The 111,884-nt window shown below is 69.5% G+C and carries 105 protein-coding genes and 9 pseudogenes (2 of these 114 cut by a window edge); 37 read left to right on the plus strand and 77 right to left on the minus strand.

All coding sequences use genetic code 11. The features are described from left to right. From sctL to ACFJIX_RS23910, 15 genes are all read right to left on the minus strand, one after another. Positions 1-649, minus strand: the 5' portion of a protein-coding gene (sctL, locus tag ACFJIX_RS23840; protein ID WP_377155139.1) for a type III secretion system stator protein SctL. Its footprint begins 152 nt before the window's first position; the window shows 649 of its 801 coding nt (coding positions 1-649); its start codon is at positions 647-649; its stop codon lies off the left edge, out of view. After that, positions 643-1,281: a type III secretion protein gene (locus tag ACFJIX_RS23845; protein ID WP_377155140.1), complete on the minus strand. Its 639-nt coding sequence runs from the start codon at positions 1,279-1,281 to the stop codon at positions 643-645. Before ACFJIX_RS23845 ends, sctL begins: the two co-directional genes overlap by 7 nt. Beyond that, entirely contained in the window at positions 1,278-2,192 is a 915-nt protein-coding gene (gene sctJ / locus ACFJIX_RS23850) for a type III secretion system inner membrane ring lipoprotein SctJ (protein ID WP_377155141.1), read from the minus strand. The genes ACFJIX_RS23845 and sctJ overlap by 4 nt, the downstream gene beginning before the upstream one ends. Before the next feature lies 1 nt (position 2,193). Then, positions 2,194-2,580, minus strand: coding sequence for a hypothetical protein (locus ACFJIX_RS23855; protein ID WP_377155142.1), 387 nt, complete (start codon positions 2,578-2,580; stop codon positions 2,194-2,196). A 9-nt stretch (positions 2,581-2,589) separates the two neighbouring features. Further along, the gene (locus ACFJIX_RS23860) at positions 2,590-3,051 is read right to left on the minus strand and encodes an HrpB1 family type III secretion system apparatus protein (RefSeq protein WP_377155143.1); all 462 of its coding nucleotides are present in this window, start codon (positions 3,049-3,051) and stop codon (positions 2,590-2,592) included. Between the two features lie 216 nt (positions 3,052-3,267). Then, complete coding sequence (locus ACFJIX_RS23865) at positions 3,268-3,879, minus strand: hypothetical protein (RefSeq protein WP_377155144.1); 612 nt, start codon at positions 3,877-3,879, stop codon at positions 3,268-3,270. A gap of 122 nt (positions 3,880-4,001) precedes the next feature. Then, positions 4,002-4,511: a hypothetical protein gene (locus ACFJIX_RS23870; protein WP_377155145.1), complete on the minus strand. Its 510-nt coding sequence runs from the start codon at positions 4,509-4,511 to the stop codon at positions 4,002-4,004. Positions 4,512-4,566: 55 nt separating this feature from the next. Continuing rightward, positions 4,567-4,782 (minus strand): hypothetical protein, encoded by a 216-nt coding sequence (locus ACFJIX_RS23875; protein ID WP_377155146.1) that lies wholly within the window; start codon positions 4,780-4,782, stop codon positions 4,567-4,569. Positions 4,783-4,851: 69 nt separating this feature from the next. Next, on the minus strand, positions 4,852-5,049 hold the full coding sequence (locus ACFJIX_RS23880) for a hypothetical protein (protein ID WP_377155147.1): 198 nt from the start codon (positions 5,047-5,049) through the stop codon (positions 4,852-4,854). A 157-nt stretch (positions 5,050-5,206) separates the two neighbouring features. Continuing rightward, a complete protein-coding gene (locus ACFJIX_RS23885) occupies positions 5,207-5,641 on the minus strand; it encodes a hypothetical protein (protein WP_377155148.1) in 435 nt (144 codons plus the stop codon). An 18-nt stretch (positions 5,642-5,659) separates the two neighbouring features. Next, a complete protein-coding gene (locus ACFJIX_RS23890) occupies positions 5,660-5,923 on the minus strand; it encodes a hypothetical protein (protein ID WP_297524110.1) in 264 nt (87 codons plus the stop codon). Next, positions 5,923-6,918 carry a hypothetical protein gene (locus ACFJIX_RS23895; RefSeq protein ID WP_377155149.1) on the minus strand — a complete coding sequence of 332 codons (996 nt, stop codon included), beginning with the start codon at positions 6,916-6,918 and terminating at the stop codon, positions 5,923-5,925. Before ACFJIX_RS23895 ends, ACFJIX_RS23890 begins: the two co-directional genes overlap by 1 nt. Positions 6,919-7,028: 110 nt before the next feature. Continuing rightward, positions 7,029-8,390 carry a type III secretion system outer membrane ring subunit SctC gene (gene sctC, locus ACFJIX_RS23900; RefSeq protein WP_377155150.1) on the minus strand — a complete coding sequence of 454 codons (1,362 nt, stop codon included), beginning with the start codon at positions 8,388-8,390 and terminating at the stop codon, positions 7,029-7,031. Then, the gene (locus tag ACFJIX_RS23905) at positions 8,332-9,138 is read right to left on the minus strand and encodes a hypothetical protein (RefSeq protein WP_377155151.1); all 807 of its coding nucleotides are present in this window, start codon (positions 9,136-9,138) and stop codon (positions 8,332-8,334) included. The genes sctC and ACFJIX_RS23905 overlap by 59 nt, the downstream gene beginning before the upstream one ends. 33 nt (positions 9,139-9,171) lie before the next feature. Further along, positions 9,172-9,363 carry a hypothetical protein gene (locus ACFJIX_RS23910; protein ID WP_377155152.1) on the minus strand — a complete coding sequence of 64 codons (192 nt, stop codon included), beginning with the start codon at positions 9,361-9,363 and terminating at the stop codon, positions 9,172-9,174. A gap of 400 nt (positions 9,364-9,763) precedes the next feature. Between ACFJIX_RS23910 and ACFJIX_RS23915 the strand changes: the two genes are divergently transcribed. The 3 genes from ACFJIX_RS23915 to ACFJIX_RS23925 all read left to right on the plus strand — a co-directional run bounded on the left by ACFJIX_RS23915 (position 9,764) and on the right by ACFJIX_RS23925 (position 11,380). Further along, complete coding sequence (locus tag ACFJIX_RS23915; RefSeq protein WP_377155153.1) at positions 9,764-10,384, plus strand: transglycosylase SLT domain-containing protein; 621 nt, start codon at positions 9,764-9,766, stop codon at positions 10,382-10,384. Continuing rightward, positions 10,381-10,587 carry a lytic transglycosylase domain-containing protein gene (locus tag ACFJIX_RS23920; protein ID WP_377155154.1) on the plus strand — a complete coding sequence of 69 codons (207 nt, stop codon included), beginning with the start codon at positions 10,381-10,383 and terminating at the stop codon, positions 10,585-10,587. Before ACFJIX_RS23915 ends, ACFJIX_RS23920 begins: the two co-directional genes overlap by 4 nt. Before the next feature lie 94 nt (positions 10,588-10,681). After that, on the plus strand, positions 10,682-11,380 hold the full coding sequence (locus tag ACFJIX_RS23925; protein ID WP_377155155.1) for a winged helix-turn-helix domain-containing protein: 699 nt from the start codon (positions 10,682-10,684) through the stop codon (positions 11,378-11,380). Positions 11,381-11,561: 181 nt separating this feature from the next. On the opposite strand, the gene ACFJIX_RS23930 is transcribed toward ACFJIX_RS23925, so the two are convergent. The 4 genes from ACFJIX_RS23930 to ACFJIX_RS23945 all read right to left on the minus strand — a co-directional run bounded on the left by ACFJIX_RS23930 (position 11,562) and on the right by ACFJIX_RS23945 (position 15,514). Then, complete coding sequence (locus tag ACFJIX_RS23930) at positions 11,562-11,846, minus strand: hypothetical protein (RefSeq protein WP_377155156.1); 285 nt, start codon at positions 11,844-11,846, stop codon at positions 11,562-11,564. Continuing rightward, positions 11,839-13,131: a hypothetical protein gene (locus ACFJIX_RS23935; RefSeq protein ID WP_377155157.1), complete on the minus strand. Its 1,293-nt coding sequence runs from the start codon at positions 13,129-13,131 to the stop codon at positions 11,839-11,841. The genes ACFJIX_RS23930 and ACFJIX_RS23935 overlap by 8 nt, the downstream gene beginning before the upstream one ends. Before the next feature lie 266 nt (positions 13,132-13,397). After that, on the minus strand, positions 13,398-15,308 hold the full coding sequence (locus ACFJIX_RS23940; protein ID WP_377155158.1) for an ATP-binding protein: 1,911 nt from the start codon (positions 15,306-15,308) through the stop codon (positions 13,398-13,400). Then, positions 15,305-15,514 carry a hypothetical protein gene (locus tag ACFJIX_RS23945; protein ID WP_377162106.1) on the minus strand — a complete coding sequence of 70 codons (210 nt, stop codon included), beginning with the start codon at positions 15,512-15,514 and terminating at the stop codon, positions 15,305-15,307. Before ACFJIX_RS23945 ends, ACFJIX_RS23940 begins: the two co-directional genes overlap by 4 nt. Here ACFJIX_RS23945 and ACFJIX_RS23950 point away from each other — a divergent pair. Beyond that, positions 15,500-15,790: a hypothetical protein gene (locus ACFJIX_RS23950; RefSeq protein WP_377162109.1), complete on the plus strand. Its 291-nt coding sequence runs from the start codon at positions 15,500-15,502 to the stop codon at positions 15,788-15,790. The genes ACFJIX_RS23945 and ACFJIX_RS23950 overlap by 15 nt on opposite strands. Positions 15,791-15,840: 50 nt before the next feature. Here ACFJIX_RS23950 and ACFJIX_RS23955 read toward each other — a convergent pair. The 12 genes and pseudogenes from ACFJIX_RS23955 to ACFJIX_RS24010 form a co-directional block, all read right to left on the minus strand. Then, positions 15,841-16,116, minus strand: a pseudogene (locus ACFJIX_RS23955) (transcriptional regulator); the annotation flags it as partial. 300 nt (positions 16,117-16,416) lie between these two features. After that, a complete protein-coding gene (locus tag ACFJIX_RS23960) occupies positions 16,417-17,316 on the minus strand; it encodes a hypothetical protein (protein WP_377155159.1) in 900 nt (299 codons plus the stop codon). A 241-nt stretch (positions 17,317-17,557) separates the two neighbouring features. Continuing rightward, positions 17,558-18,778 carry an ABC transporter substrate-binding protein gene (locus tag ACFJIX_RS23965; RefSeq protein ID WP_377161931.1) on the minus strand — a complete coding sequence of 407 codons (1,221 nt, stop codon included), beginning with the start codon at positions 18,776-18,778 and terminating at the stop codon, positions 17,558-17,560. A gap of 178 nt (positions 18,779-18,956) precedes the next feature. After that, a complete protein-coding gene (locus ACFJIX_RS23970) occupies positions 18,957-19,814 on the minus strand; it encodes a PfkB family carbohydrate kinase (RefSeq protein WP_377155160.1) in 858 nt (285 codons plus the stop codon). A 124-nt stretch (positions 19,815-19,938) separates the two neighbouring features. Continuing rightward, positions 19,939-21,216, minus strand: a complete 1,278-nt coding sequence (locus tag ACFJIX_RS23975; RefSeq protein ID WP_377155161.1) for an AGE family epimerase/isomerase — start codon at positions 21,214-21,216, stop codon at positions 19,939-19,941. Positions 21,217-21,233: 17 nt separating this feature from the next. Further along, positions 21,234-22,223, minus strand: coding sequence for a LacI family DNA-binding transcriptional regulator (locus ACFJIX_RS23980; RefSeq protein ID WP_377155162.1), 990 nt, complete (start codon positions 22,221-22,223; stop codon positions 21,234-21,236). 112 nt (positions 22,224-22,335) lie between these two features. Beyond that, positions 22,336-23,004, minus strand: coding sequence for a hypothetical protein (locus ACFJIX_RS23985; RefSeq protein WP_377155163.1), 669 nt, complete (start codon positions 23,002-23,004; stop codon positions 22,336-22,338). Beyond that, positions 23,001-23,780 (minus strand): DeoR/GlpR family DNA-binding transcription regulator, encoded by a 780-nt coding sequence (locus tag ACFJIX_RS23990; RefSeq protein WP_377155164.1) that lies wholly within the window; start codon positions 23,778-23,780, stop codon positions 23,001-23,003. Before ACFJIX_RS23990 ends, ACFJIX_RS23985 begins: the two co-directional genes overlap by 4 nt. 54 nt (positions 23,781-23,834) lie before the next feature. After that, a complete protein-coding gene (locus ACFJIX_RS23995) occupies positions 23,835-24,791 on the minus strand; it encodes a hypothetical protein (RefSeq protein ID WP_377155165.1) in 957 nt (318 codons plus the stop codon). Positions 24,792-24,937: 146 nt separating this feature from the next. Further along, complete coding sequence (locus ACFJIX_RS24000) at positions 24,938-25,405, minus strand: type III secretion system chaperone (protein ID WP_377155166.1); 468 nt, start codon at positions 25,403-25,405, stop codon at positions 24,938-24,940. Positions 25,406-25,486: 81 nt separating this feature from the next. Then, positions 25,487-26,492: pseudogene (locus ACFJIX_RS24005) on the minus strand (Bug family tripartite tricarboxylate transporter substrate binding protein). 47 nt (positions 26,493-26,539) lie between these two features. Beyond that, entirely contained in the window at positions 26,540-27,613 is a 1,074-nt protein-coding gene (locus ACFJIX_RS24010) for a tartrate dehydrogenase (RefSeq protein WP_377155167.1), read from the minus strand. A 154-nt stretch (positions 27,614-27,767) separates the two neighbouring features. On the opposite strand from ACFJIX_RS24010, the gene ACFJIX_RS24015 reads away from it, so the two are divergent. Further along, on the plus strand, positions 27,768-28,778 hold the full coding sequence (locus ACFJIX_RS24015) for a LysR substrate-binding domain-containing protein (protein WP_377155168.1): 1,011 nt from the start codon (positions 27,768-27,770) through the stop codon (positions 28,776-28,778). Between the two features lie 39 nt (positions 28,779-28,817). Here ACFJIX_RS24015 and ACFJIX_RS24020 read toward each other — a convergent pair whose 3' ends face one another. Both ACFJIX_RS24020 and ACFJIX_RS24025 read right to left on the minus strand, forming a co-directional pair. Further along, positions 28,818-29,213, minus strand: coding sequence for a hypothetical protein (locus ACFJIX_RS24020; RefSeq protein WP_377155169.1), 396 nt, complete (start codon positions 29,211-29,213; stop codon positions 28,818-28,820). A 3-nt stretch (positions 29,214-29,216) separates the two neighbouring features. Next, complete coding sequence (locus ACFJIX_RS24025; RefSeq protein WP_377155170.1) at positions 29,217-29,564, minus strand: hypothetical protein; 348 nt, start codon at positions 29,562-29,564, stop codon at positions 29,217-29,219. 305 nt (positions 29,565-29,869) lie between these two features. Here ACFJIX_RS24025 and ACFJIX_RS24030 point away from each other — a divergent pair, with 305 nt between their 5' ends. Then, the gene (locus tag ACFJIX_RS24030) at positions 29,870-31,405 is read left to right on the plus strand and encodes a serine hydrolase (RefSeq protein ID WP_377155171.1); all 1,536 of its coding nucleotides are present in this window, start codon (positions 29,870-29,872) and stop codon (positions 31,403-31,405) included. Here the strand turns inward: ACFJIX_RS24030 and ACFJIX_RS24035 are convergent. After that, positions 31,374-33,308 (minus strand): annotated as a pseudogene (locus tag ACFJIX_RS24035) (potassium transporter Kup). The gene ACFJIX_RS24030 and the pseudogene ACFJIX_RS24035 sit on opposite strands and share 32 nt — an antisense overlap. A gap of 271 nt (positions 33,309-33,579) precedes the next feature. Between ACFJIX_RS24035 and ACFJIX_RS24040 the strand changes: the two are divergent. Next, entirely contained in the window at positions 33,580-33,786 is a 207-nt protein-coding gene (locus tag ACFJIX_RS24040; RefSeq protein ID WP_377155172.1) for a hypothetical protein, read from the plus strand. A 31-nt stretch (positions 33,787-33,817) separates the two neighbouring features. Here ACFJIX_RS24040 and ACFJIX_RS24045 read toward each other — a convergent pair whose 3' ends face one another. After that, complete coding sequence (locus tag ACFJIX_RS24045) at positions 33,818-34,927, minus strand: S-(hydroxymethyl)glutathione dehydrogenase/class III alcohol dehydrogenase (RefSeq protein WP_377155173.1); 1,110 nt, start codon at positions 34,925-34,927, stop codon at positions 33,818-33,820. A 191-nt stretch (positions 34,928-35,118) separates the two neighbouring features. After that, positions 35,119-36,096 (minus strand): c-type cytochrome, encoded by a 978-nt coding sequence (locus ACFJIX_RS24050; RefSeq protein WP_377155174.1) that lies wholly within the window; start codon positions 36,094-36,096, stop codon positions 35,119-35,121. Between the two features lie 223 nt (positions 36,097-36,319). On the opposite strand from ACFJIX_RS24050, the gene ACFJIX_RS24055 reads away from it, so the two are divergent. From ACFJIX_RS24055 to ACFJIX_RS24065, 3 genes are read left to right on the plus strand one after another with little or no spacing between them, the layout of a single operon-like run. Further along, positions 36,320-36,697, plus strand: coding sequence for a c-type cytochrome (locus ACFJIX_RS24055; RefSeq protein ID WP_377155175.1), 378 nt, complete (start codon positions 36,320-36,322; stop codon positions 36,695-36,697). Further along, positions 36,694-37,713, plus strand: a complete 1,020-nt coding sequence (coxB, locus tag ACFJIX_RS24060; protein WP_377155176.1) for a cytochrome c oxidase subunit II — start codon at positions 36,694-36,696, stop codon at positions 37,711-37,713. The genes ACFJIX_RS24055 and coxB overlap by 4 nt, the downstream gene beginning before the upstream one ends. Continuing rightward, positions 37,710-39,461, plus strand: coding sequence for a cbb3-type cytochrome c oxidase subunit I (locus ACFJIX_RS24065; RefSeq protein WP_377155177.1), 1,752 nt, complete (start codon positions 37,710-37,712; stop codon positions 39,459-39,461). Before coxB ends, ACFJIX_RS24065 begins: the two co-directional genes overlap by 4 nt. A gap of 973 nt (positions 39,462-40,434) precedes the next feature. Here ACFJIX_RS24065 and ACFJIX_RS24070 read toward each other — a convergent pair. Continuing rightward, positions 40,435-41,881, minus strand: a pseudogene (locus ACFJIX_RS24070) (NAD-dependent succinate-semialdehyde dehydrogenase). Between the two features lie 206 nt (positions 41,882-42,087). On the opposite strand from ACFJIX_RS24070, the gene ACFJIX_RS24075 reads away from it, so the two are divergent. The 3 genes from ACFJIX_RS24075 to ACFJIX_RS24085 all read left to right on the plus strand — a co-directional run bounded on the left by ACFJIX_RS24075 (position 42,088) and on the right by ACFJIX_RS24085 (position 45,266). Next, positions 42,088-42,600, plus strand: coding sequence for a hypothetical protein (locus ACFJIX_RS24075; protein WP_377155178.1), 513 nt, complete (start codon positions 42,088-42,090; stop codon positions 42,598-42,600). Continuing rightward, positions 42,497-44,539, plus strand: a complete 2,043-nt coding sequence (locus ACFJIX_RS24080) for a mechanosensitive ion channel family protein (RefSeq protein ID WP_377161933.1) — start codon at positions 42,497-42,499, stop codon at positions 44,537-44,539. The genes ACFJIX_RS24075 and ACFJIX_RS24080 overlap by 104 nt, the downstream gene beginning before the upstream one ends. Before the next feature lie 97 nt (positions 44,540-44,636). Then, positions 44,637-45,266, plus strand: coding sequence for a flavin reductase family protein (locus ACFJIX_RS24085; RefSeq protein ID WP_377161935.1), 630 nt, complete (start codon positions 44,637-44,639; stop codon positions 45,264-45,266). Positions 45,267-45,359: 93 nt separating this feature from the next. Here ACFJIX_RS24085 and ACFJIX_RS24090 read toward each other — a convergent pair whose 3' ends face one another. The 7 genes from ACFJIX_RS24090 to ACFJIX_RS24120 all read right to left on the minus strand — a co-directional run bounded on the left by ACFJIX_RS24090 (position 45,360) and on the right by ACFJIX_RS24120 (position 51,323). Beyond that, a complete protein-coding gene (locus ACFJIX_RS24090) occupies positions 45,360-46,448 on the minus strand; it encodes a porin (RefSeq protein ID WP_377155179.1) in 1,089 nt (362 codons plus the stop codon). 120 nt (positions 46,449-46,568) lie between these two features. Next, the gene (locus ACFJIX_RS24095) at positions 46,569-47,612 is read right to left on the minus strand and encodes a tripartite tricarboxylate transporter substrate binding protein (RefSeq protein WP_377155180.1); all 1,044 of its coding nucleotides are present in this window, start codon (positions 47,610-47,612) and stop codon (positions 46,569-46,571) included. 127 nt (positions 47,613-47,739) lie between these two features. Next, positions 47,740-49,281, minus strand: coding sequence for a sensor histidine kinase N-terminal domain-containing protein (locus ACFJIX_RS24100; RefSeq protein WP_377155181.1), 1,542 nt, complete (start codon positions 49,279-49,281; stop codon positions 47,740-47,742). Further along, a complete protein-coding gene (locus ACFJIX_RS24105; protein WP_377155182.1) occupies positions 49,278-49,943 on the minus strand; it encodes a response regulator in 666 nt (221 codons plus the stop codon). The genes ACFJIX_RS24100 and ACFJIX_RS24105 overlap by 4 nt, the downstream gene beginning before the upstream one ends. 73 nt (positions 49,944-50,016) lie before the next feature. Continuing rightward, on the minus strand, positions 50,017-50,187 hold the full coding sequence (locus ACFJIX_RS24110) for a hypothetical protein (RefSeq protein ID WP_377155183.1): 171 nt from the start codon (positions 50,185-50,187) through the stop codon (positions 50,017-50,019). Continuing rightward, positions 50,177-50,593, minus strand: coding sequence for a hypothetical protein (locus ACFJIX_RS24115; protein WP_377155184.1), 417 nt, complete (start codon positions 50,591-50,593; stop codon positions 50,177-50,179). Before ACFJIX_RS24115 ends, ACFJIX_RS24110 begins: the two co-directional genes overlap by 11 nt. A 397-nt stretch (positions 50,594-50,990) precedes the next feature. Continuing rightward, entirely contained in the window at positions 50,991-51,323 is a 333-nt protein-coding gene (locus tag ACFJIX_RS24120; protein ID WP_377155185.1) for a hypothetical protein, read from the minus strand. A gap of 439 nt (positions 51,324-51,762) precedes the next feature. Between ACFJIX_RS24120 and ACFJIX_RS24125 the strand changes: the two genes are divergently transcribed. The 3 genes from ACFJIX_RS24125 to ACFJIX_RS24135 all read left to right on the plus strand — a co-directional run bounded on the left by ACFJIX_RS24125 (position 51,763) and on the right by ACFJIX_RS24135 (position 53,500). After that, positions 51,763-52,188 carry an organic hydroperoxide resistance protein gene (locus ACFJIX_RS24125; RefSeq protein WP_377155186.1) on the plus strand — a complete coding sequence of 142 codons (426 nt, stop codon included), beginning with the start codon at positions 51,763-51,765 and terminating at the stop codon, positions 52,186-52,188. 26 nt (positions 52,189-52,214) lie between these two features. Next, on the plus strand, positions 52,215-52,343 hold the full coding sequence (locus ACFJIX_RS24130) for a hypothetical protein (protein ID WP_377155187.1): 129 nt from the start codon (positions 52,215-52,217) through the stop codon (positions 52,341-52,343). A 104-nt stretch (positions 52,344-52,447) separates the two neighbouring features. Then, positions 52,448-53,500: an MBL fold metallo-hydrolase gene (locus tag ACFJIX_RS24135; protein WP_377155188.1), complete on the plus strand. Its 1,053-nt coding sequence runs from the start codon at positions 52,448-52,450 to the stop codon at positions 53,498-53,500. 31 nt (positions 53,501-53,531) lie between these two features. Here the strand turns inward: ACFJIX_RS24135 and ACFJIX_RS24140 are convergent, their stop codons facing one another. Continuing rightward, a complete protein-coding gene (locus ACFJIX_RS24140) occupies positions 53,532-54,941 on the minus strand; it encodes an MFS transporter (protein ID WP_377155189.1) in 1,410 nt (469 codons plus the stop codon). 257 nt (positions 54,942-55,198) lie between these two features. Between ACFJIX_RS24140 and ACFJIX_RS24145 the strand changes: the two genes are divergently transcribed. From ACFJIX_RS24145 to ACFJIX_RS24180, 8 genes and pseudogenes are all read left to right on the plus strand, one after another. Then, positions 55,199-56,761 (plus strand): methyl-accepting chemotaxis protein, encoded by a 1,563-nt coding sequence (locus tag ACFJIX_RS24145; protein ID WP_377155190.1) that lies wholly within the window; start codon positions 55,199-55,201, stop codon positions 56,759-56,761. A gap of 324 nt (positions 56,762-57,085) precedes the next feature. Next, entirely contained in the window at positions 57,086-57,556 is a 471-nt protein-coding gene (gene tssJ / locus ACFJIX_RS24150) for a type VI secretion system lipoprotein TssJ (protein ID WP_377155191.1), read from the plus strand. After that, entirely contained in the window at positions 57,553-58,887 is a 1,335-nt protein-coding gene (gene tssK / locus ACFJIX_RS24155; RefSeq protein ID WP_377155192.1) for a type VI secretion system baseplate subunit TssK, read from the plus strand. The genes tssJ and tssK overlap by 4 nt, the downstream gene beginning before the upstream one ends. A gap of 74 nt (positions 58,888-58,961) precedes the next feature. Further along, on the plus strand, positions 58,962-60,284 hold the full coding sequence (locus ACFJIX_RS24160) for a DotU family type VI secretion system protein (RefSeq protein WP_377155193.1): 1,323 nt from the start codon (positions 58,962-58,964) through the stop codon (positions 60,282-60,284). Continuing rightward, complete coding sequence (gene tssM, locus ACFJIX_RS24165; protein WP_377155194.1) at positions 60,281-63,859, plus strand: type VI secretion system membrane subunit TssM; 3,579 nt, start codon at positions 60,281-60,283, stop codon at positions 63,857-63,859. The genes ACFJIX_RS24160 and tssM overlap by 4 nt, the downstream gene beginning before the upstream one ends. Positions 63,860-63,881: 22 nt before the next feature. Beyond that, complete coding sequence (gene tagF, locus ACFJIX_RS24170) at positions 63,882-64,592, plus strand: type VI secretion system-associated protein TagF (protein ID WP_377155195.1); 711 nt, start codon at positions 63,882-63,884, stop codon at positions 64,590-64,592. Positions 64,593-64,765: 173 nt separating this feature from the next. Next, a pseudogene (locus ACFJIX_RS24175) lies at positions 64,766-65,173 on the plus strand (CHASE3 domain-containing protein); the annotation flags it as partial. Positions 65,174-65,354: 181 nt separating this feature from the next. Then, positions 65,355-66,194 carry a methyl-accepting chemotaxis protein gene (locus ACFJIX_RS24180; protein ID WP_377155196.1) on the plus strand — a complete coding sequence of 280 codons (840 nt, stop codon included), beginning with the start codon at positions 65,355-65,357 and terminating at the stop codon, positions 66,192-66,194. A gap of 33 nt (positions 66,195-66,227) precedes the next feature. Here the strand turns inward: ACFJIX_RS24180 and ACFJIX_RS24185 are convergent, their stop codons facing one another. Together ACFJIX_RS24185 and tagH are read right to left on the minus strand one after the other, a co-directional pair. Continuing rightward, entirely contained in the window at positions 66,228-67,097 is an 870-nt protein-coding gene (locus ACFJIX_RS24185) for a PP2C family protein-serine/threonine phosphatase (RefSeq protein WP_377155197.1), read from the minus strand. Between the two features lie 33 nt (positions 67,098-67,130). Further along, positions 67,131-69,110: a type VI secretion system-associated FHA domain protein TagH gene (gene tagH / locus ACFJIX_RS24190; protein ID WP_377155198.1), complete on the minus strand. Its 1,980-nt coding sequence runs from the start codon at positions 69,108-69,110 to the stop codon at positions 67,131-67,133. Positions 69,111-69,248: 138 nt separating this feature from the next. Here tagH and ACFJIX_RS24195 point away from each other — a divergent pair, with 138 nt between their 5' ends. The 4 genes and pseudogenes from ACFJIX_RS24195 (at position 69,249) to ACFJIX_RS24210 (ending at position 73,828) form a co-directional block, all read left to right on the plus strand. Continuing rightward, the gene (locus ACFJIX_RS24195; RefSeq protein WP_377155199.1) at positions 69,249-70,286 is read left to right on the plus strand and encodes a LysM peptidoglycan-binding domain-containing protein; all 1,038 of its coding nucleotides are present in this window, start codon (positions 69,249-69,251) and stop codon (positions 70,284-70,286) included. Between the two features lie 67 nt (positions 70,287-70,353). After that, positions 70,354-71,505, plus strand: coding sequence for an acyltransferase family protein (locus tag ACFJIX_RS24200; protein WP_377155200.1), 1,152 nt, complete (start codon positions 70,354-70,356; stop codon positions 71,503-71,505). 56 nt (positions 71,506-71,561) lie between these two features. Next, a pseudogene (locus ACFJIX_RS24205) lies at positions 71,562-72,875 on the plus strand (putative DNA modification/repair radical SAM protein). Continuing rightward, the gene (locus tag ACFJIX_RS24210; protein WP_377155201.1) at positions 72,875-73,828 is read left to right on the plus strand and encodes a TIGR03915 family putative DNA repair protein; all 954 of its coding nucleotides are present in this window, start codon (positions 72,875-72,877) and stop codon (positions 73,826-73,828) included. The pseudogene ACFJIX_RS24205 and the gene ACFJIX_RS24210 overlap by 1 nt, the downstream one beginning before the upstream one ends. Here ACFJIX_RS24210 and ACFJIX_RS24215 read toward each other — a convergent pair. Beyond that, positions 73,765-74,622, minus strand: a pseudogene (locus ACFJIX_RS24215) (hypothetical protein); the annotation flags it as partial. The gene ACFJIX_RS24210 and the pseudogene ACFJIX_RS24215 overlap by 64 nt on opposite strands. A gap of 223 nt (positions 74,623-74,845) precedes the next feature. Here ACFJIX_RS24215 and ACFJIX_RS24220 point away from each other — a divergent pair. The 4 genes from ACFJIX_RS24220 (at position 74,846) to ACFJIX_RS24235 (ending at position 78,410) form a co-directional block, all read left to right on the plus strand. After that, positions 74,846-75,274 (plus strand): VOC family protein, encoded by a 429-nt coding sequence (locus ACFJIX_RS24220; protein ID WP_377155202.1) that lies wholly within the window; start codon positions 74,846-74,848, stop codon positions 75,272-75,274. A gap of 102 nt (positions 75,275-75,376) precedes the next feature. Then, positions 75,377-76,690: an F-box protein gene (locus tag ACFJIX_RS24225; protein ID WP_377155203.1), complete on the plus strand. Its 1,314-nt coding sequence runs from the start codon at positions 75,377-75,379 to the stop codon at positions 76,688-76,690. Between the two features lie 320 nt (positions 76,691-77,010). After that, a complete protein-coding gene (locus tag ACFJIX_RS24230; protein WP_377155204.1) occupies positions 77,011-77,766 on the plus strand; it encodes an F-box protein in 756 nt (251 codons plus the stop codon). Positions 77,767-77,771: 5 nt separating this feature from the next. Next, entirely contained in the window at positions 77,772-78,410 is a 639-nt protein-coding gene (locus ACFJIX_RS24235) for a hypothetical protein (RefSeq protein WP_377155205.1), read from the plus strand. Between the two features lie 24 nt (positions 78,411-78,434). Here ACFJIX_RS24235 and ACFJIX_RS24240 read toward each other — a convergent pair whose 3' ends face one another. Then, complete coding sequence (locus ACFJIX_RS24240) at positions 78,435-79,343, minus strand: hypothetical protein (RefSeq protein ID WP_377155206.1); 909 nt, start codon at positions 79,341-79,343, stop codon at positions 78,435-78,437. Beyond that, positions 79,340-79,831 carry a polysaccharide deacetylase family protein gene (locus tag ACFJIX_RS24245; RefSeq protein ID WP_377161938.1) on the minus strand — a complete coding sequence of 164 codons (492 nt, stop codon included), beginning with the start codon at positions 79,829-79,831 and terminating at the stop codon, positions 79,340-79,342. The genes ACFJIX_RS24240 and ACFJIX_RS24245 overlap by 4 nt, the downstream gene beginning before the upstream one ends. Before the next feature lie 206 nt (positions 79,832-80,037). On the opposite strand from ACFJIX_RS24245, the gene ACFJIX_RS24250 reads away from it, so the two are divergent. Next, complete coding sequence (locus ACFJIX_RS24250; RefSeq protein WP_377155207.1) at positions 80,038-80,229, plus strand: hypothetical protein; 192 nt, start codon at positions 80,038-80,040, stop codon at positions 80,227-80,229. 253 nt (positions 80,230-80,482) lie between these two features. On the opposite strand, the gene ACFJIX_RS24255 is transcribed toward ACFJIX_RS24250, so the two are convergent. The 25 genes and pseudogenes from ACFJIX_RS24255 to ACFJIX_RS24375 all read right to left on the minus strand — a co-directional run bounded on the left by ACFJIX_RS24255 (position 80,483) and on the right by ACFJIX_RS24375 (position 105,606). Then, entirely contained in the window at positions 80,483-83,149 is a 2,667-nt protein-coding gene (locus ACFJIX_RS24255; RefSeq protein ID WP_377155208.1) for a protein kinase, read from the minus strand. A gap of 124 nt (positions 83,150-83,273) precedes the next feature. Then, a complete protein-coding gene (locus tag ACFJIX_RS24260) occupies positions 83,274-83,456 on the minus strand; it encodes a hypothetical protein (protein ID WP_377162112.1) in 183 nt (60 codons plus the stop codon). Between the two features lie 43 nt (positions 83,457-83,499). Continuing rightward, positions 83,500-84,204, minus strand: a pseudogene (locus ACFJIX_RS24265) (type VI immunity family protein); the annotation flags it as partial. Between the two features lie 13 nt (positions 84,205-84,217). Beyond that, positions 84,218-85,192: a DUF4150 domain-containing protein gene (locus ACFJIX_RS24270; RefSeq protein WP_377155209.1), complete on the minus strand. Its 975-nt coding sequence runs from the start codon at positions 85,190-85,192 to the stop codon at positions 84,218-84,220. Positions 85,193-85,196: 4 nt separating this feature from the next. Continuing rightward, positions 85,197-85,976 (minus strand): hypothetical protein, encoded by a 780-nt coding sequence (locus ACFJIX_RS24275; protein WP_377155210.1) that lies wholly within the window; start codon positions 85,974-85,976, stop codon positions 85,197-85,199. A gap of 12 nt (positions 85,977-85,988) precedes the next feature. Next, positions 85,989-86,363: a type VI immunity family protein gene (locus ACFJIX_RS24280; protein ID WP_377161940.1), complete on the minus strand. Its 375-nt coding sequence runs from the start codon at positions 86,361-86,363 to the stop codon at positions 85,989-85,991. Between the two features lie 34 nt (positions 86,364-86,397). Then, on the minus strand, positions 86,398-86,895 hold the full coding sequence (locus tag ACFJIX_RS24285; protein ID WP_377155211.1) for a hypothetical protein: 498 nt from the start codon (positions 86,893-86,895) through the stop codon (positions 86,398-86,400). A gap of 11 nt (positions 86,896-86,906) precedes the next feature. Continuing rightward, the gene (locus ACFJIX_RS24290; RefSeq protein WP_377155212.1) at positions 86,907-87,929 is read right to left on the minus strand and encodes a DUF4150 domain-containing protein; all 1,023 of its coding nucleotides are present in this window, start codon (positions 87,927-87,929) and stop codon (positions 86,907-86,909) included. Between the two features lie 4 nt (positions 87,930-87,933). Next, positions 87,934-89,232: a TIGR02270 family protein gene (locus ACFJIX_RS24295; RefSeq protein ID WP_377155213.1), complete on the minus strand. Its 1,299-nt coding sequence runs from the start codon at positions 89,230-89,232 to the stop codon at positions 87,934-87,936. After that, positions 89,229-90,350: a beta-ketoacyl synthase N-terminal-like domain-containing protein gene (locus tag ACFJIX_RS24300; RefSeq protein ID WP_377155214.1), complete on the minus strand. Its 1,122-nt coding sequence runs from the start codon at positions 90,348-90,350 to the stop codon at positions 89,229-89,231. Before ACFJIX_RS24300 ends, ACFJIX_RS24295 begins: the two co-directional genes overlap by 4 nt. 1 nt (position 90,351) lies before the next feature. Beyond that, positions 90,352-91,425: a DUF2169 domain-containing protein gene (locus tag ACFJIX_RS24305; protein WP_377155215.1), complete on the minus strand. Its 1,074-nt coding sequence runs from the start codon at positions 91,423-91,425 to the stop codon at positions 90,352-90,354. A 27-nt stretch (positions 91,426-91,452) separates the two neighbouring features. Continuing rightward, the gene (locus ACFJIX_RS24310; RefSeq protein ID WP_377155216.1) at positions 91,453-92,118 is read right to left on the minus strand and encodes a DUF6484 domain-containing protein; all 666 of its coding nucleotides are present in this window, start codon (positions 92,116-92,118) and stop codon (positions 91,453-91,455) included. Position 92,119: 1 nt separating this feature from the next. Further along, positions 92,120-93,649: a type VI secretion system Vgr family protein gene (locus ACFJIX_RS24315; protein ID WP_377161942.1), complete on the minus strand. Its 1,530-nt coding sequence runs from the start codon at positions 93,647-93,649 to the stop codon at positions 92,120-92,122. Continuing rightward, on the minus strand, positions 93,531-94,358 hold the full coding sequence (locus tag ACFJIX_RS24320; RefSeq protein WP_377155217.1) for a type VI secretion system Vgr family protein: 828 nt from the start codon (positions 94,356-94,358) through the stop codon (positions 93,531-93,533). Before ACFJIX_RS24320 ends, ACFJIX_RS24315 begins: the two co-directional genes overlap by 119 nt. A 281-nt stretch (positions 94,359-94,639) precedes the next feature. After that, a complete protein-coding gene (locus ACFJIX_RS24325) occupies positions 94,640-95,158 on the minus strand; it encodes a hypothetical protein (RefSeq protein ID WP_377155218.1) in 519 nt (172 codons plus the stop codon). Positions 95,159-95,232: 74 nt separating this feature from the next. Then, positions 95,233-95,676 carry a hypothetical protein gene (locus tag ACFJIX_RS24330; protein ID WP_377155219.1) on the minus strand — a complete coding sequence of 148 codons (444 nt, stop codon included), beginning with the start codon at positions 95,674-95,676 and terminating at the stop codon, positions 95,233-95,235. Position 95,677: 1 nt separating this feature from the next. After that, entirely contained in the window at positions 95,678-97,012 is a 1,335-nt protein-coding gene (locus tag ACFJIX_RS24335; RefSeq protein ID WP_377155220.1) for a hypothetical protein, read from the minus strand. 41 nt (positions 97,013-97,053) lie between these two features. Further along, complete coding sequence (locus ACFJIX_RS24340) at positions 97,054-98,037, minus strand: hypothetical protein (RefSeq protein ID WP_377155221.1); 984 nt, start codon at positions 98,035-98,037, stop codon at positions 97,054-97,056. Between the two features lie 17 nt (positions 98,038-98,054). Further along, on the minus strand, positions 98,055-99,038 hold the full coding sequence (locus ACFJIX_RS24345; RefSeq protein WP_377155222.1) for a hypothetical protein: 984 nt from the start codon (positions 99,036-99,038) through the stop codon (positions 98,055-98,057). Between the two features lie 17 nt (positions 99,039-99,055). Beyond that, positions 99,056-100,675 (minus strand): PAAR-like domain-containing protein, encoded by a 1,620-nt coding sequence (locus tag ACFJIX_RS24350; protein ID WP_377155223.1) that lies wholly within the window; start codon positions 100,673-100,675, stop codon positions 99,056-99,058. Between the two features lie 5 nt (positions 100,676-100,680). Beyond that, a complete protein-coding gene (locus ACFJIX_RS24355) occupies positions 100,681-101,790 on the minus strand; it encodes a hypothetical protein (RefSeq protein WP_377155224.1) in 1,110 nt (369 codons plus the stop codon). Continuing rightward, a complete protein-coding gene (locus tag ACFJIX_RS24360; protein ID WP_377155225.1) occupies positions 101,787-102,653 on the minus strand; it encodes a DUF2169 domain-containing protein in 867 nt (288 codons plus the stop codon). Before ACFJIX_RS24360 ends, ACFJIX_RS24355 begins: the two co-directional genes overlap by 4 nt. Beyond that, the gene (locus tag ACFJIX_RS24365) at positions 102,562-102,909 is read right to left on the minus strand and encodes a DUF2169 domain-containing protein (protein WP_377155226.1); all 348 of its coding nucleotides are present in this window, start codon (positions 102,907-102,909) and stop codon (positions 102,562-102,564) included. The genes ACFJIX_RS24360 and ACFJIX_RS24365 overlap by 92 nt, the downstream gene beginning before the upstream one ends. A 14-nt stretch (positions 102,910-102,923) precedes the next feature. Continuing rightward, positions 102,924-103,469 (minus strand): hypothetical protein, encoded by a 546-nt coding sequence (locus tag ACFJIX_RS24370; RefSeq protein WP_377155227.1) that lies wholly within the window; start codon positions 103,467-103,469, stop codon positions 102,924-102,926. Between the two features lies 1 nt (position 103,470). Then, positions 103,471-105,606, minus strand: a complete 2,136-nt coding sequence (locus ACFJIX_RS24375; RefSeq protein WP_377155228.1) for a type VI secretion system Vgr family protein — start codon at positions 105,604-105,606, stop codon at positions 103,471-103,473. Positions 105,607-105,976: 370 nt separating this feature from the next. Between ACFJIX_RS24375 and ACFJIX_RS24380 the strand changes: the two genes are divergently transcribed. From ACFJIX_RS24380 to ACFJIX_RS24395, 4 genes are all read left to right on the plus strand, one after another. Then, entirely contained in the window at positions 105,977-106,477 is a 501-nt protein-coding gene (locus tag ACFJIX_RS24380; RefSeq protein ID WP_377155229.1) for a hypothetical protein, read from the plus strand. Positions 106,478-106,505: 28 nt separating this feature from the next. Further along, entirely contained in the window at positions 106,506-106,952 is a 447-nt protein-coding gene (locus ACFJIX_RS24385; RefSeq protein WP_377155230.1) for a hypothetical protein, read from the plus strand. Between the two features lie 199 nt (positions 106,953-107,151). After that, positions 107,152-107,808 carry a hypothetical protein gene (locus ACFJIX_RS24390; protein ID WP_377155231.1) on the plus strand — a complete coding sequence of 219 codons (657 nt, stop codon included), beginning with the start codon at positions 107,152-107,154 and terminating at the stop codon, positions 107,806-107,808. Continuing rightward, entirely contained in the window at positions 107,808-108,575 is a 768-nt protein-coding gene (locus tag ACFJIX_RS24395) for a hypothetical protein (RefSeq protein ID WP_377155232.1), read from the plus strand. Before ACFJIX_RS24390 ends, ACFJIX_RS24395 begins: the two co-directional genes overlap by 1 nt. A gap of 159 nt (positions 108,576-108,734) precedes the next feature. Here the strand turns inward: ACFJIX_RS24395 and ACFJIX_RS24400 are convergent, their stop codons facing one another. Together ACFJIX_RS24400 and tssH are read right to left on the minus strand one after the other, a co-directional pair. Beyond that, the gene (locus ACFJIX_RS24400; protein ID WP_377155233.1) at positions 108,735-109,370 is read right to left on the minus strand and encodes a PEP-CTERM sorting domain-containing protein; all 636 of its coding nucleotides are present in this window, start codon (positions 109,368-109,370) and stop codon (positions 108,735-108,737) included. Between the two features lie 255 nt (positions 109,371-109,625). Continuing rightward, positions 109,626-111,884: pseudogene (gene tssH / locus ACFJIX_RS24405) on the minus strand (type VI secretion system ATPase TssH) (it continues 394 nt past the right edge of the window).

The raw sequence follows: 111,884 nt of genomic DNA on the forward strand, positions 1-111,884 counted from the left end.
GCTGCGTGGTCAGGCTCGCATCGACCACGCCCATGTCCGATTCGAAAAGGCAACTGCCCGCCGGCAGCGCCGGATCGACGACGACCTCGACGGACAGTCCGGCCGACTGCAGTTCCGGCACGGCGGCGATGCCGTCGCGCGCGGCGTCGAAGTCGGCATGGCTGACCTTGAGCGTCAGCGCCGTCGCCGAGCGCGACAGCGCCTGCACGCTGCGCAGCGCGCGCTGATACAGCGCGGCGCGGCCCTCGGTCTGCACGATGCGCTCGACGGCGCTGGTGACCACCTCGGCCATGCGTTCATGCAGGCCCCGCACGGCGTCGGCCTGATCGACCGCGCGACCGGCCTGTCGTTCGTGCCAGGCGAGCGCGGCCTGCCGTTCGCCCTCGGCGCGTCCGGCCTCGCAGGCGGCGTCGATCTGCGCCTGCGCGTCGCGCAGCAGCGCCTCGGCCCGCGCCTGCGCATCGGACACGATGCGTTCCGCCTCCGCCTGCGCCTGCGCGACCAGCGCCTCGGCACGCGCGGTGGCCGCGCGGCGGATCTCGTCGTCGTGCCGCAGCAGCGTGACCTCGCTCGCGCGCAGGATGCCGTGAGGCGCTCCCGCGGCGGCGCCGTCCTCCGTGTGCGTCGATGTCTTCACCCAGATCAGCATGGCCACTCCACATCGGCTTCCGCGAGCGCCGCCAGCGACGCGGCCACGTTCCGTTCCGCGGCGACGGGCGAGGCGAGCACCTCGTCCACCGCCGTCCGCGGCAGCGACCAGCGCACCATCTGCCGCACCGGACCGTCGTCCGCCGACAAGGCCGCGGACCAGTCCGAGAAGCCGACGCACGCCCATTGCACCGGCGTCCAGGCGGCCTGTCCGGCCTCGACCGGCCGGCCGCGCGCACTCATGGCCGCCAGCGGCGCGAAGTGCTCACCGAGCGCGCGTTGCAGCGGCGCGCGCACCGTGCGGTCGATGCAGCAGCGCAGCACGCCCGGACGACGGGCCAGCGCCAGCGTGCACAGACGCTGCAGCAGTTCACCGCGCGGCAGCAGGCCGAGCCGGGGAAGCGGATCCGCGAATCGACCCAGCGCGGGCAGTCCGCCTTCAGGCGCCATGCGGTCGCGCCACAAGCGCGGCCACAACGACGCGGCACTCTCCGGCGGCAGCGCCTCCAGGAAGGCCCAGGGGCCGAGCAGTTCGTCCTGCCAGCTCGCATCCAGGTCGTCGACCAGGCCGCGCAGCTTGCCGTCGAAACTGACGGCCCAGGCCGCGAGCTGCTCGGGCGCGGCCATGGTCATGCGCCGCCGGCGTCGGCCACGGGCACCGCGGCTCCGGCGGGGGCGCCCGGTGCCAGTCGACGGCCCAGTCCCCGCGGCAGCAGACCCGGCTTCTTCCAGGCGATTACGCCGATCACCGCGCCCACCAGCAGCAGCACCGCCAGCACGCCGCCGGCGACCCACGCCCAGGTGGCGTCCGCCACCGCGTGACGCGGCGACGTCGGCAGCATCGCGCCCGGCACCAGGGTCACCGTGACGTTCTCGTAGGTCAAGCCTTCGACGCTGCGCGCGACCATGCTCTTGATCGACGGCGCCAGCTGCGGCACGTCGATCTCCGGCCGGTACTTGACGAACACCGATGCGCTCGACGGCTTCACCGTCGTCGCCATCGGGTCGTTGTTGGGCAGCACGATGTGCACCTTGGCCACGATCACGCCGTCGATCTTGGACAGCGTGCTGGAGAGCTCCTGCGACACGCCGTGGATGAAGCGCACCCGCTCCTCCGTCGGCGTGGAGATCAGCCCTTCCTTCTTGAACATGTCGCCCAGCGACACGTACTTGTCCGACGGCAGGCCGTTGGCGCGCAGGATGTCCAGCGCGTTCACCACCTCCTGCTCGTCGACGGCGACGTTCCAGGTCTTGCCCCCGTCGCCGCTTTTCTTCTCCGCCTCCACGCCCCGCTGCAGCAGCGCGGCGACCATGTCGTTGGCCTCCGCCTCGGTGCGCTTGGTGTAGAGATCGGTCTTGCATCCGGCCAGCAGCGTGATGAGCAGGACCAGCGCCAGCAGGTAGACCACGTGCCACGAGGCCCTGGAGCGATCGGACGCGGCGGCGTTCGAGCCCTCCACCGCCCTCGCCGCGCTGGCTCCGCTGGTCCCGCCCGTCGCATGCACCGCGCCCCCGAAGGGATCTGCCTGAGGATGGGCGCTCATGTCACTGGTTCTTCATCAGCGTCTGCAGGCCGTTCTTGCTGCTCTGCGCGACGGAGGTGCAGGCCGAGAACTGCAGGCCCTGCGTGGCGACCTGCAGGTTCAGCTCCATCGAGCGCGCGGTCAGCTCCTGCAGGTTCATGTTGGGGGCATCGGCGACGTAGCGCTGCATGTCCGCGGTGACCTGGCGCGACGCGTCGTCCAGCGTGTGCAGCGTCTTCGTCATGGTCGAGTCCTTGGGGCCGACGGCGTGCGTCGCCGACGGATCGGGCTGCGGCTCGCGCGCCATCAGCTGCTCGAACTTCTGCGTCTGCGCCTGCAGGTCCGGCGTCGGCGTCGCGGCCTGCCGGATCATCTCGTGCGCGGAGATCGCTTGGATGGGATCGGTCATGGCTGCTCCTCAGGCCCGCATGTAGGCCATCTGCGAGAGGTCGATCGTCAGTGCGGGCGGCGTGGCGGACTCGGCCTCCACGTCATCGCCGCCCGACTCCGCGTTCGCTTCGTCGGGATTCAGCAGCGAGCGCACCATGTCCAGCGCCTCGGCGTTGGTGGAGGTGTGCAGCACGTCTTCCGCGGTCGCGCGCCATCCCGCGTCGCCGGTGGCGAACTGGCAGTAGGCGAGGAAGGCCTTGGCCGTCGACCATTCGGGTGCCGTGGCATCGAGGTTGCGCAGCGTGCGCATCGCGTCGGCCCAATGACCGCGCTTCATGGCGATCCAGGCTTCGAAGAAGTCGAGCTGGGACACCTTGGGGCGCAGCAGGCGCACGGCGCCAAGCAGGGTTTCAGCGTCGTCCAGCAGCTCGCGGTCCACCGCCAGGCTCACCAGGCCGACCAGGCCGGAGACGAAATCTTTGCGTTGCAACGAGGAATCGATCATGTCTGCTCCATGGCTCGTGCCGTGCACGGCCGGTCTCAGAAAAGCGTTGGGGGCTCGGAGTCAAAAGATGCTCAGTGACCCATGGCTGCCGAGGCCCTGATTGGGGATGCAGCGCTAGGCGCAGACCGGAGACATAGCGGCGCTATGTCGAGGATCTGCAACGACGCGCTGCGCCCCAAGCGGGGTCTCGGCGGCCGTGGGTCAGCCGCGGGCGAGGGTTTTCTCGAGATCGCTCTTGCTGTACTTGTTGTCGCCCTGCTGGTCGAACTTGCCGTCGGCGGTCTGCCGCGCGACGTCCGTGCCCTTGTTGAGCGCGGTGTCGTTCACGAACTTCTGGGCGGCGGCCTGCAGCTCGAACGACGGCAGGAGGCCGTTGGGCATCTGCTTGCCCTGGGCGACGTCCTTCAAGGTGTCCAGGTCGAAGGTCTTGCCGTTCTTGGACAGCGCGTCGAAGTTGTCCTTCAACGTCGAGATCGTCGAGTGCTGGTCGGCGTTCAGACCCTGCTTCTGGATGGAAGCGGTCAGGTCGCCGATGCCGATCTTGTCGTCGCCGCCCTTGTTCTTCAGGGCGAGGCCGAGCTTGCCGAGCGCGTTGTCGCGGTCCGCCGTGTCCAGCTGACCCATCTTCTTCTCGCCGGCTTCGCTGCGCAGGAACTTCGCGGCCTGCTGGAACTCAGGCGTGAAGTCCTGGGGACGCATGCCCTTCGGGCAGATGCCGTTGGCGGCGTCGTCCAGTTCCTTGCCGCTGATCATCTTCATGCCGGAGTCGGTCATGGCCTTGAACAGGGCGCGTTCCGCGCGATTGCCGTCCATCGGACCGGTCTCGCCCTGCGGGCTGATCGATCCGCCCAGCGGAGCCGCACCGCCGCCGGCACCGGCGCCGACCAGCGAGCCCGCGGCGCCCAGCGCGCTGCTCAGGCCGCCGATGGCCTGGCTCAGACCGCCCAGCAGCTGATTGGCGCCGCCCAGACCGCCGCCCAGCCCACCAGCGGCTTGCCCAGGCCGCCCGCCGCCTGACCCAGTCCGCCCAGGGCCTGGTTCAGTCCGTTGAGGCCCTGCGACAGGCCGCCCAGCGCGCCGAGCGCGCCGGCGAGCGGGCCGCCCTGGCCGCCCTGCAGCGCGTTCAGGCCTTGCGTCAGGCCGCCCAGCGCCTGACCGATGCCGCCGAGGCTCTGGCCGATGCCGCCCAGCGCCTGGCCCAGTCCGCCCAGCGGCGAATTCGCCAGCTGGCCCATCTGGCCGATGGCCTGACCGATGCTTTGACCGGCGCCGCTCATCGCGGCCGCGATCGGGTTCTGCAGCAGCTGTTCCAGCGGCCGCAGCAGCTGGGTCAGGCCCTGCAATCCTTGTTGAAGTCCCTGAAGCGCCTGCTGGATGCCGGCCAGGGGGCTCTGCAGCCCCTGCAGCATGTTCAGCGGCGATTGTTGGAGAAGTTGAATGCTCATCTAATTCGCTCCGACAGAGGTTGGATGCGGTGACGCGTCGTGCGCGCAGCGCGGGTCACACCAGTCCCTTGACGCTGTCGCCGCCGGCCTTGAACTTCTTGCCCAGCGCCTCCGACATGGACGCCATCTGGCTCATGCGGCCCATCTCCAGGTTGTTGGCGATGGTCTGCTTGCTCTGGGCCTTCAGCTCGGCCATGAACATCTGCGACGACGCGGAGGCTTCGGCCGACTGGGCCTGAGCCATCGGCGCCCCCCGGAGGGTTGCGGACATGGGGTTCTCCTTGCGGGGCACGGAGCGACCGCGCCGGACCCGGACGGGACCGGCGCGGCCGCCGCGGCGTCAGACCAGGCCTTTGACGCTGTCGCCGGAAGCCTTGAACTTCTTGCCCAGCGCTTCCGACATGGAAGCCTGCTGGCTCATGCGGCCCATTTCCAGGTTGTTGCGCATCTGCTCGGCGTTCTGGGCGCGCATTTCGCCCATCATCTGTTGCATGTCGGCGGAAGCGCCAGCGCCTTGGGAATTGACTTGACCTGCCATGTTTCTCTCCTGGTGATACGGAAGACAACTTCCGGAATGAAAGTGCACGAGGCACTGCTTGCCCGTGGGACGAACCCTTCGCCCCATCGGATCTGGGATCGACCGCCCCGCCGCGCGGGCCGGTCGACATGAATCGATCGACGTCCTCCGGGGAACGTCACTGCAAGGTGGCGGCGTACTCGAGCACGCCGTTGGCGGCCTGCCGCACGTTGGGGTCGGCGCTGGTGGCCAGCACCTCGTCGAGCACGCCCTTCCAGCGGGCGTCGCGCGCCAGCAGGAAGGCCGTGGCCAGCGCGACCTTGGCGCCCTCGTCCTGCGGGTGGTCCTCGACGTGCTGCACCAGCGTGGCCGACGCGTACTCGGCGTCGCCGCCGATGCTGTGCGCGATGGCGCGGCAGATGCGGAACGGCGACGGATCGGCCATCGTCAGTTCCACCGCCGCGCTCACCAGGGCGGCGTCGTCGCGGGCGCGGTACACGGCGCCCAGCAGCCCCACCGCCATGAGGTTGCGGTAGACCAGCGGGTAGCTGGCGGACGCGCCGGCGGCACCGGAGGCGTCCAGGGTCGAGGCATCAATGGGCAACGCGGACATGGGGCGCTCCTTGTGCACTCAGGCGGGCAGCGAGGCGGTGTGGATGGTTTCCCACACGTGCCGCACGATGCGCTGCGAGGCGCGGAAGCCTTCGATCAGCTGCGAGCTCAGCTGGCGCTCGGCATCGGCCAGCGGCGTCTGCAGGTGGGCCTCGGTGCTCTGCGCGACCTGGTCGAAGTAGCTCAGCATCGCGCGGGTGCGCTCACCGCTGAGGTCGTCGGTCAGGGTCTTCTCGATGTGCGCGAGATCCGCGAACACGGTCTGTTCCAAGGGGTTGTCCATCACGGTTCTCCGGTGGGGGATGAGGAAGACGGATCCCCGGCGACGGCGGCGCCGTCGTCCACGGGGGTCCGGAGCGAAAGGTGCTTCGTGCCGTCGGCCGTCTGCACGTACTGCAGGCCGTCGTCGCCGGCCAGCATGGAACCGACGCGCACGCGCGCCGTGGGCAGCGTCTGCTCGACGGCGATGTCGATGCGACGCACCAGCGGGCCGATGTCGCCGGCGATGCGGCGGACCTCGTCCTGCAGTTCCGCGGGATCGGCCGCCTGGCCTTCGACGGCGAAGACGCCCTGGCCGCGGTGGACGATGCGCACGCCGGGCCGGTTCAGCGCGTCGCCGATCTGGCGGACGATGTCGCTGGCCGAGGCGTAGCGATGCAGGAGCTGACCCTCGCCGAAAGGCTGCAGCGCGGCGCGGGCGCGGGCCATCTCGGCGCTGCCGGGCAGCAGGCCCTCGACGACCAGCCGGCGATCGACGCGGCGCACGATGAGTCCTTCGACACCGGCCTGACGGAGCGCCTGCGTCGCCTGTTCCATCGGACTGACGGGCGGCGCGGTCGAGGCGGCGGTCTGCGTGCTGAGCACCGACGCGAGCGCCGCGATCAGCGCCGCGGCGGCGACCAGCGCGCTCAGCTTCAGGCCGAGCGCCGACTTCGCACGGGGCGCCGCTTCGGCGGCCACGGCCGCGGCGGTCGCCTTGATCTTCGCGACGGGCCGCATCAGCGCGTCCATCAGCGCCATGTCGCTGGGCCAGGCCGCGGCATCGGGGGTTGCGTCGGGACCGACGCACAGCACGATGTCGCCGAAGCGCCGCGGCAGGAAGTCCTCCAGCAGGCCCTGCGGATTCGCGGGCGTTCCGTCGTCGGCGATGAGGTGGAGCGCGGGAGACACGTCGGAGCCTTCTTCCTCGAACGTCAGGATCAGCGGGGCATGGGCCCAGTCGCTGATCTGGAGGTCGGCGTCCTCATCGCTGGCGATGCGGTACTGCCGACGGGTCAACCGTAGCTGGACCCGGCATGCAAGCCTGTGAGGATGCGAAGCTGCTTCATGGTTTGCGAATCCCGAACTTCTTTGTCGCTTCGTGGTGGCCTGTCGACGGCGTCGCGGGCTCAGCCGCCGCCGCCCTGCAGGAAGGATTCAGGCGTCGAGGACGGTGCGCGGGGCGTCTGGTTCTGCGCCGGATTCGACGCTGGCAAGTTCGATGACGGGCTCACCGCGGACTGCGACAGACCCGATGACGACGGGGATTGCGGCGCACGACCGTCCGCCGTCATCGCCACCGCGCCGGCGGTCGCGGCGCCGTAGGGGCCCGACGGGAAGGTCGGCTCGCGGATGATCCGCGGCGAGATCAGGAACAGGCGCTCGGTCTGTCCCGCGCTCTCGCTGGTGTGGCGGAACAGGCCGCCGAGCAGCGGCACGCGGCCGAGCACCGGCACCTCGTCGCGCTGCGAGGCCTGGCTGGTCGTGGTGATGCCGCCGATGAGCAGGCTCTCGCCCTCGCCCACATGGGCCTCGGTCATGATCTCGGTGCGCTTGACGATGGGGACGCTGTCCACGCGCTGGTCCTCGAAGCTGCCGTCCTCGATGTAGAGCGACAGCTTGATGCGGCGCGACACGCCGCCGTTGTCGGGCACGGAGGTGATCTGCGGCGTGACCTGCAGCAGCGTGCCGGCCTCGACCTGGAAGAGGTTGGCCTCGAGGTTGCCGGCGACCTTGACGGTGACGACGCGCTTCTCGCGCATGACGGCGGGCCGGTTGGCCACGCCGAGCACCTTGGGCTTGGCGATGACGCGGGCCTTGCCGCGGGCGCTGAGGGCGTCGATGCGCGCCATCAGCTCGCGGCCGGCGTTGGACCACAGCGTGCTCAGCGTGAAGGTGCCGGCGCTGTTGCTGCCCGGCGGCTGGGTGACGCCGAAGCTGCCCTTGCTGCCGCGCACGCTCCAGTCGATGCCCAGCGAGTCGATGCTGTCGCTGCTGACGTCGATGATGGTGGCCTCGAGCTCGACCAGCACCGGCTGCACGTCCAGGCGGCGGATCAGCTCCACATACTCGTCCATGCGCTGCGGCCGGCCGTGGATGATGACGGTGTTGGTGCCTTCGTCGGCCTGGAAGATCGGCGGCGTGTCGTCGTCGACGGGACTCTGCAATCCTCGGGTGCTGCCTTGCGAGGCCGCGCCGGCGCCGGACTTGGCCGACTGTCCCGCGGTGACCTGGTTGGGCTTGCGGGCCATGATGTCGGCCAGGCGCGTGTCGCGTCCCATCACGCCCTGCAGCGCGGTCAGCTTGCCCGGGTGGATCTCGCCCGCCGACGTCGGCGTGTCCTCGTCGCCCTGCGCGCCGCTGGTGGTGCCGCTGTAGAGCGAGGTGAGCACGGAGGCCACGCCGCGGATGCGCGTCTGGCCGAAGGTGCGATCACCGGCGGAGGCGAAGCGCAGCGGCACCACGCGCACCGCCTTGCGGTTGCGCTCCATCGCACCGACGTCGAGCGACTCGATCGCCGCGGCGATCAGCTCGACGTGACGCGGCGGGCCGTAGACCAGCAGCGTGCTTTCGGCCGCGTTGAAGCGCAGGGGGGAAACGCGCGTCGCCGAGCTGCAGCGAATCCAGCAGGTCGCTGACCTGCTCGCGGCGGAATCCCTTGAGCCGGAAGAGCCGGCTCTGCACGGCGCCCGCCGGGTAGAAGTACAGCGCGGTGCCGTCGTGGTACCAGATGACGCCATAGGCCCGGTTCATCGAGTCGAGGAACTTGTCCGGCGTGGTGTCGAAGTTGGCCTGCACCATGCCGTCGATGCCGTCGGCGAGCACGGCCGGCAGGCCCTGGCTCGCGGCGAAGTCGAGCAGCACCTCGTTCACGCGCTTGCCTTCGGCCTTGTAGATGAAACGCGGGCTGCGCCATTGGCGCGAGACGTTCTTCGTGGCCACGCGGTCTGACCGGACGGACTTCGCGGTCGGTGCCGTCGTCGTTGCGGGCGCGGTCGTCTGCGCCTGCGTCAAGGTCTTCGCGGGCGGCGCGGCCAGCGGCACCGCGATCGGACTGGCGCCCGATCCGGCAGCGGCGCCGGCGCCAGACGTTGGCGTCGATGTCGATGACGATGTCGGCTGCGCCGACTCGCCGACACGCGCAGACCAACTGAGCGGCGCCGCGACGCAGAGCATCAGCGCCACCGGCAGGCGGCCGATCCGCATCGAGCGGCTGGAGGAACGAAGACGTCGGGGCATGAGGTTCACAGTGCGGGACGCTGACTCGTCGGCTTACTCGTCGTCCTGCATGGACGCCTTGATCTGGTCCGACACCTTGGTCATGGACTTGCTCATCGCCTGCTGACCCTGCTGCATGCTCATCATCATTCGCTGCGCCATCAGCGATTCGAGCTGCGCCGTCTCCGTCGGCGCCGCGGCAGCAGCCGGCGTGGTCGGAACGTTGGCGGCGATCGGTGTGGTCATGGCGGACTCCGTTGATGCGATGGGACGGAACATAGGGACCAGGCGGCCGGCAGTAACGGGACCATGCGAAGGCGATGAGCGTCATGCGAAGGTGCGTCGGCTCATGCCGACTGCAAAGGCAGTGGCGTTGGCCGCCAGGTCGCGGGGCCTTGACGGCAAGCGCCAAAACCCCGCGACCTGCCGTCCCCACCCGACGTCTTACTGCAACGGATTTGCGACCGAGGATTGCGAAGGGGCTGAACGAGGACTTCGGTGGATCGGACGAGGGCTTCGGACAAGACCTGGCACTACCTCGAAAGAGTGGGTTCGTCCCGCCGTCGCACGCTTCGCATCGCACGGTGGCGTCCACCGATGCAACACTTAGCGTCGCGGCCTTCGCAGGTCATCGCTGGAGCGCCGCATGAACGACCGTTCGTTCGTTTTCTTCTTCCGCCACGTCGTCGTGATGACCGTCGTCATGCACGCGGCGGACACGATGGCGCAAGGCATCGGCGCGACCAGCGTGGCCAGCGCCGCCAGCTTCAGCGCCGCGAACGATCGACCCGTCGAGCAGGTGACCCGCTTCCGCTGCACGCTCATCGACGGCAGCACGCGCCTGTTCATCGAGGATCCGCGCGAACGCCATCCCGGCCTCGCCGACGACTGCACGCTCGTGCGCGTCGCCGTGGCACCGCTGCGCCCAGGCGCCTCGGACGACAGTCCGCCATGGGTCGGCTTTTCCGCCCGGCTGATTCAAGGGCCCCAAGGATTCCCGGGGTCTGGCGGCGCGCCGACGGACATGGCGTCCTTCCTGCGCGACGCCGCACGGCCGATGCCCGCGGAGATGGCATCGCTGGTCCGCGCCGCCAGCGATCGTCATCGCCTCAACCCCGCGCTGGTGTCGGCGTTGATCTTCGTCGAGTCGCGCTATCGCGCCGATGCCCGCTCACCCAAGGGCGCGATGGGACTGATGCAGCTGATGCCGGCGACCGCCGCGCGGTATGGCGTGTACTCCCGCGCCGACCTGCTGATCCGCGCGTGAACGTGGACATCGGCGTGCGTCATCTGCGCGCGCTGCACGACCGCTACGACGGTCGCGTCGACCTGATCCTGGCGGCCTACAACGCCGGAGAAGGCGCGGTCGAACGCTTCGGCCAGCGCGTGCCGCCCTTCCCCGAGACCGAGGATTACGTGCGCCGGATCACCACGTTGGTTGGCGTGCCTGAAACCGCTTTCACCCCCTGAACGAGGGGGCATAAATGAAAATGAATGTTCCGTAAAGGACATGAAGCGCTGGCGTTGGCGACAGTGCGGTGGTCATCCGGTTTTCAAGGTCCACGTGAAAGTCGCCACCCTCTGCCCTTCCCGCTCGCTGGAACACTTCGCCGCCGCTGCGCTGCGCGAGGCCGGCTACGACCCCACCCCCCACACGCACCTGAGCCCGTTGATCTCGGCGCTGCGAACGCCCGGCGCCGACGCGGTGCTGCTGGAAGACCACGACGCCCACATCGACAGCTGGCTGGCCGCGTTGCGCCTGCACGCCGGACGCAGCGTGCCCATCGTCGTGCTGGGGCTGGGCGATTCGGTGGGCATCTCGCGCGCGCTGCAGCGCGGCGCGGATGACTACGCCGTCATTTCCGACGGCGCGGGTCCGCTGATCCATCGGCTGCGCGCCCGCATCCAGACCCGCACGGACGGCGTGCGCGCGAGCTCGCTGCGCGCCGGGCCGTATGCACTGCATGCGTCGACGCAGAGCCTGTCCACCGGCGCGCGCGAGGTGAGCCTGACGGCGCGCGAGTTCGCACTGGCCTGGACGCTGTTCGAGAACCTCGGCCGCGTGGTCAGCACGCACACGCTGTCGACCGAGATCTGGGGCCGCTCCAGCGACATCGGCAAGCGCACGCTGGAGCAGCACGTCTACAAGCTGCGGCTCAAGCTGAATCCCGGCGGCCCGCGGTCGCGGTCGCGCACGCTGGACGGCACGCCGGTGCCGCGCATCCAGACGGTGTACGGCGTCGGGTACCGACTCGACGTGTGAGAGGAAGACCGCCTGCGGTCCTGCCGCGGCCGCTGGCCCTCACCCCTGCCCGCTCCCGCAAGCGGGAGAGGGCGTAAGAAAGAGCCAGCGGTCACGGATCAAGGCTGCGCGCGTTGCGCCGCGGCCCGCTGCGCGGCATTGCGGCTGCGTACCGTGTCGTTGAGCTGATACGACGCGACGGTCAGCGCGAGCAGCGTGCCGCCCACCAGCCCCGCGACCGCCGCATGCACCCGGCCTGCGCGGCCTGACGCTCGTTGGCGCTGACGCCGGGCTGGCTCAGCGTCGACTGCAAGGCCTGCACCACGCCCAGCGCGATCAGTCCCGGCACCATCGTGTTGAAGATGCGCGTGTCGGCGCGTTCGGCCTGCCGACCGAGTTCGTTGCGGGTGAACGGATTGCGTAGATCGATATGGATGTGGCGCACATGCGTCTCGCCGCCCCGGCCGTGCCGGGTCGTCTCACGCATGCGAAGCGCGGACGCGGTATCGACCAGATGGTCCTCGACCGACGAGGTCAGCATGTTGCCCACGCCCGCGATGGCCCCCGCGCCGATGGCCAGGCCGCGCGCGGCCTGCCAGGCCGGCTGTCCGCCGAGCGTGCGCTGCATCAGCAGCTGCGTGCCCATGTCGATGACCGCCGCGGCGGCGCCGAAGGTGCCGCGCATCGTCCATGTGACATCGGCGGGACGCAGGTTCCGCCCCTCGGGGCGGCTGCGTGACGTTGGGGTCGCCGTTGCCGACATGCACCGTGTTGATCGCGGGACGCAGCGCCTCGCGGAATTGCGCCTGCAGATGCGCGATGACCTGGATGGCGGCCGCCGCCTGCGCCGCGCCCGCCAGCGCGGGATTGCTGCGCGAAGCGATCGTCAGCGCCAGCGCGGCGAAGTCGCCGCCAGCGATCCCGGCGGACTGGATCCCCTGCCAGATGCGACGCGGCACGCTGCCGTTGCGCTGCGCCGAGTCCCCGGCGAAGGCCCGGTCGGCGACCTGCGCGCTGCTTTCGCTGTGGATCTGCGACACGATGCGGCGACCCAGCGAGTAGGCCGTCAGGGCGGTCTGCGCCGCCACCGCGGCAGTCGGATGGGACACCACCGCCCGCGCGAGTTCGGGTGCGATGACGCCCTGCACCACCGTGCGCACGCCCGCCACCGGCAGCGCGTGACGCACGTTCTGCATCAGGAAGAACGACAGCGCGCCGGCCTCGCGCGGCGCGTGGCCATGGCCATCAGGTGCCGCATGCGCAGGCGCGTGAGGGGGCTCCGGCACTTCGTGCACAGGCGCTTCATGCACAGGCGCTTCGTGCACGGGCGCCTCATGCACAGGCGCCTCATGCACAGGCACTTCGTGCTCGGGATGCTGGGCGTCCAGACCGACACCGCCCGTCCGCAAGGTGCCCGATGCGGAGGATGTCGTGGACGTTGCGGACGACGCGCGCGTCAGCGCCACCGGCGACGGTGGTGTGGGGTCGCCGGGCGGTCGGACTGGACGGCGCAGTTGCTCCAGCGACAGGCGCGGCGCGAGCGAAGCGTCCCCACTGCGGGACGGGCCGGCGTCGGAGTTGCGACGTGCGTTCAGACCGCCCAGCTCGGACGACATCCGACGGGGCGGCAGGGCCCCGCCTCTGGGCGACGCCGGCGATCCTGGCGATGCCGGCGTCGTGGGGGTCGGCGCGCGATCGAGGCGGTCGAGCGGGATGTCGCCGGTGTGGGTCGTCGATGCGGACAAGCCGGCGGGCGGCGTGGTGATCGTCATGGGAGCGGTCCTGCAATGAGCAGCTGCCACTCTCGACAGCCCGCATGACCCAACCGTGACGCCCGGGCCGGTGCGGGCATGGTCCCCGCGCGACCACTTCGCGCGGACGCGAGCCGCTTCGCCCTCAGTGCCTGAGCGCCCGCGCTTCAGTCGCCTGAGCTTCGATCTTCGTCTCTTCGGTCGCTGAAGTCGCTTGAGTCGCTTGAGTCGCTTGAGTCGCTTCGGTCGCTCTAGTTGCCTCGATCGCTTTGATCGCCTCGGTCGCCTCAGTCACCGCAGGAAGTCGCGACGCCCGCCGTCCGCGCCAGCGCGGCGAGCATCGCGCGCGGTTCGTCCCAGCGATTGCCCTCCTCCTGCAGCCGCGCCATCGAGAAGCCGTCCAGCCGCGTCCGCATCCGTTGAATCAGGCGGCCCCACGGCGGCAAGGGATCCGCGCGGATCGGCGAATAGGCCTGGCCCGCATACCCCGTCAGTCGCGCCGCGTCCTGATCGCGCCCTTCCTCGAACGCCAGCCAGGCGAAGACCGGCAGCAGACGGTCGAACGCCTCGCTCTGGCTGTCGCCATGAAGCTCGCTGGCATGCTCCGCCTGGCCCGGACCGTGGCCAGGACCGAGGTTCGCGCCCTCGGTCCGACCATCGCGATAGGCCTCGCGGACCGCTCCGCGCGGCGTCTTCGGCGAGACGATGCCGGTCAGCACGTGGCGCGCCTCCTCGACGCGCCCTTCGGCCAGCAGCACGGCCGCCAGGCAGCCCAGCACACGCTGCAGGAACGCGCCGTTGGCCGTGTTGATGCCGCTCGCGCGGCTGGCGCCGTCTTCCCACTGGCGCACCAGCGCCGCGGAACGCAACGGCTCGCCATGCCCGACCTGCAGGCTCATGAGGCGCTGCAAGTCGTCCAGCACCCATCGCGACGCGCCGATCTCCTGCGCCAGTTGCAGCGACGCGCAGATCGCCTCGTCGGCCTCGGCCGCCTGACCTTCGACGCGCCACACATGCGCCCGCGCCGCCAGTCCCCACAGCTTCAGGCGCGCCGCATGCGCGCCCTCGCAGCGACCGGCCAGCGCGACGAGCTCGCCCATCGCGTAACGCATCGCGGCCTGGCTCAGTTCCTGGTCCTCCACGACCTGCCGGCACAAGGCCAGATAGCGCAGCGCGGGATCGTCCGCCGTGCGCGACACCGTCACGCCGCGCCGGTACCAGATCGCCGCGCGCTTCGGATCGTGCGGCGCGAGCAGGCCCGCGTGGTCAATGCAATAACGCGCCAACACCGCCGGCGGCAGCTCCTTCGGCAACTCGGCCTCATAGGCGGCATGCCGCCACGCCGTCTCCGACGCCAGCGACAGCAACTCGAACAGCGAGCGCGAATGCGCCAGCAGACCGAGCCCCCGCACCGGCTCATGTTCCAGACACCAGTCGAGCGCGGCGCGCACATTGCCGAGCTCGGGCGAGAACTCCGCGATCCAGCGCGCGTCCGGCATCATCTGCAGCGCCCGCTCCGCGCGGTCGAACAGCTGGCTCATCGCGCGCGCATGCTGGCGGCGCGCGATGTCGACCTCGCCGGTCTCCTCCAGCAGCAGCAGCCCGTAGGCGCGGATGCCGTCGAAGAGCCGGTACCGCGGCCGATCCTCCGCGTCGACCTGGACCAGCGAATGGTCCACGAGTCCCTCGAGCGCCTCCGCCACCGTCCACGCATCGAGCTGCCGGTCCGACAACGCGGCCGTCGCCATCTCCAGCGTGAAGCCGCCCTCGAACGGCTCCAGCCGCCGCAGCACGAGCTGCTCGACGTCATCCAGCAGCGCGAGGCTCGCGTCCATGCAGGCGCGCAGCGACTGATGGCGACGCGGCCCCGCCTGCGTGCCGCGCGTCAGCAGCCGGTAGCGGTCGCTGAGCCGCTCGCAGAGTTGATCGATGCCGAACATCGCGAGCCGGCCGGCCGCCAGCTGCAACGCCAGCGGAATGCCGTCCAGCCGACGGCACAGCGCCGTCACCTGGGCCACGTTGTGCGCACCGAGCGCGAACGGCTGCCCCTGCGCCCGCACCTGATCGACGAACAAGGCGACGCTGCCGTGCATCAGCGATTCGTCCACGCCCGCGCCGGGCGGCGGCACCGACAGCGGCGGTGTGCGCAGCACACGCTCGCCCGGCACGCGCAACACCTTGCGGCTGGTCACCATCAACGCCACGTCCTCGGTGTTCTCAGCACCGCGTGGCAGAAGGTCGCCGCGCGCGCGCCGGCGATCTCGGCGTTGTCGAGCACCAGCAGCAGCGACATCGGCCGCAACAGCGCCAGCAGCGTCTGCAGATCGGTGCCCGGGTCCAGCCCGAGCGCCGCCGCCACGATCGGCAATGGGTCGGAAGGATCGTCGCCGTGCAGCAGATCCACCCACACGACGCCGTCGCGGGCCGCCTGGCGGCGCTCATGGCGCAGGTCAGCGCGAGCGTCGACTTGCCGACACCGGGCGCCCCGACCACGGTCACCAGGCGATGCCGCACCAGCCGGCTCAACAGCGCCTGCAGATCGGCGCCACGGCCATGCATCGCCACCGGCGCCGATGGCAAGGCCCGCGGACGGACGATGGGTGATGGGGGATCGACCGGCCGGTCGGTCGACTCGTGGGACGTGTCCTCGTCCTGCCGCAACGGCCACGCGAATCGATAGCCCTGCCCGGCCACCGTGGCGATGGCTTCGCGGCCCAGCGCGCGGCGCAACGCCGACACGTGGACGGCCGCGTTGTTCTCTTCCACGGCCTGTCCGGGCCAGACCCGATTCAACAGTTCGTTCTTGGAGACCACCTCGCCGCGATGCGCGACCAGCACGCCGAGCAGATCCAGCTGCCGGCCGCTGAGCGGCACGGGCACGCCCTCCGACAGGAGGACGCGCGAGGCCATGTCAAGCACGAACCCTTCGAAGCGAAAACGACTCGTCACTTCAGCTTGCCCTTCATGGCTGTCACCGGCGGCAGGACCCTGCACGCCGTACGCCATCGCATCCCCGATGTCCTCGCATCGGGCGAGGAAGGGATCACGAAAGTGGGCGCGAGTTTAAGGGTGCGTCATGACAACGTCCAGGGAACTCGGGACGTTCCCGAAGGGGGTCAGGCCTTGACAGCGTTGACTGTCGTGCGCACCTCGGCGGCATGACGATCGAGGCCCCGAAAGGCGTGCGGAATCCCGCACAGCTGTCAGCAGGATGTCAGAGCGCTACCCCGCAGAACGGCCGCGATGCGCGTGTTCATGGGGCATCTGCGGGACCGCGTGCGCGCGCGTGGTGCAACTTTGGTCATGTCAGCGACTACCTCCAAGGTCGTAGTTCCAGCGCAACTCACGGCCCGCGGGAATGTCTTCCGACGCGCGGAACGCGTGGATGCGCGCGGTCCAGCCATGGCGCAGGCGCACGGGGAAGGACTCGCCGCGCACGTTGTAGCCGGCGGGCGGATGACCGTCGGGCCGACCCTCGGCGTCGAAGAGGAACAGCGTGTTCATCAGCGAGAGCAGGTTCTCGCCGTTCACGGCCACACGGCCGACGGGGTCGGAGGCCGACATCAGATAGCGGTCGTCGTCGAGCAGGAACAGATCGACCTCGTCGAGCAGCTGGCCGCCATAGACGCCGAGGCAGGTGCCGGCCGCGATGTCGTGACGCGCGAAAAGCCCGCGCTGGCCGATGAGCGCGGCCTCCTGCGGCGACCGCAGGTCCTCGGCCTCGATGCGACGCGGCGCCAGCAAACGCAGCGCATGCGCGGCACGAACGCGCCGACCGATGCGCGCATCGATGTAGGGCTCGACGTCGGCGAACGCGTCCGCGCGATCGAGCACCTCGGCGACATGCACGACACCGTGGTCGGCATCGCGGAACGGTGGATCACCGGCGTGCTCGGCCGCGTACTCGCGACGCGCGACGCGGTCGCGATGACGCAGCCGCACCTGCGCGAGCAGCGCCAGCCAGCGCTCGGTGCCGTAGGACATCAACGCGAGTTGACGGGCGCGCTCTTCGGTCGGCGTGGCCGCGTCGTCCTTGGGCATCAAGGCGAGCACGCGATGCTGGCAGTCCAGCACGTGGGTCATGTGCGCGCGACGGCGTTGCGGCGAATCGGGCATCGTGTCGATGCGCCGATAGCCGTCCCACAGCCAGCGGTCCACGTCCGCGCGGTCGTGCGGCCGAACCGTATCGATGAGCACCTCGTCCATGGAGCCTCCGCAGGATGGAGGACCAAGTCTCGACCACCACCCCCAGGAGGCCGCCTCGAAAGCGAAGCGAACGCCTCGCCCCCGAAGCCCTCACGCAAGAACCCCGCACTCCCCAGGCCCGAAGTCAGCGAACGCCGGTGGGGCCGGAATCGGGGCTAGGGGTCCCTGGAGGGGTGCCCCATGCCCCGTGGAGTGCCCGCGCTCGCCCCTCCGGAGTCGCGGGCGCTCCCTCCCCACCGCCTCACTGCGTCTTCGCCGCCGACACCAACCGATCCATCGCCTGCGCCGTCGTGACGGACTCGCTGTTCCAGAACTGGCTGACCACGTCCTTGATGGCGCCTTCCGCCGCTGGCCGGACTGCCATGCCATGGGCGATGGAGGGCAGCAGCGTATTGGCCTTGCCCGCTTCGGCGAAGTCCGCCGCCGACGCCTTGGCGCAATCGTCGTACTTGGCGAGGCTCACGCCCTTGCGCACCGGGATCGAGCCCTTCTCGAGGTTGAAGGATTCCTGCACTGCCGGCGACAGGATGGCCGAGGCCATGTCGCGCTGTGCCTGCTGGTCGGCGTCGCCCTTGACCTTGAACATCGCGAACGAGTCGACGTTGAAGGTATAGGACTTGGCCGTGCCGGGCGCGGGCATGCACAGGAAGTCCTTGCCCGCGGTCTTGCCGGCCGCCAGGAATTCGCCCTTGGCCCAGTCGCCCATGATCTGCATGGCGGCCTCGCCCTTCATGACCATCGCGGTGGCGAGGTTCCAGTCGCGACCCGGTGCGTTGCGGTCGGTATAGGCTTTCAGCCGGCGGAAGGTCGTCAGCGACTTCTCCATCGTCGGACTCTTCAGGCTGGCGGGGTCGAGCTGGATCAGCGCCTTGCGGTAGAACTCCGGTCCGCCGGTGCCCAGCACCACGGTCTCGAAGGTGGTGAAGTCCTGCCAGGACTGGCCGCCATGCGCCAGCGGCGTGACGCCGGCCTTCTTCAGCGCGTCGGCGGCGACGAAGAACTCGTCCCAGGTCGTCGGCGGCTTGACGCCGGCCTTGCGCATCACCTCGGGGTTGATCCAGAGCCAGTTGACCCGGTGCACGTTGACCGGCACCGCGATGTAGTGGCCCTTGTACTTGACGATGTTGCTGATCACGGGCAGCAGCAGGTCGTCCCAGTGTTCGGCCTTGGCGACGTCGTCGATGTTGGCGAGCATGCCCTCGGCGGCCCAGTCCTGCAGCAGCGGTCCCTTGATCTGCGCGGCCGTCGGGGCGTTGCCCGAGATGGCGCGGGACTTCAGCACCGTCATCGCCGCGTCGCCGGCGCCGCCGGCCACGGCGAAGTCCTTCCACTTGTGGCCCTTGGCCTGCAGCTGGTCCTTGAGGCCGGAGATGGCCTTGGCCTCGCCGCCGCTGGTCCACCAGTGCAGGACTTCGAGATCGCCGGCGCGCGCCGGTCCGGCCGCGACCGCCATCGTCGCCATCGCGGCAGTGGCCAACAGGGCGCGGCGCGTCCACGGCGCGCTCGTCGTCGTGGTCGTGGTGGTCGTCGCTGTCTTCTTCATCGATGTCTTCATCGTTGTCTCCTCTTGTCTCCGGGAACGGAGTGGTTGTCGTTGATCGATGGGGCCGATCGATGGGTTGATCGGCGGGAACGGAAGGTCAGGTCACCCCTTCCGCTTGCAGTTGCTCGAACAGGCGCTGGACGGTGCCCGCTTGCGGCGGCGTGGCGCCGCGCTGCAGGCAGGCGGCGGACCCCGCCGCAAGCGCCGCATGCAGATGCGCGCGCAGGGCGCGCTCAGGATGTCGGTGCAGGCTGTGCAGGAGCCCCGCGACTGCGGCGTCGCCCGCGCCGACGGTGTCGGCCACGGTGACCGCGGGCGCTCGTGCCATGCAGGCCGCATCGCCGCGCGACAGGTAGGCCACGCCGCCGCCGCGCGTCAGCAGGTAGAGCGCGTCCGGATTGAAGGCGCGCAGTCGCGTCATTGCCTCGTCAAGCTCAAGGCCCGGGAACAGGCCGCGCAGGTCGTCGTCGGACACCTTGATCACATCGGCCAGCGCGCACATGCGGCGCAGCGTCGGCTCGTAGCCGTGCGCCATCAGGTTGCGGAAGTTGGGGTCGTAGCTGATGGACACGCCCTGCCCCTTCAGGCGCTCGGCCAGCGCGACGAGCCGCGAGGCCAGCGGCTCCCGCGCCAGGCTGATGCCGCCGAAGTGCGCACGGCGCGCCGCGCCGTCCCAGCCCGCCGGCAGCGCGTCGGGATCGAAATGCAGGTCGGCGCTGTCGCCGCCGACGAAGAAGTAGCGCGGCGGCTCGCCCTGCTCGACGATCGCCAGCAGCGGCGCGCGGTCGACCTGCTGCATCAGCCGTGTGTCCAGGCCGACGGCCGCGCTGGCCCGCACCAGTTCATCGCCGAACAGGTCGCGGCTCACCGCGCCGGCGAAGGCCGTGCGCGCGCCCAGCGACGCGAGCGCGCGCGCGCCACGTTCCAGGTCGAGCCGCCGACGCGACTGATCCATTGATCGGGCGCCTGCTGCAGCATGTCGGTCAACGCCTCGCCGAGGCAAAGGAGCTCGGGAGCGTCGGACATCGCGCCGGGCATTGGGTCGGACATCGGGCCCGGGCCCGATCGGGGACGCCGCGTCATGCATGGCGCGCTCCTTGATCCACAACCCGCGTGCCGACGCCGTCCAGCACGTCGACGATGTCGTAGCACGCGCCCATCGTGTGGTAATCGACCTTGCCCGCCGGGCTCTTCTCGTCGCTGTACTTCCGGTTCTCGCCGTCGAGGAGGCGATACCACGCGCCGTGCGCATGGTCGACGAAGTGCGTCCAGCTGTAGGCCCACAGGCGCCGGTACCAGTCCCAGTAGACGTTGTCGCCGGTGCGCGCGGCCAGGCGGGCCGCGGCGGCGGCGCTCTCGGCCTGCACCCAGAAGTACTTGTCGGGGTCGCAGATGCTCAGGTCCGGCGCCAGCGAATAGCACAGCCCGCCGTGCTCGGCGTCCCAGCCGCGCCGCACGGCCACCAGGAACAGCTTCGTCGCCGTCGGCAGCACCCAGCCCAGGTCCTGGTCGATGAACTCGCCGCGCGCCTCGAGCTGCAGCAGCAGCTTGGTCCACTCGGTGAAGTGGCCCGGCTGGTAGCCCCACGGGCGGAAGAGATTGGCCGGGTCGTCGCGGTTGTAGAGCCAGTCCGGCTGCCAGTGCGCGTCGTAGTGTTCCCAGACCAGACCACCGCAGCGCTCGGCCTGGCGGCGCGTGATGTGCTGCGCCAGCAGCGCGGCGCGCGCGAGGTAGCGTCGTTCGCCCGTCGCGTCGAAGGCGGCCAGCAGCGCCTCGCAGGCATGCATGTTGGCGTTCTGGCCGCGGTACGGCGACAGCACGTGCCACTGCGGACTCGCCTCGTCGGCGTAGAGGCCGGCGGCCTCGTCCCAGAAGCGTTCCTCCATCAGCGCGAAGGTCTCGGCGATCCACGGCCGGGCCTCGTCCACCCCGGCCATGGCCGCATGCGCGTAGGCCAGCAGCACGAAGGCCAGGCCGTAGGCGTGGCGCGTCGCATCCAGCACCCGGGCCTGGCCGTCGCGCCAGTCGAGCAGCCAGGCGTAGCCGCGCAGCGCGTCGTCGAAATGCGCCTCGCGCAGGAAACGCACGCCATGGCGCACGCCGTCCAGGTAGGCCGCATCGCCGAAGCGCCGGTAGGCCATCGCGTACGTGAACACGAAGCGCGTGCTGCTCACCAGGTGCCGCTGATGCGCGTCGTATACGGTGCCGTCGTCCTTGAAGAAGTGGAAGAAGCCGCCGCTCGGGTCGATGCCGCGCGGGTGGTAGAAGTCCATCGTGTGCCGCGCGTGGGCCAGCAGCACGTCGCGGGATCGGAAATCGGGCAGGTCGCTGGTCGCGGGAGAGGTCGTGTCGGTCATGCGGAGGGTGATGGGGGTCAGTCGTTGCTGCTGGTGCTGTCGCGCACGACCAGCGCCACGGGCAGGGTCAGTTCAAGGGGCTCGTCCGCCGGCGTGCCCAGCAGCAGCTCCACGCCCTTGGCGCCGAGCGACTCCTTGTCGACACGCACCGTGCTGAGCGGCGGATGGGCGACGGAGGCGCCGCCGATGTCGTCGAAGCCGACCACGGCGATGTCCTCGGGGATGCGCAGGCCCTGGTTGAGGCACTGCCGCATGGCGATCAGCGCCGCGCTGTCGTTGAAGCAGACGACCGCATCGGGCCGCTTGCGGCGGTCGAGCAGCACGCGCATCGCCTCGATCACGCCGGCCTCGCCATCGCCGAGCTGCGGCGCGATGACCTCCAGGTCCGGGTCGGCCTGCACCTGCGCCTCGAACAGCGCGCGCCGGTAGCCGCGGGCGCGCTGCTCCAGGCTGTAATGCGCCGGCGATCCCGAGATCAGCGCGATCGTCCGCCGTCCGCTGCGCAGCAGGTGGCTGGTCGCGAGGAAGCTGCCGTGCTGGTGGTCCGGATTGACCGAGGTCATCCCGCGCCGGTGCATGTCCACGAGCACCGTCGGCTTGCCGCTGCGCTTGAGGGTGTCGAGGACCTCGGGCTCGAAGTAGCCGACGCACAGGAAGGCGTCGAGCTGATGGCCGCGCGTCTGTTCCAGGACGGGCTGGCCGGGGCCGGCGACGATGAAGGACAGCGAGAGGCCCTCGCGCCGGCAGACCTGCTCGGCGCCGTGCAGCACGGCGGAGAAGAACGGGCTCGACGCCAGCGTGTTGTGCTGGCTGTGCAGCAGGAAGCCGATGCGCCGGATCCTGTTCTTGCGCAGTTGCGCGAAGTCGTAGCCCAGGCGCACGGCGGTGTCGCGGACGACCTGACGCGTCTCTTCCGACAGCCCGGACTGGTTGCGCAAGCCGCGCGACACGGTGCCGATGGACAGGCCGGACGCCTTGGCGATATCGCGGATGGTGGTGCTGCTCATGGGTGGGACGATTCTTGAAGTGCCCTTTTCAGGGGTCAACAAAGTCCCGCGAGTTTCCCAAGCGTTTAGGGCGCCCCGCTAAACACCGCCACCATGCCCTCGAATCCCGTGGTCAGCGCCGCCGCGTCGGCGCCTCCAGCACATAGGGCCAGGCCACCACGGTGGCGATCGCCATCGGCGCGGCGACCAGCGCGGCCGCCAGCGGCGGCTCGAAACCGACGGCCAGCAGCAGCGTCGTCACGAGCGCGCCACCCGCGCCCGCGACGCCGTAGATCGTCCGGAGTCCGGGTCGCCGCCGCTGCAGGGTCGAGCGCGCGACCTCGTCGGCCGTGGCATGCATGGCGACCTCCAGCGCGCCGGCGCACAGGCCGAAGGCGAACAGGGCCGCGGCCAGCAGCCCCGGTGATCCCGCCAGCGCGAGCACGGGCAACATCGATGAGGACCCCAGGCCGCCGATCAGCACCAGGCGGCGCGCACCCAGCCATGGCGGCCGTTGATCCGGCGTCCGGTCACCCCTGCCGGCACGCGTCCGGGTGACAGTCCGGGTGACGGTCCTGGTGACGGTCCTGGTGCCGATCCACGCACCCGCCAGCAGCGCGAGCGCGGCCATGGCCAGATCCCACAGGTCGAGTCCGATCCGATGCGCCAGGCTCGGCATCAGCGCCGCGACGCAGGTGATCCCGCCGCCGGCCACGATGAAGGCCAGGCGCACGGCCAGGCGCGCCTCGGGCCGATCCGTGGCGGGCTCCAGGAAGGACCAGCCGTCGTCCAAGGCGCTCATCCCGCCGGGTCCACCGGGAGGACCTCGGCCCCGCTCTTGCGCAGCGCCTTCATGACGCTCGCGCCGACGTCGCGCTCGATGACGATGGTGTGCAGCGCCTCCAGCGCGGCGACGCGATGAGCGGCCGTCGCCTGCAGCTTGTCGCTGGTGACGAGTCCCACGACATGGCGGCTGCGCTCGATCAGGGTGCGCTTGAAGGCGGCCTCGCGGAAATGGGTCGTGAGGATGCCGTCGCTCATCGACAGCGCGCAGACACCGACGAAACCGCGGTCGATGCGCAGCCGCGAGAGGCTGTCCACCGCGGCCGCGTCGACGCAGCCGCCCAGGTGCGGGTCGACCTCGCCGCCGATCATCAGCAGACGCAGGTCCTGGCGTCGCAGCACGGCGGCGGCGACGTCGACCGCGTTGGTGGCGACGGTGAGGTCCGCGTCCTCCGGCAGGACATCGACCAGCGCGAGGTTGGTGCTGCCGGTGTCGAGGAACACCAGCTCGCCCGGCCGGACCGTGGCCGCGCCGGCCCGCGCCAGCGCGGACTTGCGGACCGGGGCCTCCTTCATCCGCGCGGCGAGCGGCCGGTCGTTGGCCGCGATCGGCACGGCGCCGCCGTAGACACGCCGGCACAGGCCGTCCGCGGCCAGCGCACGGAGGTCGCGCCGGATGGCGTCCTCGGACAGGTTGAATTCGGCGGCCAGGTTGGCCGCGACCACGGCATGGCCGGCGGAGAGCCGGTCCGCGATGACGTGGCGACGGGCGTGGGGAAGATCGGCGAGCGACATGGCGTCCCTGGAAGCGAGACGCGATTGTGCACGTTAATACACGTTATTGCACGATCATCCGTGACTCCGGGACGTGCGCGTTGCGTCGCAGTAGTGCGTCACGTGCTCGTCGAACCGGTCGTGCACATGGGTCATGCCCTTGCCCGGAATGCCGTTGAAATGGTGCCCGATACCGAGGCCGTGCACATTCGGCAGCAGGCTGCGCAACGCCGAGACCACGTCCCCACGCGGCGAGAAGCTCTCGACCAGTTCCGTGGCACGCGCCAGGTTCCGGGGCGGCAGGCGATGGACCAGACCATCGCTCAGATGGGGCGGGCAGAACGCCGTGACGGGCACCGGGTTCTGCGCCCGCAGGCTCGCAAAGATCGCTTCGTTGGCGCCCTTGGAATGCCCCACCACCCGGACGGCAAACCCCTTGAGCTCCGATGGCTGCTGCAGATGGTTCTGCGTCTCCAGCAGGAGATCGGCGGCCTGCCGATAACTCTCGGGCAGATGACCCGCTCCGGCCTTGAGATTGGCCCCCCACTGCGCCATCGTCGAGCTGAAATTCTGGCCCGGCCGGGATCGCTCGAGCACCGTCTCGCCGGTCTTCTTGCCCGCCGTCGTGCCGCCGAAGGACAGGACCACCTCGCGCGTTTCCGGGTGCTGCAGCACGACGGCGGTCAGTCCGGTACCGCGATCGACGAGGGTGCCGTCGGCGTGCTCGACACCGGACGACCGGAGACCGAGCGCGGTGCGGAGCTTCACCGCCAATGCCTCGCACGGCGACCACCCCGGCGGCAGTTGCGCGTCATCCCGCTCGTAGGGGAATCGGGCCAGGGCCGCGTTGCAGCTCAGCCGCTCCAGCGACGGGAGATCGGTGGGCATGGCGCGTTTCTCATAGAACCCGGACGTCGTCTGCGGCTGCGGGCGCAGCGATGACAGCGGCCCGCCACGCGCCGAGTCCGGCGTCGGCGCGGCGGCGACGCGCCGGGGCGGCGGCGTGGCGCGTCGGAACGCATCGCTGCGCATGAGCCGGGCGCGCGTCCCGGGTTCCGCCTGCGCCTGGCGAAGGCCGCTCAGACGCGACAGCGGTGCGTCCGATGTCGGCGCGGCGGTCGCCGCCGGTGGATGGTCGACGGGATCGAACGTCAGCGATACAGGTCTGGCATCGATTCTCATGCGGCTCTCCCGGTCCGCAGGAACAGCGCCGCGGTGCCGCGAGGCGGCCTGACATCGCCCGCGACATCGGCCCGCACCGCGGCGGCCAGGTCGAGCACGGCTTCGACGCCATCGACGAACGCCTCCGGTTCCAGATCGAGCGGGAGTTGCTGGATCAGCACGAACTGACGCCGCAGGCCGTCGACCGCAATCACCGCGCCCCCGAGCGCAGGCCGATCGGCATTGAGGCGCAACAGGCGAAGCGCGAGCGTCCCGCCGGCATCCTGTTGAGGGATGGGCAGGATCCGCGCGACGAGGAACACGTGATCCCCGGCCATCGACAGCTCGACGACGAGCTGGACGGTATCGGTGCCGTCCAGCAGCACCAGCAACCCGTCCGGGGCCTCCAGCGGCGAGGCGGTGCGCCGCGACAGGGCAGCGAGGAGTCGCGCGAAAAGCGCGTCGGCTTCCGAGGAATCGAGCATGGCAGAACGGAGGATGGAGGTTGGTGTCAGTCGACTACCAACCGAAAACGTTCGGCCGTCGAAGCGACGCCGCCGACGCACTCATTCAATCTGCACGTTCGCCTCCTTCACCAGCTTGGCGAACTTCCCGGTCTCATTGCGGATCTGCGACGCCAGTTGCTCGCTGGTGCCGCCGGTGGTCTCGGCGCCAATCTCCTCCATGCGCTTGCGGAACTCGGGCGCCTGCAGCACCTTGACCATTTCGGTGTTCAGCTTCGCGACGATGTCCTTGGGCGTGGCCGCCGGGGCCAGCACGCCGAACCAGGTGCCGATGTCGAAACCCTTCAGGCCGGCCTCGTCGAGCGTGGGCACGTCGGGCAGCGCGCTGGAGCGCCGGGCCGTCGTCACCGCCAGCGCGCGCAGCTTGCCGGCCTTGATGTGCGGCAGCACCGGCGTGACGGTGTCGAAGGACATCTGGATCTGCCCGCCGAGCAGGTCCGTGGCCAGCGGCCCGCTGCCCTTGTAGGGCACGTGCAGCATCGTCGTGCCGGTGAGGTTCTGGAACTGCGTGCCGATCAGGTGCTGCGCGGTGCCGTTGCCGTTGGAGCCATAGGTCCATTCGCCGGGCTTGGCCTTGAGCTGCGCGACCAGTTCCTGCACCGTCTTCGCCGAGGTCTGGCTGGCGTTGACGACCAGCACGTTGGGGACGAGCGCGATGCTGGTGATGGGAACGAAGTCCTTCTGGAAGTCGTAGGGCAGCTTCTTGTAGACGCTGCTCGCGATCGTGTGGTGGACCGCGCCGATCAGCAGCGTGTAGCCGTCGGGTCTGGCCTTGGCGACGTAGTCCGCGCCCAGCGTCGCGCCGGCGCCAGGCCGGCTCTCGACGATCACCGGCTGGCCCAGGCTCTGCTGGAGCTTCTCCGCCAGCGCGCGCGCCAGCACGTCGGTGGTGCCGCCGGCCGGGAACGGGGACGATCAGTGTGATCGGCTTGGCGGGCCAGGGTTGGGCGAAGGCGGGAGAGGCGAAGCCGAGGGCTGCGGTGGTCGCGGCGATCGCCGCGGCGGCGATCAGTAGCCGGCGGCGGAAGGTGGTCGGAACTTGACTCATGGTTTGTCTCCAGGGCGATGGCTCTGACGGCCATTCGAGTGGAAGGGTCAGCTGGGCTGGCGCAGGGCGGCGATCACGGCGGCGGTGACGTCGGTCGTTTTCGCCTGGCCGCCGAGGTCGCCGGTGTGCAGCGACGGGTTCGCCGTCACGGCCTCGATCGCGCGCATCAGGCGCCGGGCGGCATCGTCCTCGCCGAGGTGCTCCAGCAGCATCACCGCGGACCAGAAGGTCCCGACCGGATTCGCCAGCCCCTTGCCCATGATGTCGAAGGCCGAGCCATGGATCGGCTCGAACATCGACGGATAACGCCGCTCCGGATCGATGTTGCCGGTCGGCGCGATGCCCAGGCTGCCGGCAAGCGCGGCCGCCAGGTCGCTGAGGATGTCCGCGTGCAGGTTGGTCGCGACGATGGTGTCCAGCGTCGCCGGCTTGTTGACCATGCGGGCGGTCGCGGCGTCGACGAGTTCCTTGCCCCAGGTGACGTCGGAGAAGTCCTTCGCGACCTGCGCCGCGATCTCGTCCCACATCACCATCGCGTGACGCTGGGCGTTGCTCTTGGTGATCACCGTCAGCAGCTTGCGGGGCCGCGACTGCGCCAGCTTGAACGCGTAGCGCATGATCCGCTCGACGCCGGTGCGGGTCATGATGGACACGTCGGTGGCCGCCTCGATCGGATGGCCCTGGTGGACGCGGCCGCCGACGCCGGCGTATTCGCCTTCCGAGTTCTCGCGCACGATGACCCAGTCGAGGTCCTTCGGTCCGCAGCGCTTGAGCGGCGCGTCGATGCCGGGCAGCACGCGGGTCGGACGCACGTTGGCGTACTGGTCGAAGCCCTGGCAGATCTTCAGCCGCAGGCCCCACAGCGTGATGTGGTCGGGGATGTCGGGATCGCCGGCGGAGCCGAACAGGAGAGCGTCCTTGTCGCGCAGCGCGTCGAGGCCGTCGGCCGGCATCATCTCGCCGTGCGCGCGGTACCAGTCGCCGCCCCAGCCGAAGTCCTCGAACTCGAAGCGGAAGCGGTCGGTGGTCGCGGCGAGGGCCTCCAGGACCTCGCGGCCCGCGGGGATCACTTCCTTGCCGATGCCGTCGCCGGGGATGGTCGCGATGCGATAAGTCTTCATGGGGTCTTGTCTCCAGGTGAAGTCGAGAGATCTCGGGAAATCTCGAGAAATCTCGGGTGAGGCCTGGCCCGACTCTAGGAGCCCCCTGCCCTGCGGATCGCGGCTAAAGTCAATCCGTCTTCAACCTGGATTCAACAATCGGCAGGACTTCTCCATGGCTTCAAACACCACGTCCGGCGCTGGAACCGCGAAGGCAACGACCACGACGGCGACCAGGTCGGCGACCAGGACGGTGACGAAGACCGGCAGCAGTGCGGCGGCGATCGCGCCGGCCGACCTGGGCTTCTTCTCCGCGCTGTGCAGCGCCGGCAGCCTGAGCGCCGCGGCGCGCGAGCTCGGCATCACGACGGCGGCCGTCAGCAAGCACCTGACACAGATGGAGAGCCGGCTGGGCACGGCGCTGCTGAGCCGGACGACGCGGCGGATGAGCCTGACGCAGGAAGGCGAGCTCTACCTGGAGCACGCGCGGCGGATCCTCGCGTCGATCGACGACCTGCAGGAGGTGATGAGCGCGAGCGGCGGCACGGCCAGCGGCCTGCTGCGCGTGAACGCGACCCTCGGTTTCGGACGGACGCACATCGCGCCGCTGATCTCGAGCTTCGTCCGGCAGCATCCGAAGCTGCAGGTCCAGCTGCAGCTGTCGGTCAACCCGCCGCCGCTGAACGAGGACGCCTTCGACGTCTGCATCCGCTTCGGCCCGCCGCCGGACGCGCGGGTCATCGCGCGGCGCATCGCGGCGAACCGTCGCCTGCTGTGCGCCTCACCGGCCTATCTGAGCGCGCACGGCACGCCGAAGACGCCGGCGGAACTGGTGCGGCACGACTGCATCGGCATCCGGCAAGGCGAGGAAGCGTATGGCCTGTGGCGGCTGTCTTCGAAACGCGGTCGCAAGACGGTCACCGAGGCGGTGAAGACGCGCGGCGCACTGACGACCAACGACGGCGAGATCGCGGTGAACTGGGCGCTCGACGGACACGGGATCCTGATGCGCGCGGAATGGGACATCGCGCGCTACCTCGCGAGCGGGCGACTGGTCCAGGTCTTGCCGGACTGGGAGACGCCGGATGCGGACATCTATGCGGTGTACCCGCAGCGGTACCAGGGCACCGCGCGGGTGAGGCAGTTCGTGGCGCATCTGGGCAAGGCGTTGGGGAGGTCGGGGTGATCGACCTCCTCTTGACTACGGCGAGCCCGATATCGATGTTCACCCGTGCAGATGCGCTGAGACGAACGGCGCAACGACACCGGCGAGCGTGGCGCACAGCATCGCCAGGCTGACCGCCAGTCCGATCGACCACTTCACGGCATTGATTGTCATCGCCTGCGTCTCGACACGTAGGTCGCCAATGGCCTTGTACATCTCCGCTCGCATCGAGCCAAAGCCCTCCTTCATCTCGGCGCGCAACTCGCCGAGACCCTCCTTCATCTCGGCGCGCAACTCGCCGAAACCCTCCTTCATTTCTCCGCGGAGCTGCTCCAGTTGAGCGCGCGTGGCCAGCGTCGGTAAGACCGTTTCAATGGCCTGCACGCGGGCGATCAGCTCCGGATCGGACCTCGCGGCGCGCTCGGCGGCGCCGCTCTCATAGGGATTCATCTGCATCGTTTACCTCGCGTGATTGACGACAAGCGGCATGACGAGCGTCATTGCAGTGATCACAAGACCGACGCCGCTGACCGCGACGCCAATCGACCACTTCATCGTGTTGTTGGCGGTCCGGTGCATGTCGACGCGCATCTCGCCCATGCAGGCCTGCAGATCCGCGCGCATGGTCTGCATTTCGGTACGCACTGCACCAAAACCTTCTTTCATTTCTCCGCGAAGCTGCTCCAGCTGCGCACGCGTGGCCAGCGTCGGCAAGACCGTCTCGATGGCCTGCACGCGGGCGATCAGCTCCGGATCGGACCTCGCGGCGCGCTCGGCGGCGCCGCTCTCATAGGGATTCATCTGCATCGTCTGTTCCTCGATCAACAGCGGGCCCCTGCCCGCCATGGAGAACAACTCTGCCACCGCTGATCGAGTCCGAAATCGAAATCGGGCCGTGTTCCCCCATCAGTCGGCCTCAATCTGGAATCACCTTGCGGCGGATCAAAGGGCGGCGATAAAAATTCGTCCGGATGGGGGTGTGAATCGGCGGCGACGACGGCCCTCTTGGGGGATGGAGGCAACTCCTGACCCCGCCTTACACTGCTCAGGCATTCGGTCCTCGGCGACAAGACAGTGACGCTGAAGGCACCGGCATCCCGGGAGTCCCTCTCATGCCCAAGTTCACTCGTCGCGCCGGCCTGCAGGCTTCGGCCGCATTGGCCACCATCGGTCTGTCGGCGCCGTGGCGCGCGGTCGCGCAGTCCGCCGCGCCCGCCAGCAGGCCTGCCTCCAACGCCGCTTCGAACGCCGCGTTGAGCGCTGCTTCGAACGCGGCTTCGAGCGTCGGATCGAGCGCCGCCGTTTCGCCGTCCCGCGACGCCCCTCAGCACGACGGCCCGGACGGTGCCCTGCTCGCCGAGCGCTTGAAGTACGAAGGCGTCGCGCTCGCGGCCCTGCGCATCCGTGACGGGGCGACCACCTTCAGCGCAGCGAGCGCCCGCGGTCCGGTGCCCGATCAGCAGGCGCTGTTCGAGCTCGGCTCGATCACGAAGACCTTCACCGCGCTGCTGCTGGCGGATGCCGTGACCCGCGGGCTGATCAAGCTCGACGATCCCGTCGAGACCGCCCTGCCCGATCGCCTCAAGCTGCGCGACAGCCAAGGCGCGCCGCTGCGCTGGGTGGATCTGGCGACACAGCGTTCGGGGCTGCCGCGGCTGCCCTCGAACCTGGCCGTGCGCCCGGAGCTCACCGATCCCTACGCCACGTACGACTGGCCGCAGATGGCCGCGTTCCTCTCCGGGTGGAAAGCCGACAAGCCGCGCGACACGGCCTACGAATATTCGAACCTCGGCTTCGGCCTGCTCGGCCAGGCGCTGGGTTTCCTGCAGCAGCGCGACTATCCGGCGCTGCTCCGCGAGCGCGTGCTGGTGCCGCTGGGGATTTCGGACCAGATCTTCCTGAGTCCTCCGGCAGGCCGGCGTTTCCTCGACGGACATGACAAGTCCGGCAAGCCCGTCGACCACTGGACCTTCCGTCCGGCGATGGCCGGCGCGGGCGCGCTGCTCGGCAGCACGCGCGGCCTGGCGCGCTACGCGCAGGCGGCGATGGGGCAGTTCGACCATCCGCTGAAAGAAGCCTTCGCGCTGTGCCTGCGCCGACACGGCGCCCGCGACATCCCCGGTGCAGGGATCGGTCTCGCATGGAACAGCGCCGCGTTGCCGGGTCGCATCGCGTTCAACCACGACGGCGCGACCTTCGGCTTCAGCACCTCGCTGTGGCTGGACCCGTCGAAGGGCAATGCCTCCGCCGTACTGGCCAACGCCGGCGTAGGCGTCGTCGATCTGGCGCTGCATCTGCTGGAGCCCACCATCCCGCCGTCGGACATGTCCTTGACGCGCCAGGCCGAGGTGACGCTGTCGCCGGAGCAGCTGACACCGTTGACGGGCGTCTATCTGCTGTCGCCGTCGATGAAGATCACCGTGCACGCCGACGGCAACCGCCTGTTCGCGCGGGCGACCGGGCAACAAGCCTTCGAGCTCTTCGCGACATCCCCGCTGACGTTCTTCGCCAAGGTCACGCCGATGGAGATCGTCTTCGAGCCCGGCGAGCGGGCCGCGCCGGCGCTGACCGTCAGGCAGGCCGGAAGAAGCACCCGGGCCGCGCGGGAGCCGGACGCTACAGCTGGACCCGCGAGCCCAACTCGATGACGCCGTTGTCCGGCAGCCGGAAGTAGTCCGCGGCGCTGCTGGAGTTGCGCGCCATGGTGATGAACAGCTGCTGCCGCCAACGCGCCATCCCGGAGGTCTTCTTGCCGGCGCCGGGTACCACGACCTGCCGGCTCAGGAAGTACGACGCCAGGAAGGGATCGAACTGCAGGTCGTGCCGCGCGCAGCGCCCCAGCGCCGCCGGCAGATTGGGCTCATCCTTGAACCCGTAGCGCACCACCACGCGCCAGAAGCCGGGGCGCAGTGACTCGACGCTCAGTTGCTGGTCCTCCGGCACGAACGGCACCTCGTCGAAACGGACGGTGACGATCACGTTGCGCCCATGCAGCAGTTGGTAGTGCTTCAGGTTGTGCAGCAGCGCCGGCGGCACGACCTCGGGATTGGAGACCGGATAGACGGCGATCCGGTCGGGTCGAGGGCCTTCGACGTCATGCGACAGGGACTCCAGGAACGGGAGCAGCGGCAGGTCCTCCCCGGCGACCTGCTCGTGCAGCCGTTCCTTGCCTCGGCGCCACGTCGCCATCACGGCGAACAGCACCAGCCCCAGCGCCAGCGGGAACCATCCCCCCTGCATGATCTTGAGCGAGCAGGAGACCACCAGCAACGCGTCGACCGCCAGGAACCCGGCCGTGGCGGCCCATGCCAGCGGGGCCGGATAACGCCAGGCGTGGCGGACGACGAAGAAGGTCAGCAGCGTCGTGATCAGCATGGTGATCGTCACCGCGATGCCGTAGGCCGACGCCAGGGCCGAGGAACTTTCGAATCCCAGCACGGCCAGCAGCACGGCGACCAGCAGCGTCCAGTTGATCGCCGGCAGATAGACCTGGCCCATCGCCCGCTCGGAGGTGTAGATCACCCGCATGCGGGGCAGCAGCCCCAGCTGGATCGCCTCCTTCGTCAGCGAGAACGCGCCCGAGATCACCGCCTGCGAGGCGATCACCGACGCGAGCGTGGCCAGGAGCACGCAGGGGATGAGCCAGGCCGACGGGAAGAGGCGGAAGAACGGGTTGTCCAGCGCACCCGGCTCCCGCAGCAGCAAGGCCCCCTGTCCGGCGTAGTTCAGCGCGAGCGTCGGCAGCACGAGCGCCGACCAGGCGAGCCGTATCGGCCGGCGGCCGAAATGCCCCATGTCCGCATACAGCGCTTCCGCGCCCGTCAGCGCCAGCACGAGCGCGCCGACGACCAGGAACAGCCCCGGCCCGCGCGCCTGGAGGAAGGCCAGGCCGAATCGGGGGATCGAGCGCCTGGAGGATCTGCGGGGCCTGCGCGATCTGGAGGGCTCCGATCGTGCCGAGCACACCGAACCACAACAGCATGACCGGGCCGAACATCACGCCGACGGCCGCCGAGCCGTGGCGCTGGATCAGGAACAGCCCCGTCAGCACCGCCACCGAGAGGGGCAGGACAAAGGGCTTGAGGGTCGGCGTGATGATCTCCAGGCCTTCCACGGCGCCCATGACGGAGATCGCGGGCGTGATGACGCTGTCGCCGTAGAAGAGCGCCGCCCCGCAGACACCGACCAGCAGCAGCATCCGGCGCCGGCCCGGCGTGTCCCGGCGGCCCGGACCGCCAGCGCGGTGAGCGCCATGATGCCGCCCTCGCCGCGGTTGTCCGCGCGCAGGATCAGCACGACGTACTTGAGCGTCACGACGATCATCAGCGCCCAGAGGATGGCCGATACCGCGCCGATGATGTCCGCCGGCTGCAGGCTCACGCCGTTGGCGGGGTTCAGCACTTCGCGCATCGTGTACAGCGGACTCGTCCCGATGTCGCCGAACACGATGCCCAACGCCCCCAGCGTCAGCGGGGCCAGTCCTTGACGCGGGCCGTGCTGGCCGCTCGAGGGGATGTCGCCGGCGACAGGCGGGGCGGAATCTCGAAGCATCAGGAGAGCGCCGAGGCGCGGTCTGCGGAGAAGGCACCACTATCCCACAGCGGGTGCCGGCTTCACCGGACCGGAGATCCGCTGCCGCGGGTGTCTCGCGGCCGCGGGTGTCTCGCGGCCGCGGGTCCCCTCCGGCCGGGCGATCCTTCGCCCGTGCAGTCCGTGAAGCCCAAAACACGGTTGGTCGCGCGACGAGGGCGGCGGGCGGCCGTCGACGTTATGGTGTCGGCCAGCCGTATCGATCGATCACGGTGTCAACAAGGAGTGCGTCATGGGCTTCGTCGGCCTGCTGTTCTGGTTGGTCCTGTTCGTGCTGTGCTGGCCGCTGGCCCTGCTGGCGCTGGTGCTGTGGCCCGTCGCCTGGCTGCTGACGCTGCCGTTCCGCCTGATCGGACTGAGCGTCGAGGCGGTCTTCGCGCTGCTCAAGGCCATCCTGTTCCTGCCGGCGCGGGTGCTGGGCTGGCGCGAGTCTCGCTGAGCGCTCTCAGGGCGGAAGTCGCCCGCCTGCTTCAGTAGTGCACGACCGAGCGGATCGACTTGCCTTCGTGCATCAGGTCGAAGGCCTCGTTGATGCCGGTGAGCGGCATCGTGTGGGTCACGAACGGGGCGAGCTGGATGTCGCCGCGCATCGCCTCCTCGACCATGCCCGGCAGTTGCGAGCGCCCCTTGACGCCGCCGAAGGCGCTGCCCTTCCAGGTGCGGCCCGTGACCAGCTGGAACGGCCGCGTCGAGATCTCCTGACCCGCGCCCGCCACGCCGATCACGATCGACTGGCCCCAGCCGCGATGCGCGCACTCGAGCGCCGCGCGCATCACGTGGACGTTGCCGATGCATTCGAACGAGTGGTCGACGCCCCAGCCCGTCATCTCGACGATCACCTGCTGGATCGGCTTGTCGTGGTCCTTCGGGTTCACGAAGTCGGTGGCGCCGAAGACCTTGGCGAGCTCGAACTTCGACGGGTTGGTATCGATCGCGATGATGCGGCCGGCCTGTGCCAGCTTGGCGCCCTGGATCACCGCCAGCCCGATGCCGCCGAGGCCGAACACGGCCACCGAGTCGCCCGGCTGCACCTTGGCGGTGTTCTTCACCGCGCCCAGGCCGGTGGTCACGCCGCAGCCCAGCAGGCAGACCTGCTCGGGATTGGCGTCCGGGCTGATCTTGGCGAGCGACACCTCGGCCACCACGGTGTACTCGCTGAAGGTCGAGCAGCCCATGTAGTGGTAGATCGGCTGGCCCTGGTAGGAGAAGCGCGTCGTGCCGTCCGGCATCACGCCCTTGCCCTGCGTCGCGCGCACGGCCACGCACAGGTTGGTCTTGCCGGACTTGCAGAACAGGCACTCGCCGCATTCCGCCGTGTAGAGCGGGATCACGTGGTCGCCGGGCTTGACGCTGGTGACGCCCTCGCCCACCTCGACGACGATGCCCGCGCCCTCATGGCCCAGCACCGCCGGGAACAGGCCTTCCGGATCGTCGCCGCTCAGCGTGAACGCGTCCGTGTGGCACACGCCGGTGTGGGTGATCTTCACCAGCACCTCGCCCTTGCGGGGCGGCTCGACATCGATCTCGACGATCTGCAGCGGCTGGCCAGCCTGGAATGCGACGGCGGCACGGGATTTCATGGGAAGGCCTTTCGGAAGAGACGGAGCAGCGGGGGAAGCGCCAGGAATGGCAGGGGCGCCAGGGACGCAACGAGGACGCGCCCCGGAGGGCGCGCTGATGCGGTCGAGTCTATCCCGCCCGCTCGCTCATCGCGGGTCCGATCCGGCATCGGCGTTCGCTTCCTGCATCGGCTCCGGGAGCGCTCCGGCGGTCAATGCGCGAGCAGGTAGCGCGCCATCAGCCGCGCCTGCGTCTCGCTGACGCCCAGCGTCGGCATCGCGGTGTGCGCGTCGATCGCCTGCGGATCGCGGATCCAGGCGGCCAGGCCGTCCTCGGTCGGGAACGCCTTGCCGCCGATGCGGTCGCGTCCCGCAAGGCCGCTCAGGCGCGGACCGTTGGAGGTGTCCGGCCCGACCACGCCAGGGATCGTGTGGCAGGCGGTGCAGCCATGCTGGCGGAAGGCGCGCTGGGCGAGCTCCACGCTCGGCAGCGGCGGCACCAGCGGCGCCGGGGCGTCGACGACGCCGTCGCAGCGCGGCATCGCGTTCCGCGCTCCAGTCGGTCCCGCCGTCACCGGTGACGGTCGCTGCGATGTCGGCGATGTCGGCGATGTCGGCGACGTCAGTGATGTCGTCGATCTTGCCGATGTGCTCGGCACCAGGCCCGCCGTGGCGCCTCCCGACTGCAACGCGGTCAACGCCCGGTACTGGTCCGGCGTCATCAGCGGCAACGCGTCGAGGAAGGCGACGACGGCCCAGAGCTCGCCCTCCTCCAGCCGGTACTCCCAGGCGGGCATGCCGCTCATCTTGATGCCGTTGCGGGTGATCCAGTAGAGGTCCTGCGGGCGCCAGTGGCGGGTGGCCTCCACGAGGGAACTCGGCACCGGCTGCATGCCCAGCGCGAACGCCTCCGGCGCCACGCCCGGCGCGCCGTGGCAGGCGACGCAGCGGTCGCGGAAGCAGGCGGCGCCCTGCATCACGCGCTCCCGGGTGAGCAGGTCCCGCGGCGGCGGATGCGCGTCCGCGCGGTGCTGGACCGCGCGCTGCAGCGCGATTTCCAGCAAGGAATGCACCGGCTGCAGGTGCGGCCCGGTCGCCGACACGTCGTAGACGCCGAACCAGACGAAGGCGGCCGCGCCCGCCGCCCCGAGCACGCCGGCCGCGACGCCGGCGGCCAGGACGGCTTTCACAGGGGAGACGCCCGGGGGACGCCCGGGGGACGCGATGCGGCGGATCGATCATGGCCGCAGCGAGGCAAGCGCGGTGCCGGACCTGCGATGCGGGACCTGCGATGCCGGACCTGCGATGCCGGACAGGTGGGCTCGATGCCGGGGCAGGCACTTCGTGTGCCGGGGAGCGCGCATGACGCGTCCCCGCCCTCCCGTTCGCCCTCGCTCCTCCGGTTCAGCCACCGTGCCCGCGGCCGTCCTGGGACTGGCCGCCGCGCTGGTCCTCCTGCTGAGCGGCTGCGGCCCCGCCCCGGACGAGCCGCTGCGGCGGTGGCAGGTCGACGCCGCCGACCTGGAACGCGGTCGGCAACTGATGTCGCAGTTCCAGTGCGGCAGCTGCCACGCCGTCCCGGGCGTACCCGGGGGCGGTCAACGGGCGCCGGCGCTGGAGCGCTTCGGCCGGCGCGCCTACATCGCCGGCCAGTTGCCCAATTCCCCGGAGGTGCTCCAGCGCTGGCTGCTGGACCCGCCGGGCCTGCTGCCCGGCACGACGATGCCGCGACTCGGCCTGTCCGAGCGCGACGCGCGCGACATCGCCGGCTACCTGCTGTCGCTGCGATGAGCGCGGGCGGCATGCTCCGGCCCGCCGGCCCGCAGGCGCAGGCGCTGGCCGAGGTCATGACCACGACGCTGATCGTCTGCGCCTTCGCCTTCGTGTTCGCGATGGCCTGCCTGGCCGCGGCGCTGTGGTGGAAGGGCCGCCGGCCCGTGTCGACGGCGCTGTGGCTCTGGGGCGGCGGCCTGGTGCTGCCGGTCCTGGTGTTCGGCGGCCTGCTGCTCCACGGCGAGCGGCGCGCCTTCGGCCTGGACGACCCGTCACCGCCGGGCGCGCTGCGCGTGGCCGTCACCGGACACCTCTGGTGGTGGGCGATGCAGTACGACGCGGAGAGCGACGCGCCCGCCTTCGCGACGGCCAACGAATTGCGCGTGCCGGTCGGCCGTCCGGTGACCCTGACGCTGGCCTCGGAGGACGTGATCCACAGCTATTGGGTGCCGGCGCTGGGCGGCAAGGTCGACATGGTGCCGGGACGACTCAACCGGCTGACGTTCACCGCGTCGCAGCCGGGCGTGTTCCGCGGACCGTGTTCGGAGTACTGCGGCACCCAGCACGCGGCGATGGTGCTGCAGGTCGTCGCGATGCCGCCGGAAGAGTTCGCGCGATGGCGGCGCGCGCAGGCCGGCGCCGCGCCGGAGCCGGTCTCGCGACAGGCGCTGCGAGGCGCCGCGCTCTTCCGCGAGAACGGCTGCGCCGCCTGTCATGCGGTGCGGGGCACCCACACGGCCGGCGACGTGCGTCAGGGTCTGCAGGCGGCACCGCCACTCGGTCCGGACCTGACCCATGTGGCGAGTCGGCTGTGGCTGGGGGCCGGCGCGCTGCGCAATCGCGATCCGCTCGGTGATCCGCGCACGGCGTTGCGACAGTGGATCAGCGACGTCCAGGCAGTGAAGCCGGGGGCGCGCATGCCGTCCTATCGGCACCTGCGCACGGACGAGATCGACGCGATGGTGGAGTTCCTCGCCGGACCACCCGTCGCAGGCGGCGGAACGGAGCGGCCGCTGGTCGCGTCCACGCCATGAGCGACGCCGGCAGCATGGACGGCACGAGCGGTGCAGCCGGCGTGAGCGGCGCGGCCGACGTGCGCGCCACCAGCGCCACGCGCGACATGAACGATGTGCCGTCGCCCGGCGCCCGCCGGCCGGAGAATCGCCTGCCGAGGCCGGAGGGCGAGCTCGAGCGCTTGCGCGCCGCCTGGGAGCCGCCGAAGGGCTGGGCCGTGATCGGCAGCGTCAACAACGTCTTCATCGGCAAGCTCTACATCGCGACGGCGTTCGTGTTCCTGCTGCTGGGCGGTGTCCTGGCGCTGCTGATGCGGGCGCAACTGGCGACGCCGGGGCAGACGCTGTTCAGCGCGCCGGTCTTCCAGCAGCTGTTCACGATGCACGGCACGGTGATGATGTTCCTCTTCGCCGTGCCGATGGTCGAGGCGATCGCCGTCTTCCTGCTGCCCAACATGCTGGGCGCGCGCGACCTGCCCTTCCCACGCCTGTCGGCTTATTCGTACTGGATGTACGCCATCGGCGGGCTGGCCTTCTACGCCACGCTGTTCTGGCAACTGGCGCCCGATTCGGGCTGGTTCATGTATCCGCCGTTGAGCGGCGCGACGTACTCGCCGGGCTTGAACGCGGACTTCTGGCTGCTGGGCATCGGCTTCATCGAGATCAGCGCGATCGCGGGCGCGATCGAGCTGATCACCGGCATCCTGATGACGCGGGCGCCGGGCATGACGCTGGGCCGGATGCCGGTCTACGCGTGGTCGATGCTGGTGGTGGGGCTGATGATCGTGCTGGCCTTCCCCGCCGTGATCGCCGGCACGGCGCTGCTGGAGATCGAACGCGCCTTCGACTGGCCGATCTTCGACGCCACGCGGGGCGGCGATCCGCTGCTGTGGCAGCACCTGTTCTGGTTCTTTGGGCACCCGGAGGTCTACATCATCTTCCTGCCGGCGGCGGGGCTGGTCTCGACGATGGTGCCGGCGCTGGCGCGGACCACGCTGATCGGCCGCCACGCGGTCAGCGCCGCGCTGGTCGCCATCGGTGCGGCGAGCTTCCTGCTGTGGCTGCATCACATGTTCACCGCCGGCCTGGGCGGCCTGGGGCTGAGCCTGGTCTCGATCTTCAGCGTCGCCATCGCCATCCCCGGCGCGCTGCAGATCTTCGCGTGGATCGGCACCTTGTGGCGGGGCCGACTGCAATGGACCACGGCGACCTGGTTCCTCATCGGCTTCCTCGTCACCTTCGTCGTCGGTGGCCTGACCGGCGTGATGCTGGCGCTGCTGCCGATCGACTGGCAGGTGCACGACACCTACTTCGTCGTCGCGCATTTCCACTACGTGCTCATCGGCGGCATGGTGCTGCCGATGTTCGCGGCGCTCTACCACTGGATTCCGCTGTGGAAGGGGCGCGCGATGTCGGAGCGCGCGGGCCGCTGGGTCTTCGGGCTGATCTTCGGCGGCTTCCACCTGACCTTCTTCCCCGATGCACATCGCCGGCATGCTGGGCATGCCGCGGCGGGTGCACACCTACCCGTCGGGGCTGGGACTCGAACTGCCGAACCTGCTCTCGTCCGTCGGCGCCTTCATCATCGCCGCGGGCGTGCTGCTCTTCGTCATCGACCTCGTGCGCAGCCAGCTGGGGCCGGAGCAGGAGCACGACGACCCATGGCGCTCCTCGACGCTGGAGTGGCTGCCCAGCGAGGCTTACGGCACGCGCAGCATTCCGCACGTCGAGCACCACGAGCCGCTGTGGCACCGGCCCGCGCTGCATGAGGAGGTCGAGGCCGGCGCGCACTGGTTGCCCGGCACGATCACCGGCGACCGCGAGACGCTGTTGACCAGTCCTGCCCAGGCGCATCCGCTGCGTATCGTGACGCTGGCGGGGGACAGCCTGTGGCCGCTGCTGGCGGCGATCGGGACGGCGGCCTTCTTCCTGCTGATGACGGTGAAACACGTGAGCGGCACCGTGGCGGGCGGCGTACTGGCGATCGTCGCGATCTGGGCGTGGTTGTGGCAGACGGACCGCGCGCCGCCCTTCGAGGAAGCCGAGGCGGCGGATGGCGTGATCCTGCCGATGGGGGTGACGGGGCGTCAGGCGCCGTCGTTCTGGGCTGTGGTGATCCTGATCGTGGTGGAGGCGACGATCTTTGCGTCGATGGCTTTCGCGCATCTGCATGCGGCGATGAAGCTGGACGTGTGCCCACCGCCGGGAGTCGGGTTGGCGAGCCCCGCGACCTTGTTCCAGCAGACGCTGGGCTACGCGCTGAGTCTGGTGGTCGTCGTGTGGGCGGGGCTCGGCGCCAGGCGCGCGCCGGTCTCGAGGTGGCGTGCCGTACTTCTTGCACCGGCCTTCGGCCTGGCGGTGCTGGCGTTCTACAGCGGCCTGAGGACGGCCTGGCCGGCGGAACGACCGCCGACGCTGGATGCGTGGACGGGCACGCTTGCCGCGCTGCACAGCCTGCAAGGCCTGCAGATCGCTGTCGCCTCAATGCTGGCGCTGTACTACGCCGCGCGACTTGCGAGTGGCCTGATCCGTCCCCGACAGCACGCCACGCGCGAAGCGGTGGTGTTGCTGTGGGGTTGGATCTGCGTGCAGGGCGTGATCACGGTGTGGTGGCCTCGTCTCGTCGCATGAAGACGAGGGCAGCGAGCGCTTGTGGGGCCGGAATGGGGCTTGGGGTCCCTGGAGGGGCGCCCCATGCCCCGTGGAGAGCCCGCGCCAGGCTTACCGGAGTGGGCTCGCCGATCAAACCCCGAGCAGCGACACCGCCTTGGTATTGAGGTAGGCCTCGAGCGCCTCCGGCCCACCTTCCGAGCCGTAGCCCGAGTCCTTCACGCCGCCGAAGGGCATTTCCGCGGACGGCGTGGCGGGCTGGTTGACCCACAGCATCCCGACCTCCATGCGTTGCGCGAGCAGATGGGCGTTCTTGATGGACTTCGTGAACGCATACCCGGCGAGTCCGAACGGCAGCCGATTGGCTTCCGCGATGGCTTCCTCGAGCGTATCGAACCCGCGGATGGCTGCGATCGGCCCGAAGGGTTCGTCGTTGAACACGGACGCGTCGAGCGGGACATCGGCCAGGACGGTGGGGGGCGAAGAAGTTGCCGGCGCTGCCGACGCGTTCCCCGCCGGTGGCGATCTTGGCGCCGCGTTCGCGGGCTTCCGCGACGATCTTGGACATGGCGACCACGCGTCGCTCATTGGCGAGCGGTCCCAGCGTGGTGCCTTCGGCGAGCCCGTCGCCGAGCTTGAGTCCTTGGGCGTGCTTCACCAACGCCGCGGTGAACTCGTCCTTGAGGCTGTTATGGACGAGGAAGCGCGTCGGCGAAATGCAGACCTGCCCGGCGTTGCGGAACTTCGCTGCGCCGGCGGCCTTGACGGCGAGGGCGACGTCCGCGTCTTCCGCGACGATCACGGGCGCGTGCCCGCCGAGTTCCATCGTGACGCGCTTCATGTGCGCGCCGGCCAGCGCGGCGAGCTGCTTGCCGACGGGGGTGGAGCCGGTGAAGGTGACCTTGCGGATGACCGGATGGGGGATCAGGTAGCTGGAGATTTCATGCGGGTCGCCGAAGACGAGGCCGACGGTTCCGGGCGGCACGCCCGCGTCGACGAAGGTCTGCAGCAGCGCTGCGGGCGATGCGGGGGTTTCCTCCGGCGCCTTCACCAGGAAGGAGCAGCCGGTGGCCAGCGCCGCGCCGAGCTTGCGCACGATCTGGTTGACGGGGAAGTTCCAGGGCGTGAACGCGGCGATGGGCCCGACGGGTTCCTTCAGCACGAGCTGCTGCGCCGCCAGGTTGCGCGACGGCACGATGCGGCCGTAGACGCGGCGGCCTTCGTCGGCGAACCACTCGATGATGTCGGCGCCGGCGAGGACTTCCACCTTCGCTTCGCCGACCGGCTTGCCCTGCTCCTGCGTCAGCAGCTTGGCGATTTCGGGTGCGCGCTCGCGCAGCAGCGCGGCGGCGCGTCGCATCGTCGCGGCGCGCTCATGCGCGGACACGTTGCGCCAGGCCTCGAAGCCCTTCTGCGCCGCTTCGAGCGCGCGGTCCAGGTCCGACTTGCTCGCATGCGCCACCTTGCCGATCACGGCGCCGGTCGCGGGGTTGCGCACGTCGATGGTCTTGCCGCCGGCGGCGTCGACCCATTCGTTGGCGATCAGCAGGCGGGTATCGGGATAGGAAGCAGTGGTCATGGCGGGTCCTCGTGAACGTTGAGGGTGACTCTACCCGCTGGCCGCGCTCGCCGGCGCCGCGGGGGGCGCTAACCCGACGGATCGCTGGCCCATTGGACGCAGAGCGCCCGGGACGACGGGCAGGCAGGCGGATTGCCCTCCTGGCGCACCTCCACTCACGACTCACGATGCGACGGATCAAGGACCTGACCGCGAGAGCCTCGCGGATGCTCGCCACATGGCTGCTGTGCGCCGCCGTGGCGGCGATCCCGGCGTTCGCCTTGGCGCAAGACCCGGCGCCCGAGCCGACCGACCCCGCGAAGCTGCTCGACCTGGCCCGGACGGAACTCAAGGCGGCCCAGCCCAAGCCGGGCAAGGAACTGACGACCGAGGACCTGAACGCCATCAAGGACAAGGTCGAACGGGTGAAGTCGCGCATCGACCAGGCGCGCTCCGCGCTTCAGCCGAAGTTGGACGATGCCAAGAACCGGCTCGCGCAACTCGGCACGGCCCAGGCGGACGTGAAGGAAACCCCCGAGGTGACGCAGTTCGCGCGCGCAACTGGGACGCGAAGTCGCCACGATCGACGGTCAGGTGAAGGTCGCCAACGACCTCGGCGGACAGGCCGACAGCACACTGCGCAACGCCAACGCGGCCCAGCGGCTGCAGCTGAGCGCCCGTCTGGGCGAGCGCGTGCCGTCCTTGCTCCAGTCGGGCTTCTGGCGGGCGCTGGGCGCTGATCGCGCGGCCGACGTGGAACGCGCCCGCGTGTTCGGGATCGAGTTCGGGGCCTTGTGGTCCTCGGTGCCGGCCTCGGCCTGGGCGACCTTCGTCGCCGCCGTGGCGGCGTGGCTGGTCCTGTGCCTCGGCGCCCGGCGATTGACCGCGCGCCTGTGCGCGACGCGCATCCCGCCCGGTCGCCTGCGCCGGTCGCTGTTCGCGATCAGCGAGGTGATCCTGCGCACGCTGCGGCCGGGGCTGATCGCCCACGGCCTGGTGCTGACCTTGACCGCCAGCCTTGTCGACGGCGCGCCGGACGGTCCGGACTCGCTCGCCCAGTGGCTGGACACGGCGGAGATGATCGTCTGGTTCGGCGGCTTCATCGCCGGTCTCGGGGCGGCGCTGCTGATGGCGCGCAAGCCGTCGTGGCGGCTGCTGCCGGTGCCCGACATCGCCGCGTCGCGCCTGGCCTGGCTGCCGCGCACGCTCGCGGGCGCCGTCGTGCTGGGCTGGCTCTCGTCCCGCACCGCGGCGACGCTGGACTTGAGCGCGTCGGGCAACGGCGCCGTGCAGACGCTCGCGTCGCTGACCTTCATCACGGTGCTCGGAGCGGCCATCGCGCAGCTTCGCCGGCATGCCGGCGTCGCGGAGGACAACGCCGCCGTCGCCGATGCCGGTACTGGCAACCATCCAGAACTGACGATCCGTCCGTTGTGGCTGTCGGTGCTGCGCGCCGCCGCGTGGCTGACGCTGGTGGGCGCGACGCTCGCGCTGCTCACCGGCTTCGTGTCGCTGGCGATGTTCGTGCTGAACCAGGTGGTGTGGGGCTTGATCGTGATCGGCGGCGCCTACCTGCTGACGGTGCTGGTCGACGACCTCTTCATGACCCTGCTGGCGCCCTCGCCCTCGTCGGCGGCGACGTCGGTTGATGGCAGGAACGATGGCAAGGACGATGGCAAGGGCGACAACAAGGGCGGCCCGAACGCAAGACCTGGCACCTCCTCCGCCGCCGCCGACGGTCCCGCGCCGCCGCGCACGCGCGAGCAGACCGCCCTGCTGCTGTCCGCCGTCTGCCGCGTGTCGATCGCCTTCTTCGCGCTCCTGCTGCTGCTCGCGCCGTATGGCGAAGGGCCGATGGACCTGGTGCGCCGCTCCGGCAGCCTGCAGGACGGCCTCACCATCGGCACGCTGCAGCTCAACCCGATCAAGCTGCTGCAGGCGCTCGCCGTGCTGTTCGTCGGTCTGGGCGCGGTGCGGCTGCTCAAGGGCTGGCTGAACGACAGCTACATGCCGACCACGCGCATGGACGTCGGCATGCGCTCGTCCACGACGACGCTGTTCGGCTACATCGGCACCGTCGTCGCTATCGCCGCGGCATTGCGAGCGTCCGGATTCAGTATGCAGAGCGTGGCCTGGGTCGCCAGCGCGCTGTCGGTGGGCATCGGTTTCGGCCTGCAGTCGATCGTGCAGAACTTCGTCTCCGGCCTGATCCTGCTGGCCGAGCGGCCGGTGAAGGTCGGCGACTGGGTGTCGCTGTCGGGCGTGGAGGGCGACATCCGCCGCATCAGCGTGCGGGCCACCGAGATCCAGATGGGCGACCGCTCGACGGTGATCGTGCCGAATTCCGAGTTCATCACCAAGATCGTCCGCAACGTCACCTACGGCGAGTCGCTGGGCATGGTGCAGTTCAAGCTGCCGATGCCGCTGGCCACCGACACCGACCGCGTGAAGGCGCTGGTGCTGGCCGCGTTCCAGGCGCACGGCGGCGTGCTGTCCGCGCCGGCGCCGAACGTGCAGCTCGACGGCGTGGACGGGACGAACCTGGTGCTCAACGCGTCGGGTTTCGTGAACTCGCCGCGCGCGGCTTACGGCATCAAGAGCGAGCTGCTCTTCGACGTGCTGTCGCGCCTGCGCGCCGAGGGGTTGCTGCCCGGGCAGACCGCGCCGCCGCCGGCGTGAGCGCCTGAGGGCCGGAGGGCTGAATCACGCGCAGGAGCAAGGTCCGGCGACCGCCGTCACAATGGTCGCCGCCATGAAGACGCTCTTGAACGAACTCCTGAACGAACACGTCGCGCCGGTCCCGCTGAACAAGGCCTACCGGCTGCTCAACCACGGGCCGACCGTGCTGGTGTCCGCCGCGCACGGCGGCGTGCGCAACGCAATGGCCGCGGCCTGGTCCTGCGCGCTGGACTTCCAGCCGCCGAAGGTGACGGTGGTGCTCGACAAGGCGACGCGCACGCGCGAACTGGTGGAGGCCAGCGGCTTCTTCGTGCTGCAGGTGCCGACGGCCGCTCAGGCCGAGCTGACGCACCGGCTCGGCAACCGCAGCCTGCACCAGGATGCGGACAAGCTCGCCCACGCGGGGGCGAGGCTGGTCGATGTCGAGCTTCCGGCCGATGCGGGCGCCGGCCCCGGCGGCGCCGCCGCGGGTCCCGTCCCGCTGGTGGACGGCTGCGCCGCGTGGCTGGTGTGCCGGGTCTTGCCCGAGCCCCGCAACCAGTGGATCTATGACCTGTTCATCGGCGAGGTCGTCGCGGCCTGGGCCGATGCCCGCGTGTTCAGCGACGGGCATTGGCACTTCGAGTCCGCGCCGCCCGAGCTGCGCACGCTGCACTACATCGCGGGCGGCCAGTTCTACGCGATCGGGGAATCGATCGTCGTGCCGGACACGCCGGCAGCGGGTTGAACGGAGCGGATACGCGCCAGGGCGGATCGATCGCGGCCTCGCAGTGACGGCGACGTCGGACCGGTGCGGTCCGGACCGACGTGCCGACGCCGGTCAGAACCGGTGCTGGATGCCCAGGCCGACGCTGGACTGCGAATCGCCGAAGCCGTTGTCGTCGCGCGAGACGCTGACCAGTCCGCCGTCGCCCGACTTCGCCGTCGAGGCGACCGCGTAGAGGCTGGTGCGCTTGGACAGCTCGTACTTGGCGCGCAGCGCATACAGCTTCGGATCGTCGGTGCCGCTGGCGCCGCTGGAGATGTTCTGGAAGTACACGGCCGGCGTGATGCTCAGCGCGGGCGTCGCCTGCCAGGTCGCGCCCAGCCAGGTCATCGTGCTCTTCGCATCGGCGCCGCCGACCGCGAGCGCCTTCCTGTAGACGCGTTGCGCCAGGAACAGCTTGACCGGCTTCCAGTCATAGGACGCCGCCCAGTGCAGCGCCTTTTCCTTGTCGTAGCGGCCGTTGGCGGCGATCGTCGCGCCGTTGCGCTGATCGACGACCAGCGTCGCCGAGAACGGCCCCGCCGTGTACGCGCCCGCCAGCGCGAAGAAGCGGCCCGCCGAGTCCGAGCCCGTGACCTCGCCGAGCGCGTAGGTCGCGCCGACCTTCACCGGGCCGAAGGTCCCCTGGTACTTGATCAGGTTGGACATGCCCGTGGCCATCCCGTCCTTGCGCGGCAGCGTCGCGATCTGGCCCCCGGACGTGGCCCACGAGTAGAACGGCGCGTAGCCCATCGGGTCGAACGGCAGCAGGAAGTCGTAGGTGGTGGTGTAGGAACGGCCGGCGACGACGCGGCCGAATTCCCCCTCCAGGCCGACGTTGGCCTGGCGGCCCCAGTAGGACGAGCCCGCCATGCCGGTGTCGAAGGCGACCTCGGCCTCGAGCTGGAACACGGCCTTCAAGCCGCCGCCGAGGTCCTCGGCGCCGCGCAGGCCCCAGCGGGAGGTGTTCATGCCGCCCGACGTCAGGCCGAAGCGGTGGTCGCCGGCGGCGTTCATGTGGTCGCGGTATTCCAGCAGGACATCGGCGATGCCGTAGACCGTGACGCTGCTCTGCGCGAAGGCGGACGGTGTCGCGCACAGGGCCAACAGGCCGGCGGCGCACAGGGTGTTCAGTCGGATCGGGGTCTTGCGGGAGGATGTCAAGGGAGTCTCCTTGTTGTCGTTGAAAAATCCGGACGCAGGGGCGCCAGCGGTCCTCACGCGGTGAGGCCCGGGCCTGGGGGAATCGGAGGGACGGGAAGCGGGACCGGCGCTTCGACGCGCTCAGCGTCTGAGACCGAAACGGGTGGCGAGCTCGACGTACTCGCGGTTCTGCCGGTCGATGACGTCGCGCAACGCCGGGCCGGTGAGCGCGAGCGGGAACAGCCCGTGGCGCGCGCGGACCTCGGCGAAGGCCGGCGCGGCCATCAGGTGGTCGAAGGTGGCGGTCCACGCGGCGACGTCGCCGTCCGAGACCTTCGGCCCGACATAGAAACCGCGGATCGCGGGCCAGACGATGTCGACGCCCTGCTCGCGCGCCGTCGGCACGCCGGACAGCGGGCCGGGCAGGCGCTGGTCGGCGAGCACCGCCAGCGCGCGGAAGGGGCTGCCGGCGCCGAGCTTGTCGAAGACCTCGGACGCGTCGCCCATGTAGACCTGGACGTGGCCGCCCTTGAGCGCGGCGATGGCTTCGCCGCCGCCCTCGAAGGCGACGAAACGCATCGACTTGTGGTCCACGCCGCCGGCCCCGGCGACCAGCGCCGACTTGACCCAGTCCTGGCTGCCGATCGTGCCGCCGGCGGCGAAGCTGATCCGGCCCGGATCGGCCTTCAGCGCGGCGAGCAGCTCGGGCAGTGTCTTCCACGGCGACTGCCGGCCGACCAGGACCACGCCGTAGTCGACGCCGATGGCGGCGATCCAGCGCACGTCGTCGACGCTGCGCTTGCCGAAGCGGCCATGCGAGAGGTTCAGCAGCGAGCCGCTGGAGAAGGCCACCAGCGTGCGCGGCTCGGCGGGGCGGCGCGTGACGATCTGGTCGAAGGCGATCGCGCCGACGCCGCCCGGCATGTAGCTGATGCGCATCGGCGTCGTCGTGAGGCCGGCCTGCTGGAACGCAGCCTGCGCGAGCTTGCAGCTCTGGTCGAAGCCGCCGCCGGGCTTGGCGGGGGCGATGCATTCGGGCGCGGTGTCGCCGCCCGGCATCGGCGCGATGGCGGGCGTCCTGGCGGGCGCCGAGGCGCCACGGCCCGGCTGCGCCGCGACACCGGCGGACGCGGTCAGCCAGACAGCCGCCATGAGCGTGGCCGCCCAGGTCGAGATCGATCGCATGTCTAGTCTCCTCGCGGTGGTCTGTATCGCCGCCGGCCGTCGTCGATCGCGAATGCTCGCGCATCGTCGACAGGGCCGCGCGGTCGCCCGCCACCTGCTGGTGACGAACTCTAGGAAAGCGGCGCTTTCAACCGGCTTTCAGCGTGAAAGGAATATCCGCCGTCGCGCGCAGCGGAAGCCGCAGCGTGACGGTGGTACCGCGCTCCAGGCCGTCGGCGTCAAGACGCGCCGCCGCGATCTCCATGTCACCGAGGTGGCGACGGACGATCGCCCGCACGATGGCCAGGCCCAGTCCCGAGCCCGGCAGGTCCACGTTGCTGCCGCGGAAGAAGCGCTCGCCCGCGCGCGGCCGCTCGTCGGCGGGAATGCCGGGGCCGTCGTCGACGACACGGATCACGGCCCAGTGCGCGCGTTCTCCGCTCTCTCCGCTCTTTCCGCTCTCTCCGCTCTGCACGCCCTGCCCGGCTGCCTGGTGTGCCTGCCTGCGTTCCACCCCGACCTGCAGCGTCACCGCACCGCCGCGCGGCGTGTAGCGCAGCGCGTTGTGCAGCAGGTTCAGCAGCGCCTCGCGCAACTGACCTTCGTGGCCCAGCACGACGATGTCCCCACCCATGTGATCGAAGCCGAGGTCGATGCCCTGCTCCCGCGCCAGCGGCCAGGATTCGCGCGCGCAGCGATCGGCCAGACGGTCCAGCGCCAGCGGCGTCATCGCCACCGCCGCGGTATCGGCGCGGGCCAGCGCCAGCATCTGGTTGGTGCGACGCACGGTGTCGTCGATCTGGCCCTTGAGCGCGGCCAGCGCTTCGGCGAGCCGCTCCGGGTCGCGCTCGCGACGCGCGTAACCCACCATCGTGGCCAGCGTCGCCAACGGCGTGCGCAACTGGTGCGAGGCGTCGTCGACGAAACGCCGTCGGCCGTCGATCAACTCGCGCTGCCGGGCGAGGTGATGGTTGATCGCGCGCACCAGCGGCGCGGCGTCGGCGGGCACCTCGGTCTCGTCGACGGGCGACAGGTCGTCGTCGGCACGCGCCTCGACCTCCCGCCGCAGCCGCTCCAGCGGCCGCAGCGCCCAGCCGATCACCAGCGCCAGGGTGCCGGCGACGATGGACACGGTCAGCAGGTCGCGCCACACCGCCTGCAGCAGCAGCGCGCGCGAGAACGCGTTGCGCGAGTTGGTGCTCTCGGCCACCTGGATGATCATCCGTCGGCCGGGACGTTCGGGATCGAGCTCGCGCGCCCACGCGCCCACGCGCACCGGGGCGCCGAAGTACTCGGCATCGATGAAGCGCGGCACGCCGGTCTTCAGCGGCTGGCCGGGCAGCGGCAGGCCGGCGTTGCCGATCTCGACGAGGCCGTCCTCGGTGCTGACGCGGAAGAAGACCTGCCCGCTGGCGGTGAGCTCGAAGAACTCCAGCAGCCGGTACGGCATCTCGACGGACAGGCCGCCGGTCTCGGTGGAGACGTTGCTGTCGATCGCCTTGATCGCGCCGAGCAGCGAGCGGTCGTAGGCGGAGTTGGCCGCCTGCAGCGCGGTGCCCCAGGTCAGCGCCAGCTCGATGCCGACGGCGGCCAGCATCACCGGCAGCACCAGCGCAAGCAGCGTGCGGCGGACGCTGAAACGGTGCCAGCGGGTCGGGAGCGAGGGCCAGCGGAGGCCGAGGCGTTTCACATCGCTTCCAGCACGTAGCCCAGGCCGCGCAATGTGGTGATGCGGACCTTGCCGGACTCGATGCGGCGGCGCAGCCGGTGGACGAGGACCTCGACGGCCTCGGGCCGGACGTCCTGCTCGTCGGAGAACAGGCGCTCCAGGATTTCCTGCTTGGACATGGGCTCGCCGCTGTGCTGGATCAGCGTGCGCAGGACCGCGTGCTCGCGCGGCGACAGCGCCAGCGGTTCGCGGTCCAGCGTGAAGAGCTTGGAGGCCGCGTCGTAGACCAGTGGGCCGCAGGCGAAGCGCGGCTGATCGCGACCGCGGGAGCGGCGGATCAGCGCGATCAGTCGGGCTTCGAGTTCCTGCAACTCGAACGGCTTGGCGAGGAAGTCGTCGGCGCCTTCATGCAGCGTGCTGACGCGTTCCATCAGCGAGTCGCGGGCGGTCAGCACCAGCACGGGGACGCGCGAATCGGCGTCCCGCAGCCGCGCCAGCACCTCGTGGCCGCCCAGTCCGGGCAGTCCGAGGTCCAGGACCATCGCGTCGTAGCGGGTGGCGGCCAGTTGGTTCAGCACCAGCCGGCCGTCGTCGACCCAGTCGACGACGAAGTCGTTCTGGGCAAGCGCCTTCACCAGCCAGTCGGCCAGGGGCTTTTCGTCTTCGACGAGGAGGATCCGCATGGCGCGCGATGCTAGCGCGGCGGTTTACGGTGGCGGCTAGTGTCTTCCCACATTCCACCGGGGAAAGCGATCGTCACACGGCACGTTGGCCGCCCTCTGTGTCTTCAGGATTGCCATCGCTTTTGCCGGAGTCTTCCGACATCTCCCACCAACCCAGTTTGAACATCACGAAACCTGCAATACCAAGAAGGATGGCATACACCACACCGGCCGCTGCCCACGAGATCAGGAATTCACGCAACATGAAAGGCCTTCACAAATAGAAAGTAATGCCCATAGGCGTTGAAAATCACCAACCACCACATCGCCAAGAAGGAAAGAACCTGGCGAAATCGTCCTTGCCCGTTGTGAGCCGCCACCATCATGAGCGGCTCGAGCCAGCGGACGATGACCATCCAGATCGCCATCGAAACGAAGATCAAGGCCGGTACGACCGGAGGCAGGAGTGCTCGGACGGCCTCGTTGGGTGTGTTGCAGACCACGTCTCGAATTGAAATGGCCGATGCCCCGTCAAATACCAGAAAGAGCAGCGCCGAGTCGGCGGCGGAACTGAGTAACGCGGACCTCCCCCGAAGCGTCATATTCAGAATCCATGTGACTGCTGGCGGGCAGATTCCGGCGAGCCAATAGGCCAGTACTTCTGACGTCATGGGTACTCCAAAGGTCATCCGATGCATCAGATCCTATGACTGCGCGAGATACCCGAAAACGAGTCCACCCCGCGTTTTGCGAGGTTCTTGCCATCAAAACACTGCAAACAAGTAGTCCGGCGTCACCGCGGGACAAAGTGGGGCTAGCAAGACGCGCCGGATGCGTCGTGGATCGATGAGGGAATGGCCTTGTTCAGGCGTGTCGGAGGCAGCAGCGCGGGCCACCCGGGCCCGGACACGCGCCGTCTCCCGACGGCACGGCTTCGCGCCGCACCGCGGTCGCGAGGCTCCTCCGGCTGGCGCTGCGCAGCGCCAGGAACGGCATGGGATGCGGGAACCTCCCCGCCGCGGCCCGCGACGACATCGCGGATCGCCGACAGCGGCGGGTGAGTCCCGCTCAGGCGGACAGGCCGCGCGCCGCGTCGATCGTCGCGATCGCCTCGACCGTGTCGCCGTGGCGGACCAGCCAGCTGACCTTCTCCAGCTGGCGCAGATCCCGGGAGTTGTCCGGGTCGCGTTGCGCCATCAGTTGACGACGCACGTCGCGCAACAGATGCATCGCGTTGTCCTGGTGATCGCAGTAGAGCTCGACCTGCACCGCGCGCAGTTGCTGCTGGATCGTCGCGCGGCGCTCCGACCGGCGCGCCATGTCATCGGGATTCGTCGAGGCCTGGGCCGACGCCGCCGCGAATGCGGCGACCATGGCGAGGATCGGGGTGGACTTGCTCATGTGCATCTCCTTCGGCTCGGCGGGCTCCGCGCCGGTGGCGTCTCGGGAAAGGCGTCGCCGTGGGCCGCGGGGCCGGTCGGGCCGATTGCGTCAAACATCGTGTTGCCCTGGGCGTAAGGTGCGCCCACCGAATTAGGGCGTCCTTAAGAAAACCGTCTGACGGGCGCTGGAAAACCTGTCGCGGCGCTGCACGCCCCAGGTTTTACGCGGCGGCAACGTCGTCGTCACGGACCGTCACAGAGGCGGCTCCGGAGGAGGTCGTTCGCCTCGCCTGTCCGGACGTCCGCGGGGGCGGACGGTCCGTTTGTATGCCAGTGTGTCCAACGGCTGCCGCGACACGCGCCGCGCCAATTCGCCCGGGGGGTCACACATCGTCGATACATCGGCCCGTTGCAATGCAGGTCATGCAGCGAGTGACGCTGTGCCACTGGAGTCCGACATGCCCCCGACCACCGATCACGTCCAGGTCCTCTACACCGCCCACACGCACACGACCGGCGGTCGCGACGGCCGCGGCCAGTCCGACGACAGCCGTCTCGACGTCCAGCTGGGGTCGCCCGGCACGTCGCGGCCCGGCACGAATCCGGAACAGCTGTTCGCGGTCGGCTGGTCCGCCTGCTTCATCGGGGCGATGGGCCTGGCCGCCCACGCGATCGGCGTACGGCTGCCCGCGGAGGCCGCCGTCGACGCGTCGGTCGACCTCAACAAGGGCGCCGATGGTTACTTCCTGAGCGCCAAGCTGCGGGTCAGCCTGCCCGGCCTGCCCCGCGACACGGCCTACGAGCTGATCAAGCGCGCCCACGAGACCTGCCCCTACTCGAAGATGACGCGCGGCAACATCAACGTCGGCCTCGAACTGGTCTGAGCTGGCGACAACACGGGATGCACCTCATGAAGCGATGGCTGCTCGCCCTGCTCTTCCTCCTCGGCGGCGCGGCGCATGAGGTGCGCCATCCGCTGCAGTGCACCGCGGTCACGAGCGGGGCCGGCCCCTCGGGAAGACGCCGGCCCGCCTCCTGAGGGTCGCACCGGCGCGGGGACACGGACACCGGGGCATCAACGCTGGGGCATCAACGCTCGGTATAGTGACTTTCACCATCACCCCGCCGCGCGCTGCTTCGGCCATGAGCCCCGTTCCCCCTGCCCCGTCCCCTGACGACCTCCCCGACGTCCTTTCCGACGTTCTCCCTGCCGTTCCCCCGGCGGTTTCTTCCGCCTTCACCATCCGGGCCTTCCACGACGACCGGACCGGCACGGTCAGCTACGTGCTGGCCGACCCCGCGACCCGCCAGGCGGCGATCGTCGATCCGGTGCTGGACTTCGACCTGAAGTCCGGCCGCACCGCGACCACGCAGGCCGATCGCCTGCTGGCGCACGTCGCGCAGGCGGGGCTCACGGTGCAGTGGATCCTCGAGACCCACGCGCATGCGGATCACCTGTCGGCGGCGAGGCATCTGCAGGCGCATGTCGGCGGCCGCATCGCCATCGGCGAACACATCCGCGAGGTGCAGGCGGTGTTCCGCAAGCTCTACAACCTGGAGCGCGATTTCCTGCCCGACGGCCGCCAGTTCGACCACCTGTTCCGCGACGGCGAGACGTTCAAGATCGGCGGCATCGAGGCGCAGGCACTGCTCGTGCCGGGACATACGCCGGCCTGCATGGCCTACCGCATCCGGGGTGGCCTCGAGACACGCCGTGAGACCGGCCTTGAGAAAGGCGGTCAGGAAGGCGGTGAGTCAGGCGCTGAGTCAGGGGGTGAGGCAGGCAGCCAGGACGTGGTCTTCGTCGGCGACACGATGTTCATGCCCGATGTCGGGACCGCGCGCGCGGACTTCCCCGGCGGCGACGCGGCGACGCTGTACCGCTCCATCCGCCGCCTGCTGGCGCTGCCGCCCGCGACGCGGCTCTTTGTCTGCCACGACTATCCGCCCGAAGGCCGCGCGCCGGCCTGGGAAACGACGGTCGCCGAGCAGCGCGCCCGCAATATCCACGTCCATGACGGCGTCAGCGAAGCCGAGTTCGTCGCGCTGCGCACCGGGCGCGACGCCCAGCTGGACGTGCCGGCGCTGATCCTGCCCTCGATCCAGATCAACATCCGCGCCGGCCAGATGCCGCCCGCCGAGGACAACGGCGTCAGCTACCTGAAGATTCCGCTGAACACGCTGAGCCGGCAATGACGGACGGTGACCGGCGCTGATCCGGGGCCGGTCAGTGCCCGCCCGCGGCGGCGGCTTGATCCTCGCGGTCGACCGTCACCGGAAACGGCGCCAGCCACGCCAGCACGATCGGCGGGATCGAGAACACCAGCACCCAGCCGAAGAAGCTCGCGTAATGCTGGCCCAGGCCCGCGTAGAGCCAGCCGCTGACGCTGCCCGTCGTCCACCTCGTCAGCGCCATCACGCCGGTGGCCATCGCGTAGTGGGTCATCTTGAAGGGCCCCGGCGCGATTTGCTGCATCATGTACAGCATGTGCCCGACGGAGCCCATGCCGAAGCCGAACTTCTCGATGGCGACTACGGCGCCGATCCACCACAGGTCCGTCGGCATCGCGTGGCTGAGGTAGTAGTAGGTCAGGTGCGGCAGGTTGAGCGCGACCGCCAGCAGCAGGAACGAGCGTCGCAGCGTCATCTTCGCGGCGATGAAGCCGCCCAGGAAGGCGCCCGCGATGAACGCGATCGTGCCGGCGCTGCCGTAGATGTGGCCCAGCGCCGCGTTGTCCAGGCCGAGCCCGCCCGCCGAGCGCGGATCCAGCAGGAACAGCGGCCCGAACTTCTCGATGAAACCCTCGCCGAAGCGGTAGAAGAAGACCACGGCCAGCATCATCCAGATCGACGGCTTCTGGAACAGCGTGACCCACGACTGCCGCAGCGACACCATCGCGCTGGCCAGGTCCTGCCCCTGCACCACCGACGGCGCGCCCGTCGGCAACACGCGCAGATGCCACAGCCCGAAGCCGCCCATCATCGCCGCCGCGCCCAGCATCACGGCCATCCAGCACTGCACCCAGCTCCAGCCCAGCGAGCCGTGCAGCCAGCCCGTCAGCGACACCAGCAAGCCCGACGCCACCACCGCGCCCAGGTTCCAGCACATGCCCTGCACCCCGGCGTAGCGCGCCTGCTCGCGGGGGTTCATCGTGGTCATGAACACCCCGTCGGCCACGATGTCCTGCGTCGCCGAGGCGAAGCCCGTGATCCAGAAGAAGGCCAGCGACGCGCGGAAGAAGCCGTCCAGCGGCAGGCAGAACGCGACGGCGCCGATCGACGCCATCATCAGGAACTGCATCGCGATCACCCACCAGCGCTTGGTCCGGTAGGGCTCCAGCAGCGGCGACCACAAGGGCTTGAGCACCCACGGCAGGTACATCTGCGAGGTGTAGAGCGCGATGTCCTCGTTGGACACGCCCAGGTTCTTGTACAGGATGGCCGCGACCAGGCCGACCAGCACGTTCGGCAGGCCCATCGCCAGGTACAGGGAGGGCACCCAGGTCAGCGGATGACGGGCCTGCACCGCGGCGGCCTCGCCGCCCGGCGCCTCGCCCAGCGGCGTGTGGCCCAACGGCGTGTCGCCCGGACCCGCGGGCGCGCCGCTGCCGGCGACCTGGGATAGATCTGCACTCATCGACTGTCTCCTCTTATGGATGCGGAGCATAGAGCACCCTGACAACGCTGTCATACGGGCAAGTGCGGAGTCTCCGGACGCTCGTCCGGCGTCGTGCGTTCGCACGATCGTCCGTGAAGGACTTCGCAACGGGTCACAGGACGTGGGGACGCTGGCTTCACACCGTGTTCAGGGGCCCCTCACGGACAGGTTTCTGAAGGCTGACGGGCGCACCCTGGTGACACCTCTCGTAACACCCGGCCTCCCCGGTCAAGACCATGTCCATCCTCCGCAACTTTCGCATCGGCAAGCGCCTGGCGCTGGCCTTCGGCGCCGTGCTGGCACTGCTGTGCTTCATCGCGGCGTTCGGCATCCAGCAGATGGCGCACATCAACGACAACGTCCAGGACCTCAACACGAACTGGCTGCCCAGCGTCGCCAAGCTGGCCGACATGCAGGACGCCGCCAACGAGACGCGCCGCCTGTCGCTGCGCGGCGCGCTGGAGATCGACGACGGCGCGCGCGCCAGACTCGTGCAGCAGCATGACGCGTCGGTCCTGGCCTTCGACAAGGCGGCGCATGAGTACGAGCCTTCCATCACCGGCGACAAGGAACGGCGGCTCTACGACCAGATCCGCGACGCCTGGAAGGCCTTCCTCGAGTCGGACGCCGAACTGCAGCGCGCCGTCGCCGGCGGGGACGCCCAGCACGAGACCGCCCGCAAGCTGGCCGGCGGCAGTTCCTCCGCCCTCTTCAGCGCGCTGTCCAAGGCCGTCGACGTCGATGTCGCCTTCAACCGCGATGGCGGCGACCAGGCCGCCAAGGACGCTGCCTTGTCCTACGCCACCGGCCTGCGCGTGACGCTGGTCGTGGTCGCCGTGGCGCTGGCGATCGGCATCGTCCTCGCGCTGCAGGTGACGCGCTCCATCACCACCCCGATCGCCGAGGCGGTCCGCGCGACCCAGGATGTCGCCGGCGGCGACCTCACCGTGCGCATCCAGGCGGAAGGCCGCGACGAACCCGCCGACCTGCTGCGCGCGATGGGCCGCATGGTGGAACAGCTCGGCCAGTTGGTCGGCCAGGTGCGCGACAGCAGCGACAGCATCGCCAACGGTTCCAAGGAGATCGCCCAGGGCAATGCGGACCTGAGCTCGCGCACCGAAGCCCAGGCGAGCAGCCTGCAGCAGACCGCCGCGTCGATGGAGGAATTGACCAGCTCCGTCGCGCAGAACGCCGCGTCCGCGGGCCAGGCCAGCCGCATGGCCGCCGACGCGTCCGGCGCGGCCGCTGAAGGCGGCCGTGCCGTGAGCGCCCTGGTCGAGACCATGCAGGGCATCAGCGATGCGTCACGCCGCATCGGCGACATCATCGGCACGATCGACGGCATCGCGTTCCAGACCAATATCCTGGCGCTGAACGCGGCGGTCGAGGCGGCGCGGGCCGGCGAGCAGGGTCGCGGTTTCGCCGTCGTCGCGTCCGAGGTGCGGGCGCTGGCGCAGCGCTCGGCCGGCGCGGCCAAGGAGATCAAGGACCTGATCCAGGCCAGCACCCAGCGCGTGGACACCGGTGCGCGGCAGGCGCAGAGCGCTGGCGAGGTGATGCAGCGCGTGGTCGCGGAGGTCGGCCAGGTCGACACCCTGATCCGCGAGATCTCCTCCGCCACGCAGGAGCAGACCGGCGGCATCCAGCAGGTCGGCGACGCCGTCACCCACCTGGACCAGGTCACCCAGCAGAACGCGGCCCTGGTCGAGGAAAGTGCCGCCGCCGCCGAGAGCCTCAACGGCCAGGCCCAGCAACTGGCGAAGCTGGTCAGCCAGTTCCGCGTCAGCGCCACGGCCTGACCTCCGCCTGCCCTCCCCCAGACCATCGCCCGCTCTCCTCGGTCGCAAAACCGGGACAGTACGGCAGTGGTTGGGGACGGTGAGGCATGGGGTTCCGGACCTTGCGTCCGGAGCCCCATGCCTCGGCGGCCGACGCCCGGGCCTCCAAAGGAGCGTTCTCGCCCGCGGTCCCCGATTACCTAAGTCACCACCCCGAAGCCCCCCCGCTGGCTATCCTTTCTTCCGGTCAAGAAGGACAACCAGATGCTCACGCCGCGTTCGGGACACCAAACCACCCAATCCCTCACTCGCAGGGCTGCTGTAGCGGCCCCGCTGGCCTTGGGGGTGCTGCTCGCCCTGGGTGCCTTGGGGGGATGTTCCTCCCTCGACAAGATCAATCCCTTCTCCAGTTCGGAGAAGCCCACCGAGGTGACCAAGGGCAGCATCCAGGCGTCGGCCCAGGTGAACCCGAGCGTGACCAAGCGTCCCTCCCCGCTGCTGGTGCGGGTGTATGAGCTGAAATCGGACGTCGGCTTCAATGCGGCCGACTTCGTCAGCCTGTACCAGAAGGACCAGGCCGAGCTGGGCGCCGAGATCGTTTCCCGCGAGGAAATGACGCTACAGCCTGGCGAAGCGCGTCCGTGGACGAAGAAGATCCTGTCGCCCGAGACGCGCTTCGTCGCGGTCTTTGCCGCCTATCGCGACCTGGAGCGTGCGCGCTGGCGCGCGGTCGTGCCGGTGGTGGTCGGCAGGAAGCAGGAGATTCTCATCCAGGCCGAAGAGCTGTCGGTCAGCGCGACGGTCAGGCTGCCGTGAGCTGGCACAGCAAGGTCATCTGGTCGCAGGGCATGTTCCTGCTGCCGCACCATTTCCAGCAGGAGACCCGTTACCTCGAGCATCTGGTGGACAGCCGCGCCCGCGCGTTGGCGCCGCACGGCTGGGGGTTCACCGAACTCGTGCTGGACGAGGCGCTGCTGAGCGTCGGCCGGCTGGGCATCGTGCGCGCGAGCGGCATCCTGCCCGACGGCACCCCGTTCCAGATTCCTCAGGCGGATGCCGCGATGGCGCCGCTGGAGGTGCCCGCGGACCTGAAGGGCGACATGGTCGTCCTGGCCGCGCCGATCGCCCGCCCCGGCACGGACCAGGTCGCGTTCAACGGCCACGATGCCGGCGAGCTGCACCGCTATCACGTCGTCGACCAGGACCTGCGCGACCAGACCAGCGCCGGCGACGAGCCTGAACCCGTGCAGACCGGCGCGCTGACGCTGCGCCTGCTGCCGGCCCGCGAGCTCAACGACGCCTATGCCGCGCTGGGCGTGGCCCGCATCGCGGAACGCCGCGCCGACCAGCAACTGGTGTTGGACCGCAGCTACATCCCCCCGCAGACGCGCATCGACGCCAGCGGCCATCTGTCCGTGATGGCATCGCTGCTGCACGGGCTGGTGCGCCAGCGCGCGCAGTTGCTGTCGTCGCGGATGGGGCAGCTCGGCAACGGCGTGTCCGAACTGGCCGACTTCCTGATGCTGCAGGCGCTGAACCGCGCCGACCCGCTGTTCCGCCAGCATGCGGCCTCCCCGCACGTGCACCCGGAAACGCTGCATCGCGACTGCCTGCAACTGGCCGGCGACATGGCCACCTTCGTCAGCGACACCCGGCTGGCCTCCGAATATCCGCTGTACCGCCACGACGACCTGCGCGGCAGTTTCGCGCCCTTGCTCGAGGACCTGCGCCGCATGCTCAGCGTCGTGCTGGAGCGCAACGCGCTGCAGATCGACCTGACCGAACGCACCCACGGCGTGCGTACCGCCGTCGTCCCCGACGCCGACCTGCTGCGCAGCGCGAGCTTCGTCATCGCGGTCAATGCGCAGGTGGCGGCGGAACAGCTGCGCCAGCGTTTCCCCGCGCAATCCAAGCTGGGCCCGGTGGACCGCATCCGCGACCTCGTCAACCTGCAGCTGCCTGGCATCAGCATGCGCGCGCTGCCGGTGGCGCCGCGCCAGTTGCCGTTCCACGCGGGCTTCCATTATTTCGAGCTGGACCGCGGCGGCGACCTCTGGAAGCAGCTCGAGCGCAGCGGCAGTCTGGCGCTGCACGTGGCCGGCGATTTCCCCGGACTGGAACTGGAGCTCTGGGCCATCCGGCAGTGACCGCCGCTCGCGGCGACGCCGGGCCCCGCTCCACGCTTCCACCGATTCAAGACCAGTAACCTCCGGGAGCCGGCATGGACCCCTCCGCGCTCAACGATCCGTTCGCAGGCTTCGACGATCAGCGCACCTTCATCAAGCCCCGTCCGGGCGGCGCGCAGGCGCCGCGCGGCGCCACACCGTCGCCCGACTCCGTGCAGCCCGACGCCGCCCCGCCGGCCGCCGGGCTCAACCCGCTGCTGACGCTGGCCAACCCGCTGCTGCTGCTCGTCCCGCAATTGCGCGGGACGCGCCGCGTGGACGACGTGGCGGTGCTGCGCAACAACCTGGCCCAGGGCATCCGCGACTTCGCGGCCCGCGCCGCCGCGGCCGGCATCCCGCCGGAGCGCGTCATGGCCACGCGCTACGTGCTCTGCACGATGATCGACGAGGCCTGCGCCGACACGCCCTGGGGCGGCTCCGGCGTCTGGGCGCGGCACAGCCTGCTGTCGATGTTCCACAACGAGACCTGGGGCGGCGAGAAGGTCTTCCAGCTGATGGCCCGCCTGGCCGAGAAGCCCGAGGCCAACCGCGACCTGCTCGAACTGATCTACGCCGCGTTGACGCTGGGTTTCGCCGGACGCTATCGCGTCATCGACAACGGTCCGGCGCAACTGGAAGCGGTGCGTGACCGTCTGGCCCAGATCCTGAAGCAGCAGCGCGGCGACTACCCCGCCGCGCTGGCGCAGCATTGGCAGGTCGAGGCCATCACCCAGCGCCGTCACATCGGCTGGCTGCCGCTGGCGGCGACGGCGGCGCTGACGGCGCTGCTGCTGGTGGGCGTGTACCTGTCGCTGACCCTGTCGCTGGCGGAGCGTTCCGATCCGGTGTTCGGGCAGATCCAGGGGCTGCGGCTGTCGCCGCCCGTGGTCGCGCCGCCGCCGCCGCCGGCCAAGCCGCGGCTGGCGCAGTTCCTTCAATCCGACATCAAGGCCGGCCTGGTCACCGTGCGCGACGAGGTCGACCGCAGCGTCGTGACCATCCGCGGCGACGGCCTCTTCGCGCTGGGCAGCGCGACGATCGTGCCGGAGCGCGAAGCGCTCATGACCCGCATCGCCGACGCGCTGACGCAGGTCCAGGGCACGGTGCTGGTGACCGGGCACAGCGACAACACGCCGATCCGCACGGTGCGTTTCCCCTCCAACTGGCACCTGTCGGAAGAGCGCGCCAACACCGTGCGCGAATTGCTGGTGGCGCGCCGCGTCGCCCCCGAGCGCATCCGCGCCGAGGGCCGCGCCGAGGCCGAGCCGGTCGCCCCCAACGACACCCCGACCAACCGCGCGCTGAACCGGCGCGTCGAAGTCAGCCTGATGGTCAATGGCCGCGCGCCTGAAGCGCCGGCGCGCGGAGCTTCCCGATGAAACGCGTCCTGGGATGGATCTTCAACCGCTGGGTGCTCCTGGCGGTGCTCGTGCTGGCGGTCGCGCTGCTGATCTGGATCGTCGGTCCGCTGGTGGCCGTCGGCGAGGCTCGCCCGCTCGACACCGAGCGCTCGCGCTGGCTCACGATCGGCGTGCTCGTCCTGATCGTGGCGCTGTGCATCGCCTGGAGCCGCTGGCGCGCCAAGCGCGGCAACAGCGCCGTCGTCAACCAGCTGCTGCAGCAACCCGCCGCGGACGCGCCCGAGCGCGAGACCGCCGACATGCTGGCCGTGCGCGAACGATTCCGCCAGGCGCTGCAGATGCTGCAACGCTCGCGCTTCGGCGCGGAGGGATCGGCGGGCTTCGGCGCCAAGCTGCGCTCGCGCTTCGGCGGCCGGTATCTCTACGAACTGCCCTGGTACCTGATCATCGGCGCGCCGGGTTCGGGCAAGACCACGGCGCTGCGCCACAGCGGTCTGAACTTCCCGCTGGCGGACCAGATGGGCGACCATGCGATCCGTGGCGTCGGCGGCACCCGGCATTGCGACTGGTGGTTCACCGACCGCGCCGTGCTGATCGACACCGCCGGCCGCTTCACCACGCAGGACAGCGATCCCACCAACGACAAGGCGACCTGGAGCGGTTTCCTGCAGATGCTGCGGCGCTCGCGTCCGCGCCAGCCGATCAACGGCGCGCTGGTGACGGTGTCGGTCACCGACCTGCTGTCGCGCAGCCCGTCGGAGCGTGCCCAGCACGCCGCCACCGTGCGGGCCCGCGTGCAGGAGCTGCAAAAGGACCTGGACATCCGCTTCCCGGTCTACCTGCTGGTCACCAAGGCCGACCTGCTGTCGGGCTTCATGGACTACTTCGCGACGGTCGACAAGGACCAGCGTGCGGCGCCGTGGGGCTTCACCTTCCCGCGCAACAGCACGTCGCCGCTGGCCGGCTACGGCGCGGAGTTCGACGCCCTCGAGCAGCGCCTGCAGAACGGCCTGATCGACCGGCTCCAGGCCGAGCGCGATCCGCAGCGCCGCGCCCGCATCTACGGTTTCCCGGCGCAGTTCGCGAGCCTGCGCGCGCTGCTGGCGGAATTCGCCGAGGGCGTCTTCGCGCCCTCCCCCTACGAAGCCCAACCGCTGCTGCGCGGCGTGTACTTCGTCAGCGGCACGCAGGAAGGCACGCCCATCGACCGCGTGCTCGGCTCGGTGGCGCGCAGCTACCAGATCGAGAACGCGGTGCTGGCGCCCAACCAGGCCAGCGGCCGCAGCTACTTCCTGAACCGGCTGCTCAACGAGGTCGTCTTCGCCGAAGCCGGCCTGGGCGGCACGCACCGCGGCTGGGAGCGCCGCCGCAACGCGCTGGCGCTCGGCGGCTACGCCTTGGTCGCGATCGCCGGCATCGGCCTGCTCACGGCCTGGACCGTCAGCTACTTCAACAACAGGAAGTACCTGGAAGAGACCTCCGCCCGCGCGGACCAGGTCCGCGAGCTGCTGCAGGCCACGCCCAACCGCGCGACCGCCGACCTGCTGCCGATCCTGCCCGCGCTGCAGGCCACGCGCGCGCTGGCCGCGGTCGACGAGAACGTCCCGTGGTCGATGCGCATGGGCCTCTTCCAGGGAAAGAAGCTCGACAGCGCCGCACGCGCGTCCTACCAGCGGATGCTGGGTGACGCGGTGCTGCCGCGGCTGGTGCTGCGCATCGAGGAACAACTCCGCCAGGGCGCGGCCACGCCGGTCACGCTGTACGAGGCGCTCAAGGCCTACGTGATGCTGCACGACCCGCAGCACTTCGACGCCCCGGCGCTGAAGCAGCACATCGAGGGCGACTGGGAAACCACGCGCCGCGAGCTCACGCCCGACCAGCGCGAGGCGCTCGGCGCCCACCTGGACGCGCTGCTGTCGCAGGGCGGCATCGCGTCGCCGCTGCCGGAGGACGCCTCGTTGCTGACGGCGGTGCGCACGCAGCTCGCGACGCAGCCGCTGCCGCAGCGGATCTACAACCGGCTGCGGGCGCAAGGCCTGGGCACCGAGTACCCCGACTTCACCGTCGCGCGCGCCGGCGGCCACAACGCGCCGCTGCTGTTCACGCGAGCCAACGGCGCGCCGCTGACGCAGGGCGTGCCAGGCTTCTTCACCCGCGACGCCTACCTGCGCGGCTTCCAGCCGCGGGTCGGCCAGGTCGCGGACGAGCTGGCCGCGGAAGAGCCGTGGGTGCTCGGCGTCGCCGCCGCGCCGAAGAATCCGCAGGACCTCGTGCGCGCCAACGCGCCGCTGGTCGACGACGTCCGCCGGCTCTACCTGAACGACTACGCGGCCTCCTGGGAGTCCTTCCTCAACAGCGTGAAGCTGCTGCCGATGGCGACGGTGCCGCAGTCGGTGGAGCGCTCGCGCATGCTGTCCGCGCCGGACAGCCCGCTGGGTCCGTTCCTGCGGGCGGCGTCGCGCGAGACCACGCTCGCGCAGCCCGGCAACGCGATCGAGAACGCCGAGCGCCGCGCCGCGGACCTGGTCCAGCAGACGCGCGAAAAGGTCGCGGGCATGTTCTCCGGCAAGCCGGGTCAGCAGAACCCGGCAGACCCGAACGCGCCGCGCATCGAGAACATCGTCGACGACCGCTTCGTCGGCCTGCGCAGCATGGTCACGGCTCCGGCCGGCGGCGGCAAGGCGCCGCTGGACGAGACCGTCGGCCTGATCGCCGAGGCCAACATCATGTTGACCGCGGCCGATTCCGCGCTCAAGGGCGGCAGCGCGCCGCCGCCGTCGCCGGTACCGACGCGACTGAAGGCCGCCGCCGCGATGAGCCCCGAGCCGCTGCGCACGATGCTCGACGACCTGGGCAGCAGCAGCGCCCGCGTGTCGCAGGGCGCGATGCGCCAGAACCTGGGCATGGAGGTGCGCTCGCAGGTCGGCGAGTTCTGCAACCAGGCCGTTTCCGGGCGTTATCCGCTGGACCGCAACTCGCCGCGCGACGCCACGCAGGCGGACTTCGCGATGCTGTTCGGACCGGGCGGCAAGATCGACCAGCTCTTCCAGCAGAAGCTCGCGCCCTACGTCGACACGACGACCCGGCCGTGGAAGTTCCGTGCGGTCGAAGGCACGCCGCTGGGTGGCGACAGCGGCACGCTGCCGCAATTCCAGCGCGCGCAGGCGATCAAGGAAACCTTCTTCCCCGGCAGCGCCACGCCGTCGCTGCGGCTGGACTTCAAGCCGATCGAGATGGACACCACGATCCAGCAGTTCATCCTGGACGTGGACGGCCAGATCGTGCGCTACAGCCACGGGCCGCAGATCCCGACCTCGGTGCAGTGGCCGGGACCGCGCGGCAGCTCGCAGGTGCGGGTGCAGTTGAGCCCGGTCAGCGCGAGCGGTTCGTCGGGCCTGGTCAACGACGGGCCGTGGGCGCTGTTCCGGCTCTTCGACCGCGTCAAGATCGAGAAGACCGCCGCGCCCGAGCGCTTCAAGGCCACCTTCGAGATCGAAGGCCGCAAGGCGGTCTTCGAGGTCACCGCCAGCAGCGTCCGCAATCCGTTCCGTCTGCCGGAGCTCAACGAGTTCCGCTGCCCGGGCGGTCTGTGAGTCGCATCAGGAGAGTCCCACCATGAGCGCGCTGCCCGAAGCCCTGAACGCCGCCGGCGATGCCGTGCCCGGCTGGTACGGCAAAGTTACCGCGCTGGGCGACTTCGCCCAGCGGCGGCTGCCGCAGCACTGCGTGCAGCATTGCGACGCCTGGCTGTCCGGGATGATGCAGGACCTGCCGAAGGTGCTCGGCCCCCGCTGGCTCGACACCTACCTGACCGCGCCGGTGCTGCGCTTCGCGTGGGCGCCAGGCGTCGTCGACATGAAGTGGTGGTTCGGCGTGCTGATGGCCAGCTGCGACAACGTCGGGCGCTACTTCCCGCTGGTCATCGCGCAGCCACGCGCGCAGCCGCCGGTGGACCGCGCCGGGCTGGATCACCTCGACCGTTGGTACACGGTGCTGGCCAACGCGGCCATGCGCACGCTGGACGACACGGCGACGGTGAACTCGCTCGAGGCGGCGCTGGCCGCGGCGCCGCCCTGGCCACCGAGTCACGCGGCGACCTTGCCCGCGCCGGAGAACGCGGTGCAGTGGGTCACCTACACCGCGCCGGCAAGCCTTCTTACCGCGGCGGTGCCGATGCTGGCGGCGGGCGAGCTGCTGGAACGCCTGGCCGGCTGCACGGTGTGGTCGCCCAACCCCGAGCCCGCGGAGCAGGTCCACATGCGCTGGGGCCCGGGGCTCCCGTACGTGGAAGCGTTCGCGGCGATGCTGACGCGCAAGACCGGCTGATCTCGCTGGCTCGCGGTGACGGCAGGCGCGAGACCTTCAGCCTCACCTGTGCGACATTGCGCCCCAGGGAGAACCGCATGAAGACATTCGGACGCAGCCTCGCGCTGGGATTCCTGCTGGCCGCGGCGGTGCTGTGCGGCGTCGGCGTCGTCGCCATGAGAAGCGCCTATCTGATGGCGTCCGCGGCCGACGGCGTGACGCAGAGCCATCAGAACTTGCGCCTCCTGGCCGAGCTGCTCAACGACGTGGCCGAAGCCGAGGCCGCGCAGCGCGGCTTCATGCTCACCAAGGACACGGCCTACCTGGCGGCCCTCGACAAGTCGACGGCCGTGGTCACCGCCAGACTCGCCGAGCTGCGCGCGACGCCCGCGTGGCGATCCCGGAGCGCGGAGCTCACCAATACCGAACAGGACATCTCCGCGCTCTTCGCGCTGTTCCGTGAGCGCATCGCCGACCGCCAGACGATGAGCCTGGAAGAGACCACGCGATCGCCCAAGGTCAGCCTGGTCCGCCAGGGCATGGAGCGGCTGCGCGAGCGGTTCGCCGCGCTGGAGCGCGACGAGGTCGCGCAACTGGAGATGCGCTCGGCCGAGATGGGCCAGACCACGCGACTGGTCAAGGGCGTGGGGCTCGGGGGCACGGTGCTCGGTCTGCTGATCGTCGTCGTCACCGGCCTGGTCCTGCAGCGACTGCTGATGCAGATGGTGGGCGCGTCCGCCGTGGACGTGGCCGAGCGCCGCGCGCGAACTGGAAGCCTCTTCCGTGCGGCAGGCCGGGGCGACGAAGCAGACCTCCTCCGCGGCCATCGAACTCACCGCCACGATGCACGAGGTGCAGGCGGCCGCCAACCAGATCGCGCAGCGCTCGACCGAGGTCGAGGAGATGGCCTCGGCCAGCACACGCGCCGCGACGGCCGGCAGTCAGGCGATGGCCCGCGCGCGCGAGGCCACCGTCTCGCTGAGCCAGCAGATCGACATGGTCGTCACGCAGATGACGACGCTGGGCAAGGAGGTCCAGGGCGCCTCCACCGTGCTCGGCGCCATCGAGGAACTGGCGGAGCGCACCAACATCCTCGCGATCAACGCAACGATCGAAGCCTACGGCGCCGGCGAGGCCGGCGAGCGCTTCCGCGTCGTGGCCGACGAGATCCGCCGCCTGGCCGAGAAGGTGCGCGCCGATGCGGTGGACATCCGGCGCCAGCTGGACTCGATCCGCAACGTCTCCAACGCCACCATCATGTCGACCGAGGCCGGCGTCAAGGCGGTGGCGGCGAACTCGTCGCTGTTTTCGGAGGCGGAGGCGATGTTCACGCTGATCTCCGAACGCGTGGCCGCGTCCGACCTCGCGAGCAAGGAGATCAAGATGGCCACGCACCAGCAGTCCAGCGCCGGGCGCCAGCTCGAGGTCGCGTTGACCGATGTCGGCCGCGCGACGGCCGACGCGGAACAGGTCGCGCAACGCAACCTGGAGACGGCCGCTGCGCTCTCGGCCACCGCGCAGAGATTGAGCGCGTTCGTGGCGTCGCCGACGCGGTGGCCGGCCGCAAGACCTGGCCCCGGCTCCGCATCGCGCACCGCGCCGCGAGGCGCGCGGGGCAGCTGAAGCACGAGCGGACGGCGACCAAAGGCCCGGCGCTCAGAGCGGCATGCGCCGCGTCGACTCGTCCTCTTCTTCCTCTTCCAGCGGGATCGGGCCGGAATCGACCGTCGACTCCTGCACCGCGGTGCCGGCTTCGTCCGTCGGCGTCTGGGCCACGGCCGCCAGCACCGGCTCACCCACCCACAGCGCGATCGCGCTGAAGTTGTCCTGGTCGGGCAGCCGGCGCTCCTCGATCACCGCGCGCATCGCCGCCAGCCAGTCGTCCGGCGACCCCGCGTTGCGCAGCGTGTCGTGGATCAGCGTGTCGCCCGCGCTGCCCCACCAGCCGTCGCTGCACAGCAGGAAAACGTCCCCGTCCTGCAAGGGCTGCGGCGCGGTGGTGTGCGGGTTCAGGTCATCCTCGATGCCGAGCGCGGCCACGAGGTGGTTCTTGTGCGGATGATCCTCCGCCTGCTCGGGCGTCAGCAGGCCGGCCTCGATCAGCATCTGCACGACGCTGTCGTCCTGCGTGATCGTGTCGATGTCGCCGCCGCGGATGCGGTACAGGCGCGAGTCGCCCACGTGCGTCCACAGCGCGAAGTTGCGCTGCGCGTCGACGCACAGCGCAACCAGCGTGGTGTGCATGCGGTCGCGGCCGGTGCCCTCGACGCCTCGACGCACGTCGTCGTGCGCGGCCAGCACCGCGCCGGTCAGCAGCTCGGGGCGCCACGGCAAGGTCGCGTCGCCCAGGCTGGTCTGCATGCGGTGCACGGCGCGGCGCGCGGCCTCGGCCCCGTTGCGGTGGCCACCGGCGCCGTCGGCCAGCACGGCATACCAGCCGGGGCCGTTCTCGTGCGCCACGATGGCGTCCTCGTTGTTGTTGCGCGCGCCTTGTTCGCTGCAGGCGGCAACCCTGATCTTGAGCATGGTGTGAACGACGTGTAGGACAAGTGGCGGGACTCAGGCCCCGCTCTGCTGTGCTTGTTGTTGTGACGGCTGCGAAGCCGCGGAGGCGCCCTGCCCATGCTGGCTCAGGCGCTCGAGTTGATCTTCATAGGCCTCCAGGAAGGCCTTGCCGAACAGTGAGTGGAAGTCTTCCTGCGCCTCGTCCCGGATGGACTCGAAATGCTGCAGGTAAAGCTCCCAGAGCTTGGCCTTGCGATTCATCGCCAGCACACTGTCCAGCACCGACCGGCTGGAGAGCTTGGCTTCCAGCGCCTTGGGCTGGAAGCGCGTCAGCACGCCCTCCAGCGCGGCGCGCGTGCCGGCCATCGTGCCGATCGTGTGGCCGACCAGGTCGCGCATCGCGTCCTGCATCGCGGCGGGACCGGGCAGGAAACCGCGCACCGGCGGCTGCAGCAGCTGCTCGAGCGCCGATTGCGCGTCGGGCGAGAACTTCAGCGGGTTGTTCTCGCGCGAGCGGATGACGGTCACCTGCGCGCGCAATTCATGTTTCGTCGCGGCGCGCACGGCCATCATGCGCAACGCGCCGTCCACCGAGGCGTTCAGCAAGGACCCGATGACACGCATCAGGTCCGGATTCAAGCCCTGCGGCGGCGCGGCCATGCGGATGCCGGCGCCCTCGCAGAAGGCCTGCCACAGCGCCGCGGTGTCGGCGGCCTGGCCCGGGGCAGCCGGCGTGGCGGCCACGGCCGGCGCGGGCGGCGGCACGTAAGCGGGCATCGGCGGCGGGACATGCGGCGGCGGCACATGCGGCGGCGGCACATGCGGCGGCGGAACCATCGCCAGCGGCGGAGGCGCCACCGCCTGAACCGCAGGCGCCGCGATCGGAGCGCCAACGGGCGGCAGGATGGGCGGCAGGATGGGCGCGACGACGGCGGGCGCCACAGCCGGGGCCATCACCGGCGGGACGGCGGCCACAGGGGGAGCCACGGGCGGCTGAGCCGGCGGCAATGGCGGCGGGAGCGGCGTCCGGACCTCCGGGGGCCGAAAGGCCGAATGCAGCGCCGGCGTGTGGTCCGGCAGCGCGGGGGTCTGCGGCTCGGTGTTCGTTGCCGGCGCCGCTGCGCCGAACAGCGCCAGCGGGTCCGACGCCACCGTGTCGCGCAGCGCGTCGCCGGGCTTGGACGCGCCGGCCATGAAGCCGGCCAGCGGATCGCTGCCACCGGGCTGCAGGCCGAAGAGATCGTCCAGCGAGCGGTTGTTGTCGCCCGGCACGAGGTCGGCGAAAGCGCCGCCGAAGCCGAGTTCGTCGTTGCGTGCCGGCGGCAGGGCCGGCGCGGGCGGCGGCGCCAGGTCCAGCCCGCCGAAGGGATCGAAGGGCGAGACACCCCCGGAGACCGGCGACGGCGATGGCGACGCCACCGGCGCGGCGCGGGACGGCGGCGGCGCGAACGGATCGAAGTCGTCCGGCAGCATCATCGGACCCGCCGGCGCGGGCGGCGGCGCCTGGACCGGCGGCGCCGCGAAGGCCGAGACGTGCGGCGCGGGCGCCGGCGAGGTGCTGAAGACGTCGGGCGGCGGCGGCGTGCCGCCGAACAGGTCGGCGAACGGATTGGAACTGGACAAGGCGGCCGGCGCCGGGGCCGGCGACGGTCCGAGCGTCGCCGGACGGGCGAGGTCCGGCGCGCGGCGGATGACCGTCGCGCCGCTGTCGGCGCTGGCCTCGCTCTGCACTTCCAGCAGGTACCCGCCGATCCGGACCTGGTCCAGATGGCGCAGCGGCACGGCCTGACCCTGCCCCACGGGCTGGCCGGCGACGGTGATCGGGTTGGCGCTGCCGACGTTGCGGATGACGAAACCGCCGGCCTCGGCGCTGATCTCGGCCTGCTGGCGGGAGATGTGGCGCTCCGGGTCCGGCAACGCCATGGTGTTGTTGTCGGCGCGACCGATGGTCCCCCCGGAGGCGTCGAAGCGCGCGGTGATGGGCTGCGTCAGGGGCAGGTCGTTGAGCGACACCGCGCGCAGGGTGAGGGTCATGTGGCTGCCTTTGGGACCTCGGGAGACTGGCATGGGATGTTTGCGTGACAATGGCCGCGCTTCAATGAACGAAAGTCACCTGAGAGGGGCTTGTCGCTGTTTCATACTCCACCCCGCTCGAATCCCGACGTGATGCCGATGTCGACCACCTTCCGTTCCGACGCCCCGATTTCCCTGACCCCGACCGCGCAAGCGGCGCGGGGCCGCGGCCATTCCCCCCTTGCTGCCGGTACGGCCCTGCTGCTGAGCCTGGCGCTCGCGGCCTGCGTCACGCCCGCCCCGCCGCCTCCGCCACCGCCCGATCCGGTGGTGACGGCGCCGCCGCCGCCCCCTCCTCCGCCCGAGCCCGTGCCGCCGACCGCGGCCGAGCAGGCGCTGGCGCAGAAGACCGCCATGCAGGCGATCGAACTGCTGGAGGCCGGCCAGGAAGACCAGGCCCGCAACGAGCTGCAGCGCGCGCTGCAGCTGGACCCGGGCAACAAGCTGGCCAACAACCTGATGCGCCAGATCACCGCCGATCCGGTGGCGCAGCTGGGGCGCGAATCCTTCGCCTACACGGTGCAGTCCAGCGACACGCTGTCGCGGATCGCGGGCCGCTTCATGGGCGACATCTACTCGTTCTATATCCTGGCCCGCTACAACGACATCCGCGTGCCGCGCCAGGTGTCGGGCGGCCAGGTGCTGCGCATCCCCGGCAAGCCGCCGGCGGGCCCGCTGTATCCGCGTCCGTCGGCCAGGCCGGACCCGAAGGCGACCGCCGCGGCTGCGGCCGCCGCCGCAGCCGCGCAGGCCCCCACGCCGCCCGCGACGACGACGGTGGCCGCCGCCCCGACGCCGGCAGCGCCGCCGCCCCCGCCAGAACTCTCGCCCGGCGAGAAGGCGATGCGCGCCGGCGATGCGCACGAGCGCGCGGGCCGCTTCGACAAGGCGCTGGAAGAGTACCGCCGCGCCGAGGCCGCCGATCAGCCGGGCGCCGGCGCCAAGATCGAGGCGGTGCGCAAGAAGCAGATCGCCAAGGCCACGCTGGCCGCGCGCACCGCGTTCGCCAAGCAGGACCTGGCCGGCGCGATCAAGGGGTGGGACAGCGTCCTGCAACTCGATCCGGACAACGAGCTTGCCAAGCTCGAACGCCAGAAGGCCGCCACGCTGAAGGCGAAGGCGGACCAACTGAAGTGACCGGTCATTGCTGACCGCATGCGAAAGAGGCGCCCCGGGCGCCTCTTCGCTTTTTGAAGCCCATCCCATGGACTCCCCCACCCCGCGCAACTTCGCCATCGACTGCCTGCGCGGCGTGGCCATCCTGCTGGTGGTCGTGCACCACCTGGCACTGCCGTTCCGGCTGCCGCTGGCGCCGAGCCTGCTCGGCCCGTGGGTGCCCAAGCGCCTGATCGATGCCGTCAGCTTCAACGGCTACGAGGCGGTGTTCATGTTCTTCGTGATCTCCGGCTTCCTGATCACGACGCGCCTCCTCGAGCGCCACGGCGATCTCCGCCGTGTCGATCCGGGCGCCTTCTACCTCGCCCGCGCGCGCCGCATCCTGCCGCTGCTGCTGGTCGTCCTGGCCGTGCTGACGCTGCTGGCCGCACTCGGCGTGCCCGACTTCGCGCCCTCGTCGAAGCAGTCGCTCGGGGGCCTGCTGGGTTCGGCGCTCACCTTCACCTTCAACTGGTATGAAGGCCGGACCGGCTGGGCACCGGCCGCGTGGGACGTGCTGTGGTCGTTGTCGATCGAGGAGGTGTTCTACGTCGGCTTCCCGCTGCTGTGCCTGGGGCTGCCGCGCCCACTGCTCGTCGTCGCGCTCGCCGTGCTGGCGCTGAGCCTGCTGCCCTTGCGTTCGATGGTGCCCGTCAGCCACGAGGTCTGGTGGGAGAAGGCCTACCTGCCCGGCATGTCCGCCATCGCCTGGGGCGTGCTGGCCGCCCTCGCCGTCCAGCGGTGGCGGCCGGGCCCGCGCGACGCGCGCGCCCTGGCGATCTTCGGCGGCTTCTGCGTGCTGCTGGTGATCGGGTGGGGCGACCTCGTCCACCGCCATCTGTTCAAGAGCGGCATGTACGGCCTGTGCGTCGGCACCTGCGCGATGCTGATCGCCTTCCGGGCGCACGCGCCAGCCCAGCGCTCCGGTTTGAACTGGCTCGCGCGCATGGGCCGGCTCAGCTATGAGCTCTACCTGAGCCACATGTTCGTCGTGCTCGGCACCGTGGCGCTCTACCGCTCGTTGCTCGGGCCGTCGCAGGCCTGGACCTTCGTCGTCTATGTGCCGGCGGTCATCGCGAGCATCGGCCTTGCGATCTCGCTGGAGCGTCTCATGGTGCGTCTGGCCGAACTCGTCACGGGATCGACGCGGGCGACGCGGCACGCCCGTGCAGGCACCAAGGACATCGCGCCCGGCAACTGAGGCGAACCTGCCGGAAAGCTGTATATTCATACAGTAGCCATTCTTCCGGCAGTGCCATGGACCTCCCCCGCAAGCTCGCCATCCTGGCGGACGCCGCCAAGTACGACGCCTCCTGCGCCTCCAGCGGTACGGACGCGCGCGATTCCCGCGGCGGGACCGGCATCGGCTCGACTGAAGGCATGGGGATCTGCCACAGCTACGCGCCCGACGGCCGCTGCATCTCGCTGCTGAAGATCCTGCTGACCAACCATTGCCAGTACGACTGCCTCTACTGCGTGAACCGGTCGTCGAGCAACGTGCCGCGCGCGAAGTTCAGCGTCGAGGAAGTCGTCGCGCTGACGCTGGACTTCTACCGGCGCAACACGATCGAGGGCCTCTTCCTCAGCAGCGGCATCATCAAGAGCCCGGACTTCACGATGGAACAGGTCGTGCGCGTCGCGCAGGTCCTGCGCGAGGAGCATGACTTCCGCGGCTACATCCACCTGAAGACGATCCCCGATGCCAGCGAGGAACTGCTGCGGCGTGCCGGCCGGTATGCCGACCGGCTCAGCATCAATGTCGAGCTGCCGACCGATGTCGGCTTGAAGGCGTTGGCGCCCGACAAGGACACCGCCGCCATCCATCGTTCGATGGGCCGCCTGCGACTGCACATCGACGATGCGAAGGACGCGCACCAGGCCGCCGCCAAGGCGCCGATCCGCGTGATGCCAGGGGCCGCCGCGCGTCCCGCCGACCTCCCCGCTTCGCGCCGGCCGGCCAGAGCACGCAGATGATCGTCGGTGCCGACGCCAGCGACGACCGCAGCATCCTGCGCAGCAGCGCCGCGCTCTACGGGCGCTTCCGGATGCGGCGCGTCTACTACTCGGCCTTCAGTCCGATCCCCGATGCCGGCGCGAGCGCTGCCGCTGATGGCGCCGCCGCTGGTGCGCGAGCACCGGCTCTACCAGGCCGACTGGCTGATGCGCTTCTACGGCTTCGATCACGAGGAGATCGTCGACGACGGCACCGGTCTGCTGCGGCTCGACGTCGATCCCGAGCACGCGTGGGCGCTCGCGCATCCGGAGCGCTTCCCGGTCGACCTCAACCTGGCGCCGCGCGAGATGCTGCTGCGCGTGCCGGGCCTCGGCGTGGGGTCGGTCGACAAGCTGCTCGCCGCGCGCCGCGTGCGCCGCCTGCGCGCCGAGGACCTGCGGCAGATGAAGCTGCCCGCGCGCAAGGTGCTGCCCTTCGTGGTCGTCGACGGCCACAGACCCGCTGCGACGGCGATGGCCGCGACGTCCGTGGCCGCAGGCGCCCCGGGTCCGACAGCGCGCGCCGATTCGATGATGGCGCCTGCCATGCCGGTGCCGACGCAGATGGGCTTGTTCTGATGGTCCATGTCCGGCTCGACGGCCCCATCGATCTCGACGGCTTCCGTCAGGCAGCGAAGCGGCTGATGGCGCTCGGCATCGCGGCCGACGACGTCGTCTGGACCACGGGCGATGCAGGTGACGGCCTGTGGGGCGACGACGCGCACGGGAACGGACTTCCCCAAGGGCTGCCGCCCGACTTGGATGCGGCAACTGCGGCACCCACGGCAGCAGCAACGGCGGCAATGTTCACCGTGCCCGCAGCCTTCTTGTCGCTGTGCCGCACCGCCCTGCTCCACACCGAGCCCCAGCGGTTCACGCTGCTGTACCGGATGCTGTTCCGCCTGAAGACCGAGCCCGGCTACTGGCGCGACACGCTTGACGCGGACCGCCGCCGGGCGGAGCGGCTGGAACGCGAGGTCCGGCACGAGATCCACAAGACGCATGCGTTCGTCCGCTTCGTGCCGGTCGAAGACGCCGATGGCGAGCGCCTGGTCGCGTGGTTCGAACCGACGCACCACACGCTCGAGGCCGCCGCGCCCTTCTTCGCCCGGCGCTTCGCCAATCTGCGCTGGGCGATCCTGTCGCCGCGTTGCTCGGTGTCGTGGGACGGCCAGTCGCTGCAGATCGGCCCCGGCGGCCGGCGCGAGGACGCGCCGCCGCAGGACGCGGGCGCCGAGCTCTGGCTGACCTACTACCGCAGCATCTTCAATCCCGCGCGACTGAAGGTCGCGATGATGGAACGCGAGATGCCGCGCCGCTACTGGACGAACCTGCCGGAAGCGGCACTGATCGAACCGCTCGTCGCGCAGGCCGGGGGCCGCGTTCAGGCGATGCTGGAAGCGGGACCGACCTCGCCGCGCCGCATCCGCGAGATCGAGCGCCCGCGCAGCGCCAACGCGGCGACGCCGGCGATCAGCAGCGCCCAGGTCGACGGTTCCGGCGCGGGCGACGGCACCGCGGACAGCGCGTAGTTGAAGCCCGATGCCGACGATAGCGAATAGTCGATGAGGTTGCCGTTCCAGTCGGTGACCTGCGAGATGCCGCCCCAGTAGATCGACGGCGCGTTGGCGGCCATCGAGGCCGTCGCCGACGGCCCCGCCGCATTCAGGTGGCTGGTCATCTCCAGGTAGAAGTCCATGTTCGTCGCGTGCCCCGCGAAGATCGCCGCGGAGAAGCTGTAGACCGCGTACACGTCGCCGATCGGGCTGCTGTTCCACTGGTTGTCGGTGACGACGCTGCCGTCGTGGGCGAGCGTGGTGGTGCTCTGCCAGGCGGTCGTGTAGAAGCCGTCGAGCTGATGGACCAGGGTCCAGTCCAGCGACCCCGCCTGCGTGGTGCCGCCGGCGCCGCCGGTCATCGACGCCGACGTGCCGCCCGCGATCACGATGTTGTAGTGGACGATCAGCTCCGGATCGAAGCTGCCGTCGTTGCGCGTGAAGGTCAGTGCATCGGTCTGGTACGCCGTCATCGAGGTCGACGAGGTGCCGCTGCCCGTGACGCTCGTGGCGAGGCTGCCCGACAGGTAGCCCGGACCCAGCCGCGTCGACGCCGACGCGGTGGCGTTGAAGGGCGTTCCCGACGCATCCGTGCCGCTCTCGCTCGCCGACGCGTTCAACGATCCGGGCGTGCCATGGGTCGATCGACTGTCGGTCGCGGCGCCGGCGCGGACCTCGATGGTCTGCTCGGGTCCGGCGGGCGGATTGAATTGGGCCTGTGCCTGGGGCATGACCGCCCAGAAGAGTGCGGCAAGGAGAAGCGGTTTCATGAGAGGGCTGCTTTCGGAGACGTGCAAGGCACGAGAACGATCGCGAGAGCAAACGCGGGGCCCATCGAGCACTCGCGCTGTCCCGGACTCGGGGGGCGTCGCAAGACATCGCAGGAAAAACGAACGGCACGGGCGCCGCGTCCGGAGGTGAGCGGACAAGAACGCCGCTTGCCCCGTTCCTGTCACTGGACGTTTTCACCGCCACGATTTCAAGGAGATCCCCATGGAAACGCAGGAACTGCATCGCGGACGCCTCATCGACCACCTCCAGCTCGTCGTGCGGGATCTGCCCGCCAGCCGGAAGTTCTACGAGGCGATCCTGCCCCCGCTGGGCGTGCCGATCGGCGGCTCGGGCGACGACTACTTCTGGGCCGACGAGCTGTTCGTGTCGACCGCCGACAGCCAGGCCGCGCAAGGGCACCTCACCGGCCGCCACCACCTGGCTTTCCAGGCCAAGGATCGCGCGGCGGTGGATGCCTTCCACAAGACCGCGCTGGCCAACGGCGGCACCGACAACGGCGCGCCCGGCGAGCGGCCCTACCACCCGGGCTACTACGCGGCGTTCGTGCTCGACCCCGACGGCAACAACATCGAGGCGGTCTTCCACGGCGAGGCGAAGCGGAGCGCGGCGTCGGTCAAGGTGACCTTCTGAAGGCCCGAACCTCTCGTCGTCCCGGAGCACCAAGCGGACCCCTGCGCCGGGATGGCTGTCGTTCGACTGTCGCAAAAGCGCATGCCTTCAACGAACGCCACCATGCTGCCCTCCCCGGATTTCAAACGATTTGAGCTCGAGGCCTCACAGCCCATCAACGACGAACCGCCGCCTTCCGGCGAGGCGGAGGCCCGCCAAGATCGCGGATTGAACGAGCTGCCGGAGGAAATGCTGGACCAAATTGCCGGGCACCTGCCGATGCGATCGTTGCAGGCCCTGGCGTGTGTGAACCAGCGCATGGGAAGCATCGTCGACTGGCAGTTCGAATTGAAGCAGAGGACGCTCCAACAAGACATCGAGCGATTCTCATGGACGTCCGGGCTGGACGACTTCCGGTCTCTGCTGTTTCTCGTCCGACGTCTTCCGCGCGAGGATCAGACCGCGATGCTCCAGGCGTTGTGTGCGCGTCTTGATCGATTGCCCGAGGCTCAACGCAAGCCGGCTGCGGCTGCAGTTCTGAGGGACCTGTCCGGGTTGTCCGAACGCTTGGTCAGTCAGTTGAGAGTCCTCGCGAGCCACGGTTCGGCCGCCAGCGCCGTCATTGCTGGAGAGCCGCTCAATGCCATCGCGAAATGCTTTGAAATTGACAGAACTTATGACTTGGAACGGCTGGCGCTCAGCCACGGGCCCATCCAGGGAGCCATCGATGCTGGCGAAGACAAAAAGACGGTGGCGAAGCGCTATGGAGTTTTTCCCGAAGACCTACCGCTGCCAACGCGTTACTGGACTTTTCAAGGGGTGCAGGATCCTTCGCTCTACATAGCCCGTTTGCAGCAAGCCCGTCGCGCAGTCCGCCAGGGCGAACCTGTAGACGCGGCTGTGAATCGATGCTTTGAAGGTGTCGACTTCCTCACCACGGATCGAGATGACCTGGTGAAGTGCGCGGTCGACGGTGTCGCCGGGGAAGCCGCCGTCCGGGGGCAAGACGTCGATGCCATCGCGCAGAAGCATGGCATTGACACCGAGAGAGGACGCATGGAGCTGGAACGCCTCGCCTGCGATGGCGCTGCCGGCGAAAAGGCCCGCGCGGGAGAAAACGTGGCTGCCGTGGCGCGACACCATGGCATTCGATCCGCGCCCTACCTGTTGGCGCTGCTGGCCGAGGCGATGAAGGGCGTACCAGGCGATGAGGTCAGGACGGGCGAGAAGACCGTGGAACAGGTGACACACGAACATGGCCTCGATCTCTCACAGATCGCGGAAGCCATGGAAGAGCACACAGCGGACGAATGGCTCTCGCAGCGTCCAAAGAACTACGGCAGGGCGATGTATGAGCTGCGCCGCGACATCAGCCCAGCCGAATTTCTGGAGCGCGAGGCCAATTCAGGCAGAGCGTCCTCCGTACCAAGGGTGTGAGCCATCCCCGGGAACGCTCACGCGTCCACTTCCCGTCGACCTTGTTCTTCGCCGTCGGAGCGGAGGCAGGCGCGGCGACCGGTGGACACGTGCCTTCGCCGGCGTGCCCATCCCGCGGATTCCAGAGGCGAACCGTCGCCGTTTCCCGGTCACATAGCTCATCTCCGTTGTCCAGGTTGTCCGCCATGGAGGCCGACACGGAGACATGAGCAACCGGAGAACCATTGTCATGGTCAGAACATCGCCCCACTGGGGAAGCACGATCCCCCACGTCCCCCACCGAAGCGGCGACCGAGGCGGTGACCGAAACGGCCATCGACATGGCCATCGACACGGCACCCGGAACACTGCCTCCGTCTGGCGGAATGCCGAATCCGCAGCGCGCGGGCCTGATGCACCTGCCGCAGGAGATGCTCGAGCGGGTCGCCGAGCACCTTCCGGCGAAGGATCTGAGGGCGCTGGCGCTCACGAGCAAGAGCAGCGCGCGGGCTGTCAGCTACCAACTGGACCGGGCGAAGATCTCCCATGAGATCGCCCGAATCTCCGGCAAGGCGCAACCTCACTGGGGCGAACGGTTCGAGACCTTCCAACGCCTGCTGACGGCCATCCAAGGGCTTCGCAAGAGCGATCGGCCCCAGTTGCTGCAGGCACTGTGCGCCTGCCTCGATCGACTGCCCGAAGCGCACTGCCAGCAAGCCGCGGCGTGCTTGCTGACGGTCGAACCCCCGCTGCCGGCGTCATTGCACGAGCCCTTGAAGATCCTGGCCGAACACGGTTCGCCCACGCTCGCCATCGCTGGCGGAGTGAGCGTCAAAACGATCCTTCGCCATTTCTATCCGTCCTGCGAGGGACAGACGCGGAACGATCTTCTTCTCAGGCTCGAGAACACGGCGATCCACCTGGGTCCGGCGGAGGAGGCCCTCAGGGCGGGTGACGATCCGGACGAAGTCGCCCAGCGCTTCGGCATTGAAAACACCTTCGTGTGGGCGTTGCAAAGGCGGATCGAGCAGAGAGCCGATGTGCTGCCTGGTGTCCTGGCTGTCGCTCGACGAGCGGTCCGTGGGGAGAACGCGTAGATGAAGTGGCACCGCGTCTTCGGCTCATCGAGCAGCACGACATCGAGGACCTGGAGTTGTTCGCGGCCGAAGGCGTCGCGGGAGAAGCAGTGGCCTTGGGCGAACCTGTCGATCAGGTGGCGGAAAGGCATGGCATCCGAAGCGTCAACGGACGCTGGGCCCTGGAGCGTGCAGCCTGCTGCGGAGCGGCTTGCGAGGCGGTGAGGCGCGGCCACCTGGTGGATGCCACGGCGGACCGGCACGGCATCCTGGACCCGCTGAATCGTTACTACCTGCTGCTCCAGGCGATGACGGCAGGGTCGGGCGACGCGGTCAGGAACGGGACTGCCGTCGAGGACGTTGCGCGTCTCCATGGCGTCGACCTGTCTGCGCTCGCCATCGAACTGCAGGCGCGCGCCCCCAAGCGGTACATCGAGGTCGATCTCGACTTCCCCGGAGACCACGGAGAAGAAGACGATGAGACCTATGCGCAGCGAATGACGCAGAGCCACCATCAGTGGCTCGTCGACGACCTCAAGCGCCACGCCGAGTCGCGTCCGGAGAGTCGCCTGCAATTCAGGCGTCGGTTCGTGACCTTCCTGACGGAAGTCCCCGCCCGCGAACGTCCTGGAGCCACGGGGCACGAGCCCCCGGCCCCGGCCTGAGGCGAGGCCCGCCCCGGCGGCGCTTCACTTCTTGTCGACCTTGTTCTTCGCCGTCGCCGCCGCGGCGGGTGCGGGCGCAGAGGACTTCGCGGCCGATTCGTCGATCAGCTGCCGCATCATGGCCGTCGCGCGCGCATTCTTGGGGTCCACGCGCAGGCACTTCTGCAGCACCATGATCGCGCCGGACTTGTCGATCGTCGCCAGCTTCTCGGCCTTGCGCACGTAGAGGTCGGCCAGCAGCCGTTTCGCCGACGGATCGTTGCGATCCTGCGGCGCGCGTTTCTCCAGCAGGCGGATCGGCTCGTCGATCTCGCCCTGCGCGGCCAGCATCGCGATGTGCTCCAGCTCGTTGCGGTCCGGTCCGGCGGTGGCCGCCGCGGCCTGGGCCGACTCCTTCGCCGGGGCGCCCGAGCTCGACGCCTGCGCCTTCGCGGGCGAGGCCGGCTTCGCCGCGACCGGCGGCGGCGCAGCCTTGCGCAGCGTCACGCGCGCCGGCTTGCCGAGGTAGCTCTTCTGGTTGCGTTCCTTCTCGAGCGCGCGCAGCGCATCGGCGGCCGCCTCGTTGTCCGGCTGCAGCGACAGCGCCGCGAGGTACTGCGTCGTCGCACCGTCGAGGTCGCCGCGCTTCTGCGCGGCCCGAGCCTTGTCCAGGCGCTCGCTCACGCCGCTGTCGATCTGCTGCCGCGTCGCGGCCAGGCTGTCGCGATAGCCGGCATTGTCCGGACGCAGCACCGTCAGCGCCTCCCAGGTCCAGGCGGCGTCGGCCAACTGGCCATCCTTCACCTGCTCCTGCGCACGCTGGACCTGCGCCTGCTCGAACGCCGACGGCGGCGCGCCCGCCGTCCCTTCCGGGTTGCGCAACGCGCCGGGGCCGCCGGTACAGGCCGACAGCGCGACGGCCATCACCAGGGCCAGTGCAACGGCGGCTCTCATGGGGTCGGTCCGATGCGTCGGCTGGTCTGCAGCCGGGCCTTGAAGGCCTCGAGGTCGTGGTCGCCAAAGATCATCGTGCGGCGCAGCATCAGCGGCTGCGCGTAGAAGGCGTTGCCGCCCGGGTTGACGGTCACCGCCAGCGTGTACTTCTGGCGCGTCAACGCGTCCAGCACCAGTTCGTTGGCGTCGCCGTAGGGATAGGCGTAATGGCGCACCTGGCCGGCCGTGCCGAGCTTCTGCTCGATCAGGTCGCGCGGGCCGGCGGTCTCGCTGTCGAGGTTGCGCTTGTAGCGCTCCTCGTTCTCGCCGGTGGTGCGTTCGATCAGGTTGCGATGCGACTTCGAGTGCGACTGGATGTCCATCAGCCCCGATGACTGCATCTCCGCCAGCTGCGGCCAGCTCACCGCGTCGCCGCCCGCGCCGACGAAGTCGGTGTAGACGAACATCGTCGCCGGCAGGCCGAGCTTGCGCAGCACCGGATAGGCCAGCTCTGTAGACCGACTCGTAGCCGTCGTCGAAGGTGATCACCACGGCCTTGGGCGGCAGCGGCTCCTTGCCGTCAAGGTAACCCGCAAGCTGCGACAGCTTGACGACGCGGTAGTCGTTCTTCGCGAGCCACTCCATCTGCGCCGCGAAGTTGGCCTGGGACACGGCCATCTTGCCGCCGACCGTGCCGAGACGGTGATAGCAGAGGATGGGCACGGTCTGCAGCTGGCCCGAGCGCACGCCCAGCGGGCTCATCGGCTTGAGCGGCACGATCAGCGGCTGGCCCGGCTCGGCCTTCGTGGCGCCGCTGTTGGCCTCGCTGATCTGCCAGTCGCGGTCCTCGCTGCCGAGCAGCCGGGCCGCGATGCCGCGCAGCGACTCACCGGCCACCGGCACGTAGATCAGCAGCCGGTCGCTGCGCGCGACGATCTCGCCGTTGGCGGTGGTCGAAGGCGCCTTCACGGGCGCGGGCTCGCTCAGCGGCGGCGTCGCGGTCGGCGGCGCGACGCAACCGGTCAGCGCGAGCACCATGGCCGCAGCGACGACGACTGCGCCGCCCAGCATCGGACGACGCGGATTGACTCCCTCTCCCGCTTGCGGGAGAGGGTTGGCGTGAGGGGCCCTCATGCGCGGCAATGCTTTCGCGACGGACATCAGGCGGCTCCCGGCGTCGACGGCGGCACCGGCGGTGCGGGTTGCGTCTGCTCATCCGAAGGCGCAACGGCGACCGGCGGCTCAGGCTCGGCCGGAGAAGCCTGCGCGGCCTGAGCGGCCTGCGCGCGCGCCGCCGCCAGCGCGCCGGACTTGCGCCCGATCGTCGTCGGCGCCTCGGCCTTCGCGGCGGAAGCCGCCAGCGCCTGCTTGTCCTGCAGCGCCTGCGCCATGCGGTCGAAGGCGGCGTAGAGCAGGCCGAATTCGTCCTTGCGCTGTTCTCGGATGCGGAAGTCGACGCGGCCACGGCCGATCTCGTCCAGCGCCTCCACGACCAGCTTGATGGGCCGCGAGAACCAGTTGGCGACGAAGAACATCGCGATCGCCACCGCCAGCACCGTCGTCACCGCGAGCACCGCCATCAACGTGCGCGACAGCCGCGCGACGCTTTCCAGCGGGCGCTCCGGCAAGCCCAGCGCGACACGCCCCACGGTCTTGTCCTGGAAGGTGATCGGCGAATCGAAGCCCAGGATCGCCGCGCCGCCCGCCGCGTGATACCGCGTGCGCTTGACGGCACCCTGCGCGCCCAGCGTCTCGCCCGGCGGCGCCTGATACGGCTTGCCGACGGTGTCGGGCAGGCTGGACGCGGCGACCACGCCGGCGCGGTCGATGACGGTGACGCTCTCGAAGTCACCCGTCTTCATGATCTCCTGCAGCGAGACGTCGACGGAGACCCAGTCCTCGCCCAGCGCCGCGGTGGCGTTCTGCGCGGCGATGAAGCGCGACAGCGCGGTGCCGTAGTCGGCCACCTGCTGCATCAGCGCGGCGTTCTGGCGCTGGCTGATGATGGAGCCGCTCACGGCCATCACGATGGCGACGATGCCGGCCATCATCGCGGCCCACTTCACGCGCAGCGGGATCAGCTTGGAGCGGCCCTTGTTGCGCGCTTCCTCGTCGATCTCGTTGAGCACCTTGACCAGCGAATCGGCGAGTTCGGCGCCGGTCTGGAAGCGGTTGTCGGGCGCCTTGGCCATGCAGCGGTCGACGACGCGGCGCAGCGACGCGGGGATCTCGGGGCGCAGCTTGTTGAGCGGCGTCGGGTCGTCCTTGGCGATCTTGAGCGCCAGGTTCACCACGCTGTCGCCGGTGAACGGGCGCACGCCGGTGAGCATCTGGTACAGCACGATGCCCACTGAGAACAGGTCCGAGCGCCCGTCGATCTTCTCGCCGTTCATCTGCTCGGGGGCCATGTATTGCGGTGTGCCGAGCACGTCGCCGACGCGGGTGCGCTGCTCCCCCTTGGTGGACTCCATGTGGGCGATGCCGAAGTCCATCACCTTGATGTCGAGCGTGCCGCGCACGCGGGCGATGTTGCCGGGCTTGATGTCGCGGTGGACGATGCCGCGCTTGTGCGCGTAGTCGAGCGCGCGGGCCAGCTGGATGGCCATCACGACGGTGTCGCGGATGGGCAGCGGCGTGCCGGGCTCGAGCAGGTCGGCCAGCGGCTCGCCGTCGAGCAGCTCCATGGCCATGTAGGGCCGGCCGTCGACCTCGCCCACGTCGTGCACGGTGACGATGTTGGGGTGCGACAGGCTGCCGGAGGCGCGCGCCTCGCGCAGGAAGCGGGCGTGGTATTCCTCGTCCTCGCACAGCGAGGCGTGCAGGAACTTGATCGCCACGTCGCGGCCGATGCTCGGGTCGTGGGCCTTGAAGACGCTGGCCATGCCGCCGCGTCCGATGCGGTCCAGCACCTGGAAGCGGCCGACCTGGCGCACGGGAGCCTCGTTGCTCGCGACCTTCGCGGCGAGCGTGCCGCCCGGCAGCGTGCCGGTGGACGGACGCCGCTCGGGCTCGGGCGGCAAGGCGCGCAGCGCCGCCACGGCGGCGGCGGCATCGGGATCGAGCACGGTCTCGGCGAATTCGGACGCGCCGAATTCGGATTCCTCGGCGTCGGCCACGGGCGCGGCGAACGGCGTCACCGACGCAGCGGGCGGGGCGACCGGCGGGGCGACCGGCACGGCGGGCGGTGTCACTTCGGGGGCCGGAGGCGCCACGGGCGGCTTGGCGACCGCCTCGACGGCGGGCGGCTTCGCCACGACAGCCTTCGCGGCCGGAACGAGCACCGTTTCATTGCCCGAGGGCTCAATGTCCGCGAGCGACTTGGCGGCGGCTGCGGGCGGCTCGACCGGCGCGGCTGGTGGAACGGGGGGCTGGGCAGGCGTCGAAGGCGTCGGGGCAGGAGTCACGGAAGAGGCTTCAGCGGGAATGGCGGATTCGGCGGCGGGCGTCGAGGGGGCGGGCTTCTCGGCGTGCGTGCGCGGGGTCAGCAGCGGGGCGGGCGCGATAACGGTGTGGTCGGTGTCGACGGGAATGTCGGCCGGCTTGCGACCGGCGCGCATCGAGAAGGTGTCGGGGAACGTCGGATCGATGAAGCTGATCTCGCGTTCATGCTGGACCGTCTCGGGGCCCTCGTCATGAGGCGGCTCCGGCTCCGGATCCGGCGCCGATGCGGGAACGGCGCGGTTGGCGGCGGTGTTCGGGGGCATGCGGTCCAGCGGCGCGCCGGCCGGCACGATGCGTGTCGCGTCCGGATCGAGCGTGGGATCGTCGGCCGCCGCCGGTGCGTTGCCCGGCTTGGCCGAGCGGGGATTGCCTTCTTTTCGTGACATCGAACGCCTCGCCGCGGCGAGGATCGCCGCCCAATGCGCATCGTCCCTGTCACGGGGATCGGGGGCAATGAACGAAACCACCAGAGCAAGGTCCTGGAGTTCGCTATGCCCCGCCCTGGTCGATTCAGAAGAAGCGCGCGACCCAGCGGTCTCCCACTTCCGAGTCCATCGTCGGATAGCTGATCTTTTCCAGATACTCGTCGCTGACCCAGACGGGCCGGAGCGCATTCGCAACGGCCCGGTACACGGGTAACGGATCGTTGCGGTTGACATCTCCGGCGACCGGCTCGAACGCCCGCTTGGACAAGCACCGCGCCGTCCTTCAGGTCCATCACCCGGCAATCGGCCGGCAGGACATCCCTCAACGCGCCACCACCGCCTAGCCGGTCCGCATGGCGGGGTCCCAAGGCCGTGAGCCAGTTGATGGTCATGAGACCGGCGGGTGCATGAAGCACCAGGAACGAGAAGTCGCCCATGGCCAGTCCCGGATGCCGCATCAGCCGGGGGACCGAGTGAGTCTCGAACGCGTCGGTCGCGTCGTTGTGCTCGGCATTCCAGGCGAATGCGGGGCCACACAGCCCGTAGTTGAGCGGCAGCCCTGCAAGCATCGAGGCGAAGGCCTCCCGCAGCGCATCCGGGCCGTCACGCAGGACATCGAGCGGCAGAAGAATCTGGATGCCACCCCGCGACAATTCCCTCGACGGCGCGTAGTGCACCGCGTCAAAAGCGGGCGGCGTGGCGTCAGCGTCAGGTTCTGCCGCCTGGAAGTGCGCACCGAAGGAGCCGCTGCCCAGCGTCAGGTCCGCATCGAGCCAGCGCGAAACGTCCGCCCACTCCGAAGGCTCGAAGGGGCGCATCGCCTCGTCGTCGTAGTCGCTGCAGAGACGGATGCTTGCGCCGAACCGTTGCATGAAGCCGTCATACAGGCGCTGGATCGCCGGCATGGCCGGCGCGAGCGGCCCGTCGAGCAGCAGGACGATCTCGATGCAGAGGTCGACCAGTCGGACACCGTCTTCATCGACGGTCACTTGTTCTCGAAGTTCAGTGAGAGTCATTGTTGGCAGCCCGTCATGTGCAGGCGCAGTCCTTGTCAGGCTTCATTTCGACGATCTTGTCCTTGTCGGCGCGACTCATGTTGCGCCGGGTGAAGCGCTGATTGCGGGTGTGAGTGTCCTTCGGAAACTTCACCTCGATGTACTTCGAGATGTTGCCCGGCGCGATGCCCCCGGCCGGCGACTTGAGCGACACGGCATCCCAGATCGTCAAGCGACCGCCAAGGGCCAGCGCCTCCTTGGCGATGCCACCAAAGGCGGCGACACCCGGCGCCATGCTGGTCAGCGCCGTCGTCCCGGCGATCGTGCGACCGGTCATCGAGACCAGCATGATCATCGGATCGCCTGGCGTCATCGGCGACAGCGCGGGAGCCTCCAGCAGCAGTCTCGGGTTCTTCGCCGTGTAGGTAGTGAAGTTTCCCCCATGCGTCTTGAATGATGACGAACTGAGGCGCTCCGCCATCATGTCCTGGCGCTTGCCCATGCCGGGCTTCCAGTTCTTCGTCACATGGCAGGCCGCATCGCAGAGCTCATCCGCGAGTTCCTTGTCCCCCAGTCGAGCCGCGAAGTCCGCCGTCGCGATGCCCTGGATCTCTCCGCCCAGGTTCGCCGCGTTCTCGTGGTTGTGGAACATCTTGTCCATCAACCGGGCGCAGTTCTTCCCGTTCATCTTCGTGTCGAAGGAGTACAGGATCCAGGTCGCCTCCTTCATGAAGGTGCTGGACTTGACGCCGCCGAGCGTGCCCGGATTGTCCCCGTTGGACATCGCGAACTTCGAGCCCTTGATGGCCGCCATCGCCTTGTCGCCCTTGACGGTGGTCGTGCCGTCGGACAGCGTCATCGACTGGGCGATGTTGGGATACGGGATCGGCACGGGACCGCCCGGGCTCGGGGTCTTGCAGACGTCCGGGATGGTGGCCGCGCTGATGCCGTTGCTGAACTTGTGGACCAGCGAGTTGACCGTTCCGTTGACCTTGATGGTGACCGGCATGGCGTCAGTCGATCCGGCTGCGAAGCACGGGCCACAACTGCGCGTGGAAGGTGCCGCACAGGCCGAGCAGTCCGTCGAGCAGGTCCGGGTGCGCCCGGAACCGCCACAGGCTCCAGGTCAGCCGGTTGTCCAGCCAGTCGATCTCCTCGTCGTACTGGAAGCCGCACTTCAGCGGATCGACGGGCGCGACCCCGTAGGCCCCCGATGAGGCGGCGTGGGCCCAGAACCGCAACAACTCCTCGATGCCCGCCTTGGCATCGTCCGGAGGGATGCCGTCAAAGGTCAGGTCCAGTTCGAACTGGTCCTGGCCTTCGTGCGAGATCTCCGCCTCGAACGGCAACGGCATCGTCGCGGGATAGGCGTGATCGAGCTTCGTCTCCTTCGCCAACCGGTACTGGCAGGCCCGGCCATCGCCGGACACCTCGATCCGACGCAGCAAGGTGACGACGTCGCTGCCCATGAACTGGCTCGCCAGGACCGACACGGCGCCGTCCACCGCCGGCCACCCCTTGAGCTTCCACGCGAAATCGTCCTTGCCCACCCGGACGGACTTGAACAGCGGCGTCATCGGATCGAAGTCACTTGCCGGCAGCACGCCCAGAGCACCGGTCGCACCGAGCACCCCGAAGTTCATCAGCTTGCCATGCAGCAGCGGACGGACCTCGTTCATCGGCAACTCGTCGTTCACCACGAAGCGCAGATGCGTCGTGACATCCGGGCCGAACAGGGGCCCCTCGGACAGGAGGAACTCGAATGGCAGCTCATAGGCAGTCGACAGGGTCATGCGCGGCGGACCTCAATGCAGTTCATGAAGGAAGCGTCGTTCGTAGCGGTCCAGCAGGTCGGCGTTGCCGGCGAAGCGGGCCCGTTGCAGCGCCAGGTCGTCGAAAAGCGTCATCGGTTCGAGGAACCGCGCCATCGCGCCGTACTGCGCGGCAGTCGGACCGTCGTGAACCCAGCCGGCAAACGGCGAGCCGGGAACCTGCAGACGCCATCGCCCGCGTGCCGATGCGGCCACCACGCCCGCGGCGCGCAGACCGACGAGTTCCTCTTCGCCGCCCGCGCGTTCGACCAAGGCATCGTCGAGCAGCACCATCCAGCGCGCACCCCGGCAGCGCCCGCCGATCTCCAGGCGTGTCGCGCCGTTGGTCGACACGTCCAGGGGTGGCACGCGCAAGCCCCAGCCGCCAGTGCCTGCGGAGGGCTCATCGTCGGGGGTCGCGTGGACTCGCCAACGCGGGCGCCAGATAGCCGCTCTCCAGCGGACCCGTCAGCAGGACGCCCATCAGCGCCTCCAGATGGTCCGGCCAACGCGGCTGCGCGCGCAGCGCATCGATCGAGAGCTCGGCCTGCCACCAGTGGCGCACCGGGCTGCCGGCCACTGCCGCATCGGTGTCGGCGACGAACTCGACCGATTGCTCGGCCGCCATCGGATCCGTGCCGGCGCAATACTCGGCGGAGAACAGGCTCCGCGCCCGCCCTGCCTGCGAGCGCCGCCACGCGGCAATGTGCGCGAGGAATTGCCCGGCCTCCGCACTCCGATAGCGACCCGCGCCCGCGCCGATCATCGCGGCGCCGGGCAGCGACCGCCACAGCGGGGAGGTCATCCACGCGCTGCTGGCGCGCTCCGCCCAGGCCACGAAGTCGTCCAGCGGACCGACGCAGAACGCGGCGGCGGTCAGGGTCATGCGCACGGGCGGCATGGTCGGCGCCTTCAGACCGGCAGCGGCGGAAGCGCCGGCAATTTCGTGACCGACGACACTACCTTCCCGGCCTTGTTCCACGCCGAATGGATCACCGTCGGCTGGCCGTCGCCGGTATAGCGCCCATAGGCCCGCTGCTGCTTGTTGGACATCTTCCCCTTGCCGCCGCAGTTGAACTTGAAGTCGATCGCCTTGGCGATGTTGTCCTTGGTGATGGGGAGCTTGGGGTCCTTCAGCACGAGCACATCGGCGACGAAGTTGCCCATGCCGCCGGCCGCCTTCAACGCGTTCTTGAACACGTCGCCCCAGCGCCGCACCAGTGAGCGCCCCACCAGGGCGACGCTGGTCTCGTAGACCTTGCGAGCTTCGTCGCGGGCCTTGCGAGCCACGCCCTCCAGCGCCTGGCCCTGCCGGTTGAACGCCACCTCTGAACGTAGCGGCGAATTGGGATTCTTCTTGTTGTACTCGTTGATCGAGTCCTCGCAGCACTGGTGCTTGCTTGAACCGAGGGCCGTGCAGGCCTTGCCCTTGGGAGGATTCGACGGGCTGTAGCCCGCCTTGCGGTTGATGGCGTCGTTGCAGTCTTCAGCCAGCTTCTGCAGATCCGCGTCAGTCACGCCGCCGAGTGCCTGCACGACGCCCGCCAGGTTGGCCGCGTTCTCGTGGTTGTGGAACATCTTGTCGGTCAGCCGCGCCGCGTTCTTCTTGTTCAGCTTGACGTCGAAGGAGTACAGGATCCACGTAGCCTCCTTCATGAAGGTACTGGACTTCACACCACCCGCGACGCCGGCGTTGTCGCCGTTGGACAGCGCGAATTTCGAGCCCTTGACCGCCGCCATGGTCTTGTCGCCACGGACCGAGGTCGTGCCGTCGGACAGCGTGATGGACTGGGCGATGTTGGGATAGGGAATGGGCACCGGCCCGCCAGGACTGGGCGTCTTGCAGACATCGGGGATGGTGGCCACGCTGATGCCACTGCTGAACTTGTGGACCAGCGTGTTGACCGTACCGTTGACCTGGATCGTGATCGACATGGCCTCACCCCCCGCCGAGACGATCCAGCAGCCGCTGCTGCCGCCACGCCGGCGCATCCACCGGGAACAGCGGCGTCCCCGGCCGCAGCAGGCACAGGTGCAGCGCGGCGAGCGACCTCGCCCGCTGACGTCCGCCGTGCAGCACGCGCAGGCAGTGCACCTCGCTCAACGGCTGACCCAGGAAAAGCCGTCCGTCCGCCGACAAGGTCGGCAGCCGCGACTGATGCGCCAGCCACCAGGCCCGCACCTGCTCGACGTTCGGCCACGGCAGCGCGACGTCCACCGGCACCTCCACGTCGTCGTCCTCCGGGTCCTCATTGGGGCCCTCGTCGAAGTCCTCCGGCGGCGGCGCCTCCAGGCCGTCCGTGTTCACGTCGGCGCCGGCGATCAGGCAGAAGGCCTCCAGCGCGATGCGCGCCGACGCGGGCTTGGTCATCTGGTCGATCAGCCACGGCAGGTAGCGCAGCTGGCCGGACAGCCCCGCGCCGACGATGCGCAGGCGCGCCGCGCCGGCCATCGTCTCCGCCTCGACCAGCAGGCGGTGGCCCTCCTGCACCGGCAGCGCGAGCACCGCCAGCCGGAACGCGTCCATCTGCCGCGTGCCTGGCCGCAGCGCGGCGCCGGTCAGCGCGGCCAGCGCCTTGCCGCGATCGCCCAGCAGCACGCCGGACCACAAGGCCCAGTAGCGTGGCTCGCTCTTCTCGTCGCCGATCAGGCCGAGCACCGGCTCCAGCCACTCGACGCGCCCGAGCTCGCCCGCCAGCCGCAGCGCCCGCGCGCGCTCGCCGGCATTGGTCGACCGCATCGACACCGACCAGCGCTCGCCCGCGTCCAGCCGGTGCGCGCCGTAGGCCTCCAGCGTCAGGCGCCGGCTCAGCGAATCGTCGGCCGGCATCAGCGCCTCGGCCTTCAGCGCCTCGTTAGCGCCGACCCAGCCCAGCGCCGAGGCAAGACCTGGCGCCGCCTCGGGCGCTTCCTTGGCGCGCCGCACCAGCGGCTGCCAGTCGTCCGGCCGCCCGTTCAGCGCCAGGACGCCGGCGACGAAGAAGTCCTCCGCGCAATCGTTGACCAGCGCGGCCTGGCACGGCGGCCAGGCCTCGTCGCCGGCCTCGACGAGCCCGTCGATCTGCGCGGCCAGTTGTTCGTCCAGATCGGCGAACTGCTGCGGCGAGTAATGCGGCGCGTCGAGCGCGTCACGCCGCTGCGTCCACAGGAATGCAGCCTCGTCACGGTAGGTCTCGATCTGGTCGGCGGTCACCGGCGCCGGAAGACCGGGATCGAAGCGGGCGTTGTCCATCGTCATGCCCGCACCGCCACGTCGGCGCGAATCACCGCCGCGCCGCGTCCGCCGCCGTCCGAGCTGCCCCACAGCAGCGTCAGCGGCCCCTTCGCATGACCCTTGCGGCAGGCGGAGGCCGCCAGCAGCAGATGCAGCGGCAAGCCCGCCGCGCCCACGTCGCCCCAGCAGTCCGCCGGCGCGAGGAAGTCCGTCGGATCGCGCAGCCGGTCGCGCACGCGCAGCCCGCAGAAACCGTATTCATCGGCGCGATACGCCTCTCCGTTCATGTCGCAGACCACGTTGTCGATCACCCCTCCCGCGGGCATTTCATCCAGCGCGCGGCGCAGGGCCTGCGTCAGGCCTTCGCCGATGCAGACCTCGCCGCTCTTGTTCAATTTCGATTCGCGGCCGAGCCCGACCGCAAGCACGTCCGCCCAGCCGCCGCCCGCCGCGGTCTCTCCCGCACGCGCCAGGAGCAGCGCGCCGGCGGCTTCACCGGGGATAAAGCCCCAGGCGTTGTTCAAGGGACCGGCACCGTGCAACTGCTCTTCGGCCTCGAGCCATTCGAGCGTCTCCGGCGCCAGATACGAGTCCACGCCCGCGACGACGACGGCGTCGACCTGCCCGCCGCGCAGCCAGGCGCGCGCCTGGTCGAGCGCCTCGAAGCCGCCCGCATGGCCGCTGGCGAAGAGCTGGCACGGGCCAAGCCAGGCGCCGAGGCGTTCGCGGCACAGCGCGCGCACGGCGTCGGCGGCGTCATCCGGACCGCCGGGACGCGCAGGCGGCAAGGCGATGGCGACGCCGATGCGGCCGTCGCGCCCATCGCGGGCCGTCGTCGCCGCACCGCCTGGCGCGAACACACCCGCCAAGGCCTCCGTCAACGCGGGCGCGAGCAGCGCGACCAGGCGTTCCGCGCCGCGCAGGGCGTCATCGACGCCGGCCACCCGCGCCACGCGCATCGGCTCGCCGGCGGTGTCGATCATGTAGGCGTGCTCGCTGAAGCCGCACAGCCCCGCACGCACCGCGGCGGCGGTCGAACGCGCATCGCCGCCCACCGGGGTGAAGGCGCCGATCGCCAGGACGCGCAGCGCCGGCGGAGCCGGTGCGGCGGGCGATCGCGGAGCAGTCGGTTCCTGGCGCATCTCAGGCCGCCTCCGTCCGATGACCGGAGGCATCGGCCTCGTCGGGCATCGGCGCCCCGAGCACGCCGTCGCGCAGATCCTGCTTGAGCCAGATCCGCGTGCGGTCGAGCTCGAGCACGCGCGGATGGCACGGCAGCGCGCTGTGGAAGACCAGCGAGACCCGGCGCTCGTCCGGCGCCAGGATGACGGTGTGCAGCTTCGGCGGCGGATGCTGCTCGCGGTGGCCGTCGTTGAAGAAGGTCTCCAGGCCGAGGAACACGCGCGGCAAGGCGAAGCGGAGCTGTCCGCCGCCCGGCGACAGGTTCAGCAGCGCGACGGGTTCACCGCCGCGCAGAAAGCCCGCGTGCTGCTGATCCGGCGGCGCGCACTGGTAGTGACGGTCGTCGAAGTCGTCGGGCAGCAGCGGCAGGCGCTCGCGCTGCCAGCGCTCGTCGTAGGTGCCGGCGAAGCGGCGACGCTCCGTCCAGTGGCTGCACAGCGCGCCGAAACCGGCCGGCACGGGCCGGTCCTTCCAGCCGCGGATCAGATGGTCGGGATCTTCGATGTTGGGCAGCGGCCGGCCGTCGACATGGTCGCCGTCGACCGCGTAGCCCTGCCCCAGCGGATTGCGCTCGTCCCAGGTCGCGGGATCGGCCTGGGGATCGACACCGCCGAAGGCGCGCTCCCACACGACGGGCATCGCCGTGAACGGCGCCGGACGGCCGATGCTGCGGCCTGACCAGACGCGATCGCCGAAGACCTTGAGCACCTTGGCGCGACCGCCCACCGCCACGCCGACGTCCAGCTCCGTCACCGGCGTGCCGCCGGGCGCATGGGCCTGTCCATCGACGATCACGTCGGTCGCGATCTTGGTCCGGATCAGGTCCGCGTCCGCCGACAGGCTGGTCGAGGCCGCGTCACCGCGATGCGCCGGACCGCGCAGCACCTCGGGCTGCGTCTCGGCCACGCGCGGCGTGCCGTCCGCCTGCAGCGTGAAGCTCGCCTTCACGGCCACCAGCCAGATCTCGGTGCCGTCGCGATCGCGCACCCAGCCGCGCTCGGCGGCGAACGGCGTGCGGTTCTGCAGTTGCCACATGGGGGATCCTGACGGGGTCCGGGACCGTCAGTTGATGTCGACGAACGCACCCTTGATGCGGTTCGCGCCGCTGGAGCGGCTCAGCACGTAGGTGCCCCGGATCAGGATCTTGCCGGCGGCGGTCAGCACGATGCTGGCCTCGCCGCAGCGCAGCTCGACCTGCTTCGCGCCGTTGAGCACGACGCGCTCGCCGTCGACCGTCACGGTCTGACCCCGTCGCGTCAGCGCGGGTCCGGCCGTCCCGGCAGGCGCTCCCTCGGGGTCGATTTCGGGTTCAGGCTCGGGCGCGGCCCCGCGCGCTTCCAGCTCGAGTTCGCGCGCGGCGTGGGCCGCACGGGCGCCGTGCCTCGGCGCCTCGGGCTCCGCATGCCGCATCGCGCGGCCCAGGATGACCGGCCGGGTCGGATCGCCGCGCTCGAGCGAGACGATGACCTCGTCGCCCTCATCCTCGACCTTCAGTCCGACGACGGACATCGCGACCACGGGCGGCAGGCCCTTGGCCATGCGGACCAGGAAACGGCCCTGCGCGTCGAAGCCGCAGAACATGCCGACCAGCACGCCGGCGTCGACGAGCCGCATGCGGTCCATCAGGTGCTCGGCGGCGGCGACGGCCGCGCGGGTCGGGTCGCCGCGACGGCGGTTGGGACTGGGAGCGGCGCCCAGGGGCCCCGCGTTGCCTGCTTGTTCGGCCATGTCAGTTCTCTCCGATCTTGGCGCCCTTGACGGCGACGCCGCCGCTGCCCTTGATGCCTACCGTGCCGCTGGCCTTGATGGTGATCTTGGATGCGGTGATCGTGATCCCGCTCGAGTCCATCACGATCTTGCTGCCGCCGGCCTTGAGCGTGATCGACGGCGCCTCGATCGTGGCGCTGCCGCCGGCCTTGGTCTTGTAGGTGCCCTTGGCGGTCTGCCCGATGGTCGCGGCCGACAGCTTGTGCGGACCGCCGACGCCGATCGACTGCAGCGCGCCGACGTTGACCCGCTGCAGCCCGCCGATGGACACCATCTGCGCGCCGCCGACGTTGATCGCTTCCGCCGCGCCCACGGTGTGCATGCGCGCCGCGCCGACCGTGTGGGCCTCGGCCAGCGAGACGGTGGTGGTCTGCGCACCGTTGACGGTGTGGCTGCGCACGCCGTTGACGGTGACCGTCTGGCCGGCGTTGATCGTCACCGTCTCGCCGCCGTTGACGGTCTCGGTGCGATGCGCGCCGATGGTGATGGTCTCGGCCGCGCCGACGGTCTCGGTGCGGCTGGCGCCGACCGAGGTGGTCTCGTTGGCGCCGACCGTCTTCGAGCGGTTCGATCCGACGCTGATCGTCTGGTTCACGCCGACGGTCTGCGTCTGGTTGTTCCCCACGGTCTCCGAGTCGTCCACGTCGACCGTGTCGGTGCGGTTGTTGTGGATGGTGGAGGTCTGATCGTGCTCGATCGTGGTGGCCATGTCGTACTGGCCGTGGATCGTGATCATCTCCTTGCCGGCGGTGTCGTCCATCGACATCTCGTTGTAGCCGGCGCCCTTGTGGGTCTTGGACTTCATGCCGCTGATGACGGCGGCGGCGGGCAGGCCGTACGGGGGCATCTGCTCGGCGTTGTAGACGCGGCCGGTGATGAGCGGCTGGTCGGGGTCGCCCTCGACGAAGTCGACCACCACCTCCTGCCCGATGCGCGGGATGGACACGCCGCCCCAGCCCTTGCCGGCCCAGGGCTGCGAGACGCGGATCCAGCACGAACTGGTCTCGTTGCGCTGGCCGCGGCGGTCCCAGTGGAACTGCACCTTCACGCGGCCGTACTTGTCGGTGAAGATCTCCTCGCCCGACGGCCCCGTCACGATCGCGGTCTGCGGGCCCGGCGCCATCGGCTTTGGCGTGCGGCGCTCAGGGCGGAACTGCTGGTCGGCGGGGATGGCGTTGAAGCGGCAGCGCAGCTCGGACTCGCCCGAGGCCGACTCCGTCGACGCCTGGCGCAGCTGCGTGACCGTGCCGGTGATGAGGTACTTCGCGTTCTGGTCGTCGCGCGGATGGCGGCTCAGCGACAGCAGATGGCCGGTGCGCACGCCCTGCGCGTTCGTGTCGCCGTCGAAGCGGGCGAAGGCGGTCTGGATCTCGTCAAGCCGGTCCTCGACGTACTGCGCGCCGTCGCTGCCCTGCACGTAGCCGCCGGGGTAGTCGAAGACCTCGCCGTCGGACAGGTCGTAGTCGCGGGCGCGGTCCAGCTGCGTTTCCAGCGAGGTCGAGGGCCGCTCGAAGTCGTAGTCGGTGATGACGACCTTGCCGGGCTTGAGGCTCTCCTGCGTGACCCCAGGTGTCGACGTACTCGAGCTCGGGCGGCGCGTTGTTCGCGCCGCCGTAGAACGGCAGGGTCTCGCAGTCCGGGGCGCAGTCGTGGGCGGAGGCGGCGTCGGTCAGCACCAGCGTGTGGCCGGACTCGTCGTGGGTGAAGTACCAGTAGATGCCCTCGTTCTCGAGCAGCCGGGCGACGAAGTTGAAGTCGGTCTCGCGGTACTGGACGCAGTAGGTCCAGGGCCGGTAGGCGCGCATCAGCTTGAACTCGTGGCGCGCGACCGGGTGGTCGTCGAAGACCGCCTTGACGATGTCGGGGACGGTCATCTCCTGGAAGATGCGGCAGTCGGCGGTGCGCGTGAGCAGCCACAGCCAGGGGCGCATCGTCATCTGGTAGACGGTGTGCTTGCCCTCGAAGCCGGTCTGCGCGAAGCGGGTGACGTAGCCGGCCAGGTGGCGGGGCGCGTCGTCGCGCAGGGCCATGGTCAGCGTCGCGGACTTGCCGAGCAATTCCGAGGCGCGGATGTCCTTGCGCTCGCTGAGCAGGGTCAGCGTGGTCTCGCCGAGGTCGCTCAGCGCCTCACGCGACGCGCAGGCGTGGACGCGGAGGACGTCGTCGTCGAGGGCGGTCTTGAGGCGGAATGGAGCTGCCATGGGCGGACCGTGAAAGCGGACCCGGAGCAATCGGACCTTCACGGTAGGCTTGTGGCCAGCCCCCCGAAAGCGACCAAAGTCATCCGCCACGGTTGCCACGGCCGCGAGGCGGGCAGTCCGCGTCGTTGCAAATCCTCGCCATAGTGCCGCTATGGCTGCGGTTTACGCCTAGCGGCCCTCCCGCCTCGCAGCCGCGGCGGCCGGCGCGGGGGGGACCCTGGCATGTCACCGGTGTGGGTGACGTGTGCGCCGCTGCGTGCGGCGCCGCACGTTCGTCATCGTTACATCGGCAGCGTCAGCGAGACGGTGATCGTCAGCACGGCGCCGTCGTCGTCGTAGTCGGCGGTGACCTCACGGCCCTCGACTTCCCACTGCTCCCACTCGAAGACGCCCTCTTCCTCCTCGCCGTCGACGGCTTCGCCGTAGGCGGCGGTGGCGGCCTCGCGGGTGGTCACCGGCGTGGTCGCGAACGGGCCGTTGCCCTTGTAGGGATCGACTTCCTCGCTGCCTTCGGGGTAGTAGAAGATCGCGCTCAGCACGTGCGTGCCGGGGCCCAACGGTTCACCGTAGTCGACCGCGTGGGTCTCGCGCGGGGAGAAGGACAGCACCACGCCGGCCTCCTTGAGGTGCACGAAGCCGGCGCGGATCTCCTTCTTGCGCTTCTGGGAGAGCTCGGTCGGCGCGGGCGTGCCGGCGGGCGTGGTGTGCGCGAGAACCGCGGCGATCAGCGGAGCGTCGAGCTCGGTCAGGCCCAGGAGGCTGGGGAGATCGGGGAGCGTCGGAATGGTGGTGGTGGTCATGAGGCTGAACGATACCCCGTAATGGGGTCACCGGGGCCGGGCGGGCGATCAGGCAGTTGGCGTGGGTACCGCGCTCACGAGCCGGCAGCCCAGGACGTGGAAGCGAATTCCACCCATAGCCGAGGGAGTTCCGTCAGTTCGCCCTGATGTGGATCCCGGACCTGGCTGCCCGCGATCACGAGCGGTTTCAGGCTGACGCGCTCAACCGGAGGCGCGTCGAGATCGATGTCCTCCACGATGGCCGCCTGCACGCAGACGCCCTGACGCCATCGGAGCAGCAGCGGCAGGTCGGGAGGGATGAAGCCGTTCAGGAACTCGGCGTGATCCTCCAGATCCAGCCACATCCAGGCGACTTGGGCCGGCATCGCATCCGCGCAGAGCGCGTCGAAGAGCGGCCGCAGCCGCAGACACTTCGGGCACCACGCCTCGGCGCCGATGATGACCAGCAGCTCCGCGTCGGGCCGTGCGAGTTGACGGGCCAGCGCTTGCGCGTCATTCCAAGGATCGAAGGTCGGCATGTCAGGCGGCCTGCTCGAGACCGATGCGGCGGAGTTGACGCGCCTGATGCCCAGGGCTCGCGCGCAGGTCGACAGCGTATTCGGGATGCATCCGCGTCAACGCGTCCGCCGCGATGAATCGCAGCGCCTGGGCGTGGTCGCGCGTCGGGTCGAGGATGTCCCGCAGGAGGTGCGGATGCACCGGATTCGCCAGCAGCAGCCGCTGGTCACGCGGCCACGCGTGACGGCTGGCCGGATGCGCGCGGACGCGCGTGACGTCGGGCAGAGGAAGGCCGGCGTCGGCATCGCGGCGCTCCGTTGTCATCGGTGCGTCGAGATCGAAGGGTGACTCCTCGGCCGTGAGCCCTTCTCCGGCTAGATCGACGGCCGTGAGGCACTGCCAGACCCATCCAGCCCAACGACCCTGCGCCGGATCCTGCATCGCGGCCACGACGAAGTCGAGCAGCGCCGGATCGCCATGACTCAGCGAAAAATTGAGCGCCTGCCTCACCGGCAGACGCGCCACCAGCCGCCCCGTCTCGGGATGACCGATCGGCAGCATGGCGGCGAGTTCACGGAGCCAGCGGTCCAGGCGGCGTCGCGCCGGCACGCGATACCAGCCGGTCGCCGTGGCGAGCACATCGGTCTGTTCCACGGTGCATTGCCAGAGCAGACCCGACAGGCGCGCCACGACGTCGGAGCTGCGGGCTTCCCGGGCTGCGCCCGCATGCCAGGCGATCACGGCCTCGGCGCGGACGGCGCTCGATGGGTCCTCGAACAGCGGCCGAAGCAGCCCTGGCCGCTCCCGTCCGACAGCGCGACAGGCGGCGGCACGGACATGGGGGTCGGCGTGTTGAAGCAGAACGGCAGCCGATTCGGGCACCGTGCCGCGCAGTGCGCTTGCCCGCAAGGCGAGCACGAGGTCCACCGGTTCCTCACTCGTCCAGGCCTTGTCGAGCCAGGCCCCGGCATCGGTCTCGCTGGCCCACGCCAACGCGGAAGCCGCTCCGCGCAGCACGGCATCCGGATGGCGACGGATCGTGCGCAGGACGCGCCAGATCCGGTCATCACGCGAATCGGAATCGCCGAGCAAGGCGCAATACATCGCTACGAAGGCCTCCCCGGCCTTGCCCCAGCGGTCGAGACCGGCGATGGCCAGTTCGTACGACAACGGCGTATTCAGGCGCAGGCCTTCGAGATTGGCCTCGAGCAGATGCGCGAAGTGCCGGGCCCGCTCGGCGCCGAGATGCGTGGCCTCTGCGGGACGATCCAGCGTCGTCCAGTAGAACGCGGCGTCTTCCACATGTCGCGCCACGATGGGCGAAACGAAGGGGCGGTCCAGTGCGACGGAATCCATCTGTTCCTCGGGCATGAGTTCGGGTGCGGACAGCGGGGCCGTCAGTTCTTGTAGGGGGCAACGACCTTGCGCCAGGTCTTACCGTCGAAAGTCGAGACCGTCCACAGGTCCGCAACAACGAGCAGGCCGTCGTGCGCGTCCATGTGGCCCGAGGCCAGGATGGGCTTGCCCTCGTGCTCGGGCGCCACGATCTCGTGCCCGTTCCACACGCGGAGCTGGTAGTCGGAAGCGAGCCAGAGCTGACCGTTGAACCAGCGCGTGTCGTTCCACAGGATGCTGGAGCCGCGCTGTTCCAGCAGGCGCCAGGTGGACTGCTGCCCCACCCACAGGCTGCCGCCTTCGCCGGTGATGTACACGTTCCCGTCGCCGCCGCAAGTCACCGTCGCCAGTTGCTCGTTCGTCGGGAAGTCCATCTGGCGCCACTCGCGACCGTTGAAATGCCAGACGTCGCCGTGACCGCCGACCGCGTACATGTCCGATTCCGAGAAGGCATCCAGGTCCTTGAAGCCGGCCGCCTGCAGTTCGTCTTCGTTCTGGGACATGGGGATGCCTTCGACCCGCATCCAGCGGCCCACCGCCACGCGCTTGTACAGCGTGCGGGCGATGCCGATGGAGTACGTGAAACCGAAGAGACACTTCATGCGGCTTGTCGCCGGGCGGGCCCCCACGGCGATCTTCTCGAGAGGTCCATTGCCGCCCCCGAGCGGCCAGGCGTCGCCGTCCCGTCCCCTGGACACGACGATCCCGCCCGGCCGCTCGAACGGCGCACGGCTGACCCCAAGCTTCGGAAACGCCATGTTCTGCAGCTCCTGGCACTCCAGGTTCTGGTCCGACGTGTCGTCGAGAAACACGCTGAAGATGCGAGTGGGTACGTCGGCATCGAGCAGGTGCGTCGTCTCGTCATGCGGCAAGGATTTGCGGGCGACCAACTGAAGGATGTCGCGATTGCGTACGGCGACACCGGTGATCTCGAAACCTTCGACGATCTCCTGCCACTTCTTCAGTGAAACGTGCGGACTGCTCATGGAGGTGGACAGCCGGTTCAGTCCTTGTATGGCGCGACGACCTTGCGCCAGGTCTTGCCGTCAAAAGTCGAGACCGTCCACAGGTCAGCGACGGCAAGAAGACCGTCGTGGGCGTCCATATGACCCGAGGCCACAATGGACTTTCCCTCATGCTGAGGGACGACGATCTCTCGACCGTCCCAGACTCGCAACTGGTAGTCGGAGGCCAACCAGAGTCGCCCCTGGAACCACCGCACGTCGTTCCAGAGCACAGTGGACTCTCGCTTCTCCAGCAAACGCCAGGTCGAATGCTGACCGACCCAGAGACTACCGCCCTCGCTGCTGATGTAGACGTTGCCATCCCCGGCGCAAGTCACCGTCGCCAGACGCTCGTTGGTCGGGAAACCCGACTGGCGCCATTCGCGTCCGTTGAAATGCCAGACATCGCCGTGGCCGCCAACCGCGTAGAGGTCATTTTCTGAAAAGCCGTCGATGTCGTCGAAACCGGAGGCCTTCATTTCCTCCTCGTTGCGTGGTGTCTCGATCCCCGCCACCTTCTCCCAGCGGCCCACGGCGACTCGCTTGTAGATCTCGCGCGCAGTGCCGACCGCATAGGTATGCGCTCCGATGAATTTCAGGCGTGAGGTGCCGGGCCATTGCCCGGTGGCAATCTTCTCGAGCGGCCCGTTGCCGCCGCCAAGGGGCCAGGTGTCACCATCTGCATTCATCGCGGCCACGAGCCCGCCAGGACGGGCAAACGGAGCCCGACTGACACCCAGACTCGGAAACGGCATGTGGCTCAATTGCTGACATTCGATGTTGTTCTCGGTCGAGTCATCCAGAAAGATGCTGCTCAACCGGGTAGGAATGTCGCTGTCCTTCATCAGCGATGCCTGGGCCGCCGGAACGTGCTGCCGCGACAGCATCTGGAGGACGTTGCGATCGCGGACGGCAATACCGGTGATCTCGAAACCTTCGACGATCTCTTGCCACTTCTTCTTTGAAACGTGCGGACTGCTCATGTCGGATGGTGAGTTGATTAACGGCCGCCGGGAGCCGTCGGCGTGGTCGGCGCCGGGGCATCAGGAGTGACGACCTTCGATTGCTCATTGACCATGGCCGGACGCGCACCGCGGCAGACGCGGTCGTAATACGACTCCAGCTGCGCGCGGATGCACTCCTTCGAACAGCCTGAAAGCGGAAAGGCTTCCTTGTGCGAGTCGGCGGCAGCATCGATCGCGTCGTCCATGCTCATTCGCATGTCTTGACCAACCTTGCCCAGCTTCTGCTTGGACCGATGCAGGCGCGCCAACGCTTGGTGCGCCCGGGCGTGACTGCCGTGATTCTGACTGAAACCCTCGACGCAGACCGTTGGCGCGACACCATGCTCATATTCGGGACAGACGTCCTTGACCGAACCGCCAGGAATCAGGTGATGCCCGGTTTGGCCAGGACAGCAGCCGCCGGATGACGCCGACTCGATCTTCGACCTTCCGCGTTTACCCAATGGGTTGCCCGCGCCGTCGCCGTCATAAGGTACGAGGTTGCACTTTCTTGCACGCGTGCAGTCGTTGACGGTCGCCAAGACGTCCTGTCCCTCGGTCGCCAGTTTCAATACATCTTCGTCCGAGAGGTTCTTGAAATCGCCGAATTTCTGACCCAACGCCTGCAGATCTTTGGCCTTCTTCGTCAGGACTTCCAGACGCTCCAGGGACTCGGTCGCCACGCTACGGATTTCAGAGATATCGCCGACCGCCACGGCGGCATCGACCACCGACCATAGGGCCATCGCTGCATTGCCCCATGCGGGAACGGCGCTTCCGGCGAGTTGCTTCGCTCCCGCCTTGGCTCCCCACTTCATCGCCGCATTCTTGCCAGCGTTGAAGGCCATGTCCGTCAACTGCTCCTTCAAGGCGTTCATCAAGTTGAGTTCCTCAGGCAGATGCTTGTAGGCCTCTTCAAGCTTGCCCGCGTACTCCTTTGCTTTTTCCGCCGTATTCACCATGGCGCCGAGCCCGTCGCAGTGGTCGTCGGTCCAATGCCACCCTGCGCCGTCACGTCGTGACGCCTTGTCGTTCTTCGATCGGAATTTCCGCAACAACTGCGACAGTTTGCTGTGCTTCTTCAGCGCATTGCGCGACTCGGAGTGGTCCTTCTCGGGCGCACATGCCCGCTCGACACGAGCCTCTTCCTTCTTGCACGGATGCCCACCCCAGAATCCCCGCGAGACATACGGGAACGTCGGCGTGTTGCTCGGCATCGAGCCGTGGTTATGCGTGACCAGGTCCAGGTTGCGCGGCACGCCGAAGCCCTCGAACACCACGTCGCTCGACCAGTTGGTGAAGTACGCCTTCCCCTTGATGACGCCCGTCGCGACGCCCTTGCCGAAGGCTTGCGTCGCGGGTTCGTTCCCGATGCTGGTGTCGAACCTCGACTTGTTCTCGATGGCCACCATCTGGCCGACAATCATCACGGTCTTCGTCCCGTTGACGATGGAGTCGGCGAAGCAGGTGTTGGGATACGGAATGACGACCGGGCCGGCGGCCGGCCCCGGCGGACTCCAGCAGGGATCGGGCGACGCGCTCGACGACACTCCGGAAGAGCCGACCGCCTTGCTGGCGATCTCCTGGCCGTTGGCGTAGACGTGGGTAGCTGGCATGGTCTTCAGGCAGTGTCCTGGGCCGGTTCTCGGGTGCGGAGCATCAACGCGGACCGGCGTCCGTCGTCTTCGGCGAAATGCAGCAGGCCGGTACGACCCAGACCTGCCGTGCCGGCATGCCCGATCGTGCCCAGCGCACGCATCTCATGCGCGATCCAGCCCAGCGTCGCCACCGCGCCCGCGGTTCCGGCATCGCCGATGAACTGCGCGATGCGGTGATGAGGAAACTCCACGCGCTTGCGCTCCATCGCGCGCGACATCGCGAGTTCGATCTCGCGCGCCATCCAGTGCTCGCCGTTCATGCCGCTGGCGTGGAACTCGGCATCGGCCACGGCGACGCCCGATTGCCGCGCCGCCTCCCGCAGCGCCGCGGTCAACGCCTGCGCACGCAGCGGCTCATCGCCGTCGATCCGCCAGTCGTCCTGCCCGCTCGCGGCGCCGGTGATCCAGACCTCGGTCATGCCAGCGCGCGTGGCCAGTCGCGTCAGCACCACGGCCGCGGCGGCCTCGCCAGGAATCAACGCATCCGTGTGCCGATCCTCCGCGAGCCTGCGCTGCGCCAACAGGCGGTCGATCGTCGGCGCCGTCAGCAGGCTGTCCGACGCGAGCAGCACGACATGGCGGATCGCCTCGGTACCGTCGATCCCGTCCTCGAGCAGATGGGACGCTAGCAGCACACCGTCGGCAAGTCCGCCCCGGCCCGCATGCATCGCCCGACTGCCGGGATGCAGACGGTGATCGGTCGTCACGGTCTGGAACGCTTCATGCAGTTCACGCAGCGGAGTCGCCGGCTGCGACGCCGACGGCAGCATCAGCAGCAGCGCCGTCGACTGCGGCGAGAGCGACTCGCCCTCCTCCAGCTTGGCGCGCTCCCACGCCTCGTCGAAGGCCATGCGAAGCAGAGCGGCCTGCCGCTGACCGCCCCAGATGTCGAAGCCATGCACCGGGGCCCCGACGACCGGCTTGCCGCCGAGACCGACGAACCGGGTCTCGCGGAACAGGTTCAGCCGCGCTCGGATCGCCGCGACCGTGCGCGGCAGCGTGTAGCCAAGCGCGCTGCATAAGCCTTCTGCGGCGATGCGCATCGGGCGTGGTGGCCGGATCTGTGCACTCATGCGACCGCCTCGTTCTCGACGGCACCGGGAACGTCGGCCACCGTGCCGCAGCCGGCACAGCCCCCGGCCACGCGCTGCCGCCACCAGATCGGATCGATCGGACCGACGGCCACTTCGCTGAACTCCTGAATGCTCCGGTACTGGCGGACGCTGGCGCGCCAGACCACGCTGAAACGGCGCTCTTCGGGCTCGAAGAACAGCGTGTCGACAACCGCCTCCGGCGCCTCCTGTCGATAGTCGGTACGCAGCACACGGACTTGCATGTCGAGCTTGGGCAGCGCAAAGCTGAGTTCCGGATGCGTCTTCAGCAGATGCGTGAGACGCACCGTCTCCCCGCCGCGTGGATACGCCATCTGCTGGTCCGGAGGCGCGACCTGATGAAAGCGCTCATCGAAATCTTCCGGCAGCAGCGGGAATACCTCCCGCCGCCAACGGTCGTCATAGGTGCCGCCGTAATGGCGGCGCGGCAGCCAATGCCGGCCGATCGCGCCCAACGCCCACGGCGTCGCGTCGTCGCCCGGGTGACGGACTGGCCGTGCCGGATCTTCCAGCCGCGGAGCAGGACGGCCGTCCATCGCGCGCCATGTCGTCTCGCCCGCGAAGCCGAGACCGATCGGGTTGGACTCCTGGACCTCGGCGTGGCCGGGATGTCCATCCACCGGCTGAGTGCCGCCGAACGCACATGCATGATGAAGCGGCAAGCTGACGAAGGGCTCCGGCTCGGTCAGCTTGAAGTCGGCACGTCCGGAGCCGGCGGCCCGCCAGCGACGCTCACCGGTGACACGCACCCGCTTGCTGAACTCGCCGACCTCGACGCTGGCGATCAGCTCGCGCACCGCCACGCCGTCCGGCGCGTGGCGCATGGGCGTCGAAGATCACGTCGCAGCGCGGTTTGAAGCGCGGCATGTCGGCGCCATAGCGCATCGCGCTTTCGCCGGGGACGCCATGGTATTCATCGGCCAGCACGATCGGCGACGGCGGCAGCGGGCGCGGCCGCTGCCCCGGATCGGGGATCCGCCAGGTCGCCTTGACCGCGATCACGAGATGCTCGCGTCCGGCGGCATCCAGGGCCACCGCGACGTCGGACACCAGATGCCGGGAGCCCACATGAAGCTGCATACCCGGTGTCGCTTTCAGTTGACGTGCACCGACCCGCCCACGATCCGCTGCGTCGCGCTCGCGTGGCTGGTGATGTAGGTTCCGCGCAGCTGGATGCGGCCATCGGCCGTCAGCACGATGCACGCCTCGCCGCAGCGCAGCTCGAGTTCCTCGGCCGCTTCGATCACCTCGCGATGACCGTCCACCGTGATGACGAGCCCTTCCGGCGCCTCGTCGTGGCCAACGGGTGCCGGCTGCGCTTCCCGCGCGGCCTCGCCGTTCCATAGCAAGCCCAGCACGATCGCGGAGCCGCCGGCAAGCACGCTCAGCGCGACGCCCTGGCCGGCGTGTTCCGCCGACAGCGGCACCAGGCTGTGCGCCACGCCCACGAGCCCCAGCCCGGGGACCATCGCCGCGCCAGTCGCGCCTTGCGCGGGCACCGCCTGCAGCGTGCCGATGATCACCTGTCCCGGCATCGGCATGGCGGCCGACTGCGAGCCCTGATTCAACAGCGCATGGAACGGCGACGCGTCCTGCGCCGCCGCGTCGACGCCGTGCTCCGGCAAGTCGAGTCGCTCCACGTCAGTTCTCCAGGATCTTCTTGCCCTTGACCGTCACCTCGCCGTCGGCCTTGAAGGTCTGCTCGCCGGTGGTGCCGACGCTGAGCGTGTGGCCGTTGAGGATGATGGTGCCGTCGGACTTCATCGTCAGGCTGGCCTTGCCCACCGTCAGGTGGATCTCGTCCTTGGCGTCGACGGAGTACACCGCGCCGCTGCTGATGCTGTAGTCCTTCCCGACCATCGTGTTCTTGTACAGCCCGACCTGTTCCGTCTGGAATGCACCGACCGTCGTGTTCATCATCGCGCCGACCGACGTCTGGTACCCCAGACCGATCGTCAACGCCTTGGCCATGCCGATGGTCTCGGCCTTCGCCATCGCGATGGTCTCGGTCTTGTTCGCACCGATCGTCACCGACCGGTTCGACCCGATGCTGATCGTCTCGTTGATGCCGACGTCTTCCGTGCGGTTCATCCCGATGGAGATCTTCTCGTCGAGGTCGACGCGCTCGGTGCGGTTCTTGTGCACCGTGATCGTCTCGTCCAGGTCGACCGTCTCCGTGCGGTTGCCCTTCACGAACACCGTCTCATGCCGGTCGATCGTCTTGGTCCGATCCCGTCCGACCCAGTGCGTCTCGTCGTTCTCGACCTCGATGTCCTGGTTCTTCTCCGCGTGGATCCACAGCTGCTCGTCGCCGTGCTTGTCCTCGAACCGGATCGCGTTGGCGTTGCCGTAACTGCCGCCCTTGGTCGAGCGCGTCAGGAAGCCGCTCTGCGTCGCGTTGGCCGGCAGGTCCCATGGCGGCAGGTTCTCGCCGTTGTAGGTCCGACCCATGATGATGGGCGCGTCCGGGTCGCCTTCGATGAACCCGATGATCACTTCCTGCCCGATGCGCGGGATGTGGATGCCGCCGAAGTTCGAGCCCGCCCACGGATGCGCCACGCTCACCCAGCACGAGCTGCGTTCGTCGCTCCTGCCGCGCCGGTCCCAGTGGAACTGCACCTTCACCCGGCCGTACTTGTCGGTGTGGATCTCCTCGCCCGCCGGACCGCTCACGATGGCCGTCTGCGGCCCCGCCACCAGCGGCTTCGGGGTGCGCCGCGGCGGCCGGTACTGCTGCGCCGCCGGGATGCAGTTGAAGCTGCAGCGCAGCCCCGTCTCGCCCGAGCCCGCCTCGTTGGCCGCTTGGCTCAGGCTGATCTGCGTGCCCGTGATCAGGTACTGCGCGTTCTCGCTCTCGCGCGGATGGCGGGTCAGCGACAACAGGTGCCCCGTCTGGACACCCTGCGCGTTGGTCGTGCCGTCGTAGGTCTGGAACTGCGTCTGCAGCTCGTCGAGCCGGTCCTCCACGTACTGCGACCCGTCGCCCGTCTGGATGTAGCCGCCCGGGTAGTCGAAGATCTCGCCGTCGGACAGGTCGTAGTTGCGCGCCACGCTCTGGTTCGTTTCCAGCGACGTCGACGGCCGCTGGAAGTCGTAGTCGGTGATGACGACCTTGCCCGGCTTCACGCACTCGGCGCTGCTCCAGTTCTGCACGTACTCCAGCTGCGGCGTGGCCTGCGCGCCCGAGCCGTAGAACGGCAGCGACTCGCAGCCGGGCCTGGCATCGTGCCCGCTGGCCGAGTCGCACAGCACGACCTTGTGGCCGCCCTCGTCGTGCTCGACGTACCAGTAGATGCCTTCGTGCTCGAGCAGCCGCGCGACGAAGTTGAAGTCGGTCTCGCGGTACTGGACGCAGTAGTTCCAGGTCCGGTACGGGCGCAGCAGCTTGAACTCGTAGCGCGCGACCGGGTGGTCCTCGAAGACCTGCTTGACGATGTCGGGGACCGACAGCTCCTGGAAGATGCGGCAGTCCGAGGTGCGCGACAGCAGCCACAGCCACGGCTTGAGCTGCATCTCGTAGACGCAGTGCTTGCCCTCGAAGCCGCGCTGCGCGAAGCGCGTCACGTAGCCGCTGAGGTAGCGCGGCGCATCGTCGCGCAGCGCGATCGTCAGCGTCGCGGGCTTGCCCAGCAGCTCCGAGGCCTGGATGTCCTTGCGTTCGCTCAACAGCGTCAGCGTGGTGTCTCCAGCGTCGCTCAGAGCCTCCCGCGACACACAGGTGTGCACGCGCAGGGTCTCTTCAGGCAAGGCGGTCTTGAGGCGGAAAGGTGAGGCCATGGCACCAGGGGTCAGGTCGACACCCCGGAGGCTAGGGATCACCCGAGATCACCACAACGGTCGAAAGTCACTCCCGAGGTTCGCAGTCGCTTGGCGGATTCCGCAAAATTATCAGAATGGGACCTGTAGAGGGTCAGGTCCTGCCCGCCTCTTGGCCACGGCCGCACGTCAACCATGGACTTCGATCGACAGATCGCCCAGCCTCGGGTCCACGTAGAACTCGACCTCGCCCCAAGGAAATCGGGCCGCCGCGCGGGGCTGCGCACGGCCGACCTTCAAGACGCGCCACATCCAACGCGCCAGCTTGAGCCCGATACTCCGGTCGCTCGCCAATCGCCCACAACCACTTGCCCATCGCCTGAAGCGCGCCATGCCCATCCTCCGCAGAGTCATCGCCCTCGCCGTCCTTGCGGGCTGCGTCTGGACCTTCCAGGAGGGGCGGCGAGGCACCTTCGGCATGCTGGGTGGCCCCTTCGCGATCATCGCGGTGATCATCGGCATCCTGGCACTGGCCGCGGCGATCTTCAACCTCCAGGTCTTCGGCGATCGGCAGTGGGAAGACAGCGGCTTCGACAACTCCGTGCTGGGTCAGCGGTCCGGCCGCGTGTTCGGCGTTTTCCTGGCCTTCATCTTCGGCGGCTCGATGATCTTCATCGCGATCCGCGGGCTCGCGCGAGGCGTGATCTCGCCGCTCTGGAGCGCGCCGGACCTCGTCGCCGCCCGCTCGCCGGTGATGTTCGTGCTCTGCTTCGCGCTTTGGCTGGGCATCGGGATGGCGCTTTTCGTGCTGATCATCAAGGGCACCTGGCGTGCAACGTTCGGTGGCGACAGGATGTCGTCGCCCGCTGCCCTGCCCCGCAAACGGCGTTGATCCACCTTGCCGAGCAGAGAACGCATTCATGATCGAGCCCCTCCCGCATCGCCGAGTTGCGATGTCGATACTCGCCTCGTTGGCCGCCAGCCTGGCGCTGAGCGCCTGCCAGAGCTTCGGGACCAGTGAGTTCAGCCTGCCCACTGGCAAGGACCCACAGGTCCGGGAGGTCGTGGCGGCCTGGGCCCTCGAGCATGGTCTTCAGCCCTGCGCGGGCTGGGATGTGCGCGTCGAGGGCTCGGACAGTTGCTTCGGCGGTCGCGTCGAGCCGTTGGCGGTCACGGCAGTGACCCAGCCGGCAGGAGATAGATATCTGGTGCGCATCGGCGTCTACGCCTCCGGCGTGGGACATGGTTCCGCGATCGACCGGCTGAATGACGAGATTCGCACACGTCTGGAACCGCTCTTCGAGCCCGGTCGAGTCACTGTCCGACAGGTGCCGGCGCCGATGCAGGTGCAGCGGATCAACGGATAGACGGGCCAGGTCTTGCCTTCGGCGAGAAACATCCCGTTGCGAATTCCCGCCTGTGCAGAGGCCAAAGTCACTTCGACGCGCCCGACCCGCCCGGTACCTTCCGGTTCATCCGCATTCTGAAGAGGCGCCGATGCCTGCTGCACGCATTCCCGGTCCGCAAGGCGCCGGAGCCAACACATTCGAGATCGACGACGGCACGATGATCCGCGCCGCGTCCCCGCTGGTGTCGCCGGTCGGCGCCGCGCCGCGCGCCGAGAAGGCGCCCGCCATCGACGACGACACCCGCGCGCTGGCCGCCGTCGCCTACGGCGAGGGATCGACCGGCAACGTCTACGAGGAGATGGCCGCCATCGCCAACGTGCTGGTGCGTCAGCAGAAGGCGCGCGGCTTCGCGTCGATCAGCGCGTTCATCAAGACGGACAAGACCTTCGCGTTCGCCGCGCATGACGGCAACCAGCGGCACAACAAGCTCAAGAAGGCCACGGCCGAAGAGATCGCCGCCGACACCGGCATGAGCGACGCCGTGCGCGGCGCGCGCAACGCGCTGAGCGCCACCGGCACGGACTACGCCAACGGCGGCTACTTCTGGGACGGCGCCGACATCAAGTCGAACTACGACAAGCACCCCAAAGTCAAGGCTGGCATCCACATCACCGACCCGAAGCACAACATCTACGGCATCAAGGACAAGGACGTCCCCGGTGAAGAATGGTGGCGCAGCGCGGCGGGCGCCAAGACCAAGCTGCGCGGCAAATGGGATTACAAGTACGAGTCCACCGCCGCGTACGGCGGGACCATCTTCTGGAAGTACAACGACGACTTCGTGAAGGCCACCAACAACAAGGTGTACGACTGATGCCCCGCCTGTCCCGTCCGCTCCGCGCCTCGATGAGCCACCCCCTGCGCTGTTCCCTGCGCCGTGCGCTGCCTCGATCGCTGCAGGTTGCCGCGACCGCCCTCGCCGGCTCGCTCTTCGTCGCCTGCGCGGCGCACGCCGACGCCGTGGCCAGGAATGCGACCGAGCTGCGCGACCTGCTGCGCGGCACGGCGACGCCCGCAGCGCTGGAACCGATCAAGACGGAAGGCTGGTGCGGACCGCAAGGCTGCTTCGTCGACGTCGGCGAGCTGCGCCTCGACCGCGACAAGGGCGGCTTCGCCAAGGCGCCAGGCGGCAGGCAACTCGTCCTCGTCGAGCACAAGGCCATGGGCGGTGAGCCGCTTCCGGACATCGACTGGACGTCGACGGACGCCTACCGCGTGACGTCCGGCGGCCAGCGCTGGGGCACGTGCATGGAGTTCGCGCATACCGGCATCGGCAAGAGCGGCGTGTACCAACGCTGGACCAGCGTGGTGCTGGTGCCGTTCAACGGCGGCAAGCCCGCGGGAACGGCGCATCGCTTCGTCGGCTACTGGGCCGGGTGCGATTCGTTGCAGGCCACCGCGACCCAGGGTCAGGTCGTGCTACCGGTCATCGAGCGCGGTGAGCCGTCGGCGTCGAAGCCGCTGCGGCTGGTGAACCAACAGTGCAGCGCCAAGAGCTGCGACGGACAGATCGACCGTCGGGTGATCGATGGAGATCCCGCCAGCGAAGATGGCACGCTGTCGATGCGCGACGCGCGCTGAGTTCCTGTCGCCGCTTCGGCTCCCAGCCTTCCCACGTCCTACGGCACCGTGCTGCGTCAATCCGCGCCTGACGTGAAAACGCCCGCGAGTGCGGGCGTTCGAACCGCCGCCGGATGGCGGGGTGGTCGGACGGATTCGTCCCGACGATGACTTCAGCGATCAGGCCGACTTGCGGCGACGCACGACACCGACCGCCGCCAGCGCGAGGCCAGCCAGCGCCAGCGACGCGGGTTCCGGCACGGCGTTGCCTTCCAGCGCGAACGCGACGCTCTCGCCGCTGCGCAGGCCCGCGCCCTGCTGGTACAGCTGACCGCCCACATGGCTGTAGCCCCACACGCCCAGGTCGGTGTTGTAGAAGCTGGCGTAGTAGGTTCCGGCCGCCAGAGTCAGGTTGAGCAGATCGTCGGTGGTGGCCGTGCCCTGGAGGCCGCCGAGGTCCGTCGTCGTGAAGTCGCCGGCGACCAGCGTCTGGCTGAACAGCTGCGCGCCCGGCAGGCCGTCGCCGCCGATGCTCCACACCGAGAACGTCATGCCGTTGTTCCAGTACGGCGCCGAGTTGTAGATGTTGACGCTGAAGCCGGTGATGTCGCTGGCCGAACCCAGCGTGAACTGGTCGAAGACGCGGTAGGTGCCGCCGCAGCCCGAGCACCACGGCGACGCGGGCGTGTTGCCGGTCAGGCTGGGGAACGACTGGAACACCACGTCCGCCGAAGCGGTCATCGGCAGCGCGGCGCAGGCCAGTGCAACGGCGCCCAGGGACAGGCGGGCGGTCGTGAAGAGGGAGCGGAGGGTCATGGTGTCGTCGTTGGAATGAGGTTGGACCAACCATCCCAACGCAGCGTCCGTGCCAGGCTTCAATTTCCCAGTCACGTCAATGACTTACGCTGACCATGCCCCTTGCTTCAGTGACAAGCTGTAAAGGAGTTCGACACTTGTTCATGGGACATAGTTCACGAATCGTGGGCATGCCGCTTGAAAAGTCGAATTCCACTGCCCGGCAGCTGGTCGCTACTTCGCCAGCGTCACCGGGCAAGGACCTCCCCGTCGTACTCAGTCGAACGCGTACGCGAAGTCCCCGTCCTTCACCGCCAGCTCGACCTTCGTGATCGCCTGGCCGTTGGTGACGCGGGTGAGGTACTCGCGGCTGATGCGCGGCAGCACGGTGTTCGTGAGGATCGCATCGACCACGCGGCCGCCGCTCTCCACCTCGTTGCAGCGGCTGATGATCAGCTTGACCACGTCGTCGCCGAAGGTCAGCGGCACGCCGAGGTTCTCGCCCACGCGCTTCTGGATGCGGCCCAGCTGCAGGCGCACGATCTGGCCCAGCATCTCCTCGCTCAGCGGGTAGTACGGGATCGTCACCAGGCGGCCCAGCAGCGCCGCTGGGAACACCTTCAGCAGCGGCTCGCGCAGCGCCTTGGCGATGCCGTCCGGTTCCGGCATCAGCTCCGGGTCCGCGCACAGCTTCATGATCAGGTCGCTGCCCGCGTTGCTGGTCAGCAGGATGATCGTGTTCTTGAAGTCGATGTGGCGACCCTCGCCGTCTTCCATGCGGCCCTTGTCGAAGACCTGGAAGAAGAGCTCGTGCACGTCCGGGGTGAGCCTTCTCGACCTCGTCCAGCAGCACGATGCTGTAGGGGCGGCGACGCACCGCCTCGGTCAGCACGCCGCCTTCGCCGTAACCGACGTAGCCCGGGGGCGAGCCCTTGAGCGTCGAGACCGTGTGGGCCTCCTGGAACTCGCTCATGTTGATGGTGATGACGTTCTGCTCGCCGCCGTAGAGCGCCTCGGCCAGCGCGAGCGCCGTCTCGGTCTTGCCCACGCCCGAGGTGCCCGCCAGCAGGAACACGCCGATCGGCTTGCTCGGGTTGTCCAGCCCGGCGCGCGAGACCTCGATGCGCTTGGCGATCATCTCCAGCGCATGGCGCTGACCGACGACGCGCTGGTTCAGCGTGTCCGCCAGTTGCAGCACCGCCTGCACCTCGTTGCGCACCATGCGGCCCACCGGGATGCCGGTCCAGTCCTGCACCACCGCGGCCACGGCCTGTTCGTCGACCTGCGGCAGGATCAGCGGCGCATCGCCTTGCAAGGTCGTCAGCTCCGAACGCAGGCCGTGCAGTTCGGTCAGCAGCGTCTCGCGCTCGGCCTCTGCCGGCGCGCCCTCGCCATCCTTGCGCAGCAGTGCGTGCAGTTCCAGCACGCGGTCGACCATGCCCTTTTCCTTCAGGTGGCGGGCTTCGAGCTCCGCCTTGCGCGTCTGCGCCTCGTCGAGCTGCGTCGCCACGCGCTGCTTGCGCTCCGCGACGTCCATGCCGATCGCACCCTCGCGGCCGATGATCTCGCGCTCGATCTCCAGCGCCTGGATGCGGCGCAGGCAGTCCTCGAGCTCCGCCGGCGTCGCATGCTGGCTCACCGCCACGCGCGCGCAGGCCGTGTCGAGCAGGCTCACCGCCTTGTCCGGCAGCTGTCGCGCCGGGATGTAGCGATGGCTCAGGCGCACCGCCGCCTCGATGCCCTCGTCGAGCAGCGCCACACGGTGGTGCTTCTCCAGGATGGACGCCACGCCGCGCAGCATCAGCACGGCCTTGTGTTCGTCGGGCTCGGGCACCTGCACGACCTGGAAGCGCCGCGTCAGCGCGGGGTCCTTCTCGATGTGCTTCTTGTACTCGGCCCAGGTCGTCGCCGCGATCGTGCGCAGCTTGCCGCGCGCAAGCGCGGGCTTCAGCAGGTTGGCCGCGTCGCCGGTCCCCGCCGCGCCACCCGCGCCGATCAGCGTGTGCGCCTCGTCGATGAACAGGATGATCGGCTTGGGCGAGGCCTGCACCTCGTCGATGACCTGGCGCAGGCGGTTCTCGAATTCGCCCTTCATGCTCGCGCCGGCCTGCAGCAGGCCGATGTCGAGCATGTACAGCGACACGTCCTTGAGCTGCGGCGGGACGTCGCCCTGCGCCAGGCGCAGCGCGAAACCTTCCACCACCGCCGTCTTGCCGACGCCCGCCTCGCCCGTGAGGATCGGGTTGTTCTGGCGGCGGCGCATCAGGATGTCGACGATCTGGCGGATCTCCTCGTCGCGACCGGCGATCGGATCGATCTCGCCGTTGCGCGCGCGCTCAGTCAGGTCGACGGCGTAGCGCTTGAGCGCTTCCTGCTTGCCCATCGCCGCGGGCGCGATCGCGCCGCTGGCGTCGCCGGGGGCGGCGCCCGGCTCGGCCGCGCGCATCGCGCGTTCGGGCGAGCCTTCGAGGATCTGGTTGAACTTCTCGCCCAGGTCGTCGACGTTGATCTTCTCGAACTGCTTGGACACCGACA

This window comes from Roseateles sp. UC29_93, from assembly GCF_042695725.1.
Taxonomy (GTDB): Bacteria; Pseudomonadota; Gammaproteobacteria; order Burkholderiales; family Burkholderiaceae_C; genus Roseateles; species Roseateles noduli_A.

Excerpts from the sequence above, each read along its gene's own strand:
- ACFJIX_RS23845 (WP_377155140.1), bottom strand. The coding sequence starts at position 1,281 with ATGACCATGGCCGCGCCCGAGCAGCTCGCGGCCTGGGCCGTCAGTTTC.
- sctJ (WP_377155141.1), bottom strand. The coding sequence starts at position 2,192 with ATGAGCGCCCATCCTCAGGCAGATCCCTTCGGGGGCGCGGTGCATGCG.
- ACFJIX_RS23855 (WP_377155142.1), bottom strand. The coding sequence starts at position 2,580 with ATGACCGATCCCATCCAAGCGATCTCCGCGCACGAGATGATCCGGCAG.
- ACFJIX_RS23865 (WP_377155144.1), bottom strand. The coding sequence starts at position 3,879 with ATGGACGGCAATCGCGCGGAACGCGCCCTGTTCAAGGCCATGACCGAC.
- ACFJIX_RS23870 (WP_377155145.1), bottom strand. The coding sequence starts at position 4,511 with ATGAGCATTCAACTTCTCCAACAATCGCCGCTGAACATGCTGCAGGGG.
- ACFJIX_RS23875 (WP_377155146.1), bottom strand. The coding sequence starts at position 4,782 with ATGTCCGCAACCCTCCGGGGGGCGCCGATGGCTCAGGCCCAGTCGGCC.
- ACFJIX_RS23880 (WP_377155147.1), bottom strand. The coding sequence starts at position 5,049 with ATGGCAGGTCAAGTCAATTCCCAAGGCGCTGGCGCTTCCGCCGACATG.
- ACFJIX_RS23885 (WP_377155148.1), bottom strand. The coding sequence starts at position 5,641 with ATGTCCGCGTTGCCCATTGATGCCTCGACCCTGGACGCCTCCGGTGCC.
- ACFJIX_RS23890 (WP_297524110.1), bottom strand. The coding sequence starts at position 5,923 with ATGGACAACCCCTTGGAACAGACCGTGTTCGCGGATCTCGCGCACATC.
- sctC (WP_377155150.1), bottom strand. The coding sequence starts at position 8,390 with ATGGAGCGCAACCGCAAGGCGGTGCGCGTGGTGCCGCTGCGCTTCGCC.
- ACFJIX_RS23905 (WP_377155151.1), bottom strand. The coding sequence starts at position 9,138 with ATGCCCCGACGTCTTCGTTCCTCCAGCCGCTCGATGCGGATCGGCCGC.
- ACFJIX_RS23910 (WP_377155152.1), bottom strand. The coding sequence starts at position 9,363 with ATGACCACACCGATCGCCGCCAACGTTCCGACCACGCCGGCTGCTGCC.
- ACFJIX_RS23915 (WP_377155153.1), top strand. The coding sequence starts at position 9,764 with ATGAACGACCGTTCGTTCGTTTTCTTCTTCCGCCACGTCGTCGTGATG.
- ACFJIX_RS23930 (WP_377155156.1), bottom strand. The coding sequence starts at position 11,846 with ATGCGTGAGACGACCCGGCACGGCCGGGGCGGCGAGACGCATGTGCGC.
- ACFJIX_RS23935 (WP_377155157.1), bottom strand. The coding sequence starts at position 13,131 with ATGACGATCACCACGCCGCCCGCCGGCTTGTCCGCATCGACGACCCAC.
- ACFJIX_RS23960 (WP_377155159.1), bottom strand. The coding sequence starts at position 17,316 with ATGGACGAGGTGCTCATCGATACGGTTCGGCCGCACGACCGCGCGGAC.
- ACFJIX_RS23965 (WP_377161931.1), bottom strand. The coding sequence starts at position 18,778 with ATGGCGACGATGGCGGTCGCGGCCGGACCGGCGCGCGCCGGCGATCTC.
- ACFJIX_RS23970 (WP_377155160.1), bottom strand. The coding sequence starts at position 19,814 with ATGGATCAGTCGCGTCGGCGGCTCGACCTGGAACGTGGCGCGCGCGCG.
- ACFJIX_RS23975 (WP_377155161.1), bottom strand. The coding sequence starts at position 21,216 with ATGACCGACACGACCTCTCCCGCGACCAGCGACCTGCCCGATTTCCGA.
- ACFJIX_RS23980 (WP_377155162.1), bottom strand. The coding sequence starts at position 22,223 with ATGAGCAGCACCACCATCCGCGATATCGCCAAGGCGTCCGGCCTGTCC.
- ACFJIX_RS23985 (WP_377155163.1), bottom strand. The coding sequence starts at position 23,004 with ATGAGCGCCTTGGACGACGGCTGGTCCTTCCTGGAGCCCGCCACGGAT.
- ACFJIX_RS23990 (WP_377155164.1), bottom strand. The coding sequence starts at position 23,780 with ATGTCGCTCGCCGATCTTCCCCACGCCCGTCGCCACGTCATCGCGGAC.
- ACFJIX_RS23995 (WP_377155165.1), bottom strand. The coding sequence starts at position 24,791 with ATGCGCAGCGATGCGTTCCGACGCGCCACGCCGCCGCCCCGGCGCGTC.
- ACFJIX_RS24000 (WP_377155166.1), bottom strand. The coding sequence starts at position 25,405 with ATGCTCGATTCCTCGGAAGCCGACGCGCTTTTCGCGCGACTCCTCGCT.
- ACFJIX_RS24010 (WP_377155167.1), bottom strand. The coding sequence starts at position 27,613 with ATGAAGACTTATCGCATCGCGACCATCCCCGGCGACGGCATCGGCAAG.
- ACFJIX_RS24015 (WP_377155168.1), top strand. The coding sequence starts at position 27,768 with ATGGCTTCAAACACCACGTCCGGCGCTGGAACCGCGAAGGCAACGACC.
- ACFJIX_RS24020 (WP_377155169.1), bottom strand. The coding sequence starts at position 29,213 with ATGCAGATGAATCCCTATGAGAGCGGCGCCGCCGAGCGCGCCGCGAGG.
- ACFJIX_RS24025 (WP_377155170.1), bottom strand. The coding sequence starts at position 29,564 with ATGCAGATGAATCCCTATGAGAGCGGCGCCGCCGAGCGCGCCGCGAGG.
- ACFJIX_RS24030 (WP_377155171.1), top strand. The coding sequence starts at position 29,870 with ATGCCCAAGTTCACTCGTCGCGCCGGCCTGCAGGCTTCGGCCGCATTG.
- ACFJIX_RS24040 (WP_377155172.1), top strand. The coding sequence starts at position 33,580 with ATGGGCTTCGTCGGCCTGCTGTTCTGGTTGGTCCTGTTCGTGCTGTGC.
- ACFJIX_RS24045 (WP_377155173.1), bottom strand. The coding sequence starts at position 34,927 with ATGAAATCCCGTGCCGCCGTCGCATTCCAGGCTGGCCAGCCGCTGCAG.
- coxB (WP_377155176.1), top strand. The coding sequence starts at position 36,694 with ATGAGCGCGGGCGGCATGCTCCGGCCCGCCGGCCCGCAGGCGCAGGCG.
- ACFJIX_RS24065 (WP_377155177.1), top strand. The coding sequence starts at position 37,710 with ATGAGCGACGCCGGCAGCATGGACGGCACGAGCGGTGCAGCCGGCGTG.
- ACFJIX_RS24075 (WP_377155178.1), top strand. The coding sequence starts at position 42,088 with ATGCTCGCCACATGGCTGCTGTGCGCCGCCGTGGCGGCGATCCCGGCG.
- ACFJIX_RS24095 (WP_377155180.1), bottom strand. The coding sequence starts at position 47,612 with ATGCGATCGATCTCGACCTGGGCGGCCACGCTCATGGCGGCTGTCTGG.
- ACFJIX_RS24105 (WP_377155182.1), bottom strand. The coding sequence starts at position 49,943 with ATGCGGATCCTCCTCGTCGAAGACGAAAAGCCCCTGGCCGACTGGCTG.
- ACFJIX_RS24110 (WP_377155183.1), bottom strand. The coding sequence starts at position 50,187 with ATGTTGCGTGAATTCCTGATCTCGTGGGCAGCGGCCGGTGTGGTGTAT.
- ACFJIX_RS24115 (WP_377155184.1), bottom strand. The coding sequence starts at position 50,593 with ATGACGTCAGAAGTACTGGCCTATTGGCTCGCCGGAATCTGCCCGCCA.
- ACFJIX_RS24120 (WP_377155185.1), bottom strand. The coding sequence starts at position 51,323 with ATGAGCAAGTCCACCCCGATCCTCGCCATGGTCGCCGCATTCGCGGCG.
- ACFJIX_RS24125 (WP_377155186.1), top strand. The coding sequence starts at position 51,763 with ATGCCCCCGACCACCGATCACGTCCAGGTCCTCTACACCGCCCACACG.
- ACFJIX_RS24130 (WP_377155187.1), top strand. The coding sequence starts at position 52,215 with ATGAAGCGATGGCTGCTCGCCCTGCTCTTCCTCCTCGGCGGCGCGGCG.
- ACFJIX_RS24135 (WP_377155188.1), top strand. The coding sequence starts at position 52,448 with ATGAGCCCCGTTCCCCCTGCCCCGTCCCCTGACGACCTCCCCGACGTC.
- ACFJIX_RS24140 (WP_377155189.1), bottom strand. The coding sequence starts at position 54,941 with ATGAGTGCAGATCTATCCCAGGTCGCCGGCAGCGGCGCGCCCGCGGGT.
- ACFJIX_RS24145 (WP_377155190.1), top strand. The coding sequence starts at position 55,199 with ATGTCCATCCTCCGCAACTTTCGCATCGGCAAGCGCCTGGCGCTGGCC.
- ACFJIX_RS24160 (WP_377155193.1), top strand. The coding sequence starts at position 58,962 with ATGGACCCCTCCGCGCTCAACGATCCGTTCGCAGGCTTCGACGATCAG.
- tssM (WP_377155194.1), top strand. The coding sequence starts at position 60,281 with ATGAAACGCGTCCTGGGATGGATCTTCAACCGCTGGGTGCTCCTGGCG.
- tagF (WP_377155195.1), top strand. The coding sequence starts at position 63,882 with ATGAGCGCGCTGCCCGAAGCCCTGAACGCCGCCGGCGATGCCGTGCCC.
- ACFJIX_RS24185 (WP_377155197.1), bottom strand. The coding sequence starts at position 67,097 with ATGCTCAAGATCAGGGTTGCCGCCTGCAGCGAACAAGGCGCGCGCAAC.
- tagH (WP_377155198.1), bottom strand. The coding sequence starts at position 69,110 with ATGACCCTCACCCTGCGCGCGGTGTCGCTCAACGACCTGCCCCTGACG.
- ACFJIX_RS24195 (WP_377155199.1), top strand. The coding sequence starts at position 69,249 with ATGTCGACCACCTTCCGTTCCGACGCCCCGATTTCCCTGACCCCGACC.
- ACFJIX_RS24200 (WP_377155200.1), top strand. The coding sequence starts at position 70,354 with ATGGACTCCCCCACCCCGCGCAACTTCGCCATCGACTGCCTGCGCGGC.
- ACFJIX_RS24210 (WP_377155201.1), top strand. The coding sequence starts at position 72,875 with ATGGTCCATGTCCGGCTCGACGGCCCCATCGATCTCGACGGCTTCCGT.
- ACFJIX_RS24220 (WP_377155202.1), top strand. The coding sequence starts at position 74,846 with ATGGAAACGCAGGAACTGCATCGCGGACGCCTCATCGACCACCTCCAG.
- ACFJIX_RS24225 (WP_377155203.1), top strand. The coding sequence starts at position 75,377 with ATGCTGCCCTCCCCGGATTTCAAACGATTTGAGCTCGAGGCCTCACAG.
- ACFJIX_RS24230 (WP_377155204.1), top strand. The coding sequence starts at position 77,011 with ATGGCCATCGACACGGCACCCGGAACACTGCCTCCGTCTGGCGGAATG.
- ACFJIX_RS24240 (WP_377155206.1), bottom strand. The coding sequence starts at position 79,343 with ATGAGAGCCGCCGTTGCACTGGCCCTGGTGATGGCCGTCGCGCTGTCG.
- ACFJIX_RS24250 (WP_377155207.1), top strand. The coding sequence starts at position 80,038 with ATGGGCACGGTCTGCAGCTGGCCCGAGCGCACGCCCAGCGGGCTCATC.
- ACFJIX_RS24255 (WP_377155208.1), bottom strand. The coding sequence starts at position 83,149 with ATGTCACGAAAAGAAGGCAATCCCCGCTCGGCCAAGCCGGGCAACGCA.
- ACFJIX_RS24270 (WP_377155209.1), bottom strand. The coding sequence starts at position 85,192 with ATGCCGGTCACCATCAAGGTCAACGGAACGGTCAACTCGCTGGTCCAC.
- ACFJIX_RS24275 (WP_377155210.1), bottom strand. The coding sequence starts at position 85,976 with ATGACCCTGTCGACTGCCTATGAGCTGCCATTCGAGTTCCTCCTGTCC.
- ACFJIX_RS24285 (WP_377155211.1), bottom strand. The coding sequence starts at position 86,895 with ATGCCGCCCGTGCGCATGACCCTGACCGCCGCCGCGTTCTGCGTCGGT.
- ACFJIX_RS24290 (WP_377155212.1), bottom strand. The coding sequence starts at position 87,929 with ATGTCGATCACGATCCAGGTCAACGGTACGGTCAACACGCTGGTCCAC.
- ACFJIX_RS24295 (WP_377155213.1), bottom strand. The coding sequence starts at position 89,232 with ATGACGATGGACAACGCCCGCTTCGATCCCGGTCTTCCGGCGCCGGTG.
- ACFJIX_RS24300 (WP_377155214.1), bottom strand. The coding sequence starts at position 90,350 with ATGCGCCAGGAACCGACTGCTCCGCGATCGCCCGCCGCACCGGCTCCG.
- ACFJIX_RS24305 (WP_377155215.1), bottom strand. The coding sequence starts at position 91,425 with ATGTGGCAACTGCAGAACCGCACGCCGTTCGCCGCCGAGCGCGGCTGG.
- ACFJIX_RS24310 (WP_377155216.1), bottom strand. The coding sequence starts at position 92,118 with ATGGCCGAACAAGCAGGCAACGCGGGGCCCCTGGGCGCCGCTCCCAGT.
- ACFJIX_RS24320 (WP_377155217.1), bottom strand. The coding sequence starts at position 94,358 with ATGGCAGCTCCATTCCGCCTCAAGACCGCCCTCGACGACGACGTCCTC.
- ACFJIX_RS24325 (WP_377155218.1), bottom strand. The coding sequence starts at position 95,158 with ATGACCACCACCACCATTCCGACGCTCCCCGATCTCCCCAGCCTCCTG.
- ACFJIX_RS24330 (WP_377155219.1), bottom strand. The coding sequence starts at position 95,676 with ATGCCGACCTTCGATCCTTGGAATGACGCGCAAGCGCTGGCCCGTCAA.
- ACFJIX_RS24335 (WP_377155220.1), bottom strand. The coding sequence starts at position 97,012 with ATGGATTCCGTCGCACTGGACCGCCCCTTCGTTTCGCCCATCGTGGCG.
- ACFJIX_RS24340 (WP_377155221.1), bottom strand. The coding sequence starts at position 98,037 with ATGAGCAGTCCGCACGTTTCACTGAAGAAGTGGCAGGAGATCGTCGAA.
- ACFJIX_RS24345 (WP_377155222.1), bottom strand. The coding sequence starts at position 99,038 with ATGAGCAGTCCGCACGTTTCAAAGAAGAAGTGGCAAGAGATCGTCGAA.
- ACFJIX_RS24350 (WP_377155223.1), bottom strand. The coding sequence starts at position 100,675 with ATGCCAGCTACCCACGTCTACGCCAACGGCCAGGAGATCGCCAGCAAG.
- ACFJIX_RS24355 (WP_377155224.1), bottom strand. The coding sequence starts at position 101,790 with ATGAGTGCACAGATCCGGCCACCACGCCCGATGCGCATCGCCGCAGAA.
- ACFJIX_RS24360 (WP_377155225.1), bottom strand. The coding sequence starts at position 102,653 with ATGCGCCACGCGCCGGACGGCGTGGCGGTGCGCGAGCTGATCGCCAGC.
- ACFJIX_RS24365 (WP_377155226.1), bottom strand. The coding sequence starts at position 102,909 with ATGCAGCTTCATGTGGGCTCCCGGCATCTGGTGTCCGACGTCGCGGTG.
- ACFJIX_RS24375 (WP_377155228.1), bottom strand. The coding sequence starts at position 105,606 with ATGGCCTCACCTTTCCGCCTCAAGACCGCCTTGCCTGAAGAGACCCTG.
- ACFJIX_RS24380 (WP_377155229.1), top strand. The coding sequence starts at position 105,977 with ATGCCCATCCTCCGCAGAGTCATCGCCCTCGCCGTCCTTGCGGGCTGC.
- ACFJIX_RS24385 (WP_377155230.1), top strand. The coding sequence starts at position 106,506 with ATGATCGAGCCCCTCCCGCATCGCCGAGTTGCGATGTCGATACTCGCC.
- ACFJIX_RS24390 (WP_377155231.1), top strand. The coding sequence starts at position 107,152 with ATGATCCGCGCCGCGTCCCCGCTGGTGTCGCCGGTCGGCGCCGCGCCG.
- ACFJIX_RS24395 (WP_377155232.1), top strand. The coding sequence starts at position 107,808 with ATGCCCCGCCTGTCCCGTCCGCTCCGCGCCTCGATGAGCCACCCCCTG.
- ACFJIX_RS24400 (WP_377155233.1), bottom strand. The coding sequence starts at position 109,370 with ATGACCCTCCGCTCCCTCTTCACGACCGCCCGCCTGTCCCTGGGCGCC.